Origin of the sequence: Dyella kyungheensis (genome assembly GCF_016905005.1) — a bacterium.
Taxonomy (GTDB): Bacteria; Pseudomonadota; Gammaproteobacteria; order Xanthomonadales; family Rhodanobacteraceae; genus Dyella; species Dyella kyungheensis.
Genome location: NZ_JADIKC010000004.1, coordinates 226,479 through 312,950, shown reverse-complemented (window position 1 = coordinate 312,950; position 86,472 = coordinate 226,479). Strand labels below are relative to the sequence as shown.

General features: G+C 65.5%; 74 protein-coding genes and 1 riboswitch (1 of these 75 cut by a window edge). Of the genes, 34 read left to right on the top strand and 40 right to left on the bottom strand.

The window, feature by feature from the left end:
- From ISP20_RS11325 to glyA, 4 genes are all read right to left on the bottom strand, one after another.
- Window positions 1-473 (bottom strand): helix-turn-helix domain-containing protein (locus tag ISP20_RS11325; RefSeq protein WP_204636194.1); only part of this gene is annotated, 473 nt, incomplete at its 3' end.
- A gap of 239 nt (window positions 474-712) precedes the next feature.
- Window positions 713-1,231 (bottom strand): transcriptional regulator NrdR, encoded by a 519-nt coding sequence (gene nrdR / locus ISP20_RS11320; RefSeq protein WP_204636193.1) that lies wholly within the window; start codon window positions 1,229-1,231, stop codon window positions 713-715.
- Window positions 1,232-1,262: 31 nt separating this feature from the next.
- Window positions 1,263-1,733: a hypothetical protein gene (locus tag ISP20_RS11315; protein ID WP_204636192.1), complete on the bottom strand. Its 471-nt coding sequence runs from the start codon at window positions 1,731-1,733 to the stop codon at window positions 1,263-1,265.
- 37 nt (window positions 1,734-1,770) lie between these two features.
- Window positions 1,771-3,024, bottom strand: a complete 1,254-nt coding sequence (glyA, locus tag ISP20_RS11310; protein WP_204636191.1) for a serine hydroxymethyltransferase — start codon at window positions 3,022-3,024, stop codon at window positions 1,771-1,773.
- Window positions 3,025-3,166: 142 nt separating this feature from the next.
- Between glyA and ISP20_RS11305 the strand changes: the two genes are divergently transcribed.
- Window positions 3,167-4,258 (top strand): alpha/beta hydrolase family protein, encoded by a 1,092-nt coding sequence (locus ISP20_RS11305; RefSeq protein WP_204636190.1) that lies wholly within the window; start codon window positions 3,167-3,169, stop codon window positions 4,256-4,258.
- A gap of 3 nt (window positions 4,259-4,261) precedes the next feature.
- Window positions 4,262-4,861: a WHG domain-containing protein gene (locus tag ISP20_RS11300; RefSeq protein ID WP_204636189.1), complete on the top strand. Its 600-nt coding sequence runs from the start codon at window positions 4,262-4,264 to the stop codon at window positions 4,859-4,861.
- A gap of 93 nt (window positions 4,862-4,954) precedes the next feature.
- Here ISP20_RS11300 and ISP20_RS11295 read toward each other — a convergent pair whose 3' ends face one another.
- Window positions 4,955-5,815, bottom strand: a complete 861-nt coding sequence (locus tag ISP20_RS11295; protein WP_204636188.1) for a DUF817 domain-containing protein — start codon at window positions 5,813-5,815, stop codon at window positions 4,955-4,957.
- A 206-nt stretch (window positions 5,816-6,021) separates the two neighbouring features.
- Here ISP20_RS11295 and ettA point away from each other — a divergent pair, with 206 nt between their 5' ends.
- On the top strand, window positions 6,022-7,683 hold the full coding sequence (ettA, locus tag ISP20_RS11290) for an energy-dependent translational throttle protein EttA (RefSeq protein WP_204636187.1): 1,662 nt from the start codon (window positions 6,022-6,024) through the stop codon (window positions 7,681-7,683).
- Window positions 7,684-7,857: 174 nt separating this feature from the next.
- Complete coding sequence (gene pyrF, locus ISP20_RS11285; RefSeq protein WP_204636212.1) at window positions 7,858-8,670, top strand: orotidine-5'-phosphate decarboxylase; 813 nt, start codon at window positions 7,858-7,860, stop codon at window positions 8,668-8,670.
- A 6-nt stretch (window positions 8,671-8,676) separates the two neighbouring features.
- Here the strand turns inward: pyrF and ISP20_RS11280 are convergent, their stop codons facing one another.
- The 11 genes from ISP20_RS11280 to ISP20_RS11230 all read right to left on the bottom strand — a co-directional run bounded on the left by ISP20_RS11280 (window position 8,677) and on the right by ISP20_RS11230 (window position 17,218).
- Window positions 8,677-9,432, bottom strand: a complete 756-nt coding sequence (locus ISP20_RS11280) for a Crp/Fnr family transcriptional regulator (protein ID WP_204636186.1) — start codon at window positions 9,430-9,432, stop codon at window positions 8,677-8,679.
- A 232-nt stretch (window positions 9,433-9,664) separates the two neighbouring features.
- Complete coding sequence (locus ISP20_RS11275) at window positions 9,665-9,979, bottom strand: RebB family R body protein (protein ID WP_204636185.1); 315 nt, start codon at window positions 9,977-9,979, stop codon at window positions 9,665-9,667.
- Between the two features lie 80 nt (window positions 9,980-10,059).
- On the bottom strand, window positions 10,060-10,386 hold the full coding sequence (locus tag ISP20_RS11270; protein WP_204636184.1) for a RebB family R body protein: 327 nt from the start codon (window positions 10,384-10,386) through the stop codon (window positions 10,060-10,062).
- A 73-nt stretch (window positions 10,387-10,459) separates the two neighbouring features.
- Window positions 10,460-10,927: a hypothetical protein gene (locus tag ISP20_RS11265; RefSeq protein WP_204636183.1), complete on the bottom strand. Its 468-nt coding sequence runs from the start codon at window positions 10,925-10,927 to the stop codon at window positions 10,460-10,462.
- Window positions 10,928-10,944: 17 nt separating this feature from the next.
- Complete coding sequence (locus ISP20_RS11260) at window positions 10,945-11,196, bottom strand: hypothetical protein (protein ID WP_204636182.1); 252 nt, start codon at window positions 11,194-11,196, stop codon at window positions 10,945-10,947.
- Window positions 11,197-11,221: 25 nt separating this feature from the next.
- Window positions 11,222-13,363: a hypothetical protein gene (locus ISP20_RS11255; RefSeq protein WP_204636181.1), complete on the bottom strand. Its 2,142-nt coding sequence runs from the start codon at window positions 13,361-13,363 to the stop codon at window positions 11,222-11,224.
- Window positions 13,364-13,415: 52 nt separating this feature from the next.
- Window positions 13,416-14,045 (bottom strand): hypothetical protein, encoded by a 630-nt coding sequence (locus tag ISP20_RS11250; RefSeq protein ID WP_239535671.1) that lies wholly within the window; start codon window positions 14,043-14,045, stop codon window positions 13,416-13,418.
- 51 nt (window positions 14,046-14,096) lie between these two features.
- Entirely contained in the window at window positions 14,097-14,330 is a 234-nt protein-coding gene (locus tag ISP20_RS11245) for a RebB family R body protein (protein ID WP_199099734.1), read from the bottom strand.
- A complete protein-coding gene (locus tag ISP20_RS11240; RefSeq protein WP_275586794.1) occupies window positions 14,323-14,994 on the bottom strand; it encodes an RNA polymerase sigma factor in 672 nt (223 codons plus the stop codon). The genes ISP20_RS11245 and ISP20_RS11240 overlap by 8 nt, the downstream gene beginning before the upstream one ends.
- A 185-nt stretch (window positions 14,995-15,179) precedes the next feature.
- Window positions 15,180-16,337, bottom strand: coding sequence for an acyltransferase family protein (locus tag ISP20_RS11235; RefSeq protein WP_204636179.1), 1,158 nt, complete (start codon window positions 16,335-16,337; stop codon window positions 15,180-15,182).
- Window positions 16,337-17,218, bottom strand: a complete 882-nt coding sequence (locus ISP20_RS11230; RefSeq protein WP_204636178.1) for a LysR family transcriptional regulator — start codon at window positions 17,216-17,218, stop codon at window positions 16,337-16,339. Before ISP20_RS11230 ends, ISP20_RS11235 begins: the two co-directional genes overlap by 1 nt.
- Window positions 17,219-17,315: 97 nt before the next feature.
- On the opposite strand from ISP20_RS11230, the gene ISP20_RS11225 reads away from it, so the two are divergent.
- Window positions 17,316-18,311 (top strand): SMP-30/gluconolactonase/LRE family protein, encoded by a 996-nt coding sequence (locus ISP20_RS11225; RefSeq protein WP_204636177.1) that lies wholly within the window; start codon window positions 17,316-17,318, stop codon window positions 18,309-18,311.
- Between the two features lie 113 nt (window positions 18,312-18,424).
- Here the strand turns inward: ISP20_RS11225 and ISP20_RS11220 are convergent, their stop codons facing one another.
- The 4 genes from ISP20_RS11220 to def form a co-directional block, all read right to left on the bottom strand.
- A complete protein-coding gene (locus tag ISP20_RS11220) occupies window positions 18,425-19,204 on the bottom strand; it encodes an AcvB/VirJ family lysyl-phosphatidylglycerol hydrolase (RefSeq protein WP_204636176.1) in 780 nt (259 codons plus the stop codon).
- Entirely contained in the window at window positions 19,201-21,765 is a 2,565-nt protein-coding gene (gene mprF, locus ISP20_RS11215; RefSeq protein WP_204636175.1) for a bifunctional lysylphosphatidylglycerol flippase/synthetase MprF, read from the bottom strand. The genes ISP20_RS11220 and mprF overlap by 4 nt, the downstream gene beginning before the upstream one ends.
- A 184-nt stretch (window positions 21,766-21,949) precedes the next feature.
- On the bottom strand, window positions 21,950-23,947 hold the full coding sequence (locus tag ISP20_RS11210; RefSeq protein WP_204636174.1) for an OPT family oligopeptide transporter: 1,998 nt from the start codon (window positions 23,945-23,947) through the stop codon (window positions 21,950-21,952).
- Window positions 23,948-24,963: 1,016 nt separating this feature from the next.
- Window positions 24,964-25,500 carry a peptide deformylase gene (def, locus tag ISP20_RS11205; protein ID WP_204636173.1) on the bottom strand — a complete coding sequence of 179 codons (537 nt, stop codon included), beginning with the start codon at window positions 25,498-25,500 and terminating at the stop codon, window positions 24,964-24,966.
- A gap of 207 nt (window positions 25,501-25,707) precedes the next feature.
- On the opposite strand from def, the gene ISP20_RS11200 reads away from it, so the two are divergent.
- The 3 genes from ISP20_RS11200 to ISP20_RS11190 all read left to right on the top strand — a co-directional run bounded on the left by ISP20_RS11200 (window position 25,708) and on the right by ISP20_RS11190 (window position 28,638).
- Complete coding sequence (locus ISP20_RS11200; RefSeq protein WP_204636172.1) at window positions 25,708-27,783, top strand: carbon starvation CstA family protein; 2,076 nt, start codon at window positions 25,708-25,710, stop codon at window positions 27,781-27,783.
- A gap of 11 nt (window positions 27,784-27,794) precedes the next feature.
- Entirely contained in the window at window positions 27,795-27,989 is a 195-nt protein-coding gene (locus ISP20_RS11195; protein ID WP_046972430.1) for a YbdD/YjiX family protein, read from the top strand.
- A gap of 133 nt (window positions 27,990-28,122) precedes the next feature.
- A complete protein-coding gene (locus ISP20_RS11190; RefSeq protein WP_204636171.1) occupies window positions 28,123-28,638 on the top strand; it encodes a DUF2127 domain-containing protein in 516 nt (171 codons plus the stop codon).
- A gap of 88 nt (window positions 28,639-28,726) precedes the next feature.
- Here the strand turns inward: ISP20_RS11190 and ISP20_RS11185 are convergent, their stop codons facing one another.
- From ISP20_RS11185 to xerD, 6 genes are all read right to left on the bottom strand, one after another.
- Window positions 28,727-29,626, bottom strand: coding sequence for a DMT family transporter (locus tag ISP20_RS11185; RefSeq protein ID WP_204636170.1), 900 nt, complete (start codon window positions 29,624-29,626; stop codon window positions 28,727-28,729).
- Window positions 29,623-30,504 carry a glycosyltransferase family 2 protein gene (locus ISP20_RS11180; RefSeq protein WP_204636169.1) on the bottom strand — a complete coding sequence of 294 codons (882 nt, stop codon included), beginning with the start codon at window positions 30,502-30,504 and terminating at the stop codon, window positions 29,623-29,625. Before ISP20_RS11180 ends, ISP20_RS11185 begins: the two co-directional genes overlap by 4 nt.
- Window positions 30,505-30,657: 153 nt before the next feature.
- The gene (locus ISP20_RS11175; protein ID WP_204636168.1) at window positions 30,658-31,401 is read right to left on the bottom strand and encodes a hypothetical protein; all 744 of its coding nucleotides are present in this window, start codon (window positions 31,399-31,401) and stop codon (window positions 30,658-30,660) included.
- 27 nt (window positions 31,402-31,428) lie between these two features.
- Complete coding sequence (purL, locus tag ISP20_RS11170) at window positions 31,429-35,289, bottom strand: phosphoribosylformylglycinamidine synthase (RefSeq protein WP_204636167.1); 3,861 nt, start codon at window positions 35,287-35,289, stop codon at window positions 31,429-31,431.
- 187 nt (window positions 35,290-35,476) lie between these two features.
- Window positions 35,477-36,235 (bottom strand): DsbC family protein, encoded by a 759-nt coding sequence (locus ISP20_RS11165; RefSeq protein WP_204636166.1) that lies wholly within the window; start codon window positions 36,233-36,235, stop codon window positions 35,477-35,479.
- A 132-nt stretch (window positions 36,236-36,367) separates the two neighbouring features.
- Complete coding sequence (gene xerD / locus ISP20_RS11160) at window positions 36,368-37,285, bottom strand: site-specific tyrosine recombinase XerD (protein ID WP_204636165.1); 918 nt, start codon at window positions 37,283-37,285, stop codon at window positions 36,368-36,370.
- A gap of 65 nt (window positions 37,286-37,350) precedes the next feature.
- On the opposite strand from xerD, the gene ISP20_RS11155 reads away from it, so the two are divergent.
- The 3 genes from ISP20_RS11155 (at window position 37,351) to ISP20_RS11145 (ending at window position 39,975) form a co-directional block, all read left to right on the top strand.
- Window positions 37,351-37,839, top strand: a complete 489-nt coding sequence (locus ISP20_RS11155) for an RDD family protein (protein WP_204636164.1) — start codon at window positions 37,351-37,353, stop codon at window positions 37,837-37,839.
- Between the two features lie 47 nt (window positions 37,840-37,886).
- Window positions 37,887-38,630, top strand: a complete 744-nt coding sequence (locus ISP20_RS11150) for a class I SAM-dependent methyltransferase (RefSeq protein WP_204636163.1) — start codon at window positions 37,887-37,889, stop codon at window positions 38,628-38,630.
- A gap of 97 nt (window positions 38,631-38,727) precedes the next feature.
- Window positions 38,728-39,975 (top strand): polyhydroxyalkanoate depolymerase, encoded by a 1,248-nt coding sequence (locus ISP20_RS11145; protein WP_204636210.1) that lies wholly within the window; start codon window positions 38,728-38,730, stop codon window positions 39,973-39,975.
- Between the two features lie 1,071 nt (window positions 39,976-41,046).
- On the opposite strand, the gene ltaE is transcribed toward ISP20_RS11145, so the two are convergent.
- The gene (gene ltaE / locus ISP20_RS11140; RefSeq protein ID WP_204636162.1) at window positions 41,047-42,060 is read right to left on the bottom strand and encodes a low-specificity L-threonine aldolase; all 1,014 of its coding nucleotides are present in this window, start codon (window positions 42,058-42,060) and stop codon (window positions 41,047-41,049) included.
- Window positions 42,061-42,214: 154 nt separating this feature from the next.
- Between ltaE and ISP20_RS11135 the strand changes: the two genes are divergently transcribed.
- Window positions 42,215-43,963: a glucan ABC transporter ATP-binding protein/ permease gene (locus tag ISP20_RS11135; protein ID WP_204636161.1), complete on the top strand. Its 1,749-nt coding sequence runs from the start codon at window positions 42,215-42,217 to the stop codon at window positions 43,961-43,963.
- Between the two features lie 33 nt (window positions 43,964-43,996).
- On the opposite strand, the gene lptG is transcribed toward ISP20_RS11135, so the two are convergent.
- Both lptG and lptF read right to left on the bottom strand, forming a co-directional pair.
- On the bottom strand, window positions 43,997-45,097 hold the full coding sequence (gene lptG / locus ISP20_RS11130) for an LPS export ABC transporter permease LptG (protein WP_204636160.1): 1,101 nt from the start codon (window positions 45,095-45,097) through the stop codon (window positions 43,997-43,999).
- Window positions 45,097-46,194 (bottom strand): LPS export ABC transporter permease LptF, encoded by a 1,098-nt coding sequence (gene lptF / locus ISP20_RS11125; RefSeq protein ID WP_204636209.1) that lies wholly within the window; start codon window positions 46,192-46,194, stop codon window positions 45,097-45,099. The genes lptG and lptF overlap by 1 nt, the downstream gene beginning before the upstream one ends.
- 198 nt (window positions 46,195-46,392) lie before the next feature.
- On the opposite strand from lptF, the gene ISP20_RS11120 reads away from it, so the two are divergent.
- Both ISP20_RS11120 and ISP20_RS11115 read left to right on the top strand, forming a co-directional pair.
- Window positions 46,393-47,883 carry a leucyl aminopeptidase gene (locus ISP20_RS11120; RefSeq protein WP_204636159.1) on the top strand — a complete coding sequence of 497 codons (1,491 nt, stop codon included), beginning with the start codon at window positions 46,393-46,395 and terminating at the stop codon, window positions 47,881-47,883.
- Window positions 47,884-47,962: 79 nt separating this feature from the next.
- Window positions 47,963-48,385, top strand: coding sequence for a DNA polymerase III subunit chi (locus ISP20_RS11115; protein WP_204636158.1), 423 nt, complete (start codon window positions 47,963-47,965; stop codon window positions 48,383-48,385).
- Between the two features lie 180 nt (window positions 48,386-48,565).
- Here the strand turns inward: ISP20_RS11115 and ISP20_RS11110 are convergent, their stop codons facing one another.
- Complete coding sequence (locus ISP20_RS11110) at window positions 48,566-52,147, bottom strand: hybrid sensor histidine kinase/response regulator (RefSeq protein WP_204636157.1); 3,582 nt, start codon at window positions 52,145-52,147, stop codon at window positions 48,566-48,568.
- Between the two features lie 164 nt (window positions 52,148-52,311).
- Between ISP20_RS11110 and ISP20_RS11105 the strand changes: the two genes are divergently transcribed.
- The 3 genes from ISP20_RS11105 to ISP20_RS11095 are packed head-to-tail and all read left to right on the top strand — an operon-like array spanning window position 52,312 to window position 54,064.
- Window positions 52,312-52,932 carry a YceI family protein gene (locus ISP20_RS11105; RefSeq protein ID WP_204636156.1) on the top strand — a complete coding sequence of 207 codons (621 nt, stop codon included), beginning with the start codon at window positions 52,312-52,314 and terminating at the stop codon, window positions 52,930-52,932.
- Entirely contained in the window at window positions 52,929-53,504 is a 576-nt protein-coding gene (locus ISP20_RS11100) for a cytochrome b (RefSeq protein ID WP_204636155.1), read from the top strand. The genes ISP20_RS11105 and ISP20_RS11100 overlap by 4 nt, the downstream gene beginning before the upstream one ends.
- Window positions 53,501-54,064 carry a YceI family protein gene (locus ISP20_RS11095; protein WP_204636154.1) on the top strand — a complete coding sequence of 188 codons (564 nt, stop codon included), beginning with the start codon at window positions 53,501-53,503 and terminating at the stop codon, window positions 54,062-54,064. Before ISP20_RS11100 ends, ISP20_RS11095 begins: the two co-directional genes overlap by 4 nt.
- A 98-nt stretch (window positions 54,065-54,162) precedes the next feature.
- Here the strand turns inward: ISP20_RS11095 and ISP20_RS11090 are convergent, their stop codons facing one another.
- Window positions 54,163-54,402, bottom strand: coding sequence for a glutaredoxin family protein (locus tag ISP20_RS11090; RefSeq protein ID WP_204636153.1), 240 nt, complete (start codon window positions 54,400-54,402; stop codon window positions 54,163-54,165).
- Window positions 54,403-54,545: 143 nt separating this feature from the next.
- On the opposite strand from ISP20_RS11090, the gene ISP20_RS11085 reads away from it, so the two are divergent.
- Entirely contained in the window at window positions 54,546-55,928 is a 1,383-nt protein-coding gene (locus ISP20_RS11085) for an L-serine ammonia-lyase (protein ID WP_204636152.1), read from the top strand.
- Window positions 55,929-56,120: 192 nt separating this feature from the next.
- Here the strand turns inward: ISP20_RS11085 and ISP20_RS11080 are convergent, their stop codons facing one another.
- Window positions 56,121-57,107 (bottom strand): tetratricopeptide repeat protein, encoded by a 987-nt coding sequence (locus ISP20_RS11080; protein WP_204636151.1) that lies wholly within the window; start codon window positions 57,105-57,107, stop codon window positions 56,121-56,123.
- Between the two features lie 274 nt (window positions 57,108-57,381).
- Here ISP20_RS11080 and ISP20_RS11075 point away from each other — a divergent pair, with 274 nt between their 5' ends.
- Entirely contained in the window at window positions 57,382-58,989 is a 1,608-nt protein-coding gene (locus ISP20_RS11075; RefSeq protein WP_204636150.1) for an APC family permease, read from the top strand.
- Between the two features lie 152 nt (window positions 58,990-59,141).
- On the opposite strand, the gene ISP20_RS11070 is transcribed toward ISP20_RS11075, so the two are convergent.
- The 4 genes from ISP20_RS11070 to ISP20_RS11055 form a co-directional block, all read right to left on the bottom strand.
- Window positions 59,142-60,224 carry a homoserine dehydrogenase family protein gene (locus ISP20_RS11070; RefSeq protein ID WP_204636149.1) on the bottom strand — a complete coding sequence of 361 codons (1,083 nt, stop codon included), beginning with the start codon at window positions 60,222-60,224 and terminating at the stop codon, window positions 59,142-59,144.
- Entirely contained in the window at window positions 60,221-61,411 is a 1,191-nt protein-coding gene (metB, locus tag ISP20_RS11065; protein ID WP_204636148.1) for a cystathionine gamma-synthase, read from the bottom strand. The genes ISP20_RS11070 and metB overlap by 4 nt, the downstream gene beginning before the upstream one ends.
- Before the next feature lie 35 nt (window positions 61,412-61,446).
- Window positions 61,447-62,475 (bottom strand): homoserine O-succinyltransferase MetX, encoded by a 1,029-nt coding sequence (gene metX, locus ISP20_RS11060; RefSeq protein WP_204636147.1) that lies wholly within the window; start codon window positions 62,473-62,475, stop codon window positions 61,447-61,449.
- An 85-nt stretch (window positions 62,476-62,560) separates the two neighbouring features.
- Window positions 62,561-62,677: riboswitch (SAM riboswitch) on the bottom strand.
- A 157-nt stretch (window positions 62,678-62,834) separates the two neighbouring features.
- Window positions 62,835-63,626 carry a hypothetical protein gene (locus ISP20_RS11055; RefSeq protein ID WP_204636146.1) on the bottom strand — a complete coding sequence of 264 codons (792 nt, stop codon included), beginning with the start codon at window positions 63,624-63,626 and terminating at the stop codon, window positions 62,835-62,837.
- A 210-nt stretch (window positions 63,627-63,836) separates the two neighbouring features.
- Between ISP20_RS11055 and ISP20_RS11050 the strand changes: the two genes are divergently transcribed.
- From ISP20_RS11050 to ISP20_RS11010, 9 genes are all read left to right on the top strand, one after another.
- Entirely contained in the window at window positions 63,837-64,193 is a 357-nt protein-coding gene (locus ISP20_RS11050; protein WP_204636145.1) for a DUF1304 domain-containing protein, read from the top strand.
- 16 nt (window positions 64,194-64,209) lie between these two features.
- Window positions 64,210-64,872: a M24 family metallopeptidase gene (locus ISP20_RS11045; protein ID WP_204636144.1), complete on the top strand. Its 663-nt coding sequence runs from the start codon at window positions 64,210-64,212 to the stop codon at window positions 64,870-64,872.
- A 73-nt stretch (window positions 64,873-64,945) separates the two neighbouring features.
- Entirely contained in the window at window positions 64,946-66,115 is a 1,170-nt protein-coding gene (locus ISP20_RS11040; protein WP_204636143.1) for a fatty acid desaturase family protein, read from the top strand.
- A 123-nt stretch (window positions 66,116-66,238) separates the two neighbouring features.
- Window positions 66,239-67,840: a peptide chain release factor 3 gene (locus ISP20_RS11035; RefSeq protein WP_204636142.1), complete on the top strand. Its 1,602-nt coding sequence runs from the start codon at window positions 66,239-66,241 to the stop codon at window positions 67,838-67,840.
- A gap of 153 nt (window positions 67,841-67,993) precedes the next feature.
- Window positions 67,994-68,911: a CPBP family intramembrane glutamic endopeptidase gene (locus tag ISP20_RS11030; RefSeq protein WP_204636141.1), complete on the top strand. Its 918-nt coding sequence runs from the start codon at window positions 67,994-67,996 to the stop codon at window positions 68,909-68,911.
- Window positions 68,912-69,000: 89 nt separating this feature from the next.
- Window positions 69,001-72,657, top strand: coding sequence for a response regulator (locus ISP20_RS11025; RefSeq protein WP_204636140.1), 3,657 nt, complete (start codon window positions 69,001-69,003; stop codon window positions 72,655-72,657).
- Entirely contained in the window at window positions 72,654-73,502 is an 849-nt protein-coding gene (locus tag ISP20_RS11020) for a CheR family methyltransferase (protein ID WP_204636139.1), read from the top strand. The genes ISP20_RS11025 and ISP20_RS11020 overlap by 4 nt, the downstream gene beginning before the upstream one ends.
- Before the next feature lies 1 nt (window position 73,503).
- The gene (locus ISP20_RS11015) at window positions 73,504-74,073 is read left to right on the top strand and encodes a chemotaxis protein CheB (protein WP_204636138.1); all 570 of its coding nucleotides are present in this window, start codon (window positions 73,504-73,506) and stop codon (window positions 74,071-74,073) included.
- Entirely contained in the window at window positions 74,070-75,062 is a 993-nt protein-coding gene (locus ISP20_RS11010; RefSeq protein WP_204636137.1) for a diguanylate cyclase domain-containing protein, read from the top strand. The genes ISP20_RS11015 and ISP20_RS11010 overlap by 4 nt, the downstream gene beginning before the upstream one ends.
- 1 nt (window position 75,063) lies before the next feature.
- On the opposite strand, the gene ISP20_RS11005 is transcribed toward ISP20_RS11010, so the two are convergent.
- The 3 genes from ISP20_RS11005 to ISP20_RS10995 all read right to left on the bottom strand — a co-directional run bounded on the left by ISP20_RS11005 (window position 75,064) and on the right by ISP20_RS10995 (window position 79,045).
- Entirely contained in the window at window positions 75,064-75,534 is a 471-nt protein-coding gene (locus ISP20_RS11005; RefSeq protein WP_204636136.1) for a hotdog fold domain-containing protein, read from the bottom strand.
- Between the two features lie 97 nt (window positions 75,535-75,631).
- Entirely contained in the window at window positions 75,632-78,103 is a 2,472-nt protein-coding gene (locus ISP20_RS11000) for an acyl-CoA dehydrogenase (RefSeq protein ID WP_204636135.1), read from the bottom strand.
- A gap of 51 nt (window positions 78,104-78,154) precedes the next feature.
- On the bottom strand, window positions 78,155-79,045 hold the full coding sequence (locus tag ISP20_RS10995; protein WP_204636208.1) for an alpha/beta fold hydrolase: 891 nt from the start codon (window positions 79,043-79,045) through the stop codon (window positions 78,155-78,157).
- A 126-nt stretch (window positions 79,046-79,171) separates the two neighbouring features.
- On the opposite strand from ISP20_RS10995, the gene ISP20_RS10990 reads away from it, so the two are divergent.
- The 5 genes from ISP20_RS10990 (at window position 79,172) to ISP20_RS10970 (ending at window position 83,837) form a co-directional block, all read left to right on the top strand.
- A complete protein-coding gene (locus tag ISP20_RS10990) occupies window positions 79,172-79,750 on the top strand; it encodes a TetR/AcrR family transcriptional regulator (RefSeq protein WP_204636134.1) in 579 nt (192 codons plus the stop codon).
- 237 nt (window positions 79,751-79,987) lie between these two features.
- Window positions 79,988-81,769, top strand: a complete 1,782-nt coding sequence (locus ISP20_RS10985) for a phosphoenolpyruvate carboxykinase (GTP) (protein ID WP_204636133.1) — start codon at window positions 79,988-79,990, stop codon at window positions 81,767-81,769.
- 160 nt (window positions 81,770-81,929) lie between these two features.
- On the top strand, window positions 81,930-82,481 hold the full coding sequence (locus ISP20_RS10980; protein ID WP_204636132.1) for an RNA polymerase sigma factor: 552 nt from the start codon (window positions 81,930-81,932) through the stop codon (window positions 82,479-82,481).
- Window positions 82,478-82,915, top strand: coding sequence for a hypothetical protein (locus tag ISP20_RS10975; RefSeq protein ID WP_204636131.1), 438 nt, complete (start codon window positions 82,478-82,480; stop codon window positions 82,913-82,915). Before ISP20_RS10980 ends, ISP20_RS10975 begins: the two co-directional genes overlap by 4 nt.
- Window positions 82,916-82,934: 19 nt before the next feature.
- Window positions 82,935-83,837 (top strand): DUF4097 family beta strand repeat-containing protein, encoded by a 903-nt coding sequence (locus tag ISP20_RS10970; RefSeq protein ID WP_204636130.1) that lies wholly within the window; start codon window positions 82,935-82,937, stop codon window positions 83,835-83,837.
- Window positions 83,838-83,917: 80 nt separating this feature from the next.
- Here ISP20_RS10970 and ISP20_RS10965 read toward each other — a convergent pair whose 3' ends face one another.
- Complete coding sequence (locus tag ISP20_RS10965; protein ID WP_204636129.1) at window positions 83,918-84,832, bottom strand: hypothetical protein; 915 nt, start codon at window positions 84,830-84,832, stop codon at window positions 83,918-83,920.
- Window positions 84,833-85,157: 325 nt separating this feature from the next.
- Here ISP20_RS10965 and ISP20_RS10960 point away from each other — a divergent pair, with 325 nt between their 5' ends.
- Window positions 85,158-86,472 carry the 5' end (the start) of a bifunctional diguanylate cyclase/phosphodiesterase gene (locus tag ISP20_RS10960; protein ID WP_239535713.1) on the top strand. It continues 1,523 nt past the right edge of the window, so the window shows 1,315 of its 2,838 coding nt (coding positions 1-1,315); its start codon is at window positions 85,158-85,160; the stop codon falls past the right edge of the window.

Here is an 86,472-nt window from a genome sequence, read left to right as displayed (position 1 = left end):
CGCGCGCACTTGTGCTGGCGCAACAGTGCCACCAGCCCTCGCCGCAGCTCCCCGCGGGGAGCTGCATAGATCGCGGTGTAAATCGTCTCGTGAGACACGTGCTTGGCCGGCTCGTCGGGATGCTGTCGGCGCAGTGTGCGGCTCACCTCTTGCGGTGACCAGCGCCGGGCCAACAAGGAGCGCACCTGACGCCACAAGGCACTCTCACGATGCAACTTACGCGGCCGACGCGCCTGATGGGCCAAGCGACGGGCCCGATGGCCGGCGCGACAAGCGTCATAGCCGAGCGTCGGGCGCCCCAGACGAGGGCTGCCTGACGGCTCGCGGTGCCCGTTACGCGCCAGCTCCCGTGAGATCGTACTGGGCGACCGGCCCAGCAGCATCGCCAGCTGCCGGGCGCTCTCTCCACGTGCCTTGCCCACCATGATCGCGCCTCGCTCTTCGGCGCTTAGATGGTTGTAGTGCTGACCCATGCATCACCTCCAGAGGGGTGTTGCACTTGATATTAGAGACCGCCTTACTTTTCTTTGGGCAAGCAAAGAAAAGTAACCCGGCCTCCGGCAGGAGGACGGAAGCCCGCTGCAGGCGAGCCAGATCGCCGTATCGCGAGGACCGCGCACAAAGTTACTGGATGACCAGCCTTCGGCTGTTGAAAAACGCCTCCTGCTTTCGCAGGAATGACTAGCAACCGGCCCGCGCCGAGATGACGGGCTTAGGACTTCTTCCGCCGCGCCACCTGCTCACCCAAAAGCGAAAGCTGCAACGCCTCCAACTCCGGCAAATCGCGCTCCAACCTCTCGATCTCCTCGCGAAACGCCTGCACATCCTCGAACTTCCGATACACCGAAGCGAAGCGCACATACGCCACCTGGTCGAGCTTCTTCAGCTCGCGCATCACCAGTTCACCGACCTGCCGCGAAGGCACTTCGCGCTCGCCGCAGCGGCGCAAATCGTTGACGATTTCGCGCACGGCGGTGTCCACCGAGTCGGTCGGCACCGGACGTTTCTGCAGGGCGCGCTCGAAACTCACCCGCAACTTGTGTTCGTCGAACGGTTCGCGCCGCTCGCCGCTCTTCACGATCGACGGCAGCTTGAGCTCGGCCGTCTCGAAGGTATTGAAGCGCTCACTGCATTTGGGGCACTCGCGACGACGACGCACCGTGGCGCCGTCCTCGGCGAGGCGTGAATCGATCACGCGGGTGTCTTCGTGCTGGCAAAAAGGGCAATGCATTTTGTGAGAGCGTGCCTTTCAAAGATCTCGCTTAAACGGAACCCCGGTGGGATTTCGACATTTCACCCTGCAAGGCGAGTTGCAACAAACGGACTGGTGCGCAACCAACGAGAAACAAGGCCAAACAATCGATGAGCAGTCCCCAGGCTACGATCCCGGTAAACGACAAATAGCTGTAGAAAACGACGGCCTTCTCTGCCATGAAATAGCAAGGTGCAATGGCGATAAGCAGGAAAAACCATGGGCGTTTCGATCTGACCCAATCGCTGCCTTTCGCCAGAAAGCCCACTAAAAGCCACCCAGAGAGCACCAATGAAACGCAGCTCAGAACCGCAAGCGAGGTCTTGGCGAAAGCAATCGCCATGACCCATGCGCCCTTTGGCATCATCAGCCAAAGCGTTTCGGAACTGGCCGAGACTGCGATCGCGAACAACCGATCCGCGAGAAGATTCTGCGGAACCCACTGCACGAGCACCAAAAAGCCCAGACCCAGTATGGCCATGGGCACTTTTACGTGATCGCGAGTTGCGCGCATTGGCTCAGCCGTACACCGGGAACTTGTGGCACTGCGCCGTGACCTTGTCGCGCACCTTGGCGATGACGGCGTCATCGTTCGGCGCATCGAGCACGTCGCAGATCCACTGCGTGAGTTCGACCACGTCCGCTTCCAGGTAGCCGCGGGTGGTGACGGCCGGTGTGCCCACGCGCAGGCCCGAGGTCACGAACGGCTTGCGCGGGTCGTTCGGCACGGCGTTCTTGTTGACCGTGATGTGTGCCTTGCCCAACGCTTCTTCGGCATCTTTGCCGGTGACGTCGCGACCGATCAGGTCGACCAGCATCAGGTGGTTTTCGGTGCCGCCGGAGACGATCTTGTAGCCGCGCTCGATGAACGTCTTCGCCATCGCCTTGGCGTTCTTCACCACCTGTGCCTGGTAGGTCTTGAAGGCCGGCTCCAGCGCTTCCTTGAAGGCCACCGCCTTGGCGGCGATCACGTGCATCAGCGGACCGCCCTGGATGCCCGGGAACACGATCGACTGCAGCTTCTTCTCGATCTCTTCGCCGGCGTCCTTCGCCACGATGATGCCGCCGCGCGGACCGCGCAGGGTCTTGTGCGTGGTGGAGGTGACCACGTGCGCATGCGGCAGCGGGTTCGGATACACGCCCGCGGCGATCAGGCCGGCGACGTGCGCCATGTCCACGAACAGGTAGGCGCCGATCTTGTCGGCGATGGCGCGGAAGCGCGCCCAGTCCATCACCTGCGAATAGGCGCTGAAGCCGGCCACGATCATCTTCGGCTTGTGCTCGAGCGCGAGGCGTTCGACTTCGTCGTAGTCCACCAGGCCCTGCTCGTTCACGCCGTACTGCACCGCGTTGAACAACTTGCCCGAGACGTTGACCTTGGCACCGTGCGTGAGATGGCCGCCATGGGCGAGCGACATGCCCAGGATGGTGTCGCCCGGATTGAGCAGGGCCAGGTACACGGCCTGGTTGGCCTGCGAACCCGAGTGCGGCTGCACGTTGGCGTAGGTGGCGCCGAACAGCTGCTTGAGGCGATCGATGGCGAGCTTTTCAGCCACGTCCACGTACTCGCAGCCGCCGTAATAGCGCTTGCCCGGGTAACCCTCGGCGTATTTGTTGGTGAGTACGCTGCCCTGGGCTTCCATCACGCGGGGGCTGGCGTAGTTCTCCGAAGCGATCAGTTCGACGTGGTCCTCCTGACGGCGGGCTTCGTCGGCCATGGCCTGGGCCAGTTCGTTGTCGTAACCGGCGATCGTCTCGTGCTTCGGGAACATCCTGACCTCGTGGGGGTGGCGAGAAGGTTAGAACGCAAAAGTGTAGCCGTGATGTGGTATTGCGGCCACCTCGGGCGGGTTGCGTCTACGTTTCGTACGATGTACCGTACATTGCACGCAACCTAGCCCATGGAGTTTCGCCATGCCGATCCAGCCGTCCCGCGCCCCGGCGCGCCCGCTGTCCCTGCTACACGCACTCGCCCTGACCCTGCTCTTGCTGCTGCCCCTGACCGCCTTCGCCTCCGGTGTGACCGGGGTGGGCATCAGCGCGATCCAGATCCCCGATCCGGTCAGCGGCAAGCCGACCGGGGGCTATGTGTTCTACCCCTCCTCGCAGCCCACACCCGGCACCACGGCGTTCGGCCCCTACGACGTCGCAGCCACCCCTGACGCGCCGGCCATCCCAGGCGCCAAGCCGCTGGTGATCCTTTCCCACGGCAATGGTGGTAGCAATCTGGGCCACCACGATCTGGCCGCCTACCTCGCCAGCCACGGTTTCGTGGTCGCCACGCTCAATCAGCTGGGCGACTACTTCCGCGACACCAGCAAGGTCGGCAAGATCGAAGTGCTGGCGGGGCGCCCGGTGCAGGTCAAATCCGCCATCACTACCCTGCTCGACGATCCGAAGTGGAAAACCCTGATCGATGCGAACCGCATCGGCGTGGCCGGTTTCTCCGCGGGCGGCTACACGTCGCTGATGGTCGCCGGCGCCAAACCGCGTTTCGTCCGCTTCGTCGATTTCTGCCAGCACTATCCGCAAAACCAGGATGTCTGCGGCAAAGCCGACAAGTACAAGGCGGAAGCCGCCAGGCAAGGCAAGACCATGGAACAGGTGCTCAACGAGATGCAGGCCCAGCTGGGCAAGTACGGCGACACCGCCGATCCGCGCGTGAAAGCGGTTTTCGCGATGGCGCCGCTGAGCCTGATCTTCGACGAGCACAGCTTCGACAACGTGCACATCCCGGTCTTTTTGTACTACGGTCAGAACGACACGGTGCTGCCGCCGGAAGCGAACGCCAAGCACATCAAACCGCTGATCAAGACGTTGTATGCCGTCAAGGAAGTGCCACACGCCGACCACTGGGTGTTCCTGCCGCCCTGCTCGCCCGAGCTGGCCAAGGATATCCCGGCGATGTGCGTCGACCCGGCTGGCGTGGACCGTGCCAAGGTGCATGACCAGGTCAATGCCGACGCTTTGGCATTCTTCCGCAAGACGCTGGACGTAAAGGACTGACGCGTGCCCAAGGCACTCAGCGAGCAGGAAACCGAAGCCTTCCGCGCACGCCTGTGCGAAGCGGCGGCGAAGATCTATGTCGAAGAAGGCCCGGCCGCCGTCACCATGCGGCGCCTGGCTGGCGAACTGGGCGTCGGAACCATGACGCCCTATCGCTACTTCGACAACAAGGAAGAGATCATCACGGCCGTCCGCACGCGCGGCCTGAACCGTTTTTCCGAAGCCCTGGAACGCGCGCTGGAATCGCCCGGCGACGGCCGCACCCGCAGCCGCGCCGTGCGCGATGCCTATATCGCCTTTGCCCGCGAGAACACGGCGACCTACCGGCTGATGTTCGAATACCCGGAGACGCGGCGGGACGACCCCGCCTACCGGCAGGCGCACGACCGGATGTGGGCCACCATCGCCGCGCACGTGAACGTGATGATCGCCGAGGGTACCGTCGCCGCCGATGCTGCCATTCTCGGCCACCAGATCTGGGCCGCCCTGCATGGCGCGGTGATGCTGGAAATCGCCGGCATGCTGCCTGAGGGCTATGACGCCGCTTCGCTGCATACGCGTACCGTCAGCGCGGTGTTCGACGCCGCCAAACCATTGCGCTGAAGCCTTCTGTAGGAGCGCACCCTGTGCGCGACACCTACGGAGCGATACACCCGGCGTGGCCGTCGCGCACAGGGTGCGCTCCTACAAAGGGGTTTATCGCTTGCGCCTCGCCACCGCCGACACCAGCACGTAGCTGATCACCATCAGCAACAGCCAGGCGCCCAGCTTGTCCAGCGGCACCAGCTGCCAACCGTGGCGCTGCGCGGGGTAGCGCCATGCGGAGGCGAACGTGCCCAGGTTTTCGGCGAACCAGATGAACAGCGCCACCAGCACGAAGCCGAGCAGCAGCGGCATCCTGCGATACACATGGCGCACGCGGAACAACACCCATGTGCGGCCGAACAAGGCGGCCAGCGCCCCGAACAGCAGCCAACGGATGTCGGGCAGGAAATGATGCGTGAAGAAATTCACGTAGATCGCCAAGGCGAGCCATGCCGTTGCCGCGAAGGAGGGATGGCGGACGAAGCGGAATTCGAACAACCGCCACGCGCGAGCGATATAGCTGCCCACGGCGCCGTACATGAATCCCGTGAACAACGGCACGCCGCCGATGCGCAGCAACGACGCTTCGGGATAGACCCAGGAGCCCATGGCCGTCTTGAACACCTCCATGGCCGTGCCGACCAGGTGGAAGCACAGGATCATCTTCGCTTCGTCCCGCGTCTCCAGCCCGAGCGCGATCAGCACCCCCTGCATGGCCAGCGACGCCACCACCAGGAAGTCGTAGCGCGCCAGCCACGCACCGGCGGGATAAAAAGCCCAGGTGACCACCAACAAAGCGAGCATGCAGCCGCCGAACAGGCAGGCCCTTGCCTGCTTGATGCCGAAGCACACCAGTTCGTGCAGGGCGACGGCCCACGATCCCCGCACGCGCGCCCAGCGGGCTGCGCCCTCGTCCAGTGAGTGGACTGCGCGCAGCCAAGACGGCGGCGCCAGCGCGGGGGTCCTGTCCATGGGCCTGCTCCCGGAAAAAGCCCAGCATGGCCGGGGCCTGGGCGACGGCAGGGGCGCGATCGGGCAAAACTCGGGCGGAACGGTCGCGGGGCGCGGGCAACCGTCACCGGAGCGACCCCACAAACCGCTATAATGAGTGGTTTACACCCACTCTGATCGCACTGCCTGCCCTCGCGGCCGGCCAGGTGCACGCCGCCGGAGGTTCCATGCAATACATCTACACCATGAACGGGGTCAGCAAGATCGTTCCCCCGAAGCGCCAGATCATCAAGGACATCTCGCTCAGCTTCTTCCCCGGCGCCAAGATCGGCCTGCTGGGTTTGAACGGCGCGGGCAAGTCGACGGTGCTGAAGATCATGGCCGGCGTGGACACGGACTTCCAGGGCGAAGCCCGCCCGCAGCCGGGTATCAAGGTCGGCTACCTGGCGCAGGAACCGCAGCTCGATCCCGAGAAGACCGTGCGCGAAGCGGTCGAGGAAGGCGTGTCGGTGATCCTCGATGCGCAGAAGCGCCTGGAAGAGGTCTATGCGGCCTACGGTGAAGACGGTGCCGATTTCGACAAGCTGGCCAAGGAACAGCAGGAGCTGGAAAACATCCTGGCCGTGAACGATGCGCATGCCCTGGAGCGTCAGCTCGAAGTGGCCGCCGACGCGCTGCGCCTGCCGCCGTGGGATGCCAAGATCGGGCCGCTGTCCGGTGGTGAAAAGCGCCGCGTGGCGCTGTGCCGCCTGCTGCTGTCCAAGCCGGACATGCTGTTGCTGGACGAGCCCACCAACCATTTGGACGCCGAGTCGGTGGATTGGCTGGAGCAGTTCCTGCAGAACTACCCGGGCACCGTGGTGGCGGTCACCCATGATCGCTACTTCCTCGAGCACGCCGCCGAGTGGATTCTCGAACTCGATCGCGGCCGCGGCATCCCGTGGAAGGGCAACTACACCGACTGGCTGGAACAGAAGAGCGAGCGTCTGGCCCGCGAAGAAGCCGCCGAAAAGGGCCGCCAGAAGGCGCTGGCGCGCGAACTGGAGTGGGTGCGTTCGGCTGCCAAGGGCCGTCAGTCCAAGGGCAAGGCGCGTATCAACCGCTTCGAAGAGCTGAACTCGGTCGAGTACCAGAAGCGCAACGAAACGAACGAACTCTACATCCCGCCGGGCGAGCGCCTGGGCCAGGAAGTGATCGAGTTCAAGAACGTGTCCAAGTCCTTTGGCGATCGCCTGCTGATCGACGACCTGTCGATGAAGATCCCGCCGGGCGCCATCGTCGGCGTGATCGGCCCGAACGGCGCCGGCAAGTCGACCCTGTTCAAGCTGATCACCGGTCAGGAAAAGCCGGACCAGGGCGAAGTGAAGCTCGGCCACACCGTGCAGCTGGCCTATGTGGACCAGTCGCGCGACAGCCTCGATCCGAACAAGAACGTGTGGCAGGAAGTCTCCGACGGCGCCGACATCATCACCATCGGCCGCTACGAGTTGCAGTCGCGTGCCTATATCGGCCGCTTCAACTTCAAGGGCACCGACCAGCAGAAGATGGTGGGCAGCCTGTCCGGCGGTGAGCGCGGTCGCCTGCACCTGGCCAAGACGCTGATGCAGGGTGGCAACGTGCTGCTGCTCGACGAACCGTCGAACGATCTGGACGTCGAAACGCTGCGCGCGCTGGAAGACGCGATGCTGGAATTCCCGGGCTGCGCGATGGTGATCTCGCATGACCGCTGGTTCCTCGATCGCATCGCCACGCACATCATCGCGTTCGAAGGCGATTCGCACGTGGAGTTCTTCCCGGGCAACTACAACGAGTACGAAGCCGACAAGAAGCGCCGTCTCGGCGACGAAGCCGCCGGCCCGCATCGTGTGAAGTACAAGAAGCTGGCGTAAGCCCGCTCCTGCTCCCTCTCCTCTTTGGGGAGAGGGCTGGGGTGAGGGGGCACGGCTTGCCCCGATCCTCAAAAGAATCAGATTTCAAATCAGCGATACCGCAAGATTGTCCCCTCACCCCAACCCTCTCCCCGGAGGGGAGAGGGAGTGAAAGGCAGCGACGAGGAAAACCCGATGCACTTCATGCAATCCCTGCAACAGGCATGGGCTGACCATGACTCCCTCGTCTGCGTCGGTCTCGATCCCGAGCCCGCGAAATTTCCCGCGCACCTCAAGGGTCGCCCGGACGCGGTGTTCGAATTCTGCCGTGACATCGTCGACGCCACCGCCGACGTCGTCTGCACGTACAAGCCACAGATCGCGCACTTCGCCGCGCTGCGAGCCGAAGACGCGCTTGAGCGATTGATCGCGCACATCCACGACAAGCATCCCGGCTTGCCGGTGATCCTCGACGCCAAGCGCGGCGATATCGGCAGCACCGCACAGCACTATGCCAGCGAGGCATTCGATCGCTACCGTGCCGATGCCGTGACGCTCAACCCCTATATGGGCCGCGATTCCGCCCAGCCGTTCCTCGAACGTGCCGACAAGGGCGTGATCCTGCTGTGCCGCACATCGAATCCGGGCGGCGCGGATTTCCAGGCACTCGATTGCGGCGGGCTGCCGCTCTATCTGCGCGTGGCCGAAACCATCGCGCGCGACTGGAACGTGCACGGCAACTGCGCCCTCGTCACCGGTGCGACCTGGCCCGAAGAGCTGGGCAAGGTGCGCGCCATCGTCGGCGACATGCCGTTGCTGGTGCCGGGCATCGGTGCGCAAGGCGGCGACGTGGAAGCCGTGCTCAAGCATGGCCGCACGAACGACGGCACCGGCCTGATGATCAGCTCGTCGCGCGCGATCCTCTACGCCGGCAATGGCGAGGACTTCGCCCAGGCAGCGCGCGACGCCGCGCTGGATCTGCGCGACACCATCAACCGCTATCGCTGAATTGCGCTAAAAGCGACGCTCCGGCGCGCAGGCCTTGCGTCGGAGCTGCTCGAAATCGTGCACGTAAAGCACGTTGCGCTCGCGACTGATCAATCCCGCGCGCTGCCAGCCCTGCAACAACGCATTCAACTTGGGCCGGCTCGCGTTGAGCATGGAAGCGAGAATGCCCTGCGTGGGCGGCAACTGGATCTGCCCGACGCCACGCCCGTCGCGCTCGGCCGCATCCAGCAGGTAACGCGCCAGCCGCGATTCCAGGCTGTACAGGCACATCGTTTCCAGCGCCTTCGCAGTGCGGCTGACGCGTGCGGCCAGAAGCAGCAGCACGCGATTGAGGAACTGCGGCTCGGTCAGCAGCCTCGCCAGATGCACGCGACGCAGCAGCAACACGGTCGCCATACCGACGGCGACGGCGGTGAAGTGATGAACACTCGCGCCCAGCAATGCCGCCTCGCCGATCGCCTGGCCGGAGCCGGCCATGTCCACGATCAATTCGCGCCCGTCCGGGCCGTAGAGAATCGCGTACACCGCGCCTTCCGCTACCAAGGCGGCGAAATCGGCGGGATCGTTGTTGCGGAAGACCAGTTCGCCGCTGTCCAGGTAGCGTCCATGCGAACGCTCGGCCAAATCGTCCAGCACCGGGGCGGGAAGGCCGGCAAACAATTCGGACCGCGCAAGCAAGGCGCGGCGCCCTTCCGCGTCCAAGACTGTCGAACGGCCGCTGCGCACGACCGTGCGCGACGCGTGCCGCGTAGCCAGTTCCATGCTGATTGCCCCCTAAGGACAAGCGCCATGCATCGTCCTCGATGCGGACCGCGCCGTCCCGACTATCGAACGCTCGTGCCCGAACTACCCGCGGGAACCGACATCCAGCCCGCTGGCCCGGGAGTCTTGTTCTCCATAACCTGCCTAGTCGCCGATAACGGTAGCGTGATCGCCACGCCCGTCTCGGCGGGACGGACAGGCGTACCCGTCCGCTCCCGCCCGGCCGATCGCTTCAGCTGCTGCGGAACGCGTTGAGCACGCTCAGCAAGCTGGTCAGGTTGTCCGCCACGCCACCCTGCGCCACCTTCTCGCTGGCGGCACCGGTGGCGGTGGTGTCCAGGCTGTAGATCTGCATCACGCCCTGGTTGGCGGCGGCCTGCGACAGCGAGTTCTGCTGCTGTTGTGCCGCCACGGCGTTCTCGAACAGGATGCCGGTCGAGTGGGCCATGGTCTGGTAGATCGAACCCATCGCCATGGCCGGCGCTTCGGCGACGACCTTCACGTTGGTCTGGGTAACGGCATCGGTGATCTGGCTGTTCACGGTCATGATTCAACTCCATGCAATGAAGCGGCTGTGCCGCGATAAAAAACGGTTGACGATGCGCGCGCACCAGGCGCGCACCGGCGTCACTGGTTGTTGAAGGCGCTCATCACGCTCATCAGGCTGGTGAGGTTGTCGGCCACGCCGCCCTGCGCGACCTTCTCCGTCGCCGCCGCCGTCGCGGTGGTATCGAGGCTGTAGATCTGCATTACGCCCTGGTTGGTCGAGGCCTGCGACAGCGTGTTCTGCTGCTGCGAGGCCGACACCGCGTTCTCGTAGAGCAGGCCGGTGGAATGCGCCATGGTCTGGAAGATCGAACCCATGGCCATGGCCGGACCTTCGGCGATCACCTTCACGTTGGACTGGGTGACCGCGTCGGTGATCTGCGAATTGACCGAAATGGGGATAGGCATGTTGAGTGCTCCTCTGGGTGGGTACGGCGTTCCCGTACATGAAAGTGAAACGATTGGAACGAGCCCGCGTGAATCAACGCTTGCGCCGCGTGCCCGCGGTTTGCGCGTCGTGCGGACCGGCTGCGTGCGCGTGCGGCGACGTCGGCGGCGTTTCCTGCGCGACGTTCTCGCCCTGATGCTTGTGCCGGTGCTGCAGGGTCTTGAGCGATGCCACCGCCTCGATCACCTGCTCCACCGCCTGCTGCTCGACGTCGCGCTGCTCGGCCAGCTGCATGAGCGCCTTGCGGGCCTCCTCGGTGCCGTTGCGTATCGCCTGGAGCGCGTGCGCGCTGCCGCGCTCGACGATCTCCGCCGCACGCACCAGGCTCATGCCTCCCTCGCTCGAGCCGGGCGGCGATGGCACCGGCGGCGCGGGCTGCGGCGGCGGCATATAAGGCGGGTATGGATAGACGGCGCGCGGCCGCTCCGCTCGCGTCAGTGCGAGCAGCAACTTGATCAGCTCACGCAAACCGTCGAGCTTGTCCTGGTCGATCGCGATCATGGGGAGATCTCCGGCGTTCAGCGCATGCGCGCGGCTAGCAGACGGGCGAGTGCAAGCACCAGCCGTTGCTCGCGCGTGCGTTTGCGTCGTTGTCCCGGTGCATCGGCATGCGATGCCGGCTTGCGCGCAGCGATGGGCACGAGCGCTCTCGAAGGCTTCTTCGCCGGGGCTGCTGCCGGAGGCGAGGAGGCCTTGCGAGGTGCGGCCAGTTCGCCGAAGCCGCGCCCGGTGAAGTCGTTCACGATCTCGTCGCCGGATGGCGTGGTCATGGGATGTCCTCTGCGTGCCAACGATTTACGAACCCTGCGACACCTGTCCGCGCTGCAGGCTCACCACCGACGCCGGGGACTGGTAACCCTCGAGCTTCTCGATGTTGCGCTCAGCCCAGCTGACCTCCTTGCGGAAATCGCCCACCGTGTGCATCCAGTAGCAATCGGCCATCAGCACCATCAGGGCCTGCAGGTCGAACAGCGTGTCCGTGCTCAACACGCTCTGCCCGACCGGAAGCAGGTTGTAGGCCACCATCAGGACCATGCGGACGAACTCGTCCTGGATATCGCTGTGCTCGACGCCCTGCCCGTCGGCACCCAACAAGTACGAGCGCCAGTTCTGGAATACGGCGTACACCCGCGTCATGGCCTGGTAGCGAACCGAGGGCTGCGCCGAGGTCCCGACAATGCCCGAGACCAGGCGGACATAGCGCTTGTAATCGTTCTCGTCGACGAACCTGGCGAGCGGCCCCAGCGCGGCCTGCAGATAGCCATGGATCGTTTCGGCGACGTTGCCCTTGCTCAGCACGGCTTCGATGGGCCCCTCCAGCTTGCTTACTTCGAAGAAGAACTCGATCTGCTCCTGGGTAAGCGCATCGCTGAACATGTACGCCACCGAGGTGGATGCCGCCACCAGCACGTCCGTATCGATATAGCCGTCCAGATGACGGAAGCCTTTGTTGATCCGATAGGACTCCGCCGACTTGAACAGGCCCGCCGCTCCGGTGATGGCGTTGCTGCCGAGATTGGTGTCGAAGGCGATCACCGGATACTTCGCCGCCATGAAATTGCGGTAGTAGTAGTCGTGCCCGAGCCGGAAGGTGTATGGCGAATCCACGCCCGTCAACAGCTCGTACCAGCTACCGTCCTCACCCTTCGTTACCGGCGCGTCGAACATCTCGCTCAAGGCCATGACGCTGCGCTTGCCGTTGTAGGCCGCCAGCTCGCGGCTGCGCTCGCCGTTGACGTCGAAGCGGCGCAGGCGGCAGCCCCGGTAGGTCAACGAATTGCTGATGAACAGCTCGTCGAACAGGCGCGAGAACATGCCTGCGCCATAACCTGGCGCTCCACGACTGCCCGCGCTCTCGGTGGCGCGCCGCTCGGTCGCCGTCTGCACACAGCGACTGATGTACGCGGCCAGCGCCCTGTAGAAGTCGCCATCCGGCGCAGGATCGCCGTACGCAAGGTAATAGCCGATCATCGAGCGATGGTCGGCGGCGGCACTGGCTCCCTCGCCGTTGTGGATATGCACGATCACCGAACGCAACCGCTTGTCCCTGAGCAGTTCGGTCAATGTGTCCTGGTTCTTGCGCAGGAAGTCGAACAGGACCTCGTAGTTGGCGACGCGATTCTCCACGCCAAGCACATCCAACCCGATGGTCACCTTCAACTTCTCCTCGAGCAGCTTCTTGAGGATCGCCTCCAGCTCATCGGCGAACCGGCGACCGCTCACGTAGGCGGACGGGGTATGCACGAGCACGCGGTATTCGGTGTTCTGATGGGCGTTGAACAACGCGACCTGCGCATCGAGCGCATCGATGTCGCTGGCGCTGGCGGGAATCTGGATATGCTTGATGCCCTGCGTCTTCAGGTATTGAAGCGTCGCGTCGATCCAGCCGATGTACTTTGCTTCGCCGTCCTTGCCCGCCCTCACCCGGTCGACCAGGCTCGAACGCATCTTGTAGGCGTCGTCGAACGGCGTGAACTTGTTGCTCGAGTAGATCTTGCCGTTGAAGTAGCGCATCAGCGCCAGCATCCAGTCCCGATCTTCGCCGTTACTTGCCATGGCGGCCTGCACCGACTGCATGGCGGCGCGATACAACGCCGGATCGGTGACCGGCAAGACATCGATCTGTTCACGCGGTTGCATGCGCTGGGCGATCAGCACGCTGGCGAAGTAGATGTTCTCCGCCGTGCATTCGCCGCGCTCATAGCCGGTCTTGTCGGCGCGGTGCGCCAACAGCTCGAAGGGGTTGGACTCGAGCATGTAACGCAGCGCTTGTTCGAACAGCGCCTGCTCGCCCTTCTCGTCGCTCGGTCCCGCCAGCCAGCTGGCGAGCGAGGGTACGTTCTTGCTCCGCACCGGCAGGATGCCGCCCAGGTGACTGTGGAAATCGTATGGGTACTCGAATACCCGGGTAGGCGACGAAAGCGTGAAATAGGCCATGGGAACTCCTCGTAACGCGTGGGTCGAGAGGCGGCGTTGCTTGCCGTCCGGCTTATTGCGGTGGCGTCTTGCGAGCGGCCAGCACGCTGCTGTACTTGGCGATGCTCTGGTCGATGCGATCGATCGCGAAACTGGCGGACTCCGCTTCCATCGCGCCGGCGGCAGCAGCCACGGCGGCGGCGGCGCCCATCAGCAGGTCGGTGGCGACGATGCCCAACGCGTCTTCGCCGGCTTGTTCGAGGTTCTGCTCGGCCAAGGCCTGGGTCATCTGCTTGAGCAACACACTCTGGCTCGCCAACACCAGCTTGCTCACGCCATCGAAATAGTTCGCTGCCGCCTGCGCCACCAGGCCCGACGCCTGGCTGATCATCATGTCGGGACCCAGCGCGATCTGCGAAGGCGCATAGCTGGCCGTCTCCGCGTTGCTCAACTGCACCGCCTGCACGATGGCGGGTGCGAGTGCATCGGTGTTCGGCGGTGACGGGTTTTGCGACAGCATCCGTTCCGTCATCAGCGAACGCACATTCGTCGGCGGTGGTGGCGGCGCTGGCGATGGTGCCGGTGCCGGTGCAGGTGCAGGTGCCGGCCCCTGCGCGGGCGTACCGGCATTCCCTCCATCGTCTTCGCCGCTGGCTGCGCGCGGCGACCGGTTGCCCGAGATCCATTTCGACCAGAAGGCCATGTACGCGTTCCTCTCTTACGCCAAAACCCAATCCCACTCGCGAAAAGTCGTCTAGGGTTTGTCGGCGATGGACATGATCATCGCGACGGCCCTCGACACCACGGCGTTGGAGATCTGATTGAGCGCCTGCTGGCTGTGCACCGCGTTCTGCAACGAGAGGCCCGCCGAATGACTGGCCACCTGATAGAGCGCCGCGATCGCTTGAGCCGGTGCCTCCGCAACCACTTTCACGTTCGTCTGCGTAATGGCATCGGTAATCTGGGCGTTGACTTGAGGGTCAGCCATGACTGTTTCCTTTGGTCGGCGGTGTTGGCAGGTCGCGGCGCTGGCCGCTGCCCTTCTCATAACGACGGGCATCGACGACTGTGAAAACCGTGGCGCGCGTCGATTCCTCTCGCGGCGTGGCGGCGCGACCGACTTCCGTGCGCAGCCGGTCGCGTATCAGCTGCACGCGCTTGCGCAGCAGGGGCTGGTTGACGCCCAGCCGTTCGGCGATCTGCGGATAGGGCAAGTCGTCGATGAAGCGGAACGCAAACAGCCGGCGCTGGGCGGGACTCATCGTTCGCAGCGCGGCTTCGATGCAGGCGATCTGCTGGGTCACTTCCAGCCGCTGCATCGCGGAAGGCGCGGCATAACCGTCGACGGCCATCTTGCCGTCGTGCACGTCGACGCTATCGTCGAATACCAATCCTTCACGCACACTCCGGCGCACGCCATCGACGAAGACATGCCGAAGGACAACGAACAGGAAGCCCTTCGGATGTTCCATGAAATGCGGACGATGACGCGTGAACTGCAGCGCCTTGAGCGCGGTGGCCGCCAGCAGTTCGTCGGCGCGATCCGCATGGCCGCCGCTCAATCGGCGCGCTCGTCGCAACAGCATGGGTTGATGCGCACGCCAGGCCTGTTCGAACCTCGCGTCGATACCGGTATCCGCCCTGCACTCCATCGCTCCGCACTCCCGTCAATGAGAGTGCGCGAGTGTCCATGGGCATCGACGCGTTAGCTGTTCCCTGCGTGACAGGTGTTTTTGCGCTGCTGCCGCAGGCACTGAAGTTGAGAACTGGCGCAACAAATCTCGCTCGGCATACATCGTAAGCAATAGCGAAACGCGCGGCGTTTTGCCGAATTTGTCTATTCCGCGGCAACCGCGAGCATCGCTGTCGGCGTGCCCACCCACCTTGCACGAAGCCAACGTTCTGCAGGCGTCGATACGTAGCGCTCCACCAGGTGTCCAAGCAACCAGCACAAGGCAAGCGCCGGCACATACCAAAGGAAACCTAGCGACATGTCACCACCCATCGCCTTGAAGATCCTCACCGTGCCGTACACCACGAACATGTGGGTGAGGTAGATCTCGTAGCTCAAGCGTCCCCACGAGCGCAGCCAGCCCAGTCCACGGCGCGGTGTGACGCCTGTTGTCCAGACACTGGCAAGCACCAGACACAACGCCGCCGCCGTAAGTACCAGCATGTAACCGTCATGCATCGTCTGCCACAGCAGCTTGCCTTCGAACATCACGAGATAAAGGCCGAGCGCACCGGTCATGCCTAGCGCCCATGCGATACCGCGCGACACGCTGCACCATCGCTGCACGATCAATGCACCAAGCACGCCGGTGGCGATGGCCGCCATGCCTGGCAGGTAGGCCTTCTCCTGCCAGATCTCGTTGCCAGCCAGCGCAGCGTGTGTCCACGGCAGCGACAGCGCGAGCAGCACGAGCATCGGCACCAGGATCCAGCTGCGTCGCGTCAGCAGGCAAACGATCGGAAAGCCGAGATAGAACACTTCCTCGATCGACAACGACCACAGCACATCCCAGTTGCCGGGCAGGTAACCGGTCATGCCCTCGTACCAGTTCAAGTGAAAACCCAGCGCCGCCACGATGGCCCGCGGCAGCGACTGCCCAGCCCTGTCGATCGTGTAGTCGGGCGCGCCCGCCAGATGCAGCACGCTGAGCACGGCAACAAGCAACAGCAGGCACGGTGCGATGCGCGAGAAGCGGCGCGCATAGAAGGCACGCAGATCGATGTTCGACAGAGAGCCACTGCGCCGCAGCGCGTTGCCCGCGATGAGAAAGCCGGAGATCACGAAGAAGATGAAGACGGCTTCGTAGCCGTTGAAATTGAGCGCGCTCAGCAGCGTCCTGGGGAATACATCGAGCAGAGCCGTCTTGCGCAGCGGCATGCGAAGGCCGATGTGGTGCAGTACCACCAGCAAAATGGACAGGCCGCGCAGCAGGTCGATACCGGTGTTGCGACGCATGGCATGGTCGTTCGTTACGGCATCCATCAAGCCAGCTTCTCCATCACGAAATCGACGAAGGTACGCAGCTTCGCGGTCGGACGTGTCTCGCGACGACGCACGATATGCAGGTGCCGCACCGGAAGTTCCCAATCGGGCAGCAGACGCACCAGCCGGCCGGATTCGATCGAGGGCGCAAGCAACACATCTGCCTGAACGACTATACCGACACCGCAAAGCGCGGCCGTCAACAAGGCTTGTCCGTTGTTGCACACGAGCGGCCCTTCGACGGGAACCTCCACGCGGCGCTCGCCTTGGGTGAACCGCCAGTGGTGATGACGACCCCACGCCATGAAGCCCAGGCAGGCATGCCTGGCAAGATCCCCGGGCTGCTGCGGTATGCCGTGGATGTCCAGATAGCCCGGACTGGCCGCGACGAACATGCGCGATGGTGCCAACGGACGGGCCACCAATGCATCGTCGGCCAGCGGGCCCGAGCGGATCGCCACGTCGAAGCCTTCCTCGTGCATGTCGACCACGCGGTCGTTGAGACTCAGTTCCACCTGCACCTTGGGATAGCTGGCCATATAGGCACCGATCACCGGCATCAACCGGTGCGCCCCCCAGGTCACCGGCGCCGTGACCCGCAACGTGCCCTGGGGCACCGCGCGCAAGGCTTCGGCCACCTGGTCGGCCGCCTGCACGCTGCTGAGCACGTCGCGGCAGCGCTCAAGGTAGGCCGTGCCGATTTCCGTGAGGTGATGGCGGCGCGTCGTGCGCTCCAGCAATTGCGCGCCCAGTTGTTGCTCCAGTGCGCGCACATGATTGGCGACCATGGTGGTCGAGAGGCCGAACTCCTCGGCCGCTGCCGCAAAGCTGCCCTTCTCTACCGTGCGAACGAACACCGCCATGCTGGTCAGACGATCCATTCCAAAGCCTCACTGTGAAGTGAAGGAAGCAGAAGCGCATTTATAAACCAGGAGCGGCCGCCAACAATCCCTGCCTCATTTCCTAGGGAGTACCGCGATGACGACCTCGACCCTGCTGTGCCGCCTCGCGCTGGCCTGCTCGCTGGCTTGGGCGGCCACTGGCCACGCCGCTGACGTGGCGCCGTCCACGCGCTCGCTGCCCGAAGACTGGTACCCCGAAAGCGCTGCCGTGGGTCCCGACGGCTCGTTCTACGTGGGCAGCTGGCGCCAGGGCGCGGTGGCGCGACTGAAGCCCGGCGCCGACCAGGCGGAGGTGCTGGTAAAGCCCGGTTCCAACGGACTGTCCAACGGGCAAGGCGTGCTGGTCGATGCACGTCGTGGATTGCTGTGGATCTGTTCGGGCACGCTGGGCTACACCACCGTGCCCACCCGGCCGAGCGCACTCAAGAGCTACGACCTCGCCACCGGCGCGCCGCGCGCCAGTTACGAGCTGCCCGACAAGGGTTACTGCAACGACCTCGCCCAGGACGAGCAGGGAAACATCTACGTCACCGACTCGTTCCAACCGCGCGTATTCCGCTGGCGCGACGGTGATGCCGCGCTGCAGGTGTGGAAGGAAGACACCGCCTTCAGCGCGGGTCCGGAAGGTTTCAAGCTCAACGGCATCGCCATTGATCGCCACCATGTGTACGTGAGCACGGTGACCGCTGCATCGTATCTGCTGCGCATCGACATCCAATCCGATGGCAGCGCCAGCGCCGTCACGCGCATCGAGATGCCACGCACGCTGAAGAATGCCGACGGCATTCGCACGGCAGGTCCTGACCGTCTGGTCATCTTCGAGAGCAATGCGTTCGGGCACGACGGCCCCTACGGCGGGCAGATCTCGCTGGCCACGCTGTCGGGCGATCGCGCCAGTTCGCTGCAGACGCTGGTGGCCGGACTCAACGATCCGTCCGGCGGCGTGATCGCCCATCACCGCGTCTACTTCATCGAATCGAAGTACGGCCTGCTGTTTGCGCACAAGGGCGACGATGCGGGCATTCCACGGCATGTGCCGTTCGATCTGGAATCGGTGCCGCTGCCGAACTGAGCGGCACCAGAAGAAGACTGTGGGAGCGCACCCTGTGCGCGACAGTCACACCCGGGTGCACCGCCTCGTCGGCTTGTCGCGCACAGGGTGCGCTCCCACAGAGGAGAGGCTATTTACTGCGCCGCCGGCAGATCGTGGATCATCTGCTGCGCCAGCCCTTCGTAGTTGTAGTCGAAGTGATGGTCGCCGGTCTTTTCGTAGACCTTGATCCAGCCCGGCAACTTCGGATCGGCGCAAAGCGCATCGTCCTTGTCCTTGACGCCGTAGTAGCACACCACCGGCGGATGGCCGTCGAGTGCTTCGAGCGGCGGCAGGGCATCGTAATGCTGCACGGGATTGAGCCACTGGAAGAAGTCCTGGGTGTGCGTCTTCCACCAGCCCTCCTTCATATAGCCTTCCATTTCGATTTCGAAGTTGACGTCGTGGCTGGGCGACAGCAGCACCACCTGGGCGATGCGCGCGCGGCCCTCGGGGCTCAACTGATCGATCACCGAAGGCAGCACGTCGGCGCCGAACGAGAAACCGATCAACCACACGCGCTTCTTGCCCGGCTGCGAGACCGATTGCGCGATCAAGGCATCCAGGTCGACGGCCGATTCCTTGGCTGGGCGATTGCGCCAGTAATACTGCAGCAGGCTCACGCCCTGCACCGGGATGCCGTGCGAGGCGATGATCTTGCCCAGCGACTGGTCGAGGTCGCGCCAGCCGCCGTCGCCGGAATAGAAGATCGCCACCACGTCCTCGCGGCCCGCCAGCGGCGTGACGCCCGGCTGCGCCGGCACCCGCACCAGCGACTCTTCCATGCTGGCGTGATGCCACGGCTGCCAGGCCCAGAGGCCCCCACCGGCAGCGATCAACAGAACGAGAACAAACCACTTCCAGAGTCGTTTCAACGGCGCACCATGCCCGACAGTCCACCCGAAATAAGGCTCGCCAAGTTGGCGAACACCAGCGGCAACGCAATGCCGTTAGGCACCGCAAGATAGCGAGGTTCCCACACCGGGTCGAATTTGTCCTTGTACTTGTGCAGGCCGCGGAAGTTGTAGAAGCGCTCGCCACGCCCGAACAGCATCGCGCCAACACGGCTCCACAGCGGCGCGCTGCGGCGGTTCTGCAGGCCGGAGAACGGTGCCATGCCCAGGTTGAACCAGCGGTAGCCTTCCTGCCTGGACCACTGCATAAGGTTGACGAAGAGGAAGTCCATGATCCCGGCCGTGCTGTCCGGCAGGTGCCGCATCAGGTCCAGCGAGGCCTCTTCCTTGTTGTCGGTGAGGAACAGGTTGGCGAACGCCACCAGTTCCTCGCCCTGCCAGACCAGCGCCATCGGCGTGCGCTCGAGATAGGCCGGATCGAACGTGCCCAGCGAGAAGCCTTTCTCGCGCACGCCCTTGTCGCGCATCCACGCATCGGAAATCTTCCTCAGCTGCGGCATCAGCGCAGGCACCGCATCGGCCGGCACGATCTCCATGCGCATGCCGTCGCGGGTGAGCTTGTTGATGGTGTTGCGCAACACCTTCTTGGACTTGCCGTCGAGGTTGAAGCCGGCCAGTTCCACGCGGGCTTCTTCACCGATCTTGAGGAAGTTCATGCCCACTTCGAGGTACAGGTCCAGGTCGTCCTGGCGCACCTGGTAGAACAGCGGCCAGCCGCCGGCGCGCTCGCACTGGTCGCGGAAGGTCCACACCAGTTCGCGCCGCGCCTGCTCGTCCTCGCCCACCGGATCGCCCATGGCGACCCAGCTGCGCCCTTCCACGTCGTACATGATGAAGGCGCGGTTGTCGGCATCGAACAGCAGCGTCTTGTCGCCCATCAGCGCGAGATGCGCCTGGGCGGAGCTGTAGTTCTTGATCAACGGCAGCGCGCGCTGCAGATCGTCTTCGCTGGGAAGCTGCAAATGCGGACGCGCGGGACGGATCAGGTTGGCCAACGCAAACAACAGGCCCGCCGCCGTCGCGCCGACCAGCGCGCGCAACGCGCGCGGCGCACCGCCGTGATAGAAGCTGAATTCCCACCACAGGTTGTTGCTGTATTCCACGTGCTTGTAGCTGAAACCCACCAGCCAGCCCGCGCAGCCGAGCACCGCCACGATGGCGATGATCCAGCCCCATGAGAAGCTGGCGCTGAACATCGACGCGCGGCGATAGAACAACCGATGGGCCGGCGCCAGCGCGAGCGCCAGCAGCGACAGCAGGGTGGCCTCTTCGTAATCGATGCCCTTGAGCAGCGACAGCACTGCGCCCAGCACCAGCAGGATCAGCGTGAGCACGTACGCCGCATCGAGGCGCCGCTGCAGGCCGCGCGACAGGATCAGCAACATCATGCCGACCACACTGGAGAGGAAGTGCGAGACCTCGAGCACCGCCAGCGGCAGCACGTCGCGCAGGATCGCCAGGCGCTGCGGCAAAGCCGAGGTGGCGCCGGAGAACAGCAGCACCGCGCCGGATACCAGCGTGAGGCCCGCAAAAAAAGGCGGCAGCAACCCGGTGAACCACGGTGCCAGCAAGGTCTTCTGACGCAGGCCGCGCGCTTCGCGCCACAGCACCACCACGGTCGCCGCGAACAACGGCAGGAAGTAGTAGATCAGGCGATAGGCCGCCAGCGCACCGAGGATGGGCGCTTCCAGGCCCTGGTTTCCTTCCGCGCCGAAGCCGGCCAGCATCACCGCTTCGAACACGCCCAGACCGCCTGGCACATGACTGATCAGGCCGGCGATCTGGGCCAAGACGAAGATGGCGAGAAAGTGCCCGAAGCCCGTGTCCACCTGATTGGGCATCAGCAGATACAGCACGTAGGCCGCCAACCCCCAGTCCACCGCACCGACCAGCACCTGCCGCGTGGCGACCAGCGTGCCCGGCAGGCTCACGCGCCAACGCCACAGCCGCAATGGACGTCCAAGCAGGCGGCTGCCCACCATCCACAGCAACGAAATGAGCGTGAGCACGGCGGCGACCGGAAGACGCCAGCTGGCCAGCGGCAACGATGGCGGCACCGGCACCAGCAACAGGGTGACGCCGGTGAGCGCGCACAGGCCCAGCCAGAAACTCAGCGTGCAATACACCACCACCTTCGCCACCTCGGCGGTGGAAAGGCCGGCCTGGATGTAGAAGCGATAGCGGATCGAACCGGAGATCAGCAATGCCATGCCAAGCGCATTGCTGAAGGCATAGCTGATGAAGGAGATCAGGCTGACCTGCGCACCCGGCAGGCGCTTGCCGATGTACTTCAGGCCGAACCAGTCGTACAGGATCATCACGCCGTAGCTGCCGGCGGTGAGCAGCACGGCCAGCGCGACGCGGTAGTTCTCCAGCCCGTGGACGTAGCGCGCCACCTCGCGATAGCTCACCTCGCTGGCCAGGCGATGCAGCGCCCATAGCGCCAGGCAGAGCATGGCCACCGACAGCAGTGGACCGGCAAGCCTGCGCAACCTGACCATCAGGCCAGGACGCGCAAGCACTTCACCGGAAATCGGGGCTGGTGCCCCTGTCTGCTCCACCACGCGTTTACCGCCTCCACATGACCATCGCGCAAACCGTTCGCGACCGCCTAGGATAGCCGGTCAACGTGCTTTTCTGTTCGATCGTGGCATGCAGGCATGACATTCGGTCGCGTCCGCTTCAGGCGGATCGCGACCGTGTGATTCAGGACTTAGTGGGTAGTCCGTTGGCCATGCGAGCGATCCAGCGGTACAGCACCAGCACGATCAGCGCGAAGGCGATGCCGCCGATCCACTGCGCCGCCGCACCGAAGTCCTCGCCGACCAGCGCCAGCGGCGCGGCCTTGCCCGACAGGCCGACGATGAAGGCGATCACCACGCCGATCACGCTCTCGCCCACGATCAGGCCCGAGGCCAACAGCACGCCGAGCTGCTTGGTGGTTTCCGGCCGCTTCGAGCGATCGGCGCGACGGTCGAAGTACCAGCCGACCACCGAACCCACCACCACCATCAGCGTGCTCACCGTGGGCAGATAGATGCCCAGACCGACCGCGAGCGGCGGGATGCGCATGTGCTTGGTGGTACGCGCCAGGATCTCGTCGATGATGATCAGTGCCACACCGATCCAGATGCCGGTGATGATCAGGCTCCAGTCGATATTGCCGGTGATCACGCCGTTGGCAAGCGCCGAAATGAGACCGGCCTGCGGCGCCGGCAGCGCATGCGCTCCCGCACCCGCCACGCCGACGAAACCGTACGCCTTGTTGAGCAGATCGAGCACCGGCGGAATCACCGCCGCGCCGGCCACCACGCCGACCACCAGGGCCACCTGCTGGCGCCACGGCGTGGCGTCCACCAACTGGCCGGTCTTGAGGTCCTGCAGGTTGTTGTTGGCAATGGCCGCCACGGTGAACACCACCGAGGTGATGAACAGCGCAAACGCCACCAGCGCCTTGCCCTCTTCCACGCCCACGTGCGGCTTCACGAACGCCACCAGCAACAGCGCCGCGGCGATCACGACCAGGATGCCCACGCCCGACAGCGGGCTGTTGGACGAACCGATCAGGCCGGCCATGTAGCCGCACACGGTGGAAACGAAGAAGCCCATCAGCACCACGAAGGCCACGCCGCCGATGGCGAGCACGGCCAGGTGATCGCCCAGGCCGCTGATCTGGCCGAAGTAGCCCAGCAGCCAGGCAATCGGAATGAAGCAGGCCAGCGTGATCAGGCCCACGATGCCGATCGGGATATCGCGCTCGGTGCGCGGCAGCGAGTCGGCGTTGCCGGCCTTGCGCACCTTGGAGGCGGCCATTGCCGAAGCCAGGCCGCTGATCACCGGCTTCACCAGCTTGGCCAGCGTCCAGATCGCCGATACGCCAATCGCGCCCGCGCCGACGAAGCGCACCTTGTGACTCCAGGTGCCGTTGGCCAGATCCGCCACCGAGGCGCTCAGGTCGCCCATCAGCGAGTAATGCGGCACGCCCCAGCCCCAGCCGATGATCGCGCCGATGAGCATCGCGATACCCACCGACAGGCCCACCAGGTGGCCAATGGCGAACAGCGCGAAGGAAAGATTGAAGTCGAAGCCGCTGACCGATCCCTTGTCGCCCACGCGGAAATAGCGCACGAAGTCGGCGGCGAAGACCTGCGTGGCCACGATCACCGCAAACACCGCCGACACGATCGAACCCCACAGCACGGCGAGCAGGCCCGCACGGCCTTCTTCCACGCTGCCGGCATCGGCGTCATCGCCGCTGCCCACCTTCAGCACCTCGGCACAGGCCAGGCCTTCGGGATACGGCAGATCGGAGTTCGTCACCAGCGCACGGCGCAGCGGAATCGAATACATCACGCCGAGGATGCCGCCCAATGCGCACACGGCGAACGAGGTCCAGAACGGGAAGCCGGTCCACCAGCCGATCATGATCATGCCCGGGAGCACGAAGATGATCGAAGACAACGTGCCCGCCGCCGAAGCGATGGTCTGCACGATGTTGTTTTCCTGGATGGTGGAATCCTTGAACCCGCGCAGCAGGGCCATGGAAATCACCGCCGCCGGAATCGAGGTGGCGAAGGTCAGGCCGGCCTTGAGGCCGAAGAAGACGTTGGCGGCGGTAAACACCACCGTGATGATCACGCCCAGGATGAGACCGCGAACGGTCAGCTCTTTGCGATTTTCGGTTTGGGAAAGATTGCCGCTCACGAAAGTCGTCCGGTCATGTGATGGGTCCCCTGATGGCCGCCGCCCTGGGGCAGCATGGATACGTCGGGCCCGCCATGGGGCGGGCCAGCGCGTAGGGTTGCCGGATTTGGCAGGAATCGCAACGGGTTGACGGGGGGTTGGGGTTTGGGGTCACCGGGACGCCGCTCTATTGGCTCGTCAGCCTGGGACTGGCCGCGCTTGGTCGTCATGCCGGACTAGGCCGGGGGCCAGAGCCTCGGTGTTTGATGTCGCGGTACCGCGACCGGGCCGCTTACGCAGCGGGCGTTTCGATCGGCTGCCGCCGCTCGAGTCACTTTTCTTTTCCCTCTCCCCTCCGGGGAGATGGCCGGGGTGAGGGGCGGATGCCCGCGGGAACCTGTGTGCTTTCTGTGGGAGCGCACCCTGTGCGCGACAGCCACGCTGGGATGTATCGCTCCGTAGGTTTGTCGCGCACAGGGTGCGCTCCCACAGTAGATCTGCAGCCCTCCGCTCCAGCTCTTGGCTCTGCTCTTGGCTCTTGGCTTGGCTCTTGGCTCTTGGCTCTTGGCTCTTGGCTCTTGGCTCTTGGCTCTTGGCTCTTGGCTCTTGGCTCTTGGCTCTTGGCTCTTGGCTCTCAGGGGTCCCCGTATGACGCGGCGGGTGGGTGGAGGATAGCCCGCAGGGTGGCCCGCATGGATGCGGGCCAGTTTTTCGCCAGGGCAGGATGCCCTGTCGAAAAACCCCGGAGCCCACCCGCGCACCTGGAGGGCGAAGCCCGGAAGGCGCGTCATCCGGGGGGCCCTTCTCTTTGGTTACTTTCTCTTGGGCAAGCAAGAGAAAGTGACCCGGCCTCCGGCAGGAGGACGGAAGCCCGCCGCAGGCGAGCCAGGTCGCCGTATCTCGACAACTAAACACCGAGGCTCTGGATCCCGGCCTGCGCCGGGATGACGAGCAAAAAAAGAACGGCAATTCCGCACGGCAAGGCTAGATTGGCCCCTCACCCCACCCCTCTCCCCGGAGGCGAGAGGGAGAAAAACTCAGTCGTCCGCCAGCTCCATCCCCGGAAACAACACCTCGGTATAGCCAAACTTGCTGAAATCGGTGATGCGTGACGGATACAGCCGACCAATCAAGTGATCGCACTCATGCTGCACCACGCGAGCGTGAAACCCCTCCGCATTGCGGTCGATCGGCGCACCCTGCGGATCCACACCCTGATAACGGATCAGCGAATACCGACTTACTGCCCCGCGCAGACCCGGCACGGACAGGCACCCCTCCCAGCCCTCCTCCATGTCCTGCGACAGCGGCGTGATCACCGGATTGAGCAGGATCGTGCGCGGCACCGCCGGGGCATCCGGATAACGCTCCGACTGGTCGAAGCCGAAGATCACCAGTTGCAGGTCCACGCCGATCTGTGGCGCAGCCAGGCCGACGCCGCCGGCATCGTGCATGGTGTCGAACATGTCGGCGATCAGCGCATCGAGCTCCGCGCTGCCGATCATGCCGTCGGGCACCGGAGGGGCCACCCGCAGCAGCCGTGGGTCGCCCATCTTCAGGATCTCGCGGATCATGGAAAAAACCTCGCCTCGTCATCGATCTGGCAACGCCGCCCGTAGCGGCCGACAGACCGCCAGTGTACGCGCCGACCAGGAAGCCCGCGCATGCGCACGTCCCTTCGCCCATTCGACCAATGGCTAATGCGGGGCAACGCAATATGTTGTTGACCCCCGCCGTCCCCAGGACGACCCTTGCGGGGGACTTCCCAGGAGCCAACGCGAATGTCTACCGTCGCCGTCAAACCAAGTCCTGCAGGGAAGATCCTGTGGGCCGCCATCGCCATCGTCGGCGCCTGGTGCCTGGGGGTGGTCGCGCTGCGCCGGGGCGAACCGATCAACGCCATCTGGCTGGTCGCCGCGGCGATTGCCGTGTTCGTGATCGGCTACCGCTTCTACAGCAAGTTCATCAACGACAAAGTGCTGCGCATGGACCCCAGCCGGGCCACGCCCGCGGTGCTGCGCAATGACGGTCTGGACTATGTACCCACCGACAAGTGGGTGGTATTCGGACACCACTTCGCAGCGATCGCTGGCGCGGGTCCGTTGGTTGGCCCGGTGCTGGCGGCACAGATGGGCTATCTGCCCGGCACGCTGTGGATCCTGTTCGGCGTGGTATTTGCCGGTGCCGTGCAGGACTTCATGATCCTGGGCCTTTCGGTACGACGCGACGGCCGCTCGCTCGGCAACATGCTGCGCGACGAACTCGGGCCAACCGCCGGCGTGGTCGCCATGTTCGGCGTGCTGGTGCTGATGATGATCGTGCTGGCGGTGCTGGCGCTGGTGGTGGTCAAGGCGCTGACGCACAGTCCCTGGGGCACCTTTACCGTGGCCGCGACCATTCCGATCGCGCTGCTGATGGGCGTCTATCTGCGCTGGCTGCGGCCAGGCAAGATTCTCGAAGTGTCGATCATCGGCCTGATCCTGTTGCTGGCCTCGATCTGGTTCGGTGCGCACGTCGCCGCCTCGCCCACGTGGTCGGCGGTGTTCGATTTCGATGCGAAGTCGCTGGCGTGGCTGCTGATCGCCTACGGCTTCTGCGCTTCGGTGTTGCCGGTGTGGCTGTTGCTGGCGCCGCGCGATTACCTCTCCACTTTCCTCAAGATCGGCACCATCATGCTGCTGGCGCTGGCCATCTTCCTGGCCGCACCCACGCTGCAGATGCCTGCGGTGACGAAGTTCATCGACGGCACCGGCCCGGTGTTCCAGGGCAACCTGTTCCCGTTCCTGTTCATCACCATCGCCTGCGGCGCGGTGTCGGGCTGGCATTCGATCATCGCCTCGGGCACCACGCCCAAGCTGATCGCCAATGAAGGCGAGGCGCGCATGATCGGCTACGGCGGCATGCTGATGGAGGCCTTCGTCGCGATCATGGCGCTGGTCGCGGCCGCGTCGCTGCATCCGGGCGTGTATTTCGCGATGAACTCGCCTGCCGCCTTGATCGGCACCACCGCGCAGTCGGCCGCCACCGCGATCAGCCAGTGGGGCTTCGTGGTGACGCCGGACGAGCTGCTCAATACCGCCAAGAACATCGGCGAATCGAGCATTCTCAGCCGCGCCGGCGGTGCGCCGACGCTGGCGGTGGGCATGGCCCAGCTGCTGCACGGCATCGTTCCCGGCGAGGGCATGATGGCGTTCTGGTACCACTACGCCATCCTGTTCGAAGCGTTGTTCATCCTCACCACGGTGGATGCAGGCACGCGCGTGGGCCGCTTCATGATCCAGGAGATCGCCGGCCTCATCTACAAGCCCCTGCAACACACCGAATCGTGGACCGGCAACCTGCTGGCCACCGCGATCTGCGTGGGCCTATGGGGCTACTTCCTGTACCAGGGCGCGGTCGATCCGCTCGGCGGCATCAATACGCTATGGCCCTTGTTCGGCATCGCGAACCAGATGCTCGCGGCGGTGGCGCTGATGCTGGCCACAGTGGTGACGGTGAAGCTCAAGCGCGAGCGCTACGTGCTGGTGCCCGGCATTCCGGCGATCTGGCTGTGCGTGTGCACGCTCACCGCCGGCTGGGAGAAACTCGGCGGCCCGATCAGCTTCACGGCGGCGGCGCAGAAGTACGCCCAGGCCATCGCCGACGGCAAACTGCTGGCGCCGGCCAAGACGGCGGAGGAAATGCAGCGCATCGTGACCAACAACTACGTCGACGCCGCGCTCACCGGCATCTTCATGCTGCTGATCCTGACCATGCTGGCCTTCACCATCCGGGCCATCGTCAGGGCCTGGGGCATCAACCATCCCACCGCGCACGAAGAACCGTACGTCGCGCTGGGCACCGTGCCCAGCCGTTGAGGGCTGCCATCATGAAAATGGAACTGCAGGCGATCAGGAAGTGGGCGGTGCAAACCGCCCGCCTCTGCTGCGGCGTTCCCGACTACGACGTGTACGTGAAGCACCTGCGCGAGCACCACCCGGATCGCGCCGTGCCCAGCTACAAGGAGTTTTTCAGGGAGCGGCAAATTGCCCGCTACAAGGGAACCGGCGGACGCTGCTGCTAGACCCCTCGCAGCCACCGAAGGCCGTGCCCTACCGGGCGCGGCCTTTCTTGCGTCTGAACGGGACTGGGCTTCCGGTGCTCTACCCTTCATGATCGCGCCCTGATCATGGCCGCAAGCTACTGCACAATTCCCGATGACCGAACGCCACCACCATCCCCATCTCCAGCCTTCGTCGGACATCGAGGCCCAGCACAGCCTCGGCCTGCGCATAATCGCCATCTACAAGGCGGTGAAGACGGTGTGCCTGATCCTGGTGGCCATCTTCGCCTTCCATCTCGACCGCGAGCAGAACTTCGAAAAGCTGGTGCACTGGCTGGAACACCTGTCGCTCACCGACAGCAACGGCCTGCGCTGGCGCCTGGTGGAACTGCTGCAGTCGATGGGCCCGAGCAAGTTCGTGGCCATCGGCCTGGTGGCGCTGGCCTACGCGGCCATCTTCGCCACCGAAGGGACCGGCCTGTGGCTGCGCAAGCACTGGGCCGAATGGTTCACCGTGATCGCCACCGGCTCGCTGATTCCGCTGGAGCTGTACGAGACCATCCATAAGTTTGGATGGCTGAAGCTGGGGGCGCTGGTGGCCAATATCGCCATCGTGATTTACCTGGTGCGCATCGCGATGCAGCCACGGCCGCCCAAGCGCAAGGACTGACAATCCCCTTGTGCGCGACTGCGGCGCCTGGTCGGTCCCGCTTCGTAGGTTTGTCGCGCACAAGTGCGCTCCCACAGAAGGACGGCACTCACACCTCGTGGTGCAAACCTTCCGCCTTTACCGCGCTGCTGCGCGGCGCCAGTTCCACCAGATACATCGCCGCCAACACCAGCGCGCCACCGGCGAGCATGCGCCAGGTCAGCGCGTCCTGGCCGAACGTCACCGCGAAGCCGGCCGCGAACACCGGCTCCAGCGTCATCACGATGGCCGCGCGCGTGGGCGACAGGTGCGCCTGCGCCCAGGTCTGCACCAGCATGGCGCCCGCACCGGCCGCCAGCGCCATGTACAGCACCGCCGCCCAGGCACCGAGATCCGGCGGTAGCGACGGTCCCGTGGGCAAGGTAGCCAGCAGGCAGATCGCGGCGATCACGATCATCTGCACCGTCGACAGTGCAAATGCGCTGCCCGGTCGCGACCACGTGCCCAGCCCCACGATATGCAGGCCGTACAACGCCGCCGACGCCAGCGTGAGCCACACGCCATAACCGATGCTCAGGCCACGCAGGGCAAGCAACGCCAGGCCGCCGACGGAAAGCAGCACGGCCACCCAGGTCACCGACGGCAGGCGTTGGCGCAGCAGCACCGTCCCGAGCAAGGGCGTGAACACCACGTACACGCCGGTGGCGAAGCCGCTGATGCTCGCCGAGGTATGTTCCAGGCCCGACGTCTGCAACAACTGCGCGATGCCGTAGATCGCACCCAGCGCCATGCCCTGCTGCCACTCGCGACGGCTCAGGCGCAGCAGCGGGCGATGAAACAGTACGGCCATCGCCAGCGCCGCGATCAGAAAGCGCACGGCGAGGAAATCGGCCACCGGCATGCGCGCCACCAGATCCTTGATCAGGAAAAAGGTGGAGCCCCAGATGGCGGTGACGGCGACCAGGCCCAGCGTGGCCCATGTGGCGGTTCGCGACACGGCACCGGTCATGCGGCGGCCTTAGGTCGCTTGCGCCACAGCAGCCGCCATAGCTGGCCGGGAATCTGCAGCAGGAAATGCGTCCAGATGCCCAGCCACACCACGGCGGCGATCCAGGGCTTGCGCGCATCCGGATCGAACTTGCGGAACCACCGCCACATGCCGCGATGCTTGTGCCGGCTGACGAACACCGGCCGGTGACGGCTGGAACTGCCCTTGCCGTGCAGCACGTGCACGTTGCCGGCCAGCATCACGTGATAGCCCGCATCGCGCACGCGGCGACAGATGTCCAGGTCTTCGCAATGCAGGAAATAGTCTTCGTCGAAGCCCGCGAGGTACTCGAACACGCGGCGCGGCATCAGCATCAACGCGCCCGATACCGCCTCGGCTTCGACCAGCGTGTCTGGCATCGGGCCTTCGATGTTGATGCCTTCGCCTGCGCGCTTGAACAGCGTATTCAACGCGCGGCGCATCAACGGATCGCGGCGATAAGAGGCCGGATCGGGCGTGCCGTTTTCATCGCAGACGACCGCTCCGATCACACCGGCGCGCGGGTGCAAGGCCAGCATCTCGAGCAGGCGTTGCAAGGTGTCGTTGTCGATCAGGCAATCGGGATTGAGCACCAGCAGCGACTTGCCATGCGACTGCGCCGCTCCGCGATTCACCGCGGGACCGAAGCCGAGATTGGCGTGGTTGTAGACCACCCGCAGCCGCGCATCGCTTTCGTGCGCTCGCGCCAGCGCCTGCGGAATGCCGTCGGACGAGGCGTTGTCGACCAGGATCATTTCCAGCGGCACCTCGCACGCCAGCACCCGCCGCACGCAGTCGCGCAGGCTGGGGCCGCTGTCGGCCGCCACCACGATCACGCTGACCGGCGCGACGGCGGACAAGGAGGGAGATGCGTCGGTATTCACAGCCACAAGTATGCGTTGTCCAGAACGTGGTGAGTGCCCGAAAACGCCTGCCAGGTTGGCCCATCGCTACGGGGAACATGCCAGTGTATGTCGATACACCAGCCGATGCGATTTTGCCGTGGAGACGGCTTAACGGCGTCCCTGCCCCAACACCTCATGCAGCGGGGCCGGCGCGCCATCGTTGCCTTGCGCCAGCCAGGGCTGATCGCCCTCCCAACCGCTGAGCTGCCAGCCCGCCAGGCGATGGACATGGCCGCCCTGCCTGTCCCACAACACTTCGCCACGCCCACCCGGCAGGTTGGCCGCGAACCATCCACCGCCCGGACTCACGCAATAGCGCGGACTGGCCTTGTCGATGATCTGCCCCTCGGCGAACACGTAGCGGCCCCGGCCCTCGCCAGTGGCCTCGAATCGCACATCGTCCGCGGCTGCAACGAATTCGCCCGTAGCTTCCTGCCAGTCGGCGCGCACCAGTTCGATGATGTGCGCCGGCGGGCCGATCGGCGCCATCGCCAACTCGCTCCACTCGGGTGAGGTCTTCGCCGCGGGCACGCGATTCACCTGGTGATCGAGCAGCGACTCCAGCAGCACCACCAGCGAAAAACCCACCAGGGCCCCGAGCAGGGCCGCACCCCAGGCGATCAGGTCGCCGCCCAGCGCACGTTGTACGGCAAACAACAGGCCTGGCAATCCCCAGCGCAGAGTACGCCGGGACCATTCCGCATAGCGCGCGACACGTCGGTCGAACAGCACCGCACCGAACGCCGACAGCAGTACCAGCGACAGGCCCAGCCACCAGGGCAGCAGCGCCACCACGCAGGTCCACGCTGCAACCGGAAGGATCCGCCCAAGCCAGCGCGCGACGGCGGCCACGCTAAACCTTAGCGTGACCGCGAACCATCAGCCGCACCACACCCGTGCGTTGCGGAACATGCGCATCCACGGCGAATCCTCGCCCCACTTCTCCGGATGCCAGCTCATCTGCACGCTGCGGAACACGCGTTCCGGATGCGGCATCATGATCGTCACGCGACCCTCGGCCGCGGTGAAACCGGTGAGGCCGCCGGGCGAACCGTTCGGGTTCAACGGGAAGTCTTCGGTGGGCTTGCCGCGGTTGTCGACGAAACGCATCGCCGCACCCGCCTTCGACGGGCTGCAGCTGTACGGGAAGCTCACGCGGCCTTCGCCGTGTGCCACCGCCACCGGAATGCGCGAACCGGCCATGCCCTTGAAGAAGATGCTGGGCGAGTCGAGCACTTCGACTGTGGCCACGCGCGCTTCGTACTGTTCGGACGCATTGCGCAGGAACTTCGGCCAGTGCTGCGCACCGGGAATGATGTCCTTGAGCTGGCCCATCATCTGGCAACCGTTGCACACGCCCAGCGCGAAACGCGAGGGGTCGGCAAAGAACGTGCTGAATTCCGCGCGCAGGTATTCGTTGTAGAGAATCGAGGTGGCCCAGCCGCGGCCCGCGCCCAGCACGTCGCCGTAGGAGAAACCGCCGCACGCCGCGAAGCCGCGGAAGTCGGCCAGCTTGATGCGGCCGCTGGCGAGATCGGACATATGGACGTCCACCGCATCGAAGCCCGCGCGGGTGAACGCGGCAGACATCTCGACCTGGCCATTGACGCCCTGCTCGCGCAGCACCGCCACGCGCGGACGCGCGCCCTTGGCGATATACGGCGCGGCGATGTTCTCCGACGGCTCGAAGCTGAGCTTGGGATGGATGCCCGGATCGGCATCGTCCAGGCGCCACTCGTTCTCCGCATCGGCGGAGGCCGGGTTGTCGCGCAGGCGCTGCATCGCGTGGCTGGTTTCGTTCCAGGCCTGGAACAGCGTGCGCCAGTTCCACTTGAACAGCGTGTCGCCGCTGTGGAACAGCTTGATGCCGAGCTTTTCCTTCGGACGGCCGATGCGATAGGCCATGCTGGTGAGGCCATGCTTCACCAGCAGCGCCTCGAACGCTTCGCGGTTGGCCGTGGCGACCTGCACGACGGCGCCGAGTTCTTCGTTGAACAAGGCGCGCAGCGTCGCTTCGGCCCAGCCTTCGAGCTGGATTTCCAGGCCGCAATGACCGGCAAACGCCATCTCCAGCAGCGTCACGATGACGCCGCCGTCGGAGCGGTCGTGATAGGCCAGCAACAGGCCGCCGGCATTCGCTTCCTGCACCAGATCGAACAAGGCCTTCAGGCGCTTGGGATCGTCCAGGTCCGGCGGTACGCCGCCGCCGCGGTTGAATACTTGCGTGAGCGCCGAGCCGCCGAGTCGATCGCGGCAGGCGCCCAGGTCGAGCAGCCACAGTTCCGAGTCGCCGCGATCGAGCCGCAGTTGCGGCGTGAGCGTGCGACGCACATCGGTGACGCGCGAGAACGCCGTGATCACCAGCGACACCGGCGAGACCGTGCGCTGCGTGGTGTCGCCGTCCTTCCACACGGTCTGCATGGACAGCGAGTCCTTGCCGACCGGGATGGAGATGTCGAGTTCGGGGCACAGTTCCATGCCCACGGCCTTCACCGCGTCGAACAAGGCTGCGTCTTCGCCGGGATAGTTCACCGCGGCCTGCCAGTTCGCCGACAAGCGCACTTCACCCAGCGAGGCGATCGGTGCGGCAGCGAGATTGGTGATGGCTTCGCCCACCGCGAGGCGTGCGGCATCCGGGCTGCTCAGCAGCGCCACCGGCGCGCGTTCGGCCATCGCCATCGCTTCGCCGGTGTAGCTGTCGAAGTCGGTGATGGTGACGGCGCAATCGGCCACCGGCACCTGCCACGGGCCGACCATCGGGTCGCGTGCATTGAGGCCGCCGACGGTGCGGTCGCCGATGGTGATAAGGAAGCTCTTGCTGCCCACGGTCGGCAGGCGCAGCACGCGAAGCAATGCCTCGTCCATGCTGATGCCAGCCAGGTCGGGCAGCAGGTCGACGCGCGGCTTCAGGCGCGTGGCGTCGCGATGCATGCGCGGCGGCTTGCCGAACAGCACGTCCATCGGCAGGTCGATCACCAGCGTATCGGTGCGCGGATCGTGCACCACCAGGCGACGCTCGGCCGTCGCATCGCCGACCACGGCGTACGGGCAACGCTCGCGCTTGCAGTAGGCCTCGAATTCGGCGAGATCTTCCGGCCCGATCGCGAGCACATAGCGCTCCTGCGATTCGTTGCTCCAGATCTGCATCGGCGACAGCGAAGGATCGTCGCAGGGGATGGTGGAGAGATCGATGCGACCACCCACGCCCGCGTCGTTGAGCAGCTCGGGAATGGCATTGGAAAGACCACCCGCGCCCACGTCGTGCACGCTGACGATGGGATTCTTCTCGCCACGCGCCCAGCAGCTGTCGATGACCTGCTGCGCGCGACGCTCCATCTCGGCGTTGTCGCGCTGCACGGAGGCGAAATCCAGTTCCTGGCTCGACGTGCCCGAGGCCACCGACGAGGCGGCACCGCCGCCCAGGCCGATCAGCATGGCCGGACCGCCCAGCACGATCACCTTGTTGCCCGGCTGCACGTCGCGCTTCTGCACGTGATCGGCGCGGATATTGGCGAGGCCGCCGGCAATCATGATCGGCTTATCGTAACCGCGACGCACGCCGGCTTCGCCGGTTTCGTGCTCGTAGGTGCGCAAGTAGCCGCCCAGCGCGGGACGGCCGAATTCGTTGTTGAACGCAGCGGCGCCCAGCGGGCCATCGCGCATGATCTCGAACGCTGTAGCCATGTGCGGCGGCAGCGGGCGATCCACTTCCCACGGACGCGGCAGGCCCGGAATGCGCAGGTCGGACACGGAGAAACCGGTCAGCCCCGCCTTGGGCTTGGCACCGCGGCCGGTGGCGCCTTCGTCGCGGATTTCGCCGCCGGCACCCGTCGCGGCCCCCGGCCACGGCGCGATGGCGGTCGGATGGTTATGCGTTTCCACCTTGATCGCGTAGTCGACGCGCTCGGCATGGGCGCGCCACACGCCGTCTTCGTCGGCGAAGAAGCGCTTGCCTTCGACACCTTCGATCACCGCCGCGTTGTCCTTGTAGGCGGACAGCGTGTGGGCGGGCGAATGCTGGTGGGTGTTCTTGATCATGCCGAACAGGCTCTTTTCCTGAGCCTCGCCGTCCAGCGTCCAACTGGCGTTGAACACCTTGTGGCGGCAATGCTCGGAATTGGCCTGGGCGAACATGAAGAGTTCGGCATCGGTGGGATCGCGACCCAGTTCGGCGTAGCGCGCGACCAGGTATTCGATCTCGTCGTCGGCCAGCGCCAGGCCCAGCTCCTGGTTGGCCTTGTCCAGCGCGCCCTTGGGGTCGCTGCCGAGCGCGATGTGCACCAGCGGCCCGGGCTTGCCGCCCAGGAACAGACCCTTGGCTTGGCTCAGGTCGGTCAGCACCGATTGCGTCATGGCGTCATGCAGGACCGTCACCACCGCGTCGTACTGCGCGCTGCCGATGGCCGGCAGGCTGGCGATCTGCCAGGCCACGCCACGCTCCACGCGGTGCACCTCGAAACCGGCGCCATGCAGGATGTCGGTGGCCTTGCTCGACCAGGGCGAAATCGTCCCCAGGCGCGGCACGACCCACAGCGAGGCGGCTTCCGGCGCGCCTTCCTTGGCCTCCAGCACTTCCAGCAGGCGGCGATGTTGCTCGCCCTCCGGGGTACGGTCGGCATCGATGAAATAGACAAACCACGACGCTTGCACGCGGGTGCCACGGTGAATGGCTTCCAGGCGTGCGTTCAGGCGTTCGAGGCGAAAAGGCGAGAGGGCGCTCTGCCCGTCGAGTGCGATCATGCGGGGAACGGGAGGTAGGCGGAAACGCCCATTGTACCCCATGGCGCAGCAAGACTGCCGCGACGCAGCATCGCGGCCGATCAGGGGGCGAAAGCCTGCCCGCCCCCTCCAGCATGACTCAAACCCATGAAACCAAAGCAAATCCAGGCCCGTTCAGACACCCAAACGGGCCTGCGTCAGCTGCAACTTAGCTACCGGCTTTCAGCGCCTGCAGCAGCTGGTCCGGCGTCATGTAGCCGCCCAGCATGGCGCCGTTGTCCCCGATGATGGCGGGCGTACCCGACACGCCGAGCTTCACGCCCAGCTCGAATTCGTCCTTCACCGGGTTGGGGCAATTGGTGGCCTTGGGCGCCTTGCCCTGCTTGGCGGCGGTGAACGCGGCCTTGCGGTCGCTGGCACACCAGACCGAGACCATCTCGTTATAGGTCGGCGTGGTCTTTCCAGACTCGTTGGTCACGCCTTCACGCGGCCAGGCGACATATTCCACGGCGATGCCGGCCTTGTTGAAATCGGCCATGTGCTCGTGCAACTGGCGGCAATAGGCGCAGTTGACGTCGGTGAACACGGTGACGCGATATTTCGGGTTCGCCGGCGAGAACACGATGCGATCGGCTGCCGGCACCTTGGCCAGCTCCGCCTTGCGGAAATCGGACCAGCCGTCGTCGGTGATGTTCTTCTTCTTGCCCAGGTCGATCAGGTCGCCATTGAGCATGTACTTGCCGTCGCTGGACACGTAGACCAGATGGCCCGAGGCGATGACCTGGTAGAAGCCCTGCATGGGTGCCGGGCGGATCGAGTCGATGCTCGCGTTGGGCACCAACCCAAGCACGGCCCGGCGGATCGCCGATTCCGGACCGGTAGTGACGGCAGCCGAGCCGTCGGGCGCCGCGCAGGCATTGAGCGTCAATCCGCCGACGCACAGCGCCAGCAACCATTTCTTGAACATTGCGAACCTCTTGAGACGTTCATTTCCCCAACGGGGAAACGGGGGAAAGCCATTCTGGCACAGGCACATGAACGCGTATGCGGTCCGTTTGGCAGGGCCACCAGGGATAGTCTGATTTTATGACGCCCGGGCTTAGCCGCGGGGGTGATGCTGGGCGTGCAGGCGCTTGAGCCCTTCCTTGGCCACCAGGGTGTAGATCTGGGTGGTGCTGAGCGCGCTATGGCCCAGCAGCATCTGCAGGGCGCGCAGGTCGGCGCCGTGGTTGAGCAGATGGGTGGCAAAGGAATGGCGCAACACGTGCGGCGAAATGCGCTTGGAGACGATGCCCACCTGCACCGCATAACGCTTCACCAGCGTCCAGAACATCTGCCGGGTCATGCCTTCGCCACGATTGCTGAGGAACAGCGCGGCGGGCTGGCGCTGGCGTCCCCGCGCCAGCAGCGGACGCGCCGTCGCCAGGTAGGCCTCGATACGCTCCACCGCCACTTCGCCGATCGGCACCAGGCGATCCTTGCCGCCCTTGCCGGTCACGCGCACCACGCCCTGCCGGAGGTTGAGCGAGGCCAGCGGCAACTGCACCAGTTCGGACACGCGCAGGCCCGAGGCATACATCAGCTCCAGCATCGCCCGGTCGCGCAGGCCGAGCGTGGTGGCGAGATCCGGCGCGTCCAGCAGGCCTTCGATCTCGCGTTCGGCCAACGCCTTGGGCAGGCTGCGCGGCATCTTCGGGCGTTCGATCAACAGCGTGGGATCGTCGAATCCCGGCTCGGTTCGCGCCACATGCGCGTAATAGCGACGGAACGCCGACTGCCGTCGCGCCAGCGAACGCACCGCCACCGGCTGGCTGCCGTGATACGCCGACAGGTGCTGCCTCTGCGCGCTGCGCAAACTCTGGCCTTGCGTGCCCAGCCAGCGCGCCAGTCCTTCGAGGTCGCGGCGATAGGCTTCGAGCGTGCGATCGGCCAGCCCATCTTCGGACCACACGCGTTCGATGAAGGCATCGATGCTGCGGCGGTCGGCTTCGGCGATACTGGGTTCTTCTTGCTGCATGGACGTGATGCTCGCCGCCCGCCTCGTCCCGTGCAAGCGTTCCTTTTCGCAGGCTGCCCGTTTCGATGACCACCGCTACCGATCTGTATTGCCCGTTGTGGCGTCGCCTCGCCGCCCTGCTCTACGACCTGCTCGCCGTGGTGGCGATCGTGATGGTGGTGGGCTACGTCTGTCAGCGCATCACCGGCGGCACGCTGATCAGCACCGACGGGCACGCGCACATCGCATGGTGGTATCAGCCGCTGCAGGCGCTGGTGGTGTCGGCTTATTTCCTCATCTCGTGGCTGCGCGGCGGACAGACGCTGGGCATGCGTCCGTGGCGCATTCGGCTACGCAATGAGCAAGGTCTTGCCATATCGCCCATGCAGGCGTTGGTGCGTCTGCTGGTCGCCGCCGCGCCGTTGTGCCTGCTCGTTCTGGCGCCTTGGCTGGGCAACCGGACGGCGCTGTGGGCGGTGGCTGTCGCATGGATCGCATGGTTCGGCGTAGCAACTTTCGATCCGCGCCGCCGTGCTCTGCACGATGTGATCGCCCGCACGGTTTTGTACCGGTGACCAAAGTTTCACACCGACGTGAAGTGGTTTCCGGCGACACTCGTGACATGCCCTCGCTTGCCTTGACACAGCGCAGCGCCACCGAACTGAAACGCATCAATCAGGCGTTCTACGATGCGTTGTGGTCAGGCGCACGATTGGTCGATCCCTCCCGCTTCAACACCTGGCCGATGGTGCGGGAACTGGCGATGGCGCTGCCTCGCCGGTTGGAAATCGCGCCGGGTCTGCGTCCACGCTTGCCGCTGGATGGCACCTATTTCGTCGACATCAGCCTGGCGGCATTGCATGAGCTGCGTTCGCATGGCGCCAGCGCCGCGCGCGCCAGCATCGGCGCCCTGCCCTGTGCCGACGAGAGTTTCGATCTGGTCTGTGCCCTGGACATCCTCGAGCACGTGGCGGACGACGACAAGGCATTGCGCGAGTTGTCGCGCGTTGCCGCGCCGGATGCGCGGATGCTGCTGTCGGTGCCGCTGCACGAATCGGCCTGGACGGCCTTCGACGAATTCGTCGGCCACTATCGCCGCTACGAGCCGGGCCAGATCCTGCGCAAGCTGGAGTCGCACGGCTGGAGCATCGAGCAAAGCGCCATCTACGGCATGCAGCCCACCTCCAAGACCGTGCTGGGCCTGGGCCAGTGGTACCTCACCCACCAGCGTGAACGCGCCCTGTGGTGGTACAACCGCGTGATCATGCCGCTGGGCCTGCGTCTGCAGAAGCCGCTCAAGTGGCAGCGCGGCATGCCGGCCTGCGAAGGCGTGGACGAGCTGCTGCTGCTTTGCCGCCGCGCCTAAGCGCCTGATTCATCAGGCCCGAGCTAATGCGGCGGCGCAGCACAGCCCCGCCAAACCGGGTAAGATGCCGTCTCTGACCCTTCCCGGCTCCACCCCGATGCTCTATCAGATTCACGAGTGGCAGCGCGCTTTCCTCGGCCCGCTCAGCCATTACGCCGAAGCCAGTGCCAAGCTGCTGAGCGACATCACCAGCCCGCTCTCCCATCTGCCCGGCGCCATGCGCATGGCCGCCGGCTACGAGCTGTTGCACCGACTGGGCAAGGAATACGAGAAGCCCGCGTTCAACCTGCCGCAGGTCACAGCGCACGGCCAGGAAATTGCCGTGATCGAACGCGTGGTGCTGGACAAGCCGTTCTGCCAGCTCAAGCGCTTCAAGCGTTTCAGCGACGATCCGGACACCATCGAGAAACTGAAGAACGACCCCACCGTGCTGCTCGTGGCGCCGCTTTCGGGCCACCACGCCACGCTGCTGCGCGACACCGTGAAAACGCTGCTGCAGGACCACAAGGTGTACATCACCGACTGGGTCGACGCGCGCATGGTGCCGGCCGAAGACGGTGCGTTCCATCTCGATGATTACGTCGCCTATATCGAGGAATTCATCCGACACATCGGTGCCGAGCGCGTGCACGTGATCTCGGTCTGCCAGCCGACCGTGCCGGTGCTGGCCGCCGTGTCGCTGATGGCCGCGCGCGGCGAGCCGACGCCACTCAGCATGACCATGATGGGCGGCCCGATCGAGCCGCGCAGCAACCCGACCGGCGTGAACAATCTCGCCACCACGCGCCCGCTCAGCTGGTTCCGCGGCAACCTGATCCACACCGTGCCGCCGAACTATCCCGGCAGCGGTCGCGAGGTCTATCCGGGCTTCCTGCAGCACGCCGGCTTCATCGCCATGAACCCGGGCCGCCACCTCAACTCGCACTGGGATTTCTACGAGAACCTGCTGCGCGGCGACCAGGACGATGCCGAATCGCACCGCAAGTTCTACGACGAATACAACGCCGTGCTCGACATGCCTGCCGAGTACTACCTCGACACCATCGCCACCGTGTTCCAGCAGTTCCTGCTGCCGCGCGGACTGTGGGACGTTTCCGGCGAACGCGTGACGCCTTCGGCGATCACCAAGACGGCGTTGTTCACGGTGGAAGGCGAGCTGGACGATATTGCAGGCCTGGGCCAGACCGAGGCCGCACATGATTTGTGCAGCGGGATTGCGGCGAATCGGCGCGAACATCGCATGGTCGAGGGCGCTGGCCACTATGGCATTTTCAGTGGGCGCCGGTGGCGGCAGACGGTGTATCCGCAGGTGCGGGAGTTTATTCGCCGGTTTGATGCGCGCTGATTTTTGGCTTGTTGTGCCGGTGTAGGCCGAAGTCCAGAGCCTTGGCTTTTTGATGTCGCGGAACCGCGACCTGGCCGCTTACGCAGCGGGCGTTTCGACTGCCTGTCGGCAGCCGAGTCACTTTTCTCTTGCTAGCCCTAGAGATCCCACCGGACTAGCTTCGCGTCGAAAGTAACCCAAAGAGAATGGCCTCTAAAGCTGGCAGCATCGTGTTGAATCCAAGCGCGAGCGCTCGAGGCGCGTCCCGCCGGATCTCCATGGGAGGGTACCCCAGGGGTACTTCCAAGCACTGCGCAACGCGCCCGAATCGCTGAGGACTTAAGGCGGAGCTCGCTGCGCATCGCCTTTGGTTTGTCTTTGCGGTGCACCGCACTTCTCCCTCTCCCCGTCGGGGTGAGGGCGGGTGCTCGCGGGAACCTGTGTGCTTTCTGTGGGAGCGCACCCTGTGCGCGACAGTCACGCTGGGATGTATCGCTCCGTAGGTTTGTCGCGCACAGGGTGCGCTCCCACCGTAGATCTGCAGCTCTTGGCTCTTGGCTCTTGGCTCTTGGCTCTTGGCTCTTGGCTCTTGGCTCTTGGCTCTTGGCTCTTGGCTCTTGGCTCTTGGCTCTTGGCTCTTGGCTCTTGGCTCTTGGCTCTTGGCTCTCAGGGGTCCCCGTATGACGCGGCGGGTGGGTGGAGGAAAGCCCGCAGGGTGGCCCGCATGGATGCGGGCCAGTTTTTCGCCAGGGCAGGATGCCCAGTCGAAAAACCCCGTAACCCACCCGCGCACCTGGAGGGCGAAGCCCGGAAGGCGCGTCATCCGGGGGGCCCTTCTCTTTGGTTACTTTCTCTTGGGCAAGCAAGAGAAAGTGACCCGGGCCGCGGCAGCGGCACGGAAGCCCGCGGCAGGCGAGCCAGATCGCCGTATCGCGACAACTAAACACCGAGGCTCTGGATGACCAGCCATTCGGCTGTTGAGAAGCGCCTCCGGCCTGCGCCGGGATGACGAGCTAGGGAGCGTTCCCGCGAGCACCCGCCCTCACCCCAATCCCCTCCCCGGAGGGAGAGGGAGCGTCGCCACGTCAGGAATCAGGCGAAAAACTGCCGGAACGCAGCAACCGTGCGCGCAACACCCTCGTCATCGATATCCAGATGCGTAACCAATCGCAGCGTCGGCAGATAACCGATGCTGATGCGGATACCCGCGCCGCGCAAATGGACGTCCAATTCGCGCAGGCGATCCGCCGGGACATCGATGAACACCATGTTGGTGTGCTGACCCAGCAGCTTCACGCCAGGAATGTCCCCCAGCCCCGCCGCCAAAGTCACTGCGCGAGCGTGATCGTCGGCGAGCCGCTCCACGTGGTGATCCAGCGCATACTGCGCGGCGGCCGCGAGCATGCCCGCCTGGCGCCAGCCGCCACCGGTCACCTTCTTCCAGCGGCGCGCCTTCTCGATCAGCGCAGCGGAACCCACCAGCACCGAGCCTACGGGCGCGCCCAGGCCCTTGGAAAGACACACCGACACACTGTCGAAGTGCTTGGCGATCTCGCGCGCCGGCACCCCACAGGCAACGGCAGCGTTGAACAGACGGGCGCCGTCCAGATGGAAACCCAGGCCGCGTTCGCTGGCGAAATGCCGTGCAGCCTGCAAATAGTCCAGCGGCAGTACCCGACCATGCCAGGTGTTTTCCAGCGCCAGCAGGCGCGTGCGCGCGAAGTGCGGATCGATCGGCTTGATCGCTGCAGCCAGCTTGTCCAGCGGCAGGCTGCCGTCCACGTCGTGTGCAATCGGCTGCGGCTGGATCGAGCCCAGCACGGCCGCGCCGCCGCCTTCGAATTTGTAGGTATGCGCATCCGCGCCCACGAGATACTCGTCGCCGCGCTCGCAGTGCGACATCAGCGCCACCAGGTTCGACTGCGTGCCGGTGGGCACGAACAGCGCCGCCTCGAAACCGAGATCAGCGGCCACGCGCTGTTGCAGTGCGTTGACCGTGGGATCTTCGCCGTAAACATCGTCGCCCACCTCGGCTGCGAGCATGGCGGCCCGCATGGCCGGCGTGGGACGGGTGACGGTATCGCTGCGCAGGTCGATGGCTTCCACGATGGACTTCCGTTGCGTTGAACAGACCGAAAGCTTGATTGTTCGCCGAAGCGGGAGCAAGAGCCTCGAACACGCACACATGACATCGGCTTGGGCTAGCCTTGTGGCGACGCTTCCACATGAGCTGGGGGCACCCGCCGCTTAGGGCCATGCCATGTCGTTCCTGGGTCTGTACTTGCGCGTCATCGGCTTGCTAGCGCCGGAAAAAAAGCTGGCCATCACCTTGGCGCTGGCGAATCTTGCGCTGGCCGGCGTATTTTTTCTCGAACCGGTGCTGTTCGGCCGCGTGGTGGATGCCCTGGGCGGCACGCACGCGGGCGATGCGCCGCGCCTGATCGCGCTATGGGCCGGCGTGGGTTTTGCCGGCGTGCTGGCCAACGTATGGGTGTCGCTGCATGCGGACCGGCTGGCGCATCGGCGACGCCTTGCCGCCATCGCGCTGTTCTTCGAGCACGCCGCGTCGATGCCGATGTCGTTTCACGGCGAATATCACACGGGCCGGCTGTCGCGCATCATGAACGTGGGCGTGAGCAACCTGTTCAACCTGTGGCTGAGTTTTTTCCGCGAACACCTGGCCACCTTGCTGTCGATCTTCGTGATGGTGCCGGTGGCGCTGTGGATCAACTGGAAGCTGGCGCTGCTGATGATTGCCTTGCTGCTGTGCTTTTCCATCTTCAACGCCGTGGCCGTGCAGCGCACGCACAAGGCGCAAGGTGAAGTGGAAGAGCTGCACCATGAGATCGCCACGCGCGCCGGCGATGTGTTCGGCAACGTCACGGTGGTGCAGAGCTTTACCCGGCTGGCCGCCGAATCGCGCGCCCTGCACGAGCTGATGACGCGCACGCTCAATGCGCAGTATCCGGTGTTGCGCGGCTGGGCGATCCTGTCGGTGCTCAACCGCGCCGCCAGCACGCTGACTATCGTGGCGATCTTCGCGGTGGGTGCGGCACTGCACTCGCGCGGCGAGATCAGCGTGGGCGGCATCGTCAGCTTCGTGGGCTTTTCGATGCTGCTGATCGGACGACTGGAACAGTTCGCCACCTTCCTCTCGAACCTGTTCTTCCAGTCGCAGTCGTTGCGCGATTTCTTCACCGTGCTGGACCGCAAGTCGGAGATCGCGGATCGCCCCGGCGCCATCGCGGTGCCGCGCGTCCGCGGCGAAGTGGCCTTCGAGCAGGTGAGCTTTGGCTACGATCCCGTGCAGCCCGCATTGCACGGCCTGAATTTCCGCGCGCCGCCGGGCAGCACGATTGCGCTGGTTGGACCGACCGGCGCCGGCAAGAGCACGGCACTGAGCCTGCTGTATCGCGCCTACGATCCCAGCGAAGGACGCGTCACGGTCGACGGCCTCGACGTTCGCGACATCACGCTGGAATCGCTGCGGCAGAACATCGGCGTGGTGTTCCAGGACGCGGGCATGTTCTACCGCTCGATCCTGGACAATCTGCGCGTGGGCAATCCCGACGCGGACCCGATGCAGATCGAGGCGGCCGTGGCCTCCGCTGAAGCGGCGGCGTTCATCGCGCGCAAGCCGGAAGGCCTGGAAACACTGGTGGCCGAGCGCGGACGCTCATTGTCGGGCGGCGAGCGGCAGCGTCTGGCGATTGCCCGCGCGATGTTGAAGGACGCGCCGATCCTGATCCTCGACGAAGCCACCAGCGCGCTCGACAATGCCACCGAAGCACGCATCCAGCGCGCGCTGGACCGGCTCACCGTGGGCCGCACCACTTTCGTGATCGCCCATCGCCTGTCCACGGTGCGCAACGCCGACCTGATCCTGGTGCTGGACCAGGGGCAGCTGGTGGAACAGGGCCGTTATGCGGAACTGATTGCCCAGGGCGGGTTGTTTGCCCGCCTCGCCCAGGAAGGACAGTTCGCGCCGGATGCTCCCGCCGACGAATGACGGCCGGTTCGCCGCCGCATCAAGCGGCGGCACTTACCCGTGTTTGCGGAAGTACACCCACGCAATCACCGCGAGGATCACCGCAGGCAGCAGGTTCGCCACCAGCGGCGGCACGCCGTAGACGGTGCCGAAGTTCACCATCGCCTTCTGCAGGAAGTACCAGCCGATGGCCAGCAGCATGCCGATGAACATGCGCTTGCCCAGGCCGCCCGAGCGCAAGGTGCCGAACGAGAACGGCATCGCCAGCAACACCAGCACCAGCACATTGAGCGGATACAGCGCACGGGTCCAGAACGCCGAGGCATACACGCCGGGGTTCTGCCCGTTCTGCTCCAGGTAGGCGATGTTGCGGCGCAGGTCGCGCATCGGCAGGTACTGCGGCTGGATCACCGACTGCTCCAGCACCTGCGGGTTGAGCTTGGAATCCCAGGTCTGGCGGTCTGCCGTGGTGGCATGCGTGCCGGCATCGTCGATGGTGGTGCTGCGCACCTTGCTCATCACCCACTGGTGGCCGTCGTGCTCGGCGGTCTGCGCCCAGTCGAAACGCTTCACCTGGCCATCGGGCGTGAGGGTGAACACGCGCACGTCATGCAGCTGCACGCTGCTGTGCGTGGCCGTGTGTTTGGCCATCCAACCCTTGGCATTGATCACGCGATCGCCATCGCGCGCCCACAGGCCGGACTCGCCGCCCAGGCCCACGTTGTTGGATTTCAGGCGCAGCTGCATGGCCTGCGCCTGCTGGTCGCCCCAGGGCGCCGCGGTCTCGCCCAGGATCACCACGCCGACCACCAGGATCGCCACCACGCCCACCGCGGACGCGGCAATGCGCAGCTTGGACAGGCCGCAGGCACGCAGCGCGGTGAGTTCGTTGGTGGCGGCAAGGCCACCCAGGCCGAGCAGGCCGCCGATCAGCGCCGCGTTGCCGAACATTTCGTACAGGCGGCGCGGGAAGGTGACCAGCACGTACACCACGGCGTTGGTCACCGTGTAGCCGTTCTTGCCCACGTTGCCGAGCTGGCGCAGGAACTGGAACACCGCATCGAGGCCGGTGATCACCAGCCATACGGTGAGCATGGCGCCCAGTACGGTGGTGCCGACCAGCCAGTCGACGCGGCGAATGCGCAATGCAGCCATCAGGCACCTGCCTTGCGCGGTTTACGCGGCGAATACTGGTTCTGGAACATGCGCGCCGCGATGGCAAACACCAGGATGGTCACCATCCACATCGGGAACGAGTGGTGCCAGTGGCCCTTGATGATCTGTCCGCGACAGATCGCCAGCAGCAGGTAGTAGAAGTAGAACGTGAGGATGGCCAGGAACATGCGGCCAAAGCGCGGCTCGCGCGGACTCTGGCGCGACAGCGGCAAGGCCAGCGCCAACAGCACCAGGGTCATGGCCGGGGCGATGGTGCGCCAGGCGAATTCGGCGCGCGTATCGGGGTTGTCGGTGCGCAGCAGCTGCGGCAGCGTCATCGAGTGGGCGGGATCTTCGGCGTCGTCATCGGACTGGATGCTGTCCAGCGAGGCGTCGTTGCGCTCGTATTTCATCTTGCGCCAGTTGTCCGCGCCCAGCGGGATGTCGTACTGGAAGCCGTTCCACAGCGCCAGGAAGCGGCCGCTGCCGTCGGTCTCCTGATACAGCTGGCCGTGCTTGCCGGTGACCAGCTTGATGTGCGGCACGTTGTCGTGGCCCATGCGCTCGGTGGCGATGAAGGTATTGCCCAGCGTGCTGCCGTCGCGGCTCAGCTCGTCGACGAAGATGATGCCGCCCTTGCCCGGCAACGGAGTGAAGCGTCCGGCGTCGAGGCCGGCGGCGATCACCGAGCGGTTGGCGGCGGCCACCAGCTGGTCGGAAGTGCGCGCGGCCCAGGGACCCAGCCACAACGCCACGATGCCGACCAGGATGGCCAGGATCACGGCCAGGATGGAGACCGGGCGAAGCAGGCCGTCCGGCCCCATGCCGGAGGACGCGAGCACGTGCATCTCGCTCTCGCGGTACATGCGACCCAGGCCGTTGAGGATGCCCAGGAAGGCCGCCAGCGGCAGCAGCGTGGACAAACCGTCGAGCATGTTCAGGCCCAGCACCTGGAACATCACGCTGGCCGGGAAGCTGCCGTTCGCCACCTGCTGCAAGACGTGCGCAAACGAGGTGCCGGCCATGACGGCCAGCAGCACGATGGCGGTCGCGGCAACGGTCTGTGCCAGCTCACGCAGGAAATAACGATCAAGAATGCTCAGAAGCTGGCCTCAGGCATGCATGGACCCGCGCGGCCTGCACGGGAGGAGAAACGGCTGTGAAGTGTACGGGCTGGAGGGACAGTTTCTCGACATGCGATAAGATGGAAGGCTTGGCGCCGCCCCGCTTTGGGCGTGGCAAACCCCAAGTCTAGCCTGTCCGGACCTTTCCGGACCTTTCTGCAGGACATTTCCATGACTCTCCAGTTCAGCCTTGGCTCCGCCGCTCCCGAATCCGTCGAGACCCCCTGCGTGGTGGTCGGCGTCTATGAGAACGGTGTGCTCACCAGTGCGGCCGCCCGTGTGGATACCGCCGCGAACGGCGCCATCAAGCGCCAGGTGGAGAGCGGGGACATCAACGGCAAGGCCGGCACCACGGCCGTGCTGTTCGCGCCGGAGGGCGTCGCAGCCAAACGCGTGCTGGTGGTGGGTCTGGGAACGCAGAAGTCGTTCGACGGTGCACGCTATCAGAAGATAAACATCGAAGCCGCGCGTGCACTGGGCCGTCTGCCGGTGGACAGCGCCGTGTCCTACCTCACCGAGGTGGACGTGCCGGGCCACGACGCCAACTGGCGCGTGCGCACCGCCGCGCTCGCTGCCGACTATGCCGCCTACCGCTACACCGCCACCTTCAAGCCGCGCGAGAAGTCCGCGCAACCCGAACTGACGGCGCTTGCCTTCGCCGGCAGCGACGACGCCAGCACCGGCCTCGCCCAGGCCGCGGCCATGGCCGAAGGCGTGCGCTTCGCCCGTGAGCTGGCCAACCTGCCGCCGAACATCTGCAATCCCGCTTATATCGCCGCACAGGCCGAACAGTTCGCCGCCCAGCACGACAAGGTGAGCTGCAGCGTGCTCGACCACGAGAAGATGGGCGAACTCGGCTTCGGCTCGCTCCTGGCCGTGGGCCGCGGCTCGTCGAACAAGCCCAAGCTGGTCATCCTCGAATACAAGGGCGGCAACGAAGGCGACAAGCCGTACGCTTTCGTCGGCAAGGGCATCACCTTCGACACCGGCGGCATCAGCCTGAAGCCCGGCCCGGGCATGGAGGAAATGAAGTTCGACATGGGCGGCGCTGCCGGCGTGCTCGGCGGCTTCGTGGCCACCGTGAAGCTCGGCCTGCCGGTGAACCTGGTGTGCGTGGTGCCGGCGGTGGAAAACATGCCCGACGGCGACAGCTACCGCCCCAGCGACGTGCTCACCAGCCTCTCCGGTTTGACCATCGAAGTGCTCAACACCGACGCCGAAGGTCGCCTGATCCTGTGCGACGCGCTCACCTACACCGCGCAGACCTTCCAGCCGAAGGTGCTGATCGACGCCGCCACGCTGACCGGCGCCTGCGTCATCGCGCTGGGCAAGCACGCCAGCGGCTTGATGAGCAAGCACGACGATCTCGCCGCCGAGCTGCTCGCCGCCGGTGAACACACGCTCGATCGCGCCTGGCGCCTGCCGCTGTGGGACGACTACCAGGTGCAGCTGGAATCGGGCTTTGCGGACGTGGCCAACATCGGCGGCAAGAACGCCGGCGCCATCACGGCCGGCTGCTTCCTGGCGCGCTTCACCGAAGGCCAGCGCTGGGCGCACCTGGACATCGCCGGCACCGCGTGGGACGAGGGCCGCAAGGGCCTCGGCACCGGCCGTCCGGTGTCGCTGCTGGTGCAGTGGCTGATCGACCGCGCTGCCGCGTAACCATCACCCTCGCCGTCATTCCGGCGCGCCCCATAAAAAGGGGCGAGGCCGGAACGACGAAATAAAAAAAGGCCTCGCCATGCCTCGCGCCGACTTCTATCTCATCGACAAGCCGCGGTTCCGCGAGCAACCGCTGTTGCTGGTATGCGAACTGGCCAAGCGTGCGTATGCCGCGCAGCAGCCGACGCTGGTGCTTGCGCGCGATTTTGCGCAGGCGGAAGCGATCGAGGCGTTGTTGTGGGAGTTCGACGAAGACGGCTTCATCACGCACCAGCTGGCTGGCGATGACGACGATCACATCAATGCGGTGTTGATCGTGCCGCCCGGCGTGGAGACGCCTGATCGCCCGATGGTGATCAACCTGCGCGAGGAGTGCGCTTCCGGTCACTACGACCGCGTGCTGGAAGTGGTGGCGGCCGATCCTGCGGAGCGTGAAGGCTCGCGGACGCGTTGGACGGAGTACAAGCGTCGCGGCTTCGATGTGACCAAGCACGATATGTGAGCGTTCCACCTCACTTCTCCCTCTCCCCTCCGGGGAGAGGGCTGGGGTGAGGGGCGGGTGCTCGCGGGAACGTATACGCTTTTCTGTGGGAGCGCACTTGTGCGCGACAGCCAACGGAGCGGTACATCCAGGCGTGGCTGTCGCGCACAAGTGCGCTCCCACAAAAGAACGAGCAACAGCTCAGCCGCCCACAGACATCTGCGACGCAGCCAGCTGCGCGTTGATCACATCCTCCAGCTGCTCGCCGGAGAGCGGCTTGCGCAGGAAGCCATCCATGCCCGCCTCGCGCGCACGTGCTTCCTCGTCGCCACCCGAACGCGCGGTGATCGCGATGATGGGGACGCGCTGACCGGCTTCCTCGCGCTGGCGGATCAGGCGGGCGATCTGGAAGCCGTCGATGCCGGGCAGGTCCAGATCCAGCAGGATCACATCGCACGCCTGCTGTGCCAGCTCCGCGAGCGCCGCCAGGCCATTGCCGACGTAGCGCACTTCGTGGCCCGCGCGCTCGAGCAGACCCGATATCACGGCAGCGACGATGGCATCGTCCTCCACCAGCAGAATCCGCAGCGGATGCGCCTCGATGTCATGGCCGCGCTGCGCTGCCGCGGCGACGGGTTCCTGGGTCACCGGCAACGGCAGGCGTACGTGAAACGTGCTGCCAAAGGCCAGCTTCGATTCCAGCTCGACGCTGCCGCCCATCATCGCGACCAGTTCGCGACAGATGGCAAGACCCAGACCGCTTCCCGCGCTCCGCTGCGGACCGGTGACCTGCTCGAAGCGCTGGAACAACCGCGCCTGGCTCGCTTCGGGAATGCCGGGACCGGTATCGATCACGCTGAAGCGCAAGCCGTCGTCGGTGCGGCGCACGCGCAGGATCACGCCACCCCGCTCGGTGAACTTCAACGCATTGTTGGCCAGGTTGAGCAACACCTGCTTGATGCGCAGCGCATCGCCGACCATGCGTGCGGGCAGATCGGCCGGCAGGTCCAGGTCGAAGCGCAAGCCCTTCGCGCGCGCCTGCCCCAGTTCCAGTTTCGCCACGTCCTCGATCAGCGTGCGCGGGTCGAACGGCGCGTTGTCCAGTTCCAGCTTGCCCGCTTCGATGCGCGCCAGATCCAGCGCATCGTTGACCAGCTTGAGCAGCATGCCGCCGGAGCGCTGCATGGCCTCGGCGTAGTCGCGCTGGGCGCGGCTGAGCGGCGTGCTGAGCAGGAGTTCGGCCATGCCCATCACGCCGGTCATCGGCGTGCGGATCTCGTGGCTAAGCGTGGCCAGGAATTGCGTCTTGGCTGCGCTGGCCTGCTCGGCCAGGCGACTGCGCTGTTCCGCCAGCTGGATCTGATGCCGCTCGGCAAGCCTGCGGCGCCATGCCTGCAAGGCCAGCCAGGCGAACAACGCCGCCAGCAGGACGTAGGCACACCACGCCCACCAGCGTGCCCACGGCGGTGCCTGCACGTGGATCTGCAGCGGCTGCGGCAACTGCGTCCAGACGCCGTCCGCGCCGGCGGCCATCACCTCCAGCGTGTAGTCGCCGCGCGGCAAGCCGGTGAGATCGCGCTCGCCATGACCACCCGTATCCACCCAGCCGTTGTCGAGTCCGGCCAGGCGGAACCGATAGCGGTTCGCGGCAGGATCGACATAGGAGAACACCCGCGTATCCACCGTCAGGCCCGAATCGCGCCAGCCGATGGAGAGGTGTCCGCCGGCAGGCACGGGCAGCTCGTGCAGCGCGCCCTCGCGCCGCACGCTAATGCGGGTGAGCGCGAGGCGCGGCGGCTCAGTGGAACGCAACAGTCGATTCGGATTGAAGCCCATCACGCCGCCCAGGGTGGGCGAGTAGATCATGCCGTCGTCCATGCGGCTGAAGCCGCGCAGGAATTCGCCATTGCTCAAACCATCCTGCAGGCCCAGCTGGCGGAACGCACCGGTGGCGACGTCGAAGCGCCACAAACCGTCGCGACCGAAGATCCACAGGCGTTGATGTTGGTCGACGGCCAGATCGACCACGTTGATGGATGGCCAACCCCGTGTGGCGTCGATCTTGCGATCGAGTGCCAGGCCGTCGCCGTCGTAGTGGTAATGCTCCAGGCCGTCGGGACGCGCCATCCACAGGCCGTCGTCGGTGAAGTCGAACGCGTCGACGGCCTGGCGATTGTCGACGCCGGGCACGGGCTCGAAATGATCGTGCGTGCGATCGAGCCGCAACATGCCGCCGTCGCTGGCGTACCAGAACGTGCCGTTCTTGAGCGTGAGCTGGCTGCCCCAGCGCGCCCTCTCCTGCGCGGGCTGCACGGATACCGGCGTGACGGCGAGCGTGTCCTGGTCCACCCGGAACAAGCCCTCGCCGAAGCTGCGCGCATAGAGCTTGCCGTCGGGACCCACTTCGATCTCGAGCGGATGCTTCAGCCCATGCGGATAGCCGTCCACCGCATCCAGCTTGCCGTCGGCGTAGCGGAACAGCCCGCCCTGCACGGTGACCCATAGGCGTGATTGCGCATCTTCGGTCAGGCCCAGCACGTCGCCGCGCAGGCCCGAAATCATGTGTTCCACTTTGCCGGTGGCCGGCCATAGCCGGTCGACCCGTCCGCCGCGTTCGCCCACCCAGATGCTGCCGTTGCGGCTGCGCGCCACGGCGTACGCTACCGAGTCGCGCAAGCTGTTGTCGTCGTCGGGAATATGCGTGAAGCGGCTGACGCTGTCCCAGCCCGGCGCCAGGTAACCCACGCCGCCATCCAGCAGCGCGATCCACAAACCGCCTTCGCTGTCCGGGCGGATATGCCACACCCAGGTGCCCGGCAGATTGCCGTACAGCACCGGCTGGTTGGTCACCGCCTCGATGCGGGCGCCATGGGTTTCCTGGAGGAAGAGTCCCTGCTGCGTACCCACCCACAAACGGCCTGCGCGATCGCGCACGCTGCTCAGGATATTGGTATCGGGCAACTCGTTGCGACCGAGTTGGCGCGCCACGTCGTCGCTGCCGACCACAAAGAGGCCATGCGAGGACGCCACGCGGATCTCGTCGCCGTCGCCTTCGATACGCCATGCATCGAGCGATTTTCCTTGCGATTCGACGATTGGGTGAAATTCGCCCGCGGCGTCGCGGCGGAACACGCCGTTGTCGCTGCCCACCCACAACTGGCCGCGCGCGTCCACGTAGAGCGAACCCACCGTACCCAGCGCCTCGGGCGTGTTGCCCATCACCCGCACATGGTCGAAGCCGCGTCCATCGCTGCGCATGCGGTCCAGGCCCAGCGCCGTGCCGACCCAGATCGCGCCGTCGCCGGTTTGTGCAATCGACCAGGCCTTGTCGCTGACCATGCTGGCCGGATCGTTGGGGTCGTGTCCCCAATGGCGGAAGCTGCCCGAGCGATCGTCGTAACGGTTGAGCCCGGCCTCCAGTCCCGCCGCCCACAGGCGGCCGGCGCGATCGAACATCAGCGCCGAAATGCCATTGTTGAACAAGGATTGGGGATCGCCTGCCACGTGGCGGAAGACCTTGAAGTTCACCCCGTCGTAGCGCGCGATGCCGCTCTTGGTGCCGAACCACATCGAGCCATCCGGCGCCTGCACCACGGTGTAGACGCTGCTGCTCGGCAAGCCCTCGGCCGTGCCGAAGCGGCGGAATTGCGGCGTGGCTAGGGCGGCGTTGTCGGCAGCCGGCAGCGTTGCCGCCGCGGTCGTCTGCAGCGCGGGCACGGGCGCTGCCACCGGCGCGGACGCGCCCATGATCAGGACAACGCTGAGCAGCAAGGACGGCAACATGCACTTCCCCCAGAATCTTCCGATATTGCCAGACCCTCCGTGCAGGAACGAGCATGGCTTTCGGTCGATGTCGGGTGACCGGCCGATGACGTTAGCGGTGGGGAAACAATCCGTTTCGGACAGGCGGCTGGCGCCCTGCCGACGGATCGTCCAGACTTCCGGCCATGCCTAGGTCACGCCGCCCCAGCCGCCTCCTGTTCGCCCTTTTATGCGCCCTGGCGCCGCTGGCCTCAGCGCTGGCCGCGCCAGCCACATATCACTACGACACCACGCACAGCCAGATCCTCTTCAGCATCGACCACAACGGATTCTCGCGTCCGTTCGGACGGTTCCATATAGCGAAAGGCTGGTTGCGTTTCGATCCGGATGACTGGGCGCAGTCCGCCACCGAGCTGGACATCGACCTGGCCAGCCTGGACATGGGCGATGCGGAGTGGAACGCCGCCGTGCTCAAGCCTGCCTATCTCGACGCCGAGAAATCCCGCTACGCGCATTTCGTCAGCACCTCGGTGGAACGCAAGGACGACACGCATGGTGTCCTGCATGGCAACCTTACGCTGCGCGGGGTGACACATACGGTGGATGTTCCGTTCACCTTCAACCGGCACGGCACCACCATCTACGGCATGCACACCGTGGTGGGTTTCTCGGGTACCGCGATGCTCAATCGCGAGGATTACGGCATCACCGCCACGCCCAACTCCATCGGCCACGGTGTGAGCGTGTGGCTGGAACTGGAAGCCATCGAGCAGGACGCAGCCCCTGGCAACAAGGAATCACCATGAGTTTTCGCAATACCGAGCACCGCTGGGGTTCGGTCGCCAAGTTCTTTCACTGGACCATTGCGTTATTGATCATCGGCAACGGCATCTTCGGCCTGTGCATGGACCTGGCCCATGGCCCGATGCAGAAGATCAACTGGCTGGCGCTGCACAAGTCGATCGGCCTCACCGTGCTGGCGCTGTTCCTGTTGCGCGTGCTGTGGCGTCTTGCAAACCGCCCGCCCAAGGACGAACCCACGCCGCGCTGGCAGCATTATCTTGCGCACGGCGTGCATACCACGCTGTACGCGCTGGTCGCGCTGCTGCCGCTGAGCGGCTGGTGGTTCAACTCCATCGTCGGCAAGCCGCTGCAGTACTTCAAGCAGTTCAACCTGCCCGCGCTCACCGAGGCCAATCCGGACGCGGGACATTTCTGGCACGGCGTGCACGAATACCTGTTCTGGTTCCTGGTGCTGTTGCTGGTGCTGCACATCGCCGGTGCGATCAAGCATCACCTGGTCGATCGCGACAACACGTTGCGACGCATGCTCCCCTTCGCCCGCGTGCGCCCGAATTCTCAAGGAGAACGTCGATGAACCGCTTAGCCCGCAAACTCGCCGCACCGTTGTTGCTTGCCCTCGCCCTGCCCGGCTTCGCCAGCGCGGCCGATTACGCCGTGCAGCCTGCCGGCAGCACACTCGGTTTCAGCGGCAGCTTCCAGGGCCAGTCGTTCAATGGCTCGTTCGGCCAGTGGACGGCGGCCATCAGCTACGACGCGGCCAAGCTGGCCACGTCCAAGTTCGATGTCGAGGTCGACCTCGCCAGCGTCAAGACCGGCGACAAGGATCGCGACGGCGCACTGCCCGGCTCCGATTTCTTCAACATCGCCAAGTTCCCCAAGGCTCATTTCGTCACCACCGGCTTCCGCCAGAACGGCGCCCAAGTCGTTGCCGACGGCAACCTCACCCTGCGTGGCGTGACCAAGCCGGCGAGCCTCAACGTGACGTTCAAGCCGCAGGGCACGGGCGCCACCCTGGATGTCGCCGGCACCGTGAAGCGCCTCGATTTCGGCGTAGGCGGCGGCGATTACGCCGATACGTCGGTGATCGCCAACGAGGTGAAGATCAACGCGCACCTGGTGTTGACCGCCAAGTAATTGCGCTATCTATCCCTGTAGGAGCGCACCCTGTGCGCGACCGCAGCCTCGCAGACCGACGGAAGGTGTGAGGCCGCGGTCGCGCACAGGGTGCGCTCCTACAAAGGTGGTCCGACGAAGGCCCGCACCGCCGCCGCATCGAACGGCCAGTCCATCTCGCGGCCATCCTCGCTGTCCCGCAGCACCGGCACGCGGGTGCCGTAGCGCTCTTCGAGCGCTTCGTCGTCGTCCACCCACAGGCTATCGAAATCGGGCGCGCGCGCCTCGGCCATCACGGCCAGCGCCTGGTCGCACAGGTGGCAATAGTCCCGCTGGTAGAGCACGTATCGCATCGGCATAGGGGCTGGACGATACCGTGCCCGGCGACGCGGGGCGAGAGGCTCCCCGGGGCGGCCCGCCGCCGTCGCTGCGCCGCGACAAACGCAATTCCTGCCACCCGCGTAGAATGTACGGTTATCCCCGCCCACTTCGCGTGTCTCTAATGGCTGTCAGCGTTTTCGACCTGTTCAAGATCGGCATTGGTCCGTCTTCCTCGCATACCGTCGGCCCGATGCGCGCCGCGGCGCGGTTCGCCGAACGCTGGCTGGAAGAAAAAGGCGTGCTGGACCGCGTCGTGCGCATCCGTGCGGAGCTCTATGGCTCGCTGGCGATGACCGGTCGCGGCCACGGCACCGACAAGGCGGTGCTGCTGGGTTTTGAAGGCGCACATCCGGATACGGTCGATCCCGACCACATTCCCGAGACGCTGCAGCGCATCCGCACCACGCATCGCCTGCGCGTGCTGGGCAAGCACGAGATCGAGTTCGAGGAAAAGCGCGACCTGGTGTTCAACAAGCGCCAGAAGCTGCCGTTCCACACCAACGGCATGCGCTTCTCCGCGTACGACGCCGAGGGCCACGAACTGGCCACGCGCGACTACTACTCCGTGGGCGGCGGCTTCGTGGTCAATCACGACGAGGCGGCCGAAGACCGCATCGTTGCCGACACCACCGAACAGCCGTATCCGTTCTCCTCGGGCGATGAGCTGCTGGCGCTGTGCGAGAAGAACCATCTCACCATCGCGCAACTGATGCTGGAAAACGAAAAGGTGTGGCGCAGCGAGGCGGAAACGCGCGCCGGCTTGCTCACCATCTGGAAGGCCATGCAGGATTGCGTCAACCGCGGCCTGCGTTCGCCGGGCGTGCTGCCGGGCGGGCTGAAAGTGGCGCGTCGTGCGCCGCAGATGGCCGACGACCTGCGTTCGCAGCCGGAAGCCGCGCTGAAGGATCCGCTGACCATCCTCGACTGGGTGAACCTCTACGCGCTCGCCGTGAACGAGGAGAACGCCGCGGGCGGCCGCGTGGTCACCGCGCCGACCAATGGCGCGGCCGGCATCGTGCCGGCGGTGCTGCACTACTACCACCGCTTCTGCCCGAAGTCGGACGAGAACGGCATCGTCGACTTCATGCTCACGGCGGGCGCCATCGGCATCCTCTACAAGGAAAACGCCTCGATTTCCGGCGCGGAAGTGGGCTGCCAGGGCGAAGTGGGCGTGGCCTGCTCGATGGCTGCCGGCGGCCTGACCGCCGCGCTCGGCGGCAATGTGCTGCAAGTGGAGAACGCCGCCGAGATCGGCATGGAACACAACCTCGGCCTCACCTGCGATCCGATCGGCGGCCTCGTGCAGATTCCCTGCATCGAGCGCAACGCGATGGCCTCGGTGAAGGCGATCAACGCCAGCCGGATGTCGCTCAAGAGCGACGGCAAGCATCGCGTGTCGCTGGACAAGGTGATCGCCACCATGCGCGACACCGGCCGCGACATGAAGGACAAGTACAAGGAAACCTCGCGCGGCGGCCTGGCGGTGAACGTCATCGAGTGTTGACGGCAGCCACGGCGATGCTGCCGTGAACTAACGACAGCCTTGTAGGAGCGCACCCTGTGCGCGACCCAACGGAGCGGCACACCCAAGCGTCCTGGTCGCGCGCATGTATGACTGAAGTATCGCGACGGCCTCGCTCCGTAGCTGTCGCGCACAGGGTGCGCTCCCACACGAACCATGCAGGGTTTCAGCGGCTCATGTGTCAGAAGGGCTGTTGCCCGCTGCTGCATCCACCCTCGCCTTCAACTGCGCCAATTGCGCGGGCGAAAGTTTTGCTGATGCCTTGGCCAGATAGTCGCCGGCCGACTTGAGCTGTTGCTGGCTGTCCATGCGCTGCGCCAGCGAGATCTCGTACCAGCCTTCGGACGGGTTCTCCGCGATACCGGTGCCCAGCACGTAGGCCACGCCCATCGCGTAGTGGCCCAGCATCTCGTTGCTCGCGATCGCCTTGCGTGCCAGCGTCACGCCGCGTGCGCCATCCACGGTCACGCCCTGTTTGCCGGTGATGAGGAAGTACGCGAGCGTGCCTGCGGCTTTGGCGCTGCCGCCATCGACCGCGGCCTGCAGCCAGCGCAGGCCGGCAGCCGTGTCCTGGCGACCGAACAGGCCGCTCACGTAGAACTGGCCCAATGACAGCTGGGCATCGGGATCGCCTTTCTGTGCCGCCGCCGTGAGCAGTTTCTCGGCCAGCGGGACATCCTTGGGCAAGCCCATCTCGCCCGACAGGCGCGCCATCGCCAGCACTTCCATGGCCTTGGCCGAACCCTTGTCGGAGGCTTTCTGTGCCCATTGCAGCGCTTCCTGCGTGCTGCCGGTAGCCAGCAGCGCCACCGCCAGCACGGCCATGTGATCGGCGTTCTGATCGATGCCGACGCTCTTGCGCATCCAGTCGATGCCCGCGGGGACGTCGCGCGCCACACCCACCCCGGCCATGGTGGCCGAACCCAGCATCCACGCACCTTCCGCGCTGCCCGCCATGGCGGCCTTGCGGTACCACTCGGTGCCCGCCGCCTTGTCGGCGGCCACCCCGTCATCCTGCAGGGAGCGCCCCAACGCCACTTGCGCCTGCGTGTCGCCCGCCTGGGCGCGCTTGGTCAACGCCTCACGGGTCGCATCGCCCGATGCCGCACTCGCGGCCATCGAAAACGCCGCCATCAGCACCAGCCACGTCGCACGGATCATGCTGCGCCACCCATTGTGGGAAGTCTCGATACTAGCGGTCCGCCCCGCCCACGCCAATTTGCCAGACGCCAGAGCGAGCCGGATCGCCCGGCACACTGTTTCAACCGTCGATTCAATGACCTGGCTGTTGCGCTGCGCCACGGCCTGCGCGCCCGGGCGGGCTGACAGTTCCCTGACCGGTCTGTCATTATCCGCCCCTTGTGTCGCCCCCAGGGGCGGCCGCCATGGTGTCGCCCGGGAGGCGGCCCGCCGATTCACTGACCTGGGGACCTGCATGTCTCAATCCTCCATTCGCCGCGACGTCGGCCCGTTCGCCCTGATGCTCACCGGCCTGGGCTCGATCATCGGCTCCGGCTGGCTGTTTGGCGCATGGCGCGCGGCGGGCCTCGCCGGTCCAGGCGCCGTCTGGGCCTGGGTGCTCGGCGCCGCCATCATCATGACCATCGCGCTGACCTATGCCGAACTGGGCGCCATGTTTCCCGAGTCCGGCGGCATGGTGCGCTACAGCCACTATTCGCACGGTTCGCTGGTGGGCTTCATCGGCGCATGGGCCAACTGGATCGCAATCGTCTCGGTGATTCCGGTGGAAGCGGAAGCTTCGGTGCAGTACATGGCCTCGTGGCCGTGGAAGTGGGCACAGGATCTCTATGTGCACATGCCCGACGGCCATGGCGAGCTGACCTTGCCCGGCCTGTACATCGCTGCCGTGCTGGTGTTGATCTACTTCCTGGTCAACTTCTGGAGCGTGAAGCTGTTCGCGCGCTCCAACACGCTGATCACCGTGTTCAAGCTGGTGGTGCCGGCCGCCACCGGCCTGGCCCTGATCGCCAGCGGTTTCCACAGCGAGAACTTCTCGGTCGGCGTGCATGGCGATGCGCATGCCATCGACTTTGCAGCAGTGCTCACCGCGGTGGCCACGGCGGGCATCGTCTTCAGCTTCAACGGTTTCCAGAGTCCGGTGAATCTGGCGGGCGAAGCGCGCAATCCCGGCAAGAGCATTCCGTTCGCGGTGATCGGCTCGATCCTGCTGGCGACCGTGGTCTACATCATCCTGCAGGTGGCCTACCTGGGTTCGGTGCCGCCGGACATGCTGGCCAAGGCCGGCTGGCACGGCATCGATTTCCGCTCGCCGTTCGCCGAGCTGGCCATCATCGTCAACCTGCACTGGCTGGCCATGCTGCTGTACGTGGATGCGTTCATCAGCCCCAGCGGCACCGGCATGACCTACACCGCCACCACCGCGCGCATGATCTACGGCATGGAGCGCAACGGCACCCTGCCGAAGATCCTCGGCAACGTGCACGCCAAGTGGGGCGTGCCGCGTCCGGCGATGTGGTTCAACCTCGCCGTTTCCTACCTGTTCCTGTTCAAGTTCCGCGGCTGGGGCACGCTGGCCGCGGTGATCTCGGTAGCGACCATCATTTCGTATCTCACCGGCCCGGTCAGCGCGATGACGCTGCGACGCACCGCGCCGAACCTGCATCGCCCGCTGCGCATCGCTGGCTTGCCGATCCTTGCCGGTGTCGCCTTCATCATGGCGACCGAGCTGTTGTACTGGGCACGCTGGCCGCTCACCGGCGAGATCATCCTGCTGATGGTCGTGGCGCTGCCGGTGTACCTGTATTACCAGGCCAAGGTGAAGTGGCACGACTTCGGCCGCCAGCTGAAGGGCGCGTGGTGGCTGATCTTTTATCTGCCGACGCTGGCGCTGGTCTCGTATGCGGGAAGCACCGATTTCGGCGGCCTGGGCTACCTCAGCTATGGCCTGGACCTTGCCGTGGTCGCCGTGGTTGGACTGGTGTTCTACGTGTGGGGCGTGAAGTCCGGCTGGCGCACGCCGTCGGTCGAGGAAGCGGAAGCCAATCCGCACCGGCACGACTGATCACCACCGGCAGGTCATGAAAAAACGCGCGGCTCATCACCGCGCGTTTTTTTATTGGCGCAATTCGGCAGGCCAGTCGCGCGCAAGCGCTCCCACAATGTTGCGTCACCCTTGTGAGAGCGCGCTTGCGCGCGACACACCCTGCGACAAAGTCAAACCAGCGCCAGCACATCCCCCAGCAACGCCTGCGCCGTCACTTCCGGCCCTGCGCCCGGCCCCTGGATCACCAGCGGCTGCGTGTTGTAACGGGTGGTACTGAGCGCGAACTGGTTGTCGGTGCCGTAGAGGCGCGTGGCGGGATGATTGGCCGGCACTTCGACGAGGCCCACGCGTGCGCGGCCACGCTGGTTGAGACGGGCAAGAAAACGTAGCGCGCCACCGCGAGCCTTCGCTTCGGCGAAGCGTGTGGCAAGCGGTTCGTCGAGTTCTTCCAGACGCGAAAGAAAGCTCTCCACGTCGAGCGAGCGCAGGCTTCCCGGCACCAGGCTCTCCACTTCCACTTCATCGGGGCGCAGCGCAAAGCCCGCGCAGCGCGCGAGGATCAGCAGCTTGCGCGCGACGTCCTCGCCGGACAGATCGCTGCGCGGATCGGGCTCGGTATAACCCAGCTCGCGTGCCCGGCGCAGCAGTGCGGAGAACGGCTGGCTGCCGTCGTAGTGGTTGAACAGATACGACAGCGAGCCGGAAAACACGCCCTCCAGGGTGAGCAGCGCATCGCCGCAATGGCGCAGGCGGCGCAAGGTGGAGATCACCGGCAGGCCGGCGCCCACGGTCGCCGAATCGCCATAGCGACCGCCCTGCGCCAGCGCCGCCTGCAGCGCGCGCCAACCCGGCAGATCGCCACCAGCGAGCGACTTGTTGGCCGTCACCACGTGATAGCCGCGCGCCAGCCACTCGGCATGACGCGAGGCGAGCGTGCCGCACGCGGTGGCGTCGATGATCACCTTCAGCGGCGCATCGTTCGCATCGAGCGCGTCGAGCAGCGCGATATCGTTGCGTACATCGCCCTGCGTCTTCAGCTTTTCGCGCAAGGCGCGGTCGGCCAGCGGTTCGGCCTGCGTCTGCTGACGGCGTGAGTTGGCTGCGCCCACCAGCCGGATCGATGCCGCCGCCGGCGTGTTGAGCAGCTTGAGAAAGGCGCCACCGACCACGCCGGTGCCGAGCAGTACCGCAGCAATGGTGGGCGACGTCCGCGCTTGCGATACGCCCGCCGTGTCCGCCAGCACCGCACTCATGCAAGCACCCGGCGTTTGCCTTGGCTGACGGCTTCGGCGCGCAGCAATGCCGCGTCCAGGTCGCGCAGCAGATCGTCGCCATCTTCGATGCCCACCGACAGGCGCAGCAGCGTGTCAGCAATGCCGGCCGCGCGACGGGCTTCGGGCGCCATCGAGGCATGCGTCATCGAGGCGGGATGTGCCACCAGGCTTTCCACGCCACCGAGCGACTCGGCCAGCGAGAAGTAATGCAGGCCATCGACGAAGGCCGCCACCTGATCTTCACTACCTTCCAGCTCGAAGCTCAGCATGGCGCCAAAACCCTGCTGCTGACGCGCAGCGAGCGCGTGGCCGACATGGTTTTCGAGGCCGGGGTAATACACCTTGTGAACTGCCGCATGGCCGTCCAGACGTTCGGCGATGCGCACGGCATTTTCCTGATGCTGGCGCAGGCGCACGTTCAAGGTGCGCAGGCCACGCAGGGTGAGGAAGCTGTCGAACGGCGCACCGGTGAGGCCGTTGCAATTGCCCCACCACTTCAACTGTTCGGCCACGGCCGCATCGCGCGCCACCACGGCGCCGCCCACCACGTCGCTATGGCCGTTGATGTACTTGGTGGTCGAGTGCACCACCACGTCGGCGCCCAGGGCCAGCGGTTGCTGCAGGGCCGGCGAGAGGAAGGTGTTGTCCACCACCACCAGCGCGCCCACCGCGTGAGCCGCCTGCGCCACGTGACGGATGTCGGTGATGCGCAGCAGCGGATTGGAAGGCGTCTCCACCCATACCAGCGACGGCTTCAGCGCGAGGCCTTCGGCCAGCGTGTGGGCATGGGTGAGGTCGACGAACTTCACCTGGAAGCGGCCCTTCTTCGCCCACGCATCGAGCAGGCGCCAGGTACCGCCATAGCAATCGTGCGCGGCCAGCACCAGCGATCCGGCCGGCACCAGTTCCAGCGCCAGCGCCACCGCCGCCATGCCGCTGGCCGTCACCACGGCGCCCGCGCCCTGCTCCAACTCGGCCAATGCATCGCCGAGCAGATCGCGCGTGGGATTGCCGCTGCGCGAATAGTCGTAGGCACGCTTGCCGCCCAGCCCGGTGAACGCATAGTTGGTGGACAGATGCAGCGGCGGCACCACGGCGCCGTGCTGGGTGTCCGTTTCGATGCCGGCGCGCACGGCGCGGGTGAAGGGGCTGGGGGTGTCGCTCATGCTCAAATCTCCGTGCGTGATGCTTATGAATCGGGTCAACAACCGGCCAGCGCGTCGCGCAGCAGCGGCGCGAGGCGGTCGGTTTCCTTGAGGAAGGCGTCGTGGCCGTAGGGCGACTCGACCACTTCGAGCGTGGCCGGGCCATGCAGGCGACGCTGCAGCTCGCACAGGTCGGCCAGCGGCACCAGCCGGTCGGACGGGAAGCCGATCAGCGTGGCGGGCGCGGCCACCTGCTCCGGCGTCACATCGTGCAGGTCGATAGACTCGGACAAGGCAAGGAAGCGCTCGACGTCGAAACGCTCGACGAAGCGGCGACCGGCATGTTCCAGATAGTCCTCGACCGGGAAATGGAAGCGGCCGTCGCGATATTCCGGCGCGGCCGTGAAGCGCCGGGCGAATTCCTCGCTGCCGCGATAGGTGGTCATGGCCAGCTGGCGGGCCAGCGCCAGCGCCTGATCGGATTGGCCGCTGGCCTGCCCCAGCCGCACGATGCCGCGCTGGACCGAGCGCTGCGCCGTGGCCAGCGGGTGCGGGCGATGCGCGCCCGCCAGCAACACCAGGCGACCCAGCGCATAGGGATGACGGGCCGCGAAGGCCAGCGCCACCATCGCGCCATAGGACGAACCGATGAAGGCGTGCACGCGGCCGATGCCCAACGCTTCCACCAAGGCGGCGAGTGCGTCGGCCTGGTCTTCGCTGGACACCGCCTGCACGCCCCCGAGGTCGGCCGGGGTGATCCAGTCGATCGAAAGCACACGGAAGCGGTCAAGGTCCAGCGGCTGGCCGGCGCCCACCTGGGCCTGCCACCAGCCGGCGGAGGCTTCGCCATCCAGCGTCACCACGTCGCGGGTGGCCGAGATGCCGCCCTGCACGATGACCGTGGGCGCGTCCGGCGCGCCGCACCACAGGTAGCTCACTTCCAGCTCGCACGGCGCGCTGCCGTACTTGGGGCGGATCAGCACACGGCGGCTGCAGCGCTGGGTGGTGAGGTCCGGCCGCATGCTGCCGATGACCGCGGCGGAAGCGGGCACGGCGGGCGGGATGGGTTGCGGCTGGCTGGACATCTGGCTCTTCTCCGGTCGGCATCGACCTGCGGACCGGAGGGGAGAGCAAGGCACGACCGGCGCGAGGCGCGGTGGTGCTGGTTTGCCCTCATCTCGCGGCTTGCGCCCGAAGCGCTGCCGCAGGAATTGGCACCGTCGCGGAAGGGTTCCGCAGGTTGCCCCGGCTTCAAAGGGCCTGTCCCTCCGCCGGTCTCGATGAGTAAAGGGGAATCTAACGACCGCAAGCCATCGTGTCAATAGACGTCTAAACGTCTATGCATCTAGCCATCGACATTTTTCGACGAAAAGCGACTGTTACAGCTGCAACCACCCAAAAACCCGTGCCCGGGCTGGCTTGGGCCCGGGCACGAAGGTCGACATCACTGCTTAACCGCGACAAATTGCATGGTTCGATTGCGCAGCTTGTCGTCGAAATGGACGTCCATCGTTTTTCCATCCGCCGATACGGTGGAGGTAAGCACGGCCACGACCTTGCCGTCGCGCTTGTCCGTTTCCACCATCGAATGCGCGCCGGTCTTCTTCACCGTCACGCTGTTGATGCCGGGGTCGCCCTTGTACGGCGCCTCGGTGCCGTCCAGCTTCGCGGCATAGGACTGGCCCGTCGGCGCGCTCATGTTGAGCGTGCCGCCCTCTTCCTTGAAGGTGATCTCGGTGGCGTTGTCGGACATGTTGGCCATGCCAGCGGTGAGCCAGGAGCCCGATATCGCATGCGCACCGGCCGGACCGGCAGCCACCTGTTTGAGCTCGGCACTGCCGGTGACCGGCGCGCCGCTGGAGTTGCTGCTGTCGCTGAAATCGACCTTCGCCATCTTGCCGTCGGGCGCCACGGTGGTGGTCGAGGTGGCGACGACCTTGCCGCCCTTCTTGTCGGTTTCCTTGACGGTGTGCGCATCCACCACCTGCACGGCGATCGAATCGAGGTACGGATGCCCGCTGACCGCGTGGTCCTGCCCATCGGCCTTGACGCTCACCGGCGGCACGCAGGTCTTGCAGTCGTACATGCCGTCCTTGAGCAGAAGCACGTCGGGCTTCTTGGGCATCTGCACCTTGCTCATGTCGACCTTCCAGGTGCCGTCGAACGGTCCATCGGCCAGCGCGGCAAGCGGAAACAGCAGAAGCAGGCACAGGCCTGCACAGAGTGGCTTGTTCATGGCATGACTCCCAGAGATAGGAATGACCGGGTCAGACCCTCCCCTGGTGTGACGTCCCTGCCGTGCGGGCGATCCGTTCTTTCGGACCCAGCCGTTCGACCCTACGCCCCGCCCGGAACTGCGCCCATTGGCCGGAAGTGTTAGCTGCGCATTGCCCCGTCGCACGGGGGCTGCAACACTGCCCGCCTCTCTTGCCGCCAGCCGCCGCCGATGTACGTCACCGCCCATCTCGTTGTCGCCCTCGTCGCCCTGCTCCACGTCTGGTTCCTGGTGCTGGAGATGTTCCTGTGGACCAAGCCCTCAGGCCGCCGCGCGTTCGGCCTGAGCGAGGAGTTCGCCCAGCAATCGAAGGTGCTCGCAGCCAACCAGGGCCTGTACAACGGCTTCCTCGCCGCCGGCCTGTTCTGGGGCTTGTGGCAGGGCGTGGCCGGACGGCCTATCGTGGTGTTCTTCCTGGTCTGCGTGCTGCTGGCCGGGCTGTACGGCGGCTTCACCGCCAGCCGCAAGGTGCTGTGGGTGCAGGCGCTGCCTGCGCTGATGGGCCTGGTCCTGGTCCTGCTTTCCTGAGTCGCTTCGTCCGCACATGAACACCGTTCACCAGGAAGCGGTCGGCGGCCGCTTCGACCGCCAACACATGCTGCATGCACGCGAACGCAGCTGGGCCGCCCTGCACGGCATCCGCGAGCGCATGCGCCCGGGCATCAGCGAAGACGAGGCGAAGGCCGAAGCCGCCGAGGTGTTCGCCGCGCTGGGCATGGAGCGGCTGTGGCACCCGGTGATCATCCGCATCGGCAGCAACACCACCAAGACCTACCGCGAGCGCTCCGAGCCGGTCAGGCTGGGCGAGAACGACATCTACTTCATCGACCTCGGGCTGGTGTTCGAAGGCCACGAAGGCGATGTCGGCGACACCTTCGTGATTGGCCACGCACCCCAGCAGCAGGCCTGCGCCGAGGCCGCCCGCGAACTCTTCCGCGTCACCGCGAATGCCTGGCATCGCGAGGGCCTGAGCGGCGAGGCGCTGTATGCGTTCGCCGAGCAGCAGGCCCAGGCCATGGGCTGGCGCCTCAACCATGAGATCAAGGGGCATCGCGTCAGCGACTTTCCCCATGCGGTGCACAAGGCGGGCGACCTGGGCGAGTACGGCGAGCGTCCGGCCGATGGCCTGTGGATCCTGGAAATCCAGATCGCTCACCCGACCGAAGCGTACGGCGCTTTTTACGAGGATCTGCTGACCCTCGGCTAGATCCGCGGACGCCTACAACAACCTGTTACGGTGTTTCCGTTAGCATGCAGGCACTTACCCCCGAGTGCCCGGCATGTCCCCTGAGTCTTCCCATCGAACGGCGCAAGCCGCTCGATCCCCGCATGCGGATGCTTCCACCGATCGGCTCAAGTTCAACGGCGACAACGTGTTTCAGCGTGAGTTGCGACGGCGCGTGGAGGCTTATTTCAAGCACGGCGGGCTGAAGCAGCGGGACAGTGCGCGTCTTTACCTGAAGACCGCGATCATCCTGGCGACCTTTGTGGCGTCGTATGTGTTGCTGGTGTTTTTCGCGACTGCCTGGTGGCAAGGGCTGCTGCTGAGCATCGTGCTGGCCGTGGCGACTGCGCAGATCGGCTTCAACATCCAGCACGATGCCGGCCATCAGGCTTTTTCGGAGCGCCGCTGGCTCAACAAGTGCATGGCCATGACGCTCGATCTGGTCGGCGGCAGCTCATATGTGTGGCACTGGAAGCATGCGCATTTCCACCACACCCATACCAATATCGACGGCTACGACAGCGACATCAACCTCGGTGCGCTGGCGCGATTCGCGCCGCAACAAAAGCACTATTGGCATCACCGCTGGCAGCACATCTATCTGTGGGCGCTCTATGGCCTGACCGTGGTGAGCTGGCACCTGCATGACGATTTCCGCGACGTGATCACCGGCAGCATCGGCAAGCGCCGCTTTCCGCGCCCGCGCGGCAAGGATCTGGCCGTCTTCGTCGTCGGCAAGCTGGTATTCCTCACGCTGGCTCTGGGCCTGCCGTTGCTGTTTCATTCGATCGGCACGGTGTTGCTCTTTTACGCCGTGATCGCCGTGCTGACAGGCCTGCAGCTGGCACTGGTGTTCCAGTTGGCGCACGCGGTCGAAGAAACCGAATTCCCCACGCCGAGCGAGCCGGGGCGCATGAACACACCGTGGGCGATCCATCAGCTGGAGACCACCGCGAACTTCTCGCGCGACAGCCGGATGATCACCTGGCTGGTGGGCGGGCTGAATTTCCAGGTGGAACACCATCTGTTCCCGCGCATCAGCCATATCCATTACCCGGCCATCTCCCCGATCGTCGAGGCGGCCTGCCGCGAATACGGCGTGCCGTACCACGCCAACGCCTCGTTTGGCGCCGGCCTCGCTTCGCACTACCGCTGGTTGCGCCAGATGGGTCGGCCGGAGACCGTGCCGGCCTCGCTGGTACTGGAGCCGCTGGCGCAGAATTGAGCGCCAGTCCCGCCTGCCGGCGGGTTGCCGGCCCCTGGAAAGCCGGCCCCGCTGCCGCCCCGCCCGGCCGGCAGGCCGTTCCACGCTATCATTGGCGGCTAGTCTTCCTGCCGACTCGCCTCAATGTCCGCCCATCTCACCGAAACCCGCCGCCGCCGCACCTTCGCCATCGTCAGCCATCCTGACGCGGGCAAGACCACGCTGACCGAAAAGCTGCTGCTGTTCGGCGGTGCGATCCAGATGGCCGGCTCGGTGAAGGGCCGCAAGGCTGCCCGCCACGCCACCTCCGACTGGATGGCGCTGGAAAAGGAGCGCGGCATCTCGGTGACTTCCTCGGTGATGCAGTTCCCGTACGAAGGGCGCATCGTCAACCTGCTTGATACGCCAGGCCACGCGGACTTCTCCGAAGACACCTACCGCGTGCTCACCGCGGTGGACTCGGCGCTGATGGTGATCGACTGCGCCAAGGGCGTGGAAGAGCGCACGATCAAGCTGATGGAGGTGTGCCGCCTGCGCGATACGCCGATCATGACCTTCATCAACAAGCTCGACCGCGAAGGCCGCTCGCCGATCGAACTGCTGGACGAAGTGGAATCGGTGCTCGGCATCGCCTGCGCGCCGCTGACCTGGCCGATCGGCATGGGCAAGCGCCTGAAGGGCGTGTATCACCTGCTGCTCGACGAAGTACATGTGTTCGAGCAGGGCAAGAACTTCACCCGCCAGGATTCGACCATCTTCAAGGGCCTCGATGCACCGGGGCTGGAAGCGATGATCGGCGCCGAAGCGCTGTCGGAACTGCGCGACGAACTGGAACTGGTGCAGGGCGCCTCGCATCCGTTCGACTTCGAACAGTATCTCGCCGGCAAGCTCACGCCGGTGTTCTTCGGGTCGGCCGTGAACAATTTCGGCGTGCAGCTGCTGCTGGATTTCTTCGTCGAGCACGCGCCTTCGCCCCGCTCGCGCGCCACGCTCAGCCGCGACGTGAAGCCGGATGAAACCGCGCTTACCGGCTTCGTGTTCAAGATCCAGGCGAACATGGACCCGGCCCACCGCGACCGCATCGCCTTCATGCGCGTCTGCTCGGGCACCTACAACGCCGGCATGAAGATGGTGCAGACCCGCACCGGCAAGGACGTGCGCATCGCCAACGCGCTGACCTTCATGGCTAGCGACCGCGAGATCGTCGAGAGCGCCTATCCCGGCGACGTGATCGGCCTGCACAACCACGGCACCATCGGCATCGGCGACACCTTCACCGAAGGCGAGATGGTCAGCTTCACCGGCATTCCCAACTTCGCGCCGGAGTTGTTCCGCCGTGCACGCCTGCGCGATCCGCTGAAGATGAAAGCGCTGCAGAAGGGCCTGGCGCAGTTGTCCGAGGAAGGCGCCACGCAGTTCTTCCGTCCGCTGATGAGCAACGACCTGATCCTGGGCGCGGTGGGCGTGCTGCAGTTCGACGTGGTGGCCTATCGGCTGAAGGACGAATACGGCGTGGATGCCAGCTTCGAACCGGTCACCGTGGCCACCGCGCGCTGGATCCATTGCGACGACGCCAAGAAGCTCGAGGAATTCCGCGAGAAGAACGCCAACAACCTGGCCATCGACGCGGCCGGCGAGCTGGTCTACCTGGCGCCGTCGCGGGTGAACCTGCAACTGGCGCAGGAGCGCTCGCCTGCGGTGCGCTTCTCGGCCACGCGCGAGCATGCGACGTCGCTCGAGCTGTAAGGGCCTGTCGCGCACAAGTGCGCTCCCACAAGGGTGAGGTTCCTGCGGACGACTGCCCCTGAGGTAACGCACTTGTGCGCGACCGATGCATGCCCCTGTAACTAGCCCTCGCCCGGCTGTTACCCTCCCCACTCCATCAGGGGGATGACACGCATGCCAGCCGCACAGATCGCCTTCATCACGCCCGCCACTGCCACACCATGGCAACGCTGGGTGGTGTTCTCGCCGATGGGTCGCATCGTGTTCTTCGTGGCGCTTCTTATCGCGATGTTCAAGCTGACGTCCGTTGGCATCAGTGTCACGGGCCTCATGGCGCCGGGCGTCTCGCCGCTCTCGCATGCCATCGGCAATATGCTGATGCGGGTAGTTCCTGCGCTGGTGGCCTACACCATCCTGGTGAAGGCAATCGAACGTCGCCGCATGCAAGAGCTCTCCGCACGCGACATCCCCACGCTGGGCATGGCCGGACTGCTGGTGGGTGCGTTGATGATCAGTACGGTGGTACTGGTGCTCTGGCTTGCCGGCAGTTATCACGTCAGTGGCACCAACCCCGCCGTGAACTGGTTGCCTGCGGTCTTGACCACCGGCCTTGGCGCCGGCATCGCCGAAGAAATCATCACGCGCGGCGTGCTTTTTCGTGCCGTGGAAGAAGGTCTTGGCACCTGGTGGGCACTGGCCATCTCGGCACTGTTCTTCGGTGCCGCCCACATCTTCAACCCCGGCGCCACGCTGTGGAGTTCGCTCGCCATCGCCATCGAAGCGGGCGTGCTGCTCGCCTTGCTCTATCACGTCACCCGTTCGCTATGGCCGTGCATCGGCCTGCATGCGGCATGGAATGTGATGCAAGGCACATTTTTCGGCATCCCGGTGTCCGGCACGGAAGCGCACGGCTGGTTGATCTCCACCCGCACCGGCCCGGACTGGCTGAGCGGCGGCGTGTTCGGTGCGGAAGCATCGGTGGTCGCGCTGATCGTGTGTTCGGCCTGCTCCGCACTGCTGCTGATCGTGGCGCTTCGACACGGCACCATCGTCCCGCCGGCATGGCAGCGGACCACCGCCAACCGTCTTTAAGTCAGCTATCGTCTTCACAAAACTGCGGATACCCTGAAGGGAACCGCCCCGGCCTGGCAGGACTGCCAGGCCTCGACCTGTGAAGACGTATGCCCGCCTCGAAAAACCGCTATTCCTGGCTGGCCCACCAGCCGATGCAGCAGAAGATCCTGGTCGCGATCGGCACCCTCGTGCTGCTGTTCGTGATCTGCAGCGCGGTCTCCCTGCAATCGTTGTCGAGGCAGGACCTGAGTGCGCGCTGGTCGCGCCACACCTACGCCGTGCGCGCCAGGATCGACGACGTATTCGAGCACTTGCAGGCCAGCCAGCTGTCACTGCGCGGTTATCTGCTCAACCCGGCGGGACAGGAACTGGCCGCGCATCACCAGGCGAATGCGGCACTCGCCAACGACCTGGCCGCACTGCGCGACCTCACCAGCGACAACCCGTTGCAGCAGACCCGCGTTGACCGCATCGAGTCGATGGCCAGCCAGTGGCAGAAAGACGCGATGCAGAACGGCATCGAGCCGATGCAGGCGGTCCACGCGAGCGACGCTGAAGCGGGCACGGAGCGCGTACGCGTGCAGACCGGATACCTCGCGCGCCGCACGGTGTTCATCGCCGATATTCTCGGCCAGCTCAAGCAGATGGACGATACCGAGGCCGGCCTGCTGGCCCAGCGCGAGGCGACCCAGCAGCGCGACGTACGAACGGTGCGCGCGGTCACCTGGATCACCATGCTGCTCAGCCTGCTGCTCGGCGGTTCGGTGGTCTACATGACCTTCCGCCTGATCACCCGGCCGATCCGCCGCATGACCGACCTGATGACGCGGCTGGCCGGACACGATCACAGCGTGGAAATCCGCCAGCTGGAGCGTCGCGACGAAATCGGCGAGATCGCCCGCGCACTGCAGGTGTTCAAGGAAATGTCGATCGAGACGGCGGCGCAGACCTGGGTGAAGACCCAGGTTTCGCAGATCGCCAGCGACCTGCAGAAAATGGAAACCGAGCGCGCGTTCGCCGAGCAGCTCACCTGCACGCTGGCGCCTCTGCTCGACTGCGGCGTCGGTGTGTTCTACCGCTTCGACGAGCAGGACCGCCGGCTGCGCCTGCAGGGCAGCTACGGCTACCAGCAGCGTCGCCACCTCAGCACCGAATACGCACTGGGCGAAGGCCTGGTCGGTCAGAGCGCGCTGGAACGCAAGACCATCACCCTGCAGGACGTGCCCGACGACTACGTGCGCATCCACTCCGGCAGCGGCGAAGCATCGCCGCGCGCGATCACCGTGTTGCCGCTGGTATTGCGCGACAAGCTACTCGGCGTGCTGGAACTGGCCAGCTTCCAGCACTTCACCGATCCGCAGCAGCGCCTGCTGGCCGAGCTGCTGCCGATTGCCTCGCTGTCGCTGGAGAACCTGGGGCGCGCCCTCCGCACCCAGGACTTACTCAAGCGCACCAGCGAACAGGCCGACGAACTGCGCGCCTCCGAGGAGATCCTGCGGCGCCAGCAACAGGACCTGCAGGTCACCAACGAAGAACTCAACGCCAAGACGCAAGAACTGCAGGAGCAATCGCAGCGCCTGCTCGCCTCGGAAGAAGAGCTGCGCGTGCAGACCGAAGAGCTGCAGGCCTCCAACGAGGAGCTTCGCCAGAAGACCGACACGCTCAACCAGCAGAAGCTCGTACTGGAAACACTGCAGCGCGAAACGCAGGAAAAGGCCGAAGAACTGGCGCGGGCGAGCCAGTACAAGTCCGAGTTCCTCGCCAACATGTCGCACGAGCTGCGCACGCCGCTCAACAGCCTGCTGATCCTCTCGCGCAGCCTCGCCGACAACCGCGAAGGCAACCTCGACGGCGAACAAGTGGAATCGGCGCGCATCATCCACGATTCGGGCAGCAACCTGCTGCGCCTGATCAACGACATCCTCGACCTGTCCAAGGTCGAGGCCGGCAAGATGGACGTGGTGCTGGACGATTTCCCGCTGGCGGATCTCGAACGCGCGCTCAAGCGCACCTTCAACCACGTCGCCCACGACAAGCAGCTCGACTTCGTCGTGAAGATCGACCCGGGCCTGCCGGCGACGCTGCGCACCGACGCGCCCAAGCTCGAACAGGTGGCCAACAACCTGATCGGCAATGCGTTCAAGTTCACCCGCCAGGGTTCGGTGACGGTGCACATCGGGCGCCCCTCCGACGCCCTTACGCTGCCGCCGTCGCTGCAGGGCAAGGATGTGATCGCCATTGCCGTCACCGATACCGGCATCGGCATTCCGCCGGAGAAAGCGCAGAAGATCTTCCAGGCCTTCGAGCAGGTCGATGCCAGCACCAGCCGCCAGTACGGCGGCACCGGCCTGGGCCTGACCATTTCCAAGCGGATCGCCGAGTTGCTCGATGGCGACATCCTGCTGCACAGCGATGTGGGCCACGGCAGCACCTTCACCATCCTGTTGCCGCTGCAGGGGCCATCGGGCGTTGCCGCTCCCGCGTCCGCCGCTCCTGCCACGCCGGCGTCGGCGCGTCCCGTCATGACCTCGGCGCTGCTGCCCGAATCGATCGAGGACGATCGCGAGAGCATCGAATCGACCGACACGGCCATTCTCATCATCGAGGATGATCCGGTGTTCGCACGCATCCTCGCCGACATGGTTCGCCGCAAGGGCTATCGCGTGCTCGCCGCGGCGGACGGCGAATCCGGGCTTCAGCTGGCGGCGCGCTATCGCCCCACCGGCATCCTGCTCGACGTGATGCTGCCGGGCATGGACGGCTGGACGGTGATCGAGCGGTTGAAGGACAACGCCGCCACCCGCCACGTCCCCGTGCACTTCATTTCGGCGGTGGACGAAGCCAATCGCGGCCGCGATCTCGGCGCCGTAGGCTTTCTCACCAAGCCGGTCAGCCGCGAGGCGATCGGCGATGCGTTCGACCGCCTGCTGCACTTTGCCGAAGGGCGCATGCGCCATCTGCTGATCGTCGACGACGACAGCGATTCGCGCGCCGCCATGCGCACGCTGTTGCGCAACGACGACGTCACCATCGATGAAGCCGGCAGCGCCGAGGAAGCACTGGAGCGCATGGTCGACACTCGCTACGACTGCATTGTGCTCGACCTGGGCCTGCCGGGCATGTCGGGCATCGAGTTCCTCGAGCAGCTCTCCGCCAGCGGCAGCATTCCGCCGGTGGTGGTCTATTCCGGCCGCGAGCTGAGTCGCGAGGAAAGCCTCAAGCTGCGCCAGTACACCGACAGCATCGTGATCAAGGGCGCGCGTTCGCCGGAGCGTCTGCTGGACGAGGTGAGCCTGTTCCTGCACAGCATCCAGGGCGGTCGCGCGCGTCACGCCGCAATCGGCGCTACGGCCGCGCCGCCGTCGCCTTCCGTGCCCGATGCCAGCGAACTGGTCCAGCGCAAGGTGCTGCTGGTGGACGACGACATGCGCAACCTGTTCGCCCTGTCCAAGGTATTGCGCGGCTGGGGCATGCAGGTGTCGATGGCGCAGGACGGCCAGAAGGCGCTCAAGGCGCTGGCCGACAGCGACGACATCGAGCTGGTGCTGATGGACGTGATGATGCCGGTGATGGACGGCTACGACACGATCCGCGAAATCCGCGCGCAGCCGCGACTGGCCAAGCTGCCGATCATCGCGCTCACCGCCAAGGCCATGCGCGGCGATCGCGAGAAGTGTCTCGAAGCCGGTGCCAACGACTACCTGTCCAAACCCATCGACATCGACAAGCTGTCGTCCATGATGCACGTATGGCTGCATCGATGAACAAGCTGGCCGACACGGCACTCGAGGACATCGAGATCGAGCTGTTCGTGCGGGCGCTCAAGCTGCGCCACGGCTACGACTTCACCCAGTACGCACCCGCCTCGCTGCGGCGGCGCGTGCTGCAACTGGCGCATGCGCAACAAGCCGATACGGTCAGCGCGCTCACCACCCGCCTGCTGCACGAGGCCGGATTCCTGCCGGTCGTGCTGGAAGGCCTGTCGGTGCCGGTATCGGAAATGTTCCGCGACCCCGACGTGTTCAAGACGCTGCGCGAGCAGGTGTTTCCGGTGCTCGCTTCCTATCCGCAGATCAACATCTGGCAGGCCGGCTGCGCGCACGGACAAGAGGTCTATTCGCTGGCCATCCTGCTGGAAGAAGCAGGCCTGTACGAACGCACGCAGATCTACGCCACCGATTTCAACGAAAGCGCGCTCAAGCATGCCCAGGAAGGCATCTACCCGGCGAAGGAAGCGCAACTGTGGTCGCGCAACTACCTCGCTGCCGGCGGCAGCCACACCCTGGCCGACTACTACAGCGCACGCTACGAACTGCTCAAGCTGGACCAGCGGCTGCGTCGCAACGTGACGTTCGCCAACCACAACCTGGTCACCGACGAAGTGTTCTGCGAGGCGCACCTGGTGCTGTGCCGCAACGTGCTGATCTACTTTTCCGACCCGCTGCAGGACCGCACGCTGGCGCTGTTCCGCGACAGCCTGGTGCGCGGCGGCTTTCTCTGCCTGGGCACGCGTGAAAGCCTGGACTTCGCCCCTTCGGCCGCCGACTTCACGCCGGTGGATGCGGCTCGCCGCATCTATCGCCTGGGGTCGCGCTCGGGCAAGGAATGACATGGCGACGCCACAGGCCATCGTGATCGGTTGTTCGGCCGGCGGGCTGACGGCGCTGGAGCAGTTGTTCGCCGGCCTCGATCCCGCCCTGCCCCAGCCCATCGCCGTGTGCTGCCATACCGGCTCGGCCACGGTCGACCTGCTGTGCGAGCTGTTGGCCAAGCACGCCACGCTGCCGGTGGAAGAAGCGCGCGAACGTGCGCCGATGCGCGGCGGCGTGATCCATGTGGCGCCCAGCGGCTATCACCTGCTGGTGGAAACCAGCCGGCGCTTTGCCCTGTCGGTGGATCAACGCGTGAGCTTCGCGCGGCCTTCCATCGACGTGCTGTTCGAATCGGCCGCCGAGGCCTATCGCGACACCCTGATCGGCATCGTGCTCACCGGCGCCAACAGCGACGGCGCCGACGGACTCCTGCAGGTACGGCAAGGCGGGGGACTTGCCGTCGTCCAGGAGCCCAGCGATGCCGAAGTCTCGACCATGCCCGCCGCCGCGCTCGAACGCGCGGGTGCGGACCACTGCCTTCCCCTGGCGGCCATCGCGCCGCTGCTCAATCGCCTGTGCCTGCCATGAACAAGTCCTCCCCGAAAATCCTCGTCGTCGACGACACCCCCGCCAACCTCGTCGCCATGCGCCACCTGCTGGCCGACAGCGGCGCCGAACTGTACGAAGCCGATGGCGGCAACGCCGCCTTGGCGCTGTGCCTGGACCACGAGTTCGCGCTGATCCTGCTCGACGTGAACATGCCCGAGATGGACGGCTTCGAAGTGGCCTTCCTGATCGGCGAAGACGAAAAGCTGCGCGAAACGCCGATCATCTTCGTCACCGCCGCCTATGCCGACGACATCAACCGCGTGCGCGGTTATCACTTTGGCGCGGTCGACTACATCGCCAAGCCGATCAACGACATGATCCTGCAGTCGAAGGTGCGCGTGTTCCTCGAGCTGTACCGCGCGCGCGCCGCACTGAAGTCGACGCTGGCCGAGCTGGAAGAACGCAACGACCAGCTCAACTCGGAGATCACCGAGCGCCGGCGCATCGAGGCGCAGATCCGCCATCAGGCCACGCACGACATGTTGACCGGCCTGCCCAACCGCACGCTGTTCCACGACCGCCTGCTCACCGCGATGCAACGCGTGCCGCGCCACGGCCCCGGCTTTGCGCTGGCCATGCTCGACATCGATGGCTTCAAGGGCGTCAACGACAATCACGGCCATCCGGCAGGCGATGCCTTGCTGCAGGCAATTGCCGAACGCCTGGGCGACCAGGTGCGCAGCAATGACACGGTTGCGCGCCTGGGCGGCGATGAATTCGCCCTGGTCCTGGAAGACGTATCGGAAATCGAACTGCTGATGCGCCGCTGCGAGGAAATCGGCGCCGCACTCGCCGCTCCCTATCCGCTCGAAGGACGCCATGGCGCGTTCGAGGCGAAGGTCAGCGCGAGCATCGGCGTGGCGCTCTGGAGCGGCGACGGCCAATCCGACGAAGACCTGATGCAGGCCGCCGACCGCGCGCTCTACCAGGCCAAGGACGGCGGCAAGAACCGCTGCGTGATGGCCTGAACTAGGCCGCCTTGCGCGGCGACACCCACATGTCGATGCGCGCGCGGAACACATCCTCGCCCCCTTCGTTGCGCACGTTCACCCGCACCGGCCACGCATACCCGCTGGCGGCTTCCACCGCGGGCGATTCGGGCTTGGCGACAGCCACCAGCGTGCCAGTGGCCTTGGCCAGGTACTCCACCGTCATGCCCTTGGGAATCCAGCGCATGCCTGGCGGGATCGTCACGTCGGTCATCATGCCCGCGGTGAGTTCGGCGGCGTTGCACAGGGCGATGGCGTGCACCGTGCCGATGTGGTTGTGCACGTGGCGGCGGTCGCGGATCGCCACTTCGCAGCAGCCCGGCTCCAACGCACGGAACCGCGGTGCGATGGTGGCGAAGTAAGGCGCCTTGAAACAGATCAGGCGGCCGTACAGCCAGCGGCCACCGGGCAGGGAAACCAGCCGACGGTACAGCGACAATGCCTGGCTCATGGCGAATCTCCCGCGTGGGCCACGCCGCTGCGCCGCCCTTTCGTGTGTCGATGGCATGCCGTCATTCCCGCCGTAGCAGGAATGACGGCCGGTGAAGTCAGGCCGCGTCGGCCAGCTTCTTGTTGCGGTCCGCGCGCGTCACCGCGGCACCGAGTTCGGAGGGATCGAAGTCGTCCACCGAGATGAATTCGAACACGCCCTCGCGCACGCGCTTGAGCAACTCGAACTCGGCCGCGTTGATCACGCCGGCCTGCAGCGCTTCGCTCAGCTGGCCCACGTAGTCGTGCGATTTGAACTGGCCCGATTTCTGCGCCTTGCCGAACTTGCGTTCCACCGGCTCGGCCGCGATCACGTCCGGCAGCAAGGCATTCATGCGGCCGATGGTGTTGTTCGCGGTGGGCGTGAGGTAGGTCCACTCGGTGAGGCGATCGCGTGCTTCGCCCGGCGCCGTGATGATGGCGGCGACGCGACGACCCAAACGGTCGGACGGCGGCACTTCGCGGCGGCCCCACGGGAACACCAGCACGCGCAACAGCCACGAAATCGGCTTCACCGGGAAGTTGCGGATGGCGCCGTCGAGCGACGTCTGGATGCGCCACATGCACTCGTGGAACGCCCAGGCCAGCAGCGGACGATCCGCTTCCGGACGGCCGGTATCCTCGTAACGCTTGAGCATCGCGCTGGCGATGTAGAGATAGCTCAACACGTCGCCCAGACGCGCCGACAGCTTCTCCTTGAACTTCAGCTTGCCGCCCAGCACACCCATGAAGGTATCGGCACACAGCGCTAGCGCGGCCGAGTAGCGGTTGAGCTTGCGGTAGTAGCGACGCACATAGGCGTCGCCCGCGGTATCGCCGATGCGCGAGCCGGTCAGGCCCAGCGTGAACGAACGCACCGCGTTGGAGATGCCGAAACCGATATGGCCGAACAGCGCGCGGTCGAACGACTTCAGGCGATCGCCGTAGTCGGGAATCGACAGCGCCTGCATTTCCTTCAGCACGTAAGGATGGCAGCGGATGGCGCCCTGGCCGAAGATCATCAGGCTGCGCGTCATGATGTTCGCGCCTTCCACCGTGATGGCGATCGGCACGCCTTGCCACGCGCGGCCCGCGTAGTTCTTCGGACCCAACTGCACGCCCTTGCCGCCGTGCACGTCGAGCGCGTCACCGGCGATGATGCGGCCCCATTCGGTGGCGTGGTACTTGGCGATCGCCGAGGGTACCGCCGGCTTCTCGCCGCGATCCACCGCGGCCGCGGTGGCGCGCGACAACGCGGCGGTCGCATAGGTGAGACCGCCAATGCGCGCGAGCGCTTCTTCCACGCCTTCGAAGCGCGCGATGGACAGACCGAACTGCTTGCGCATGCGTGCATACGCGCCGGTGGCGGCGACCGCGGCGCGCACGCCGCCCGTCGCATTCGACGGCAGCGAAATCGCGCGACCCACCGACAGGCATTCCACCAGCATGCGCCAGCCGTGGCCGGCCATATGCGGACCACCGATCAATACCGACAGCGGCACGAACACATCCTTGCCATGCAGCGGTCCGTTCTGGAACGGGATATTCAGCGGGAAATGACGGCGGCCGATTTCCAGGCCCGGCGTCGAACGCGGCAGCAGCGCCAGCGTGATGCCGAGGTCTTCCTTGTCGCCCAGCAGTTTTTCCGGGTCGTACAGACGGAAGGCCAGACCGACCACGGTCGCGATCGGCGCCAGCGTGATGTAGCGCTTGTCGAAGGTGAGCTTCATGCCCAGCGTTTCGACGCCATCGACCACCTGCTTGCAGACGATGCCGAAGTCGCTGATGGAGGTGGCATCGGAACCGGCATACGGACCGGTGAGTGCAAAACACGGAATCTCTTCACCCACGGCAAGGCGCGGCAGGTAGTGATTCTTCTGTTCGTCGCTGCCGTAGTGCAGCAGCAGTTCCGCCGGGCCCAAGGAGTTGGGCACGGCCACCGTCGAGGCCACCGTGGCCGACATGGTGGCCAGCTTCTGCAGCACCGCCGAATGCGCCAGCGCCGAGAAACCCAGGCCGCCGTACGACTTGGGAATGATCATGCCGAAGAACTTGTGCTTCTTGATGAAGGCCCAGACCTCCGGCGGCAGGTCGGCCAGTTCGTGGGTGATTTGCCAGTCGTCGATCATGCCGCAGAGTTCTTCCACGGGGCCATCGAGATAGGCTTGCTCTTCCACGCTCAATTCGGGCTTGGGCTGCTTGAGCAGTTCATGCCAGTCGGGCTTGCCGGAGAACAGCTCGCCTTCGAAGCCGACCGTGCCCGCTTCGAGCGCCGTCTGTTCGGTTTCGGAAAGCTTGGGCGTCACCTTGGCGAACATCTTCAGCAGCGGCGCGCTGATCTGTTTGCGACGGAAGCCGTCCATCAGCAGCGGCACGGCAATCGCCAGCTCGATCACGACCAGGAAGAAGGTCGTCCACGGCGCACCGGCTATGAGGCCGACCACGACGGTGGCAATCACCGTGGCGATCGCCCACGTGCGCAGGCTGCTGCGGTGGTAGGCACAGGCGCCGGTCGCAATCAGCGCCGCCAGCAGGGTCAGTATCACGGACATCCAAACACCTCGTTACGAATGACGTCTTGGTGGAACAGGGATTTCATCGGCTCAGGCCGTAACCGCATCGCTGCGGTCGGTGGAAGCAAGCTGGCCCACGAATCGTGCGATCTCGCGGGTGAATGCGTCGTTGGCGTCGCCCGCCACCATGTGCGTGGCGCGCGGCAATTCCACATGTTCGGCATGCGGCACCAGTTGCAGGAATTCGTCGACGGTATCGCGCGACACCACATCGCTGCGGCCGCCCGACAACAGCAGCACCGGTACGCGCACTTTCGCCGCCGCCGACATCAGGCGCGGCTGGTAACGCTCGCTTTCGCTGACCAGTCCGTCGAGCAGGGCCGGATCCCAGTGCCAACGCAGGCGGCCGTCGGCGCCTTCGCGCATCAGTGGGCGCAGCTGATCGGCCGATTTGCGCTCGGCGCGATGCGGCAAATACTTGGCGATTTCCTCGGCGGCCTGCGCATAGCTCGCAAAGCCATCGGGATGCGCCTGCATGAAGGCGAGGATCCGCTCCACCCCCTTGGTCTCCCAGCGCGGCGTGATATCCACCAGCACCAACGCATGGAACGCCTCGGGATCGATCTCGCCGGCGATTACCAGCCCCAGCAGGCCGCCCATCGACGCGCCGACCAGGATCGGCTTGCGCAGTTCGGCGTGCGCCAGCATGCGCAGATCGCCGATGAACTGCTCCATGTGGTAATCGCCCCCGGCCACGTGGCCGCTCTCGCCGTGGCCGCGGGCGTCGAACGTGACGCAGCGGAAACCTTCCTCGGCGAGTGCCTCGGCGCTGCCTCGCCAGGCGCCGCGTGTCTGGCCAAAGCCATGCGCGAACAGCAGCGTCGGATGACCGGACGGTCGGCGAACTTCGACGGCCAGCGTCAGGCCATCAACGGCCGTGACCTGGGTGGTGGACTTCTCAGTAGCGGGTGTCGGTACCATACGCATGAGTATGGATTGCAACAAATGGCTGCGTCAATATGCGCTGCGGCAAGCGGAGTTGCCGCCGATTCAACCACTTGCCGCCACGCCAATTGCAAAGCCGTCGGCAGGGGCTACCATACTCGTATGAATGCAAGCGCCAAACCCGAACGCACCCGCCTCTCCGCCGAGGATTGGGAGGACGCCGCCCTCCGGCTGATCGCCGACCAGGGCGTCGGTGCCCTGGCCGTCGAAGCGCTGGCCCGCCAGCTCGGCGTCACCAAAGGCAGCTTCTACTGGCATTTCCGGACCCGCGAAGCGCTGCTGCAGGCCGCGCTGGAACGCTGGGAGCAGTACGGCGAGAAAGAAGTGATCAGCCAGATCGAGGCCATGCCCGATCCGCGCGCGCGCCTGCCCGAACTGTTTCGCCGCGTGGCGCATGAAATCGCCCCGCACCGCGTGTATGCCGCGCTGCTGAAGGCGCTGGATCATCCGCAGGTGGTGCCGGTGATGGCGCGCGTCTCGCAGCGCCGGATGGAATTCCTCACCACCATCTACAGCGAAGCCGGCCTGTCGCCGGACGAGGCACTGAACCGTGCGCGCCTCACTTACGCCGCCTACGTGGGATTCCTGCAGCTGAACTTCACGCTGGGCCTGCCGCGCATCAGCCACGACGAGTTCGATGCCTACGTCGAGCACATGATCCGCACGCTCACGCCGGCCTGACCTTCCGCCGGGCAACATCGTCGACGCGAACGCCGCCTCAGTGCGGCGTTTTTATTGGCAGCTATCCACTGCCAGTCCAGCTGGCAAAGTGGTATGCAGTTGCATCTGTAACCATTGGCTCCGACAGCGAATTCCGGGTGCGCCCAGTTGCCTTTTGCTGCGTCGGACCTTGCCATGCCAGTACACGTAAGTTAGCGTTTCTACTCTTTTTTGGCTTAAGACCAGGGTGAGGAAACGATGTCGAGCAAGCTGGCAGCGCTGCAGCGCTGGGTCGATGAGGTCGCGGCACTGACCCGACCCGCAAACATCCATTGGTGCGACGGCTCGGACTCCGAATACCAGCAGCTGGTGCAGCAGATGCTGCAGACCGGCGACCTGATCGAGCTGAACCAGCAAACCCATCCGGGCTGCTATCTGCACCGCTCGAGCCCGTCCGACGTGGCGCGCGTCGAACATCTCACCTTCGTCTGCACCAGGGACGAGGAAGCCGCCGGCCCCAACAACCATTGGATGGCGCCGGCCGACGCGCACGCGAAGATGGATGCGCTGTTCGACGGCTGCATGGAAGGCCGCACTCTGTATGTCATCCCGTACTGCATGGGCCCGATCGATTCCCCGCTCGCCCGTTGCGGCGTGGAAATCACCGACAGCCCGTACGTGGTGGCGAACATGCGCACCATGACGCGCATGGGCGCTGCCGCGCTGGCGCGCATCGAGCGCGAAGGCACCTTCGTGAAGGGGCTGCACTCCACGGGCGAACTCGACCCCGAGCGTCGCTTCATCATGCATTTCCCCGAGGAGCTGACCATCAAGTCGTACGGCTCCGGCTACGGCGGCAACGCGCTGCTGGGCAAGAAGTGCCACGCGCTGCGCATCGCCAGCTACCAGGCGAAGTCCGAGGGCTGGCTGGCCGAGCACATGCTCATCGTGGGCATCGAGAATCCGCAGGGCGAAACGCATTACATCGCCGCCGCGTTTCCCTCCGCCTGCGGCAAGACCAACCTCGCCATGCTCATTCCGCCCGAGGCCTACCGGCAGGAAGGCTGGAAGGTCTGGACCGTGGGCGACGACATCTGCTGGATGCGCCCCGGCGCGGATGGACGTCTATACGCGATCAACCCGGAAGCCGGCTATTTCGGCGTGGCCCCTGGCACCAGCGACGCCACCAATCCGAACGCGCTGTCGACCATCGCGCGCGACACCATCTTCACCAACGTCGCCGTCACCGCCGACAACCAGCCGTGGTGGGAGGGTCTGCCGGGCACGCCGGTCACCGATTGGCAGGGTCGTCCGTACGACCCGGCGAACGGTCCGGCTGCGCACCCCAATTCGCGCTTCACCGTGAGCGCCAAGCAGTGTCCTACATGGTCGCCGCGTGCCGAGGATGCGCAGGGCGTGCCGATCAGTGCGATCGTGTTCGGCGGCCGTCGTCCGTCACTGATCCCGCTGGTGTTCGAGGCGAAGGACTGGAAGCACGGTGTACTCGTGGGCGCCGCCATGGGCTCGGAGACCACCGCGGCCGCCACCGGCGCCGTGGGCGTGCTGCGTCGCGACTCGATGGCCATGAAGCCGTTTGCCGGCTACCACTACGGCGACTATTTCCGTCACTGGCTGTCGTTCGACCAGCCGGGCGCGAAGCTGCCGAAGATCTTCCACGTGAACTGGTTCCGCAAGGGCGAGGACGGCCGCTTCCTGTGGCCGGGCTTCGGCGACAACCTGCGCGTGCTGCAGTGGATGATCGATCGCGTGGAAGGCCGTGCTGCAGGCAACCACACGCCGATCGGCACGCTGCCGAAGGCAGGCGAGATCAAACTCGACGACCTCGCGCTCGACCGCGCCACGGTCGACGCGCTGTTCCACGTCGACCACGCCGGCTGGACCGCCGAACTGGCCGCCATTGGCGAGTACCTGGAAAGCTTCGGCCAGCGCATGCCCGCCGAACTGCATGCCGAGCAGCAGCGCGTCGCCAAGGCGCTGGACGATGCGGCCGTGACGCCGCGCGCGGCCGTCGCCTCCTGACGCCCGCCCTGCCCGCCGGTCCCACGCGGCCGGCGGGTGCTCTCGGACGGCCGCCATGGGCCGTTCGGCATCTGCGTCTCAACTTCTTCTAAACCTTGCCACGCCTGGGTGCATCCAAGCTGGCAAGATGATCGCAGCCTGCCCCGCCACCGGAACCACCATGCCGCCGCCAGCACCCGCCGCGGAGCCTCATGACATGGACGACGTCCAAGCGGCGGCGTCCGGCGATCGCGCGGCCTTCCAGCGGCTCTACCGGGCGCATGTGGACCGCATCTACGGCGCCGTCCTGCGACTGGCCGGTTACGACCACGCCCGTGCGGAAGACCTCACCCAGGAAGCTTTCATCCGCGCCTGGCAGAAGTTGTCAGGCTTTCGCGGCGATAGCGCGTTTAGTACCTGGCTGTATCGCCTGGCGGTGAATGTCGCGTTGATGGACATCAGGTCGCGCGGTTCGGATCCGGTCACCATGATGGACGAGGACCACATCCCCGATCACGGTGAAACGCCGTTCTGCGCCGCCGAACGCGACGAACTGGAACGTGCGATCGGCAAACTGCCGCCACGTGCGCGCGCCGTGCTGGTGCTGCACGACGTGGAAGGTTGGCGACACGAGGAAATCGGTGCCGAACTCGGCATGGCGGTGGGTTCGTCCAAGGCGCAATTGCATCGCGCCCGCGGGCTGCTGCGGAAAGTATTGGGAGAACGCTCATGAACGAATTCGAATGGCTGCGTCAAACCCGCGCCCTGCGCGAACCGGTAACGCCACACCGCGACCTGTGGGCCGGCATCGATGCGGCGCTGGACACCGGCAAGGTCACCGCGCCCACCACCCGGCGCGCATGGCGGCAGCCGCAGAACTGGCTCATCGCGGCCAGCTTCGTGGGACTGTCGCTGTTTGCCGGCAGCCTGGCGGTGCACCTGCGCGACAGCACGCTGGCCAATGCCACCGCCAACACCGTCGATGCCAGCCGCTGGCGCCCGAACGACCCGCGCCTTGCCGGCGCGGCCGTGGAACTGGACGCCGCCAACATGGAGCTGCGCCAGGCGATGGAACAGGCACCCGATTCGCCGGCGCTGCAACGCCTGCTCATGCGCACGCAGAAACAACAGTCGCAGCTGCGACAGATCGAACACCAGGCTGGTTGAGTCCAGCGGAGCCGTCACCATGAAAACCGCACGCGTCATCCCTCTCCTGCTCAGCCTGTCGATCGGCCAGGCCTTGGCCGACACGCCCATCAACCTCAGCCACGACGCCACGCCCAATGCGCATGTGAGCATCAGCAACGTCAAGGGCGACGTCACCGTGAGCGCCTGGGATCGCAACCAGGTCCAGGTCACCGGCCGCCTCGGCGACGGCGCCAAGCCACTGGCCATCGTGGGCAGCGACAGCAACCTGAGCATCAAGGTGGAATCGGCGGCCAAGTCCGGCTGGTTCAACTTCGGCAGCGACACGTCGATGGGCGGCACCACGCTGGACGTGCGCGTACCCAGGGGCGCATCGCTGGATGTCGACGTGGTCAGCGCGCCGATGAACATCGACGGCATCGACGGCGGCGTCATCAAGGTCAACACCGTCAGCGGCAAGGCGCGCATCAACGCCCGCTCGCCCAGCATCGACGCTGACGCCGTCAGCGGCAGCATCGAGCTCGCCGGCAATGCGGACAAGGTGAACCTGCAGACGGTGAGCGGCGACATCCTCGCGCCGAACGTCGGCGCGGAAGCGAGCCTGCAGACGGTCTCCGGTCGCATCCGCGTGAATGGCGGCCCATGGCGCAAGCTCAGCCTCAGCACCGTCTCGGGTGATGTGCAGTTGGGCGGCGGTATCGCACCCAACGGCGCCTACACGGTCGACAGCATGAGCGGCGACGTGCAGATCCAGGTGCCGGCCAACCTGTCGGCGATGATCAAGGCGTCGACCTTCAGCGGCGACCTGCGCAGCGACTTCGGCACGGTGAAGAAGCCGGAACATGGCCCGGGCAGCGAACTGGAAACGACGGTCGGCGCCGGCAGCGCCAAGATGACTGTCGAAACCTTCAGCGGCGACCTGCGCATCCGTCGCCAGGATTGAATCCCCGCGAGCCGCCAAACGAAAACGCCGGGCCAAGCCCGGCGTTTCTTTTGGTGCGGCCGCTAGAGAAACGGCGCGACTCAGAGATCTTGGTGGTACTGCACGTACGGCGTGCGCGACTGGTCAGGTTCCGGACCGGCCGGCGTATTCACGCCATTGCCCGACGACCACAGGTTTTGCGCGCCAACGCTCAACTGGCCCTGCCACGGCAGACGCCAGGTCACGCCCAGGTCGATGCTGTTCCAGCGACGATCCGGGTTGTAGCCGGCACCACCGGGAACGCCCGCTTCCGGCGCCATGGTGCGACCCACGATGCTGCCGCTCAACGGGCCGCGGTCGACGCCGAAGCTGACGGATTTCTGGTCGAGCGCATTCACGCCCAGCACATTGCCCGGCAACAGGCGAACCCGGCCGACGCTCGCACCCAGATCGATGCCGCTCTTGCCGTCCAGCGCAAAACGGCCGCGCGCATTGAGTTGCGTGCTGCTGTCGAACGCGGAAAGACCGTTGACGCCCGGCAACGCACCTGGCAACAGGCGCGGCAACGTGGCGGCGCCCTGCACATTGTCGGTACCCACGCTCAGGCCCAGCGCATAACGGCCATCGCTATAGGTGGCCCCCACTTCGCTGCCGATGACGCGCGGCGCCTGGTTGTTCGCCCAGTTGCGCTCGCTCACACCCACGTGCGCCTGCACGTTGGGAGCAATGCCATAGCGGATGTCGGAGGACTGCACCGTCGCCGAGTCGACAGCTCGGAACTGCAGCGGCGAATCGCCCTGCGTAGCCGCCAGCGTGTCACTGTTGGACTGTAGGGCGAGCCAGCGGCCATCGGCACCACGCCACAGCGGCACGCCGTTCGCGGCGGCTGGCGAGGCCTGTTCCGGCGTCTGCGAAAGCAGGCGTCCTGCGGCACTGTACGGATCATTGGCCGCAGTCTGTCCTGCCGCAACGAACGGCATGAGCAGCAGTGGCAATGACAAGAACAGACGACGCATGAACGCGAAAACCCCCGCGATACCGTAGGACAAGGTTAGATCGCCCCCTCCCAGAGACGAACTCGGGTCTGACGATACCACATTTTACTTTTTGCTAACACCCAGATTCCCAGTTTGTGAGCCAAGTCCGGCCGTTGCTGGATTACAAATTTTTGACATCCCGGGATCAATTAGGTTCCCCGGTTCATGCACCCAGCGACAAAGCTGAATGGAGGCGATATATAGTCCCTTCCTGTCGACAATGCCCGGATTCGACCTACGACTGATGACCTCGGTCCCTTCCAGCACGATGCCCTCCTGGTCCACGGACAGCGCTGTCGTGGCCATGCACGCCGCGGTGGAGCGACTCTTCCGCGCGGGCGATGCTGCCAGCGTGGCGGAAATCTGCGAGGTGATGCTGCGCGACCTGGGCATCGGGGGCAGCCTTCACTGGCGGTTGCTGGGCGACACGGAAGCCCCCAACGAGCAGATCACCCAACTCGACCTGGCCGAAGACCCGCAGGGCTTGCGCTCGCTCGTGCTGGCCCTGCCTACCGGCACGATCTCGGATCCGATGAGAGAGAACCTCTCCTGGATCGGACGCCTACTCGCCTGCCGCCTGCGCCAGTTGGCGGAAACCTCCCGCCTGTACGAAGCCATCTCCCGTCTTGCGCTGGCCGAACGCCTGCAGCGCGCGCTCTACGCCATTGCCGACCAGGCAGGCGCCGAGCACAACATGACCGAGATGATGCACTCGCTGCACGCCATCCTCGGCAGCCTGATGTATGCGGAGAATTTCTATATCGCGCTGTACGACGCGGCCACCGACACGGTGCGCTTCCCGTACTACGTCGACACCATGGACAAGGACCCGCCCTCGCCCGACGCCTCGGTGCCGCTGCAGGAAATGCGCTACAGCCTTACCTGGAATCTGTTGCAGAGCGGCCAGGCGATCATGGGCTCGGTGGCCGAGCTGACCGAGCAGTTCAAGGGCCGCTTCGTGCTGCTGGGCCCGGTCTGCGAGCACTGGCTCGGCGTGCCGTTGCTGCGCGACGGCCGCGTGGTCGGCGGCATCGTGATGCAAAGTTATCGCGAAGACACGCATTACAGCGAGCACGACCGCGAACTGCTCAGCTACGTCGCCAAGCACGTGCAGACGGCGCTGGAACGGCGCGAGGCGCATGAGGAACTCGAGCGCCGCGTGTCCAGCCGCACCGCCGCGTTGCGTGAAGCGAACCGCGTGCTGCGCCAGCAGGTGTTGCAGCGCCAGCGCGGCGAGCGGCTGCAGGCGGCGCTGTTCCGCATCGCGGAGTTGGCGAACGCCTCGGAAAGCATCGACAACTTCTATGCCGCCGTGCACCGCGTGATCGGCGGCCTGTTGTACGCCCGCAACTTCTACATCGCGTTGCTCGACGAAGAGCAGAAAACGCTCAGTTTCCCGTACTCCGTCGACGAGTTCGACACGGTTCGCCTGCCGCGCGCGCACGGCCGCGGCGTGACCGAGTTCGTGCTGCGCCACGCCAAGCCGCTGCTGGCCGATCCGACCGAATTCGATCGCCTGCAGCAGATGGGCGAGATCACCCATCGCGGCTCGCGGTCTGTCTGCTGGCTCGGCGTGCCGCTGATCTGGGGCGATCGCGCCATGGGCGTGCTGGCCGTGC

What these genes read in the sequence shown, in the direction of transcription:
- nrdR (WP_204636193.1), bottom strand. Translation starts at nt 1,231, where the DNA reads ATGCATTGCCCTTTTTGCCAGCACGAAGACACCCGCGTGATCGATTCA.
- ISP20_RS11315 (WP_204636192.1), bottom strand. Translation starts at nt 1,733, where the DNA reads ATGGCCATACTGGGTCTGGGCTTTTTGGTGCTCGTGCAGTGGGTTCCG.
- glyA (WP_204636191.1), bottom strand. Translation starts at nt 3,024, where the DNA reads ATGTTCCCGAAGCACGAGACGATCGCCGGTTACGACAACGAACTGGCC.
- ISP20_RS11305 (WP_204636190.1), top strand. Translation starts at nt 3,167, where the DNA reads ATGCCGATCCAGCCGTCCCGCGCCCCGGCGCGCCCGCTGTCCCTGCTA.
- ISP20_RS11295 (WP_204636188.1), bottom strand. Translation starts at nt 5,815, where the DNA reads ATGGACAGGACCCCCGCGCTGGCGCCGCCGTCTTGGCTGCGCGCAGTC.
- ettA (WP_204636187.1), top strand. Translation starts at nt 6,022, where the DNA reads ATGCAATACATCTACACCATGAACGGGGTCAGCAAGATCGTTCCCCCG.
- pyrF (WP_204636212.1), top strand. Translation starts at nt 7,858, where the DNA reads ATGCACTTCATGCAATCCCTGCAACAGGCATGGGCTGACCATGACTCC.
- ISP20_RS11280 (WP_204636186.1), bottom strand. Translation starts at nt 9,432, where the DNA reads ATGGAACTGGCTACGCGGCACGCGTCGCGCACGGTCGTGCGCAGCGGC.
- ISP20_RS11275 (WP_204636185.1), bottom strand. Translation starts at nt 9,979, where the DNA reads ATGACCGTGAACAGCCAGATCACCGATGCCGTTACCCAGACCAACGTG.
- ISP20_RS11270 (WP_204636184.1), bottom strand. Translation starts at nt 10,386, where the DNA reads ATGCCTATCCCCATTTCGGTCAATTCGCAGATCACCGACGCGGTCACC.
- ISP20_RS11265 (WP_204636183.1), bottom strand. Translation starts at nt 10,927, where the DNA reads ATGATCGCGATCGACCAGGACAAGCTCGACGGTTTGCGTGAGCTGATC.
- ISP20_RS11260 (WP_204636182.1), bottom strand. Translation starts at nt 11,196, where the DNA reads ATGACCACGCCATCCGGCGACGAGATCGTGAACGACTTCACCGGGCGC.
- ISP20_RS11255 (WP_204636181.1), bottom strand. Translation starts at nt 13,363, where the DNA reads ATGGCCTATTTCACGCTTTCGTCGCCTACCCGGGTATTCGAGTACCCA.
- ISP20_RS11250 (WP_239535671.1), bottom strand. Translation starts at nt 14,045, where the DNA reads ATGGCCTTCTGGTCGAAATGGATCTCGGGCAACCGGTCGCCGCGCGCA.
- ISP20_RS11245 (WP_199099734.1), bottom strand. Translation starts at nt 14,330, where the DNA reads ATGGCTGACCCTCAAGTCAACGCCCAGATTACCGATGCCATTACGCAG.
- ISP20_RS11240 (WP_275586794.1), bottom strand. Translation starts at nt 14,994, where the DNA reads ATGGAGTGCAGGGCGGATACCGGTATCGACGCGAGGTTCGAACAGGCC.
- ISP20_RS11235 (WP_204636179.1), bottom strand. Translation starts at nt 16,337, where the DNA reads ATGGATGCCGTAACGAACGACCATGCCATGCGTCGCAACACCGGTATC.
- ISP20_RS11230 (WP_204636178.1), bottom strand. Translation starts at nt 17,218, where the DNA reads ATGGATCGTCTGACCAGCATGGCGGTGTTCGTTCGCACGGTAGAGAAG.
- ISP20_RS11225 (WP_204636177.1), top strand. Translation starts at nt 17,316, where the DNA reads ATGACGACCTCGACCCTGCTGTGCCGCCTCGCGCTGGCCTGCTCGCTG.
- def (WP_204636173.1), bottom strand. Translation starts at nt 25,500, where the DNA reads ATGATCCGCGAGATCCTGAAGATGGGCGACCCACGGCTGCTGCGGGTG.
- ISP20_RS11200 (WP_204636172.1), top strand. Translation starts at nt 25,708, where the DNA reads ATGTCTACCGTCGCCGTCAAACCAAGTCCTGCAGGGAAGATCCTGTGG.
- ISP20_RS11195 (WP_046972430.1), top strand. Translation starts at nt 27,795, where the DNA reads ATGAAAATGGAACTGCAGGCGATCAGGAAGTGGGCGGTGCAAACCGCC.
- ISP20_RS11190 (WP_204636171.1), top strand. Translation starts at nt 28,123, where the DNA reads ATGACCGAACGCCACCACCATCCCCATCTCCAGCCTTCGTCGGACATC.
- ISP20_RS11185 (WP_204636170.1), bottom strand. Translation starts at nt 29,626, where the DNA reads ATGACCGGTGCCGTGTCGCGAACCGCCACATGGGCCACGCTGGGCCTG.
- purL (WP_204636167.1), bottom strand. Translation starts at nt 35,289, where the DNA reads ATGATCGCACTCGACGGGCAGAGCGCCCTCTCGCCTTTTCGCCTCGAA.
- ISP20_RS11165 (WP_204636166.1), bottom strand. Translation starts at nt 36,235, where the DNA reads ATGTTCAAGAAATGGTTGCTGGCGCTGTGCGTCGGCGGATTGACGCTC.
- xerD (WP_204636165.1), bottom strand. Translation starts at nt 37,285, where the DNA reads ATGCAGCAAGAAGAACCCAGTATCGCCGAAGCCGACCGCCGCAGCATC.
- ISP20_RS11155 (WP_204636164.1), top strand. Translation starts at nt 37,351, where the DNA reads ATGACCACCGCTACCGATCTGTATTGCCCGTTGTGGCGTCGCCTCGCC.
- ISP20_RS11150 (WP_204636163.1), top strand. Translation starts at nt 37,887, where the DNA reads ATGCCCTCGCTTGCCTTGACACAGCGCAGCGCCACCGAACTGAAACGC.
- ISP20_RS11145 (WP_204636210.1), top strand. Translation starts at nt 38,728, where the DNA reads ATGCTCTATCAGATTCACGAGTGGCAGCGCGCTTTCCTCGGCCCGCTC.
- ISP20_RS11135 (WP_204636161.1), top strand. Translation starts at nt 42,215, where the DNA reads ATGTCGTTCCTGGGTCTGTACTTGCGCGTCATCGGCTTGCTAGCGCCG.
- lptG (WP_204636160.1), bottom strand. Translation starts at nt 45,097, where the DNA reads ATGGCTGCATTGCGCATTCGCCGCGTCGACTGGCTGGTCGGCACCACC.
- ISP20_RS11120 (WP_204636159.1), top strand. Translation starts at nt 46,393, where the DNA reads ATGACTCTCCAGTTCAGCCTTGGCTCCGCCGCTCCCGAATCCGTCGAG.
- ISP20_RS11115 (WP_204636158.1), top strand. Translation starts at nt 47,963, where the DNA reads ATGCCTCGCGCCGACTTCTATCTCATCGACAAGCCGCGGTTCCGCGAG.
- ISP20_RS11110 (WP_204636157.1), bottom strand. Translation starts at nt 52,147, where the DNA reads ATGTTGCCGTCCTTGCTGCTCAGCGTTGTCCTGATCATGGGCGCGTCC.
- ISP20_RS11105 (WP_204636156.1), top strand. Translation starts at nt 52,312, where the DNA reads ATGCCTAGGTCACGCCGCCCCAGCCGCCTCCTGTTCGCCCTTTTATGC.
- ISP20_RS11100 (WP_204636155.1), top strand. Translation starts at nt 52,929, where the DNA reads ATGAGTTTTCGCAATACCGAGCACCGCTGGGGTTCGGTCGCCAAGTTC.
- ISP20_RS11095 (WP_204636154.1), top strand. Translation starts at nt 53,501, where the DNA reads ATGAACCGCTTAGCCCGCAAACTCGCCGCACCGTTGTTGCTTGCCCTC.
- ISP20_RS11090 (WP_204636153.1), bottom strand. Translation starts at nt 54,402, where the DNA reads ATGCCGATGCGATACGTGCTCTACCAGCGGGACTATTGCCACCTGTGC.
- ISP20_RS11085 (WP_204636152.1), top strand. Translation starts at nt 54,546, where the DNA reads ATGGCTGTCAGCGTTTTCGACCTGTTCAAGATCGGCATTGGTCCGTCT.
- ISP20_RS11080 (WP_204636151.1), bottom strand. Translation starts at nt 57,107, where the DNA reads ATGATCCGTGCGACGTGGCTGGTGCTGATGGCGGCGTTTTCGATGGCC.
- ISP20_RS11075 (WP_204636150.1), top strand. Translation starts at nt 57,382, where the DNA reads ATGTCTCAATCCTCCATTCGCCGCGACGTCGGCCCGTTCGCCCTGATG.
- ISP20_RS11070 (WP_204636149.1), bottom strand. Translation starts at nt 60,224, where the DNA reads ATGAGTGCGGTGCTGGCGGACACGGCGGGCGTATCGCAAGCGCGGACG.
- metB (WP_204636148.1), bottom strand. Translation starts at nt 61,411, where the DNA reads ATGAGCGACACCCCCAGCCCCTTCACCCGCGCCGTGCGCGCCGGCATC.
- metX (WP_204636147.1), bottom strand. Translation starts at nt 62,475, where the DNA reads ATGTCCAGCCAGCCGCAACCCATCCCGCCCGCCGTGCCCGCTTCCGCC.
- ISP20_RS11055 (WP_204636146.1), bottom strand. Translation starts at nt 63,626, where the DNA reads ATGAACAAGCCACTCTGTGCAGGCCTGTGCCTGCTTCTGCTGTTTCCG.
- ISP20_RS11050 (WP_204636145.1), top strand. Translation starts at nt 63,837, where the DNA reads ATGTACGTCACCGCCCATCTCGTTGTCGCCCTCGTCGCCCTGCTCCAC.
- ISP20_RS11045 (WP_204636144.1), top strand. Translation starts at nt 64,210, where the DNA reads ATGAACACCGTTCACCAGGAAGCGGTCGGCGGCCGCTTCGACCGCCAA.
- ISP20_RS11040 (WP_204636143.1), top strand. Translation starts at nt 64,946, where the DNA reads ATGTCCCCTGAGTCTTCCCATCGAACGGCGCAAGCCGCTCGATCCCCG.
- ISP20_RS11035 (WP_204636142.1), top strand. Translation starts at nt 66,239, where the DNA reads ATGTCCGCCCATCTCACCGAAACCCGCCGCCGCCGCACCTTCGCCATC.
- ISP20_RS11030 (WP_204636141.1), top strand. Translation starts at nt 67,994, where the DNA reads ATGCCAGCCGCACAGATCGCCTTCATCACGCCCGCCACTGCCACACCA.
- ISP20_RS11025 (WP_204636140.1), top strand. Translation starts at nt 69,001, where the DNA reads ATGCCCGCCTCGAAAAACCGCTATTCCTGGCTGGCCCACCAGCCGATG.
- ISP20_RS11020 (WP_204636139.1), top strand. Translation starts at nt 72,654, where the DNA reads ATGAACAAGCTGGCCGACACGGCACTCGAGGACATCGAGATCGAGCTG.
- ISP20_RS11015 (WP_204636138.1), top strand. Translation starts at nt 73,504, where the DNA reads ATGGCGACGCCACAGGCCATCGTGATCGGTTGTTCGGCCGGCGGGCTG.
- ISP20_RS11010 (WP_204636137.1), top strand. Translation starts at nt 74,070, where the DNA reads ATGAACAAGTCCTCCCCGAAAATCCTCGTCGTCGACGACACCCCCGCC.
- ISP20_RS11005 (WP_204636136.1), bottom strand. Translation starts at nt 75,534, where the DNA reads ATGAGCCAGGCATTGTCGCTGTACCGTCGGCTGGTTTCCCTGCCCGGT.
- ISP20_RS11000 (WP_204636135.1), bottom strand. Translation starts at nt 78,103, where the DNA reads ATGTCCGTGATACTGACCCTGCTGGCGGCGCTGATTGCGACCGGCGCC.
- ISP20_RS10995 (WP_204636208.1), bottom strand. Translation starts at nt 79,045, where the DNA reads ATGGTACCGACACCCGCTACTGAGAAGTCCACCACCCAGGTCACGGCC.
- ISP20_RS10990 (WP_204636134.1), top strand. Translation starts at nt 79,172, where the DNA reads ATGAATGCAAGCGCCAAACCCGAACGCACCCGCCTCTCCGCCGAGGAT.
- ISP20_RS10985 (WP_204636133.1), top strand. Translation starts at nt 79,988, where the DNA reads ATGTCGAGCAAGCTGGCAGCGCTGCAGCGCTGGGTCGATGAGGTCGCG.
- ISP20_RS10980 (WP_204636132.1), top strand. Translation starts at nt 81,930, where the DNA reads ATGCCGCCGCCAGCACCCGCCGCGGAGCCTCATGACATGGACGACGTC.
- ISP20_RS10975 (WP_204636131.1), top strand. Translation starts at nt 82,478, where the DNA reads ATGAACGAATTCGAATGGCTGCGTCAAACCCGCGCCCTGCGCGAACCG.
- ISP20_RS10970 (WP_204636130.1), top strand. Translation starts at nt 82,935, where the DNA reads ATGAAAACCGCACGCGTCATCCCTCTCCTGCTCAGCCTGTCGATCGGC.
- ISP20_RS10965 (WP_204636129.1), bottom strand. Translation starts at nt 84,832, where the DNA reads ATGCGTCGTCTGTTCTTGTCATTGCCACTGCTGCTCATGCCGTTCGTT.